This window comes from Schaedlerella sp. (assembly GCF_056796775.1).
Genome location: NZ_JBQIKP010000009.1, coordinates 1 through 112,150 on the forward strand (window position 1 = coordinate 1; position 112,150 = coordinate 112,150).

The 112,150-nt window shown below is 50.6% G+C and carries 95 protein-coding genes; 74 read left to right on the top strand and 21 right to left on the bottom strand.

The window, feature by feature from the left end:
* The first annotated feature begins 159 nt into the window (after nt 1-159).
* The 16 genes from ACTOY7_RS06350 to ACTOY7_RS06425 all read left to right on the top strand — a co-directional run bounded on the left by ACTOY7_RS06350 (nt 160) and on the right by ACTOY7_RS06425 (nt 14,953).
* Entirely contained in the window at nt 160-438 is a 279-nt protein-coding gene (locus tag ACTOY7_RS06350; protein ID WP_482670328.1) for a ribosomal-processing cysteine protease Prp, read from the top strand.
* Between the two features lie 111 nt (nt 439-549).
* A complete protein-coding gene (locus ACTOY7_RS06355) occupies nt 550-1,362 on the top strand; it encodes a DUF4355 domain-containing protein (protein WP_482670282.1) in 813 nt (270 codons plus the stop codon).
* A gap of 7 nt (nt 1,363-1,369) precedes the next feature.
* On the top strand, nt 1,370-1,579 hold the full coding sequence (locus tag ACTOY7_RS06360) for a hypothetical protein (protein WP_482670283.1): 210 nt from the start codon (nt 1,370-1,372) through the stop codon (nt 1,577-1,579).
* Nucleotides 1,580-1,595: 16 nt separating this feature from the next.
* On the top strand, nt 1,596-1,925 hold the full coding sequence (locus ACTOY7_RS06365) for a phage head-tail connector protein (protein WP_300826045.1): 330 nt from the start codon (nt 1,596-1,598) through the stop codon (nt 1,923-1,925).
* The gene (locus tag ACTOY7_RS06370; protein WP_482670284.1) at nt 1,922-2,230 is read left to right on the top strand and encodes a hypothetical protein; all 309 of its coding nucleotides are present in this window, start codon (nt 1,922-1,924) and stop codon (nt 2,228-2,230) included. Before ACTOY7_RS06365 ends, ACTOY7_RS06370 begins: the two co-directional genes overlap by 4 nt.
* A gap of 4 nt (nt 2,231-2,234) precedes the next feature.
* Nucleotides 2,235-2,585 carry an HK97 gp10 family phage protein gene (locus ACTOY7_RS06375; protein WP_160281833.1) on the top strand — a complete coding sequence of 117 codons (351 nt, stop codon included), beginning with the start codon at nt 2,235-2,237 and terminating at the stop codon, nt 2,583-2,585.
* Nucleotides 2,586-2,588: 3 nt separating this feature from the next.
* Nucleotides 2,589-2,999, top strand: coding sequence for a DUF5072 family protein (locus ACTOY7_RS06380; RefSeq protein WP_482670285.1), 411 nt, complete (start codon nt 2,589-2,591; stop codon nt 2,997-2,999).
* Nucleotides 3,000-3,014: 15 nt separating this feature from the next.
* Nucleotides 3,015-3,593 carry a phage major tail protein, TP901-1 family gene (locus ACTOY7_RS06385; RefSeq protein ID WP_394683825.1) on the top strand — a complete coding sequence of 193 codons (579 nt, stop codon included), beginning with the start codon at nt 3,015-3,017 and terminating at the stop codon, nt 3,591-3,593.
* 16 nt (nt 3,594-3,609) lie between these two features.
* Entirely contained in the window at nt 3,610-4,182 is a 573-nt protein-coding gene (locus ACTOY7_RS06390) for a hypothetical protein (RefSeq protein WP_482670286.1), read from the top strand.
* A 135-nt stretch (nt 4,183-4,317) separates the two neighbouring features.
* Nucleotides 4,318-5,058, top strand: coding sequence for a tape measure protein (locus ACTOY7_RS06395; protein ID WP_482670287.1), 741 nt, complete (start codon nt 4,318-4,320; stop codon nt 5,056-5,058).
* Between the two features lie 43 nt (nt 5,059-5,101).
* Nucleotides 5,102-5,806: a response regulator transcription factor gene (locus ACTOY7_RS06400; RefSeq protein WP_300822139.1), complete on the top strand. Its 705-nt coding sequence runs from the start codon at nt 5,102-5,104 to the stop codon at nt 5,804-5,806.
* 18 nt (nt 5,807-5,824) lie between these two features.
* Nucleotides 5,825-8,596: a sensor histidine kinase gene (locus ACTOY7_RS06405; protein WP_482670288.1), complete on the top strand. Its 2,772-nt coding sequence runs from the start codon at nt 5,825-5,827 to the stop codon at nt 8,594-8,596.
* A 381-nt stretch (nt 8,597-8,977) separates the two neighbouring features.
* Nucleotides 8,978-9,508 carry a DUF6323 family protein gene (locus ACTOY7_RS06410; RefSeq protein ID WP_160281707.1) on the top strand — a complete coding sequence of 177 codons (531 nt, stop codon included), beginning with the start codon at nt 8,978-8,980 and terminating at the stop codon, nt 9,506-9,508.
* A gap of 40 nt (nt 9,509-9,548) precedes the next feature.
* Nucleotides 9,549-10,595, top strand: coding sequence for a DUF6179 domain-containing protein (locus ACTOY7_RS06415; RefSeq protein WP_482670289.1), 1,047 nt, complete (start codon nt 9,549-9,551; stop codon nt 10,593-10,595).
* Nucleotides 10,596-10,821: 226 nt separating this feature from the next.
* Nucleotides 10,822-11,847 carry a helix-turn-helix domain-containing protein gene (locus ACTOY7_RS06420; RefSeq protein ID WP_300886095.1) on the top strand — a complete coding sequence of 342 codons (1,026 nt, stop codon included), beginning with the start codon at nt 10,822-10,824 and terminating at the stop codon, nt 11,845-11,847.
* 196 nt (nt 11,848-12,043) lie between these two features.
* Entirely contained in the window at nt 12,044-14,953 is a 2,910-nt protein-coding gene (locus ACTOY7_RS06425) for a C39 family peptidase (RefSeq protein WP_482670290.1), read from the top strand.
* Nucleotides 14,954-15,123: 170 nt separating this feature from the next.
* Here ACTOY7_RS06425 and ACTOY7_RS06430 read toward each other — a convergent pair whose 3' ends face one another.
* Nucleotides 15,124-15,624, bottom strand: coding sequence for a QueT transporter family protein (locus ACTOY7_RS06430; RefSeq protein WP_482670291.1), 501 nt, complete (start codon nt 15,622-15,624; stop codon nt 15,124-15,126).
* Nucleotides 15,625-15,865: 241 nt separating this feature from the next.
* Nucleotides 15,866-16,024: a hypothetical protein gene (locus ACTOY7_RS06435; protein ID WP_300822133.1), complete on the bottom strand. Its 159-nt coding sequence runs from the start codon at nt 16,022-16,024 to the stop codon at nt 15,866-15,868.
* Between the two features lie 239 nt (nt 16,025-16,263).
* Here ACTOY7_RS06435 and ACTOY7_RS06440 point away from each other — a divergent pair, with 239 nt between their 5' ends.
* From ACTOY7_RS06440 to ACTOY7_RS06460, 5 genes are all read left to right on the top strand, one after another.
* Nucleotides 16,264-17,415: a PucR family transcriptional regulator gene (locus ACTOY7_RS06440; protein ID WP_482670292.1), complete on the top strand. Its 1,152-nt coding sequence runs from the start codon at nt 16,264-16,266 to the stop codon at nt 17,413-17,415.
* Nucleotides 17,416-17,436: 21 nt separating this feature from the next.
* Complete coding sequence (locus ACTOY7_RS06445; RefSeq protein WP_300885687.1) at nt 17,437-18,162, top strand: FadR/GntR family transcriptional regulator; 726 nt, start codon at nt 17,437-17,439, stop codon at nt 18,160-18,162.
* Nucleotides 18,163-18,604: 442 nt separating this feature from the next.
* Nucleotides 18,605-19,963, top strand: coding sequence for a GntP family permease (locus ACTOY7_RS06450; protein ID WP_300885688.1), 1,359 nt, complete (start codon nt 18,605-18,607; stop codon nt 19,961-19,963).
* A gap of 25 nt (nt 19,964-19,988) precedes the next feature.
* Complete coding sequence (ilvD, locus tag ACTOY7_RS06455; RefSeq protein ID WP_300885689.1) at nt 19,989-21,734, top strand: dihydroxy-acid dehydratase; 1,746 nt, start codon at nt 19,989-19,991, stop codon at nt 21,732-21,734.
* A gap of 113 nt (nt 21,735-21,847) precedes the next feature.
* Nucleotides 21,848-22,936 (top strand): sugar kinase, encoded by a 1,089-nt coding sequence (locus tag ACTOY7_RS06460; RefSeq protein WP_300822128.1) that lies wholly within the window; start codon nt 21,848-21,850, stop codon nt 22,934-22,936.
* Between the two features lie 192 nt (nt 22,937-23,128).
* Here ACTOY7_RS06460 and ACTOY7_RS06465 read toward each other — a convergent pair whose 3' ends face one another.
* A complete protein-coding gene (locus ACTOY7_RS06465; RefSeq protein ID WP_300822127.1) occupies nt 23,129-24,199 on the bottom strand; it encodes a hypothetical protein in 1,071 nt (356 codons plus the stop codon).
* Nucleotides 24,200-24,624: 425 nt separating this feature from the next.
* Between ACTOY7_RS06465 and ACTOY7_RS06470 the strand changes: the two genes are divergently transcribed.
* Nucleotides 24,625-25,002 carry a GntR family transcriptional regulator gene (locus tag ACTOY7_RS06470; protein ID WP_300885691.1) on the top strand — a complete coding sequence of 126 codons (378 nt, stop codon included), beginning with the start codon at nt 24,625-24,627 and terminating at the stop codon, nt 25,000-25,002.
* Nucleotides 25,003-25,153: 151 nt separating this feature from the next.
* Nucleotides 25,154-25,408, top strand: coding sequence for a DUF3990 domain-containing protein (locus tag ACTOY7_RS06475; RefSeq protein ID WP_482670293.1), 255 nt, complete (start codon nt 25,154-25,156; stop codon nt 25,406-25,408).
* Between the two features lie 6 nt (nt 25,409-25,414).
* On the opposite strand, the gene ACTOY7_RS06480 is transcribed toward ACTOY7_RS06475, so the two are convergent.
* Together ACTOY7_RS06480 and ACTOY7_RS06485 are read right to left on the bottom strand one after the other, a co-directional pair.
* Nucleotides 25,415-27,262 carry a DUF975 family protein gene (locus ACTOY7_RS06480; protein ID WP_160281698.1) on the bottom strand — a complete coding sequence of 616 codons (1,848 nt, stop codon included), beginning with the start codon at nt 27,260-27,262 and terminating at the stop codon, nt 25,415-25,417.
* Between the two features lie 758 nt (nt 27,263-28,020).
* Nucleotides 28,021-28,989 (bottom strand): ArsR/SmtB family transcription factor, encoded by a 969-nt coding sequence (locus ACTOY7_RS06485; RefSeq protein WP_160281697.1) that lies wholly within the window; start codon nt 28,987-28,989, stop codon nt 28,021-28,023.
* 424 nt (nt 28,990-29,413) lie between these two features.
* Between ACTOY7_RS06485 and ACTOY7_RS06490 the strand changes: the two genes are divergently transcribed.
* The 7 genes from ACTOY7_RS06490 (at nt 29,414) to ACTOY7_RS06520 (ending at nt 37,632) form a co-directional block, all read left to right on the top strand.
* Nucleotides 29,414-31,297, top strand: coding sequence for a glycoside hydrolase family 2 protein (locus ACTOY7_RS06490; RefSeq protein WP_482670294.1), 1,884 nt, complete (start codon nt 29,414-29,416; stop codon nt 31,295-31,297).
* A 25-nt stretch (nt 31,298-31,322) separates the two neighbouring features.
* Complete coding sequence (locus ACTOY7_RS06495) at nt 31,323-32,141, top strand: alkaline phosphatase family protein (RefSeq protein WP_300884469.1); 819 nt, start codon at nt 31,323-31,325, stop codon at nt 32,139-32,141.
* 169 nt (nt 32,142-32,310) lie between these two features.
* A complete protein-coding gene (locus tag ACTOY7_RS06500) occupies nt 32,311-33,471 on the top strand; it encodes an extracellular solute-binding protein (RefSeq protein ID WP_160281694.1) in 1,161 nt (386 codons plus the stop codon).
* Nucleotides 33,472-33,533: 62 nt separating this feature from the next.
* Nucleotides 33,534-34,388, top strand: a complete 855-nt coding sequence (locus tag ACTOY7_RS06505; protein WP_482670295.1) for an ABC transporter permease — start codon at nt 33,534-33,536, stop codon at nt 34,386-34,388.
* Nucleotides 34,385-35,167, top strand: coding sequence for an ABC transporter permease (locus ACTOY7_RS06510; protein WP_160281692.1), 783 nt, complete (start codon nt 34,385-34,387; stop codon nt 35,165-35,167). The genes ACTOY7_RS06505 and ACTOY7_RS06510 overlap by 4 nt, the downstream gene beginning before the upstream one ends.
* 10 nt (nt 35,168-35,177) lie before the next feature.
* Complete coding sequence (locus ACTOY7_RS06515; RefSeq protein WP_482670296.1) at nt 35,178-36,191, top strand: ABC transporter ATP-binding protein; 1,014 nt, start codon at nt 35,178-35,180, stop codon at nt 36,189-36,191.
* 61 nt (nt 36,192-36,252) lie between these two features.
* Entirely contained in the window at nt 36,253-37,632 is a 1,380-nt protein-coding gene (locus tag ACTOY7_RS06520; protein ID WP_482670297.1) for an MFS transporter, read from the top strand.
* Nucleotides 37,633-37,960: 328 nt separating this feature from the next.
* Here the strand turns inward: ACTOY7_RS06520 and ACTOY7_RS06525 are convergent, their stop codons facing one another.
* Together ACTOY7_RS06525 and ACTOY7_RS06530 are read right to left on the bottom strand one after the other, a co-directional pair.
* Complete coding sequence (locus ACTOY7_RS06525) at nt 37,961-39,901, bottom strand: oxidoreductase (RefSeq protein ID WP_482670298.1); 1,941 nt, start codon at nt 39,899-39,901, stop codon at nt 37,961-37,963.
* A gap of 32 nt (nt 39,902-39,933) precedes the next feature.
* A complete protein-coding gene (locus ACTOY7_RS06530; RefSeq protein WP_394683804.1) occupies nt 39,934-40,698 on the bottom strand; it encodes an SDR family NAD(P)-dependent oxidoreductase in 765 nt (254 codons plus the stop codon).
* A 332-nt stretch (nt 40,699-41,030) separates the two neighbouring features.
* Here ACTOY7_RS06530 and purM point away from each other — a divergent pair, with 332 nt between their 5' ends.
* The 4 genes from purM to ACTOY7_RS06550 all read left to right on the top strand — a co-directional run bounded on the left by purM (nt 41,031) and on the right by ACTOY7_RS06550 (nt 44,439).
* The gene (gene purM, locus ACTOY7_RS06535; protein WP_482670299.1) at nt 41,031-42,281 is read left to right on the top strand and encodes a phosphoribosylformylglycinamidine cyclo-ligase; all 1,251 of its coding nucleotides are present in this window, start codon (nt 41,031-41,033) and stop codon (nt 42,279-42,281) included.
* A gap of 167 nt (nt 42,282-42,448) precedes the next feature.
* The gene (locus tag ACTOY7_RS06540) at nt 42,449-43,357 is read left to right on the top strand and encodes a helix-turn-helix transcriptional regulator (RefSeq protein WP_482670300.1); all 909 of its coding nucleotides are present in this window, start codon (nt 42,449-42,451) and stop codon (nt 43,355-43,357) included.
* Between the two features lie 31 nt (nt 43,358-43,388).
* The gene (locus ACTOY7_RS06545; protein WP_160281685.1) at nt 43,389-43,718 is read left to right on the top strand and encodes a TfoX/Sxy family protein; all 330 of its coding nucleotides are present in this window, start codon (nt 43,389-43,391) and stop codon (nt 43,716-43,718) included.
* Nucleotides 43,719-43,797: 79 nt separating this feature from the next.
* Nucleotides 43,798-44,439 carry a GyrI-like domain-containing protein gene (locus ACTOY7_RS06550; protein ID WP_160281684.1) on the top strand — a complete coding sequence of 214 codons (642 nt, stop codon included), beginning with the start codon at nt 43,798-43,800 and terminating at the stop codon, nt 44,437-44,439.
* Nucleotides 44,440-44,449: 10 nt separating this feature from the next.
* On the opposite strand, the gene ACTOY7_RS06555 is transcribed toward ACTOY7_RS06550, so the two are convergent.
* Entirely contained in the window at nt 44,450-45,193 is a 744-nt protein-coding gene (locus ACTOY7_RS06555; RefSeq protein ID WP_160281683.1) for a helix-turn-helix domain-containing protein, read from the bottom strand.
* Between the two features lie 372 nt (nt 45,194-45,565).
* Here ACTOY7_RS06555 and ACTOY7_RS06560 point away from each other — a divergent pair, with 372 nt between their 5' ends.
* Nucleotides 45,566-47,836, top strand: coding sequence for a glycoside hydrolase family 3 C-terminal domain-containing protein (locus ACTOY7_RS06560; RefSeq protein ID WP_482670301.1), 2,271 nt, complete (start codon nt 45,566-45,568; stop codon nt 47,834-47,836).
* A gap of 96 nt (nt 47,837-47,932) precedes the next feature.
* Here ACTOY7_RS06560 and ACTOY7_RS06565 read toward each other — a convergent pair whose 3' ends face one another.
* Complete coding sequence (locus tag ACTOY7_RS06565) at nt 47,933-49,558, bottom strand: AAA family ATPase (RefSeq protein WP_300884462.1); 1,626 nt, start codon at nt 49,556-49,558, stop codon at nt 47,933-47,935.
* Nucleotides 49,559-49,789: 231 nt separating this feature from the next.
* Here ACTOY7_RS06565 and ACTOY7_RS06570 point away from each other — a divergent pair, with 231 nt between their 5' ends.
* Nucleotides 49,790-51,253 (top strand): sodium-dependent transporter, encoded by a 1,464-nt coding sequence (locus ACTOY7_RS06570; RefSeq protein ID WP_160281680.1) that lies wholly within the window; start codon nt 49,790-49,792, stop codon nt 51,251-51,253.
* Nucleotides 51,254-51,455: 202 nt separating this feature from the next.
* Nucleotides 51,456-53,318, top strand: a complete 1,863-nt coding sequence (locus ACTOY7_RS06575; protein ID WP_482670302.1) for a flagellar assembly protein A — start codon at nt 51,456-51,458, stop codon at nt 53,316-53,318.
* Between the two features lie 168 nt (nt 53,319-53,486).
* Here the strand turns inward: ACTOY7_RS06575 and ACTOY7_RS06580 are convergent, their stop codons facing one another.
* The 3 genes from ACTOY7_RS06580 to ACTOY7_RS06590 are packed head-to-tail and all read right to left on the bottom strand — an operon-like array spanning nt 53,487 to nt 55,489.
* On the bottom strand, nt 53,487-54,254 hold the full coding sequence (locus ACTOY7_RS06580) for a hypothetical protein (protein ID WP_482670303.1): 768 nt from the start codon (nt 54,252-54,254) through the stop codon (nt 53,487-53,489).
* 1 nt (nt 54,255) lies between these two features.
* Nucleotides 54,256-55,116: an ABC transporter ATP-binding protein gene (locus ACTOY7_RS06585; RefSeq protein ID WP_160281677.1), complete on the bottom strand. Its 861-nt coding sequence runs from the start codon at nt 55,114-55,116 to the stop codon at nt 54,256-54,258.
* A complete protein-coding gene (locus ACTOY7_RS06590) occupies nt 55,097-55,489 on the bottom strand; it encodes a GntR family transcriptional regulator (protein ID WP_394682614.1) in 393 nt (130 codons plus the stop codon). Before ACTOY7_RS06590 ends, ACTOY7_RS06585 begins: the two co-directional genes overlap by 20 nt.
* Before the next feature lie 293 nt (nt 55,490-55,782).
* Between ACTOY7_RS06590 and asnS the strand changes: the two genes are divergently transcribed.
* The 13 genes from asnS (at nt 55,783) to ACTOY7_RS06655 (ending at nt 69,706) form a co-directional block, all read left to right on the top strand.
* A complete protein-coding gene (asnS, locus tag ACTOY7_RS06595) occupies nt 55,783-57,174 on the top strand; it encodes an asparagine--tRNA ligase (RefSeq protein WP_160281675.1) in 1,392 nt (463 codons plus the stop codon).
* 59 nt (nt 57,175-57,233) lie between these two features.
* Nucleotides 57,234-58,568 carry a CCA tRNA nucleotidyltransferase gene (locus tag ACTOY7_RS06600; RefSeq protein WP_482670304.1) on the top strand — a complete coding sequence of 445 codons (1,335 nt, stop codon included), beginning with the start codon at nt 57,234-57,236 and terminating at the stop codon, nt 58,566-58,568.
* 148 nt (nt 58,569-58,716) lie between these two features.
* A complete protein-coding gene (locus ACTOY7_RS06605; RefSeq protein ID WP_160281673.1) occupies nt 58,717-59,769 on the top strand; it encodes a CotS family spore coat protein in 1,053 nt (350 codons plus the stop codon).
* Between the two features lie 153 nt (nt 59,770-59,922).
* A complete protein-coding gene (locus ACTOY7_RS06610) occupies nt 59,923-61,656 on the top strand; it encodes a phospho-sugar mutase (RefSeq protein ID WP_160281712.1) in 1,734 nt (577 codons plus the stop codon).
* Between the two features lie 470 nt (nt 61,657-62,126).
* Nucleotides 62,127-62,399 (top strand): HU family DNA-binding protein, encoded by a 273-nt coding sequence (locus tag ACTOY7_RS06615; protein WP_016297741.1) that lies wholly within the window; start codon nt 62,127-62,129, stop codon nt 62,397-62,399.
* 107 nt (nt 62,400-62,506) lie between these two features.
* Nucleotides 62,507-62,746 carry an RNA-binding S4 domain-containing protein gene (locus ACTOY7_RS06620; protein ID WP_004074655.1) on the top strand — a complete coding sequence of 80 codons (240 nt, stop codon included), beginning with the start codon at nt 62,507-62,509 and terminating at the stop codon, nt 62,744-62,746.
* A gap of 327 nt (nt 62,747-63,073) precedes the next feature.
* Nucleotides 63,074-63,358, top strand: coding sequence for a sporulation protein YabP (gene yabP / locus ACTOY7_RS06625; RefSeq protein ID WP_160281672.1), 285 nt, complete (start codon nt 63,074-63,076; stop codon nt 63,356-63,358).
* Between the two features lie 9 nt (nt 63,359-63,367).
* Nucleotides 63,368-63,700: a spore cortex biosynthesis protein YabQ gene (gene yabQ, locus ACTOY7_RS06630; protein ID WP_160281671.1), complete on the top strand. Its 333-nt coding sequence runs from the start codon at nt 63,368-63,370 to the stop codon at nt 63,698-63,700.
* A 95-nt stretch (nt 63,701-63,795) separates the two neighbouring features.
* Nucleotides 63,796-64,134 (top strand): FtsB family cell division protein, encoded by a 339-nt coding sequence (locus ACTOY7_RS06635; RefSeq protein WP_160281670.1) that lies wholly within the window; start codon nt 63,796-63,798, stop codon nt 64,132-64,134.
* A 210-nt stretch (nt 64,135-64,344) separates the two neighbouring features.
* Nucleotides 64,345-65,742 carry a SpoIIE family protein phosphatase gene (locus ACTOY7_RS06640; RefSeq protein WP_160281669.1) on the top strand — a complete coding sequence of 466 codons (1,398 nt, stop codon included), beginning with the start codon at nt 64,345-64,347 and terminating at the stop codon, nt 65,740-65,742.
* Between the two features lie 236 nt (nt 65,743-65,978).
* A complete protein-coding gene (gene yfcE, locus ACTOY7_RS06645; protein ID WP_160281668.1) occupies nt 65,979-66,521 on the top strand; it encodes a phosphodiesterase in 543 nt (180 codons plus the stop codon).
* 80 nt (nt 66,522-66,601) lie between these two features.
* On the top strand, nt 66,602-67,573 hold the full coding sequence (locus tag ACTOY7_RS06650; RefSeq protein WP_160281711.1) for an NYN domain-containing protein: 972 nt from the start codon (nt 66,602-66,604) through the stop codon (nt 67,571-67,573).
* 87 nt (nt 67,574-67,660) lie between these two features.
* Nucleotides 67,661-69,706, top strand: coding sequence for a beta-galactosidase (locus ACTOY7_RS06655; RefSeq protein ID WP_482670305.1), 2,046 nt, complete (start codon nt 67,661-67,663; stop codon nt 69,704-69,706).
* A 260-nt stretch (nt 69,707-69,966) separates the two neighbouring features.
* Here ACTOY7_RS06655 and ACTOY7_RS06660 read toward each other — a convergent pair whose 3' ends face one another.
* The gene (locus ACTOY7_RS06660; RefSeq protein WP_160281710.1) at nt 69,967-70,230 is read right to left on the bottom strand and encodes a Txe/YoeB family addiction module toxin; all 264 of its coding nucleotides are present in this window, start codon (nt 70,228-70,230) and stop codon (nt 69,967-69,969) included.
* Complete coding sequence (locus tag ACTOY7_RS06665; RefSeq protein ID WP_300885535.1) at nt 70,223-70,489, bottom strand: type II toxin-antitoxin system Phd/YefM family antitoxin; 267 nt, start codon at nt 70,487-70,489, stop codon at nt 70,223-70,225. The genes ACTOY7_RS06660 and ACTOY7_RS06665 overlap by 8 nt, the downstream gene beginning before the upstream one ends.
* Before the next feature lie 239 nt (nt 70,490-70,728).
* On the opposite strand from ACTOY7_RS06665, the gene ACTOY7_RS06670 reads away from it, so the two are divergent.
* The 8 genes from ACTOY7_RS06670 to ACTOY7_RS06705 all read left to right on the top strand — a co-directional run bounded on the left by ACTOY7_RS06670 (nt 70,729) and on the right by ACTOY7_RS06705 (nt 81,716).
* Nucleotides 70,729-70,857, top strand: a complete 129-nt coding sequence (locus ACTOY7_RS06670) for a hypothetical protein (protein ID WP_482670306.1) — start codon at nt 70,729-70,731, stop codon at nt 70,855-70,857.
* Nucleotides 70,858-70,886: 29 nt separating this feature from the next.
* Nucleotides 70,887-71,306 carry a substrate-binding domain-containing protein gene (locus ACTOY7_RS06675; RefSeq protein ID WP_482670307.1) on the top strand — a complete coding sequence of 140 codons (420 nt, stop codon included), beginning with the start codon at nt 70,887-70,889 and terminating at the stop codon, nt 71,304-71,306.
* 144 nt (nt 71,307-71,450) lie between these two features.
* Nucleotides 71,451-73,175, top strand: a complete 1,725-nt coding sequence (locus tag ACTOY7_RS06680) for a phospho-sugar mutase (RefSeq protein WP_482670308.1) — start codon at nt 71,451-71,453, stop codon at nt 73,173-73,175.
* 4 nt (nt 73,176-73,179) lie between these two features.
* Nucleotides 73,180-75,204, top strand: a complete 2,025-nt coding sequence (locus ACTOY7_RS06685) for an alpha-galactosidase (protein ID WP_482670309.1) — start codon at nt 73,180-73,182, stop codon at nt 75,202-75,204.
* A 146-nt stretch (nt 75,205-75,350) separates the two neighbouring features.
* Complete coding sequence (locus tag ACTOY7_RS06690; protein WP_482670310.1) at nt 75,351-77,054, top strand: AAA family ATPase; 1,704 nt, start codon at nt 75,351-75,353, stop codon at nt 77,052-77,054.
* 16 nt (nt 77,055-77,070) lie between these two features.
* The gene (locus ACTOY7_RS06695) at nt 77,071-79,998 is read left to right on the top strand and encodes an alpha-L-rhamnosidase (RefSeq protein ID WP_482670311.1); all 2,928 of its coding nucleotides are present in this window, start codon (nt 77,071-77,073) and stop codon (nt 79,996-79,998) included.
* Between the two features lie 374 nt (nt 79,999-80,372).
* Complete coding sequence (locus tag ACTOY7_RS06700) at nt 80,373-80,969, top strand: recombinase family protein (RefSeq protein ID WP_160281661.1); 597 nt, start codon at nt 80,373-80,375, stop codon at nt 80,967-80,969.
* A 300-nt stretch (nt 80,970-81,269) separates the two neighbouring features.
* Complete coding sequence (locus ACTOY7_RS06705) at nt 81,270-81,716, top strand: hypothetical protein (RefSeq protein WP_160281660.1); 447 nt, start codon at nt 81,270-81,272, stop codon at nt 81,714-81,716.
* A 49-nt stretch (nt 81,717-81,765) separates the two neighbouring features.
* Here the strand turns inward: ACTOY7_RS06705 and ACTOY7_RS06710 are convergent, their stop codons facing one another.
* Nucleotides 81,766-82,398 carry a type II toxin-antitoxin system antitoxin SocA domain-containing protein gene (locus tag ACTOY7_RS06710; protein WP_482670312.1) on the bottom strand — a complete coding sequence of 211 codons (633 nt, stop codon included), beginning with the start codon at nt 82,396-82,398 and terminating at the stop codon, nt 81,766-81,768.
* A 215-nt stretch (nt 82,399-82,613) separates the two neighbouring features.
* Nucleotides 82,614-83,183 carry a glycerol-3-phosphate responsive antiterminator gene (locus ACTOY7_RS06715; protein ID WP_482670313.1) on the bottom strand — a complete coding sequence of 190 codons (570 nt, stop codon included), beginning with the start codon at nt 83,181-83,183 and terminating at the stop codon, nt 82,614-82,616.
* A gap of 441 nt (nt 83,184-83,624) precedes the next feature.
* On the opposite strand from ACTOY7_RS06715, the gene ACTOY7_RS06720 reads away from it, so the two are divergent.
* From ACTOY7_RS06720 to ACTOY7_RS06775, 12 genes are all read left to right on the top strand, one after another.
* Entirely contained in the window at nt 83,625-85,058 is a 1,434-nt protein-coding gene (locus tag ACTOY7_RS06720) for an NAD(P)/FAD-dependent oxidoreductase (protein WP_482670314.1), read from the top strand.
* Nucleotides 85,059-85,080: 22 nt separating this feature from the next.
* The gene (locus ACTOY7_RS06725; RefSeq protein WP_482670315.1) at nt 85,081-86,349 is read left to right on the top strand and encodes an NAD(P)/FAD-dependent oxidoreductase; all 1,269 of its coding nucleotides are present in this window, start codon (nt 85,081-85,083) and stop codon (nt 86,347-86,349) included.
* A 3-nt stretch (nt 86,350-86,352) separates the two neighbouring features.
* Entirely contained in the window at nt 86,353-86,724 is a 372-nt protein-coding gene (locus ACTOY7_RS06730; protein WP_160281655.1) for a DUF1667 domain-containing protein, read from the top strand.
* A 72-nt stretch (nt 86,725-86,796) separates the two neighbouring features.
* Entirely contained in the window at nt 86,797-88,161 is a 1,365-nt protein-coding gene (locus tag ACTOY7_RS06735) for a GGDEF domain-containing protein (protein ID WP_482672021.1), read from the top strand.
* Between the two features lie 86 nt (nt 88,162-88,247).
* Nucleotides 88,248-89,228 carry a Wadjet anti-phage system protein JetD domain-containing protein gene (locus tag ACTOY7_RS06740; RefSeq protein ID WP_482670317.1) on the top strand — a complete coding sequence of 327 codons (981 nt, stop codon included), beginning with the start codon at nt 88,248-88,250 and terminating at the stop codon, nt 89,226-89,228.
* An 82-nt stretch (nt 89,229-89,310) separates the two neighbouring features.
* On the top strand, nt 89,311-90,942 hold the full coding sequence (locus tag ACTOY7_RS06745; protein ID WP_160281652.1) for a hypothetical protein: 1,632 nt from the start codon (nt 89,311-89,313) through the stop codon (nt 90,940-90,942).
* A 62-nt stretch (nt 90,943-91,004) separates the two neighbouring features.
* Complete coding sequence (locus ACTOY7_RS06750) at nt 91,005-91,721, top strand: DUF6063 family protein (RefSeq protein ID WP_160281651.1); 717 nt, start codon at nt 91,005-91,007, stop codon at nt 91,719-91,721.
* A 70-nt stretch (nt 91,722-91,791) separates the two neighbouring features.
* Nucleotides 91,792-96,246: a hypothetical protein gene (locus ACTOY7_RS06755; protein ID WP_482670318.1), complete on the top strand. Its 4,455-nt coding sequence runs from the start codon at nt 91,792-91,794 to the stop codon at nt 96,244-96,246.
* Between the two features lie 123 nt (nt 96,247-96,369).
* Nucleotides 96,370-97,293: a metallophosphoesterase family protein gene (locus ACTOY7_RS06760; RefSeq protein ID WP_482670319.1), complete on the top strand. Its 924-nt coding sequence runs from the start codon at nt 96,370-96,372 to the stop codon at nt 97,291-97,293.
* A 139-nt stretch (nt 97,294-97,432) separates the two neighbouring features.
* A complete protein-coding gene (locus tag ACTOY7_RS06765) occupies nt 97,433-97,819 on the top strand; it encodes a hypothetical protein (RefSeq protein WP_482670320.1) in 387 nt (128 codons plus the stop codon).
* A 15-nt stretch (nt 97,820-97,834) separates the two neighbouring features.
* Nucleotides 97,835-98,845, top strand: a complete 1,011-nt coding sequence (locus tag ACTOY7_RS06770; RefSeq protein WP_482670321.1) for a type II TA system antitoxin MqsA family protein — start codon at nt 97,835-97,837, stop codon at nt 98,843-98,845.
* Nucleotides 98,846-99,126: 281 nt separating this feature from the next.
* Complete coding sequence (locus tag ACTOY7_RS06775; protein ID WP_482670322.1) at nt 99,127-100,359, top strand: [Fe-Fe] hydrogenase large subunit C-terminal domain-containing protein; 1,233 nt, start codon at nt 99,127-99,129, stop codon at nt 100,357-100,359.
* Nucleotides 100,360-100,416: 57 nt separating this feature from the next.
* Here the strand turns inward: ACTOY7_RS06775 and ACTOY7_RS06780 are convergent, their stop codons facing one another.
* From ACTOY7_RS06780 to ACTOY7_RS06790, 3 genes are read right to left on the bottom strand one after another with little or no spacing between them, the layout of a single operon-like run.
* Nucleotides 100,417-101,604, bottom strand: a complete 1,188-nt coding sequence (locus ACTOY7_RS06780) for a BREX system ATP-binding domain-containing protein (protein WP_482670323.1) — start codon at nt 101,602-101,604, stop codon at nt 100,417-100,419.
* Complete coding sequence (locus ACTOY7_RS06785) at nt 101,597-102,808, bottom strand: BREX system ATP-binding domain-containing protein (protein ID WP_482670324.1); 1,212 nt, start codon at nt 102,806-102,808, stop codon at nt 101,597-101,599. Before ACTOY7_RS06785 ends, ACTOY7_RS06780 begins: the two co-directional genes overlap by 8 nt.
* A gap of 11 nt (nt 102,809-102,819) precedes the next feature.
* Nucleotides 102,820-103,596 carry a hypothetical protein gene (locus ACTOY7_RS06790; RefSeq protein WP_160284530.1) on the bottom strand — a complete coding sequence of 259 codons (777 nt, stop codon included), beginning with the start codon at nt 103,594-103,596 and terminating at the stop codon, nt 102,820-102,822.
* A gap of 621 nt (nt 103,597-104,217) precedes the next feature.
* Between ACTOY7_RS06790 and ACTOY7_RS06795 the strand changes: the two genes are divergently transcribed.
* Nucleotides 104,218-105,795: a DEAD/DEAH box helicase gene (locus tag ACTOY7_RS06795; protein ID WP_482670325.1), complete on the top strand. Its 1,578-nt coding sequence runs from the start codon at nt 104,218-104,220 to the stop codon at nt 105,793-105,795.
* A 17-nt stretch (nt 105,796-105,812) separates the two neighbouring features.
* On the opposite strand, the gene ACTOY7_RS06800 is transcribed toward ACTOY7_RS06795, so the two are convergent.
* Nucleotides 105,813-106,076 (bottom strand): Txe/YoeB family addiction module toxin, encoded by a 264-nt coding sequence (locus tag ACTOY7_RS06800; RefSeq protein ID WP_160284540.1) that lies wholly within the window; start codon nt 106,074-106,076, stop codon nt 105,813-105,815.
* Nucleotides 106,057-106,326 (bottom strand): type II toxin-antitoxin system RelB/DinJ family antitoxin, encoded by a 270-nt coding sequence (locus tag ACTOY7_RS06805; RefSeq protein ID WP_482670326.1) that lies wholly within the window; start codon nt 106,324-106,326, stop codon nt 106,057-106,059. The genes ACTOY7_RS06800 and ACTOY7_RS06805 overlap by 20 nt, the downstream gene beginning before the upstream one ends.
* A 1,320-nt stretch (nt 106,327-107,646) precedes the next feature.
* Between ACTOY7_RS06805 and ACTOY7_RS06810 the strand changes: the two genes are divergently transcribed.
* The 3 genes from ACTOY7_RS06810 to ACTOY7_RS06820 form a co-directional block, all read left to right on the top strand.
* Complete coding sequence (locus tag ACTOY7_RS06810) at nt 107,647-109,569, top strand: sugar transferase (RefSeq protein WP_482672429.1); 1,923 nt, start codon at nt 107,647-107,649, stop codon at nt 109,567-109,569.
* A 5-nt stretch (nt 109,570-109,574) separates the two neighbouring features.
* On the top strand, nt 109,575-110,825 hold the full coding sequence (locus tag ACTOY7_RS06815) for a glycosyltransferase family 4 protein (protein ID WP_482672430.1): 1,251 nt from the start codon (nt 109,575-109,577) through the stop codon (nt 110,823-110,825).
* Nucleotides 110,822-112,150 (top strand): heparinase II/III domain-containing protein (locus ACTOY7_RS06820; protein ID WP_482672662.1); only part of this gene is annotated, 1,329 nt, incomplete at its 3' end. The genes ACTOY7_RS06815 and ACTOY7_RS06820, both read left to right, overlap by 4 nt.

Here is a 112,150-nt window from a genome sequence, read left to right on the forward strand (position 1 = left end):
CCCCATGGTGCCCGCCGTGCCGGTTCTATGAGAAGGAGTTTATCTTCCCGCTCATCCGGATGGCCGGTGCGGATAAGGTTCAGAAGGTTAATGCACAGGAGCTATAGACATTAAAAAGGTTGCTGAATTTTTGGAAGGGAGTGATGTGTTTTGATTGAGGTGGGTCTCCGGAAGGATGGAATCATGATAAGCGGCCATGCGGGCTATGCTCCGACAGGTTCTGACATTGTCTGTGCCGGAGTGACGGCGCTTACGCAGGAACTGATCAGATCAATGGAAGGATTAACGGATGACCGAATAGAAACGGATATCGGGAGCGGTATGGCATCGATCCAATATGGGGATTTATCAGAAAAAGGAAGACTTCTGATAGATTCCTTTTTTATTGGTATCTGTATGATTGCGGAAGAATTTCCGGACTATGTGCGGATTACATGACCAGGCGTGGAAGTCGTAAAACTCTACGGGATCAAAAAGGGCAGGCGTGGATCCCTGAAAAGCTACGGGAAACAACGCAACAAGGAACACGAAAAACGATGGAGGCAGGATATGAAGAACAAGGAATTTAGACTACTGCAGTTATTTGCGGAAGATCCGGCAGACGGCCAGGACGGAGAACTCCCAAAGGGCCAGGAAAATGGAAGTAAGGATCAGAAGGGGAAAGATGATCCAGAGCAGCCGGCTCCGAAATCTACTGCAAAATACTCGGATGAGGATTTTGACCGGATGTTCAACCAGAAGTTTGCAAAAATGATGGAGAAACATGAAAAGGAGATGGCGGAAGCTACCCGGCTCGCGGAGATGAATGCTCAGGAGCGTGCGGAGCATGAAAACAAGAAGCTCCAGGAGCAGGTTCAGGAGCTGATGCGTAAGGAAGCCATTGCGGAAATGTCAAAATCTGCTAGGGCAATGCTCCGGGAGAAGAACATCAGCATCGGCGATAACCTGCTGGGGGTTCTGATCTCCGAGGATGCGGATCAGACAAAAAAATCAGTGGAAGAGTTTATCAGCCTTTTCCAGGAGGCGGTCAACAAGGCCGTTAAGGATGCGCTGAAGGGGGAGCCTCCCAAAGTAGGCGGGGCGTCAAAACTTACGAAAGAGCAGATCCTGGCAGTGAAGGATCGGACGGAACGTCAGAGATTGATCCAGGAAAATATGCGTGGGGCATATGTGCCGATGTCCGGTGATGTGGCGCAGACATTTGCGCTGATGGCGGATTCCACGGGGCTGGTCGGAATGACCCATTCTATCAATTCCAGGGATGCAAGCGTGGATACCCTTCTGATGTCCTGCGTGAAGTTTTTCCCCGAGTTTGAGGACGGCGTATTTATCGGTACGATAGGAAACGGCACAGGAGCATAGGAGGAGAATGATGTACAGGGTGGTGAAATTCTTTACGGATCTGCAGGATGGAAACCACCCTTATCACGTTGGAGAAGCCTTCCCACGTGATGGGGTGGAGGTTACGGAGGAACGCATCAAAGAGCTTTCCGGAAAGGAGAACAGGCAAGGCGTCCCATTAATCGAATATGTGGAGCAGCCTGCAAAGAAACGTACTTCCAGAAAAAAGCAGGGCTAAAAGCGAGGTGCATTTTATGGAAATGCTGGAAAGAGTGAAAAAACGGATTCCGGACGCAATGCTAAAGGATGAAGTTCTGGAGGAGTATATCAGTACCATATCTGACCGGCTTTGCCTGCGGCTGGGTGTTGGGGCGCTGCCGAATCTGTTTGAGTCGATCTGCGTAGATGCTGTGGTGAAAATGTACCGCCGTACCTATTATGAGGGAATATCAAGCGAAGGGGCGGCGAATATCAGTACGACCTTTGTAGATGATGTGCTTTCCGAATATGCTCAGGAGATCGGAGACTGGAAAACACAGCAGGCGAATGTGGGAGGCTCTGGCAAGGTGGTGAGGTTTCTGTGATCTGGAAAACATGCAGGCTTTTGGCAAAAAAGCAGACCGGAGAGGACGCGCTTCATAACCCACAGTATGACTATGAGGCAGTAAAAGAGACGAGGGCCCGTGTCACGCCCTGGACGGATGAACAGATTGCCCTGGAAGGCCGGGAGGTGACCCGGAACGAACAGCGATTTCTGATCCCGATTCCTTTTTCTATGTTTCCGGAATGCCAGAAAGCAGAAATTGATGGCCGTGTACAGGAAATCACGAAGGTCATAGACCTGAGTCCAAGGTACACAGCGATTCAGGTGAGGATTTATAAGGGATGATGAAATGGGCCTGGTAAAAATAGAATTAAACAAAGTCGATATAGATCGCCTGGCAAGGGCGCTTCAATCCGTGAATGAAGTGCGTTTTAACGCGGTTGTCAAGAAGAATGTCACGGAATTACTCAATGCTGCGAGAAACGGCGGGACGCCCATTGATACAGGAGAACTGCGGAAATCTTCCGGTATCTACGGGGACGAGATGGGCTATACGGTGGATTATGCGCCCCATGTGGAATACGGACACCGTACAATTGACGGGGGCTGGGTTTCCGGCAAGCACTTCCTGAAAGCAAACGTGGATTCACAGGCATTCATCTATTATCAGGATTTGAAAAATGCGATAAAGAAAGGGTAAGTTATGTATAAACAGATAGGACTGACGGATCTGATATCTGCCATCCAGAAGAAAATAGAGGATCATACAGGGACGAAGTGCTATGACGCCGTAACGAAAAATGCGCCAAGTCCTTTTTATTTTGCGGAGATCATTGGAAAACGTCCAGCCCATTCCAAGACCATGTGGCGGGATGTCTTTACAGTCTGGATCCATGCGGTTGCGGAACCGGGCGAATCTTCTGTAAGGATTTACAGTCTGATACAGGAGCTGGAAGAGGCGCTGACGGAGGACATTGAGCTTCCCGAAGGATTTGATCTGATCATGCAGACCAATAACGGAGTGCAGACGATCAAAACAGACGAGACCAATGAAAAACATGCGGTTCTGGCTTATGAATTTATGATCTGCTACGGATTCAAATGTAAAATTTAAGGAGGAGATGATGTTATGAGATTCAATAGATTTTTATTACAGCTTTTTGCAGATAACGCATTTGACGGCGGCGCTTACTGCGATTTTTCAAGTTCTGCGGCGAAGGCACTGGCCGGGAAGGATATCCGGCTTGCCGTCTATAATGCAGATGGGAGCAAGCTGATCGCCATTGGGGGACAGAAGGGGCTGACGATCAACCGTTCCGCGGATTCCATCGAGATCACCAGCAAGGATACAGCTGGCGGCTGGAAATCAAAGATTGCGGGTATGAAGGAGTGGAGCATTGATAATGACGGCCTTTACGTCCCTGGGGACGAGGCGCACAGTATTTTGTCGGAATCATTTGAAAATTCGGAGCCTGTATGCATCAAGGTGATTGATGGAAAACGGAAAAGAGGGATGTTCGGCGGCCTTGCAGTCATCACAGACTATCCGCTGGAAGCGCCCTATGATGATGACTGCATGAGTATGGACACCTGGAACGGAGAAGCAGAGCTGGCAGCGGCGTCAGGAGAAAGGCTTCTGATCGTGGAGTGTACTTCGGAGGGGAAAGCGAGAAAAGCCGGAATTGCAACAGTAACCATTCAGGAATAGGAGGCAGGGACCATTTATGATTACTTATGGCGGAAAGAATTATGTTTTGAAATACAACATGAAACGGATTGAACTGATTGAGGGAGTAACAAATATGCCGACGCTGGCGGACTTACAGCGTACACGTGGGCTACTCAGTCTGGCATCCTTGAAAGCATATGTCGCATATGGGATCAAAGAGGATGGGGCGGATGTTTTCCTGAATCCCAAGAAAGGGATGGAAATAGCGGAGCCGTATCAAAAGGACATCGACTTCGCTTTTTTTGTTGTCAATTTCGGATATTCCAGATCAGATTATGACGCACTGACGCCGAGAGAGATTGCGTTTATCCGGAAAGCCTGGGAAAGCAAGATGGTGGCAGACAGCTATAACATGTACAATGCTGATTTTACAGCTTATTTCAATGCAAACCGTCCGAAGAGGAAAAAGGGATTGAAGCTGTGGAACAAAAAGAAAGTGAAAAAAGCGGATATGGAAGTGATCCGCGACAACCTGAAAATTATTCGGGATGTAGAAAAAACGGAAGGAACCGGATGGGTGGATGCAATCTATAAGGCGAACAACCTTCCGCCGATAAGGAGGCCTTAAAAATGGCTGATTATACATTGAGTGCAAAGATTACAGGCGATTCTACCGGCTTTGAAAAGGCATTTTCGACAGCACAGAAGACTTTGGATTCCTTCCAGAACAAAGTCTAGAACATCACAAAAAAGCTAGATAGCATTGGCAAACACTTTTACAGACGTAGGGGATAAACTTACTTCACGCATAACGAAACCGGCCATCACAGCCACAAGCGCGCTGACCGGATTGACACTGGCAAAAGGATTTAACCGACTGACCGGTATTGATGACGCAAAAGCAAAGCTGAAAGGTCTCGGGCACGATGCGGAAAGTGTTACAGAAATCATGAACTCCGCTATGGAATCAGTAAAGGGTACTTCTTACGGAATGGATGCGGCTGCTACAACTGCGGCAAGTGCGGTTGCGGCTGGGATCCAGCCAGGGAAGGAGCTGACCAGGTATCTGTCTCTGACAGCGGATGCGGCCGCGATCGCCGGGGCGTCTATGGCGGATATGGGATCCATCATAAATAAGGTCCAGACCTCACAGATTGCATATACGGATGACTTGAACCAACTGGCAGACAGAGGGCTCCCTATATATCAGTGGTTGGCGGAAGCCGCAGGAATCACAGCGGCGCAAGTGAAAGAAATGGCATCCGAAGGGCAGATTTCTTCCCAGATGTTTCTGGATGCCATAGAGAAGAATATCGGCGGTGCGGCGAAGATCATGGGGGAATCTTCATTTACCGCGGCTATCTCAAATATCGGGGCGTCGATTTCAAGAATCGGGGCGAATTTTCTGGATGCCGGGGGGAAAGGGGGAGGTTTCTTTTCCACCCTAAAGCCGATGCTAACCGATTTTAATAATTTCATAAGAAATTTCCTGCTTCCTTATTAAAAATTGCGGGATATCATGTATAATACAAGGGAGGTGATAAGGAATGTATAATATTTTAGTATGTGACGATGACAAAGAAATCGTAGAAGCAATCGAAATATATCTGTCCCAGGAAGGCTACCATATCCTGAAGGCTTACGACGGAATGCAGGCGCTGAAACTCCTGGAGACGGAGGATGTCCATCTGCTGATCCTGGATGTGATGATGCCCAGACTGGACGGAATCCATGCCACATTGAAGATCCGGGAGAAGCACAGCATCCCGATCATTATCCTGTCGGCAAAGTCGGAGGACGTAGACAAGATCCTGGGGCTCAACGTGGGAGCCGACGATTATGTAACAAAGCCGTTCAACCCGTTGGAGCTGGTGGCGCGGGCAAAATCACAGCTCAGAAGATACACCCAGCTCGGCGGCACGGCAAAGGAAGAGTCCGAGACCATCTATGAGACAGGCGGCCTGCGGATGAATGACGACCTGAAGGAAGTGACCGTGGACGGGGAACCGGTGAAGCTGACCCCCATTGAGTACAATATCTTAAAGCTTCTGATGCGCAACCAGGGAAGGGTATTTTCCATCGGCCAGATCTACGAATCCATCTGGAACGAGGAGGCCATCGGGGCGGACAACACGGTGGCGGTACATATCCGCCATATCCGGGAGAAGATTGAGATCAATCCGAAGGATCCCAGATACCTGAAGGTGGTCTGGGGCGTGGGCTATAAGATTGAAAAGCTGGAAAGACATTGAGTGAAAGGATGATAGAGTATGAAGAAATGGTATCGGCATGCGGCCGTAAAGCTCCTGCTGCTCCTGACCGTGCTGATGACGGCGGTGATCGGGACGCTGAGCTTTGTGCTGCTGGCGGGTTTCCCGGATATTGTGACACCGGCGGACGCATTTAGCAAAGAGCGGAGGCCCTATGAGGAAACAGACAGCTTTTTGAACAATATGATGTCTGCGATCGCAACAAAAATGGAACGTGTGGATGCGGCCAGGCTGCTGGAAACGGACGGAAAATATGATCCGGATAAACGGATCGATATCCTGGAATATGCGGCTGACAGCGCTGGAATAGATACTGCGTACAGTTCGGACGACGGCACAGAGGGTTCATATGGTGCAGATTTATATAGCACAGAGGCTGCGGAAGGCGCGGGAGATACAGATCTTGCATCTGATACGGTGATCCTCAGTGAGGAGGACGCATCTGGTACGGATACCGCAGAGCTCAGTGAGGATGATGTGCGTTCCGGCCTGGAATACAGGCTTGGGGACCTGGTGGAGTGGGGCGTATCGGGCGATATGGAGCGTATGTATTACAGTCCATATGAGGATGACAGCATCATGGTCTGCCGGAAGCCGGACGGAACCTACTATTACTATGTGATGAAGGAGTTCAAAAAGCAGTTGTCGGACGGCGGCCTGCGCCTGGAGTCTGACGACGAGGAGCAGTTTTTAGAGGCGCTGGAAAACGGTTATATCCCGGATGGAGAAAACAAGCTCGTGTGGAACGCAGATGGAGAACTCTTATACACGGATGTCTGGAAATATGACGGCGGGCAGATCCGGGAAGCATATGCCCCGGAGGGCGCGAAGAATATCCTGACGGCTGTGAATCGGATACCGGCGCTGAACGGAAAGCTTTCCCAGGTATATGACAGCCTGGAGTATACGCTGAACAGCATTGCATCTATGTACAGCCAATACAAAGAAGAATACAGCCTCTTTAAAGAGGGAGAAACGAATTTCATATATTTGTTTGTAGATGAAGACGAAAAAGCGGTTTACACAAATCATGCCGGGTTTCAGAACTATAAAGATGTGGAGGAGAGTCTGGCATCCATCAAAAATGACGCGGATCTGCGCTATATGATCCTGAAACCGGATTCGGAAGCGTGCGAGAGCAATCTGAATCTGGAAGAGGAGGCAGGGGCATACTGGAGAAACCATAACCACTGGTATGAGGATCGCCTTGGGAAGAATTATACCGTGGCGGCAGCTGTGGAAACCTCCTATCCAATCAATGACATTTTCCGCAGGGCATCAGAAAATTATAATCAATATGTGCCTTATATCAACAAAGCGGCAAAGGCTTTGGTCATTTCCGTGATCCTGCTTCTTGGGGCACTGGTCTGGCTGACCGTGACCGCGGGACGCAGGCCGGAGGAAGACGGCGAACTGTATCTGCATCCCTTTGACCGATGGAAAACGGAGCTGTCCGCGGCGCTGGTATTCCTTCCCTGGCTGGCGGCTACGTTCCTGCTGAGTTCGGCCTGGCGCGGGGTGAGTGCAGTAGAGTACGCTTCGGACGGGAGCTTTTACTATTATGGATTTGAAATGACAACAGAAGATGTCATTGTGATCTCCGTTTACACGGCAGTGACGGCGGTCTGCTTCCTGATCGGCTGGCTGTCCCTGGCGCGCCGGATCAAGGGACGCACGCTCTGGAAGGACAGTATCCTGAGAATACTTCTTATATGGAGCAAAAAAGCGGTGGCAGCATGCTTCGGATGCGCGCAGACATTCTGGCGGCAGCGCCAGGTGTTATGGAAGGTGGCAGCGGCATACGGCGTATTTGTCCTTTTCCACTGGTTCTGCGCGGCGGCAGGATATGGGATCCCCGCGCCGCTTGCCTTTCTGATGTTTCTTGCGGAAGCTGTGGCAGCGGTATTCCTGATTCGAAACGCATTGGAAAAGCAGCAGCTCAAGGACGGGATCAAGGAGATCGCCGCAGGCAGCCTGGATTACAAATTTCCCGTCAAAAAATTCCAGGGGGGGGATTATCAGGATATGTCAGAGAATCTTGAGAATATCGGAAACGGCCTCCAGCGGGCGGTGGAAAAAAGCATGCGGGACGAGCGGCTGAAAACCGACCTGATCACCAATGTGTCCCACGATATCAAGACGCCCCTGACCTCCATCATCAATTACGTGGATCTTTTAAAACGGGAAAATTTTGACGACCCCAAGGTGAAGGGATATCTGGATATCTTGGAAATGAAGGCGCAGAGACTGAAAACGCTGACGGAGGATGTGGTGGAAGCGTCCAAAGTGAGCAGCGGCAATATCTCGCTGGAATATATGGATGTGGACCTGGTGGAAATGCTGAACCAGACCATCGGGGAGCTGTCGGAAAAGATGGACGCAAGGCAGCTCAAGGTCGTCGCTTCCCTGCCCGAGGAACCGGCCGTCATTCATGTAGACGGACGCCGTATGTGGCGGGTGCTGGAAAATATCTTCAACAATGCCGCGAAATACGCCATGCCGGGAACCCGCGTCTATGCGGATCTGAAAAAGGATGGGAAGCAGATCCTCTTTTCACTGAAAAATGTCTCCGAGCAGCCGTTGAATTTTTCTTCAGATGAGCTGACCGAGCGTTTCATCCGGGGGGATGTCTCCCGGAGCACCGAGGGCAGCGGATTGGGATTGTCCATCGCAAAAAGCCTGACGGAGATGCAGGGAGGAAAGTTCGAGCTGTACCTGGACGGGGATCTGTTTAAGGTAACGATTGTGTTTGAAGAAAAGAAAGAAATGTAAACCTGTCAAAACTTGTAAAGGGAGCCGGTATAAAACCGCTCCCTTTTTTTTCATCCTTATTATACTACAAAATTGCCGAAAATTCAAGACTGGTAACTCTCCTGGCGAGGTGTTATAGTTATCTGATGTTACATGTCACACCCCGACCAATCACCACGCTGATTGGTCGGGAGGATGCACATAAGAGCTGGTATTCAGGCCGTCCATTGCCGTAGGCAATTTAAAATGACGGCCTGAGTTACAGGGCACGCCTGGTCAAGGTGTGACCTGTAACTATCTGATGCTACTGGACACGCCTGGTCAGGGTGTAAACAGTAACTATGTGGAAATGTGGAACTATTGTAAATCCTAACACATCAGGCACTTCAAGGAGGGATTCCCATGGAAGAGAACTGGATGGTATTGCTGCAGCAGGAAACACAGATGGCGAAGGTCATGGAAATGAATCGGGTAACGGAGAAGTATGGTCTTGTCTTGAGTGAACAGGACGCGAAGCTGATCGTGTCGGAGCGGGCCAATGCGCTCCGGGAGCAGAGGCGGGTAGAGTTCGGCGGAGGAATCGTCCCCAGGATCATCGAGGAATTTTGTGATTCTGATTTTATCGACCAGAGTAACTATGCGGAAACGATGATCCGTCTGCAGGAAATTTTTTACCTGTACAAGAACGAGATGCAGGACGAGATCTCGGACGATGAACTTCTGCATCTGATGAAGGAACAGTTCGAGACCATCTGCTTCGGGGACCTGGATTATCTGGAGGGAACCTGTCTCAGCATCTTTTCACAGGCTATACGGGCCGGCTACAGGGGCTACAAGGCTTCTGAGGGACGCGGGGAAGCTTCCCGGTTCGATGAAGTGAAACGATGGGATTATGACCTGTATATGGAGGCGCTGAGAGAGCTGTTTGGATAAGACGGAGGATTTTTTTGTTTTCAATGGAGGGAGCTTGCGTATGCATTATGAAATGGAAGAACTGATACCGATCGTGGGCAGGCTGGCGGAAAAATATACGGCCAATGAAAGCACATCTGTCACCTATGAAAAGGCGGAGCAATTGATGGGGGCTGTTCTGTACTGCATCCATGAGGCGGAGCGGCAGGGGCCGCAGGAAGGGGATGCGTCCGGAAATATAGAGGGGGCTTCGGACCGCCATCCGCTGACCGTTACAGAAAAGAAGCTGTCCGCAAAGCAGGCATATGAAGCGGGGGCAGCCTGTGTGGAACAAAAGACCAGGAAGGCGCTGAAGCTGTACCATGAGATCCTGCCGGAATTTCAGTCCTATGAAAATGAGTGCCTGTACGATACCTTTGTCAAAGGACTTCCCGAATTTTTTAAGTGGTACGATGTAAAATTCCAGCCTCAGAATACGATCCTGACGATGGACTATCCGGTTTTAAAGGATATTTCCGGGCTTTCAGGAATCGACAAGGTGTATGCGTTTATAAAATGCATCCGTTTGGAGCAGCGGTTTTTGAAAAAATTTCCCAGGAGCTATGTAGCGGAAATTCTGGAACAGTATGCTTGCGGGATCATCCGGAATATGGAGTCCGGCGGGACGGACAGCGAGATAGGCGGAGCACATTCGGCAGAAGGAGACCAGGACTCATCCGAAACTTCACATGTGGATGAGAACGATGCATTTTATGAGTATTCGAGGAAGGATATCATGGAAAACCTCTGTGAAATTGTATTTATATCGGTCATTCTTCATATCCTGGCCCGGAAACCGCTTTCCGAACCAATTTTTCTGGAATCGGAACATGCCCTTCTGGAGGAAATGTGTTTCCAGAAGGAGCTGCCGGAAATCCGGGAACGGCTGAGAGACGCGGCAGAGGTCCTTTTTGAACAATATGACAATGAGCATGCGGAGGACAAGGAAATAACGAAAAAATCGCGGACAGGACGGGAGCTGTCAGAATATCTGTCCGGCACGATTGACGGATTGGCAGCACGGCTGAAAACAGCGGCAGACTGCGGGACGATTCGGAACCTTATCTGAATCAGAGCGTGCAACAGAATATAACCCGCGGTTATCTTTTTTGAAGATTCCTTAATTACGGTTCAATTGTGAAACACGGTGATGTCTGGTATGATGGAGTCAGTAATTAAAAGATTAGGAACTGTGCAAAAATAAATTGCCTTTTTGTACAGTTCCTTACTGCTCACGGTGCCTTGCGCTTTGCGGCAAGGCTATGAATTGGAATCATAAAAAGGAGGCATTCAAAATGCAGATAGGAGAAGTGATCCGGAAGCACAGGAAGCTGAAAAGTATGACCCAGGAGGAAATGGCGAAACGCCTCGGAGTGACCGCGCCTGCGGTGAATAAATGGGAGAACAGCAATTCATTCCCCGATATCACGCTGCTGGTTCCGATCGCCAGACTGCTGGATATCACGGTCGATACGCTGCTGTCGTTCCAGGAGGAGCTCACGCCCGAAGAGCTTGGAAGCATCTTGCGGGAGCTCACTGATATGATGAAGAAGGAAGGTTACGAAACCGTGTTTCAGTGGGCAAAGAAAAAAATAGAGAACTATCCGAACTGTGAGCAGCTTGCTTTGCAGCTTGCGGCAGCCCTGGACGGATACCGCTTGATGAAGCAGCTTCCGGATTCAGAAAAGTATGACGGATATATCCTGGAATGCTACCGCCGGGGGCTGGAAAGCAGTGAGGAAGGCGTCAGGATCCAGGCTGCGGAGATGCTGTACGCATCTTATATCCGGAACGAGCAATACGAGAAAGCGGAAGAATATCTGCAGTATTTTTCCATACAGAATCCGAACCGGAAAAGGAAGCAGGCGCAGATCTATGCAAAGACCGGACGGATTCAGGACGCAAGCAGGACATACGAAGAAATCCTCTATGCGGAGTATATGGTTCTCAGCGAAGTATTTTATGGATTGCTCGCCCTGGCAATGGAGGAGCAGGACATGGAGCGGGCGCATATGCTGGTGGAAAAGCAGGGGGAGCTTGCGCGGCTTTTTGAAATGAGCAGATACTATGAGATCGTCTGCGGCCTGGAACTGGCAGCGGAGGAAAAGGACAAGGAGAAGGCGCTGGAGATCATGGAAGAAATGCTTTCCTGCGTGGAGGAAATCGGCAGCATGCAGCAGGCGCCGCTTTATGCGCATATGAAGTTTAAAGGCTTAAGAGAAGAAGTTCTGACGGAAATGAAAGAGAATCTGAAAAATGGGCTCCGCGATGAACGCTTTGCGTTTTTGAAGGATGACCCCCGGTATTTAGAATTTTGCTGAGTGTCAGACGATATACATCGTTGCTGTTCCAACAAAATTAAGATGTATTTTTTTCCAGACTATGTTATACTTGTCCCATATCCGCCCGGAAAACGGAGCGGATCAGAAATGATGATTGCGTCGTATCTGCGAGGAAACAGGGCAGATACAATGATTCGTAAATATCTGCGTCATATTTTAAGGGGATAGATATAGCATGAAAAAAGATAAGCCAGATGAAATGACATTGGCACAGGATAAAGTGAAACTGGAAAAAACGAAGAAGAAGCGGATCGGGAAGGAACCGCAGAAGATAGACCAGCCGAAGCAAGGCAGAGCATCAAAAAATTCATCAGGTACAGAGAAACCGAAGAAAGCCAGAGAATCAAAGAATGCAGCTGATACAGAAAAAACGAAAAAGGGCAGATTGCCAAGGGAATTTCAGGGGAAAGGCAAGACGAACGAAGGCCGGGCCGCAAAGGCTGCGCTGAACAATGACGACGCGAAAAAAGCCCGTGCGCGGGAAACGCTGTCCTATATCGACCAGCCGAAAAAAAAGCGTCTGAAGGGAGAACGCTTCCTTGACCAGCCCAGGGGCGGCCGGTGGAAAAAGGCGGGCATCCTGATCGCGGTGTTCGTTCTGGCGATCCTCATAAGCAGTCTGGTCTTAAACCAGGGGACCAGAGACATTACGGTGGGCTTAAGCGATCCGGATCTGCCGAGGGTGTCATTTCAGGTGAGGAATCAGCGGGTCAATGCGCTGGAAGGCTATGTTAATGAAATGGACATCACCGCCATGCGGGATACCATCACGCCGATCGCGGACGACGGGCTTCTGGACATGTATCTGGAAGCCGGCGGGCAGGAGATCGCAGGGATCCGCTATGAGGTGTATTCCCTGAACGGAGAGGAGGTCTACCTGCAGAACGCGGTCAAGGAGCTTTCTGACGAGCAGGTCACGCTGGAGCTTGGAAGCGCCCTGCCGGAAGGCGTTCAGGAAGCCGTGCTGCGGGTTGCGCTGCGGGTCGGCTCGGATGAGGAGAAGGAGATATTCTATTATACCCGGATCGAACGGCAGGACGAATTATCCATAAAGGAATGCATGGATTTCGCAAAGGATTTCCATGAAACAACATTTACCGGGGACAAGGACGACGAGATCGCCTGGTATCTGGAGCCGGATGAGACCGCTGACAACACCACTCTGCAGACTGTCAACATCCATTCCAACCTGTTTCATGTCTGCTGGGGCGATCTGGAGCCGGAGGTGTCCACGGAGGTGGAGTGGAGCATCAAGGAAAGCAACACGGTCTATACGTCCCTGCTGGCAAAATACCAGGTTACCGCCGTAGGAGACCGGGAAGAGACGGAAACCTACAATGTGAGAGAATTTTTCCGGGTTCGGTGCAGCGGCGGGGAGATGTATCTGCTGGATTATAACCGGACCATGAATGAGGTGTTCAACGGAGATCTGAAGATCGTGGACAAGGATGGGATCTTGCTGGGTCTCTCCGAGTCTGAAGTGTCCTATGAGGCAAATGCAAAGGGGACGGTCGTCTCTTTTGTTCAGGATCGGGATCTGTGGACCTACAACCGGAAGAAGAATGAGCTCTCCCTGGTATTCAGCTTTGCGAATATGGAAGGCTATGACGCGAGAAGCCGGAACGACGAGCACCAGATCCGGATCATCAGCGTGGATGACAGCGGCAATACGACATTTGCGGTCTATGGTTATATGAACCGCGGGGAGCACGAGGGCCAGGTCGGTGTGGACGTCTATTACTTTGACATTGCCCAGAACGCAGTCCAGGAGAAGGCGTTTATCCCCAGCACAAAGGCATTTGCCATTGCGGAGGATGAGCTGGGCAAGATGGTGTATTTCAACCAGGAGCAGCAGCTTCTCTACGTGCTTGCGGGCGGCGTGCTGTATCAGGTCGATCTGGAAAAGGATAAGCAGGAGATTTTGGCGGAAAATCTGGAGGAAGGCCAGTACGTGGTATCGGACGACGGGCACCTGATGGCGTTTCAGCCGGACGGTGAGCTGAATACGGCTCAGGAGGTCTGCGTGCTGAATCTGGCAAATGGAGAATCCTACACCGTGAACGCTTCCCGGGAGGAAGAAGAGACGGAGGACAAGGGATGGCATTTTTCCGGCTTCGGCGGCAAGGATAAAAAGGAAGAGACACCGGCCGAGGCAGTGCGTCCGCTGGGGTTTGTGTACAATGATTTTGTCTGCGGCTATCTTCGCGCGGAGGACCAGGGAACGACCATCGCGGGCGATGCCATTTCTCCCATGTATGAGCTGGAGATCCGGGATACCTCCAACAAGGTGAAGAAGAATTATAAGCAGGACGGGGTATTCATCTCCGATGTGCTGATTGAAAAAGGGTTCATGACGCTGAACCGCCTGTCAAAAAATGACGGCGTTTACACAGGGATCCCGCAGGATTATGTGACCAACAACGAGGAACGCAAGGAATCCAAGGTGACAGCGGAGGCATTTTCCACGGTTTTGAAGGAAAAGCAGATGCGCCTTACCTTTGCCGATGAGATCAAGGACTTTTCGCCCAGAATCCTGCGGCCGAAAAAGGTGATGGAAACCCAGCCGATCACCATTTCCTTCGATGATAAAGTGAAGACGGATAAGTTCTATGTATACGGCGTCGGAAAGCTGGCGGCGATCTATGACAAGGCGGCCTACGCGATCCAGAAGGCCGAGCAGATCTCCGGTGTGGTGATCTCCTCGGAGCAGTCCTACGTCTGGGAGAAGGGAAACCGGGATCTGGTGTACTATACCGAAGCGGCGGCATTTCAGAAGGCGGAAGGACAGTCCTCGACCGAGGCCTGCATGCAGTATCTGGAAGGATATGCGGCGCAGTATGTACCTGGGGCAAAGCGGATCGATCTGACCGGGTGTACGCTGAACCAGGTGCTGTATATTATCAGCAAGGGAATGCCGGTGATCATGATGCCGGATCCCGGCCATGCGGTCCTGCTGACCGGATATGACTACGATACGGTGACTTATATAGATCCGGACAACGGGCAGGAGCTTACGGTGAGTATGGAGCAGATGGACGCGGCCGCGGCCGGCGGAGGGAATACGTTTATCGGATTCGTGAAGTGAGTTACACAAGTACAGATTGTGCGGGATATTTCGGAGGGCCATTGAACCGGATTAGGAGGCGGCAGTTACGAAGAGGTCTGGGGTATTCTGTTGTGGAATAAAAAACGGGGCAGGTGTTGAGAGCACCTGTCCCGTTTTGTAATATCACTGTCTGCGTAAAACCTGACGGCTCAGGATACGGGTTTGAAGATCAGATTCTTATATCGATACAGGGCCGCGTACAGGATCATTCCGAGTACCCCGCAGGAAATGACTTCTCCGATTCCCACTGTCAGCATCATGAACGGGATCGGCAAGGGTACCTGATACCCAAATCTCAGGACAAAAGGCACGATCAGGGCATTGGCCAGGATCGGCGGAAGCGGCGCCAGAAATCGGCTCTGATTGCGAAGCAGGTAAGTAAATACAGCACCGGTCAGCGTAGCAAGGCTTCCGAAAATAATATCCGGCACGATGCATCCGCCCAGGATGTTGCTGAGCAGGCATCCCACGAACAGGCCCGGAACAGCAGCCGGGGTGAATACCGGAAGGATGGTCAGCGCCTCCGAGAGACGTACCTGTACTTCTCCATAGGAAAATGGCGCGAACAGAAGGGTCAGCACCACATAGATGGCGGCGATCACGGCCGCCTGTGCGACAAACTGCACATTGAGGGTTTTGGTTTCTTTCATTGTTTCGTTCTCCTTTAGTTTTGTTTTACGAGTGGAAGGTCTCGAACACTCGAATTGATTTGCCGCAAAGCCTGTATTTACTAGGGCTTTGGACTATGTGAGTGTACCACAGAAGGGAGGAAAAAGCAACGGTTGTTTCAATTTTACACCAATTTATTTTGGAACAGTTCCTTAGAGGAGTAAGATTTATAGCAAAAAAGAAGCCGCCCTCCGGCAGCTCCCTTTTTTCACGCGCTCAATTTTACGAAAATATCTTTTTCAATCTCTCCAAAATCCTGAAATTCCTGACGGAGTACTGCTCAGCCGCTGACTGGTCGCAGTACATGTAGCGCTCTTCACGCATCCATTCCGGAATCTCACTACGTGTTGTTGTTTCCATTGCCGCACTAAATGTGATCATAAAAAACGCCTCCTTTTGATAGAATTTTTGTTTCTTTTCCGTTCCTTCTGTTATCTGTATCATATCATAATCACAAAATTTTCCAATGGATTTTAAATCTAAAAAAAGAATAAAAATATGTGCTCTCAGCACAAAAAATGTTATAATCAGGTAAAATAAAAATATATGATCTATGGCAGATACCCTATATGGCTGCCGGATGGAAGCAGGATTACAATCCAAGGAAAGGAGTGGATAAAATGGGTTTTACAATACAGGATATGATGCTCATCTCCCAGGAACAATACAGGATGCGTTTTATTGCCGGTGAACAGGGCTGGTCCAATTCCATCAGCTGGGTCCATATGGTAGAAGATACAGTGATCATTCAGTATTTTTGGGGAAAAGAGCTGGCGGTCACTACCGGCCTTGGCTTTGATACCACGGAGAAGCTGCAGAAGCTGATTGAAGATTTGATCCGAAAGCATGCGGCCGGGCTGATTATCAATACGGGAAACTATATTTTTGAAATCCCGCGGCACCTGATCGACTACTGCAATGAAAATGATTTTCCGCTCCTGACCATCCCCTGGGAGATCCATCTGACGGATGTGATCAAGGACTTCAGCATCCGGATCTTCATGCAGGGAACCGCGGATAATGAGATCTCCGGGGCTTTGATCCAGGCCATTGAGCAGCCGGCCAACCAGGAGGAATACAGACAAAAGCTGCTGCCCTATTTTGACGAGGACGGGACGTTTCAGGTGGTGCTGATCACTACGGATCATCTGGACGAGATGGACACCGTGGAGCGGCAGAAATTATCCTACCGGGTGCAGGTTTATCTGGAGCAGATCACCCACAACGGGAATTTTATGTACTACGATTCCGACTTTATGCTGGTGGTCAACGACATCACAGGGGAAGTGCTGGATGAGATCGTCACAGGCATGGTGCGCCGGGCAAAGCGCCGGATGCCGGAGATCCCGCTTTACGTCGGGGTCGGAAGCTGCATAAACGATATTTCCAACCTGCATACGGGGTATGCCCGGGCAAAGGCTGCGGTGCAGATGGCAAAGAAACGGAAGCGGGATCTGTTCTATTTTGACAGGATGGGTCTGTTCCGCCTGCTCTATATGGTGGACGACAGCCGTCTTCTGAAAGAGATGGCGGAGGAGCCGCTGAAGCCGCTGCTGGAATATGACCGGGAGCGCCATGCAAATTATGTGGACACACTGGAATTGTACTTGAAGCACAATGGCAGCATCCAGGCCGTCTCCGAGGAAATGTTTACCCACAGGAATACGGTGATCTATCGGATGAACAAGATCAAGGAGCTGCTGGGAACGAATCTGGAGGAGACAGAAGAGCGGATTCCATATCAGATCGCGTATTATATCAGGGCGATGTGAGAAGGCGGAGGGAGCAAAAGCATGTATAATATTGATAAAATGGCAAAAAAGCCTCTCGGGGCCAGGATCGAGGATGAGCTGATGCGCTACATCCTTCAGGAGCCTGTGGAACCCGGGCAGAAGATTCCAAATGAATTTGAACTGGCGGAAAAGTTCGGCGTCGGCCGAAGTACCATCCGGGAAGCCGTGAAGGGACTGGTCTCCCGGGGAATCCTGGAAGTCCGCAGGGGATCGGGAACCTATGTGATCAATACCAGTTCCGTGGATGAGGATCCGCTGGGTTTCGGGAAGATTGAGGACAAATATAAGCTGGCGCTGGATCTGTTTGATGTGCGGCTGATGATCGAGCCGGAGATTGCCGCCCTGGCCTGCAGAAATGCCGCGGAAGAAGATCTGAAAAAGCTGAAGCGCTTATGCGATGAAACGGAGCGCCTGTATGTGGGTGGCAGCAACCACATCAATAAGGACATCGAGTTTCATACCTGCATAGCGCACTGCAGCAAGAATCAGGTCGTAGAGACCCTGGTTCCGGTCATCAATACGGCGGTCTTTACCTTTGCGAATCTGACCCACCGTCTGCTGAAGGACGAGACACTGGAAACCCACCGGGCCATCACCAACGCGATCTTGAAGCGGGATTCCGTAGGAGCCAGATGCGCTATGATGATGCACCTGACCTATAATCGTCAGACGATTCTGCAGATCATGGAAGAGCGTGACCGGGAATCAGGAACTGCGCAAAAATAATTCCAGCTGTACCGGTTATTTTTCTACAGCCTCAAAATACGGAAATGTCGTATATAAAAGTTCGAAATCGGACAGTATATCTGCAAGGCCAGCATCCGCGTGAAATGGAGAAAAAGTAGAGAAAACATCAGATGAATCCAGGGGCGCTTAAACGTCTCATAAAATCAAATGGATAAAATGCACAAAAAAGATGGAATCTGAAGTACAGAAACCATTCTTTTTTTGTGTAATTGATAGAAATGAAAAGAAAAACATCAGATGTATTGAAAGCGAAAATGCGAAATGATATGATGTTTTCACGATAACATAAGACGTCAGATGTTATGTGAAGTGTAAAAGCAATGATTGAGAGGCAGATTGCAGATTCATCTGCAGGCGTTGGGCGTTTCGTCCGGCATCAAATTTTGAAAAAGAATATAAGAGTATTGAGGAGGTACATATTATGGCTGGTGAAGCAATGGAATTAAATCCAACCAGATTGGTTTTGGCCGCAATCATAGGGCTGGCGGTATTACTATTATTGATCATCAAATTTAAGGTACAGGCAATGGTTTCCATCCTGGTGGGAGCGATCGTGATCGGTCTTGGGGCGGGTATGCCCTTTGATAATATTGTAACAGCCGTGAACGACGGCATCGGCAACACATTAAAAGGAATCGCGCTGCTGGTAGGGCTTGGCTCTATGTTCGGCGCCATCCTGGAAGCATCGGGAGGCGCGCAGACGCTGGCCGTCAGTATGGTAAAATGGTTCGGCGACAAGAAGGCGGCCTGGGCGCTGGGCATTACGGGTCTGGTTATTGCGATGCCGGTATTCTTTGACGCGGGACTGATCATCCTGATCCCGCTTGCGTTTTCACTTGCAAAGAGGACAAACCGGTCTTCCCTGTTTTACGCGATCCCGCTTCTGGCCGGGCTTGCGGTAGGGCATGCGTTCATCCCGCCCACACCGGGGCCGGTGCTGGTAGCGACCATGCTGGAGGTAGAACTGGGCTGGGTGATCCTGGTAGGAATCTTCTGCGGGATCTGCTCCATGATCGTAGCAGGCCCGGTATGGGGATCCATCTGCGGAAATAAATATATGGTTCCCGTTCCGGAGCATGTGGCAAAGCAGGAAGACTTTGATGAATCCAAGCTTCCGAATTTCTGGACCATCGTAGGCATCATCCTGATTCCGCTGGTATTGATCATTCTGGATTCCATGGCAGGGGTGATCCCGGCGCTTGGCGGGCTGGCTCCGATCTTCGGATTTTTGGGAGAGCCGTTTGTGGCGCTGCTCATCGCAACCATCGCGGCCATGCTGATCTTGGGGCTGAAACATGGTTATAATATGGATCAGCTGGAAAAGATCATGACAAAATCACTGGAACCCACCGGACTGATCCTGCTGGTAACCGCATGCGGCGGCGTGCTCCGCTACATGCTCCAGTATTCCGGCCTGGGCGACCTGATTGGAAACGCGGTATCCTCCGCAAACCTTCCGATCGTAGTAGTCGCGTTTATTGTAGCCGCTCTGGTTCGGATCTGCGTCGGCTCCGCAACCGTCGCAATGACGATGGCAGCAGGAATTATCGCCGCCATGCCGGGGATCGCGGATCTGTCTCCCCTGTATCTGGCCTGTACGACGGCGGCAGTGGCAGGCGGGGCGACCGTATGCTCACACTTTAACGACTCCGGCTTCTGGCTGGTGAAGTCTCTGGTCGGGATGGATGAAAAAACTACATTAAAGACCTGGACGATCATGGAAACACTGGTAGGCGGAACGGGATTTGTTGTGGCGCTGATCATATCATTTTTTGCGTAAGCTAATCATAGAGGAGGAAAAAATCATGGAACTGAGAAGTCAGGAAATGCGCAGGAACGCGCCGGAGCTGGATCCGCTGCGGATCGGGACCGGCTGGAAGCCGGAGGACTTGTCGAAGCCCCAGGTGATGATCGAGAGCACCTTCGGCGACAGCCATCCGGGCAGTGGCCATCTGGATATCTTGGTGGAGGAAGTGCGCAAAGGAATTGAGGAAGCCGGTGGACACGGCGCGCGGTATTACTGCACAGACATCTGCGACGGGGAAAGCCAGGGAACCGATGGCATCAACTACAGCCTTGCAAGCCGGGAGATGATCGCCAACATGATTGAGATCCACGCCAATGCGACCCCGTTTGACGCGGGCGTCTATCTGGCAAGCTGCGACAAGGGACTGCCCGGCAATCTGATGGGGCTGGCAAGGGTGGATGTACCTGCTGTGGTGGTGCCCGGAGGCACGATGAACGCAGGACCGGAAATGCTGACGCTGGAGCAGCTTGGCATGTACAGCGCAAAATACCAGCGGGGCGAGATTGACGAGGAAAAGCTGAACTGGGCGAAATGCAATGCCTGTCCGAGCTGCGGCGCCTGCTCCTTTATCGGCACGGCTTCCACCATGCAGATCATGGCCGAGGCCCTGGGACTGGCACTTCCGGGAAGCGCGCTGATGCCCGCCACCAGCCCGGACCTGCTCACATTTGCCAGAGAAGCGGGCGCGCAGGCGGTAAAGCTTGCAGCCATGCCCAATATGTGCCCCAGTGGCATCGTGACCATGGACAGCTTTGAAAATGCGATCCTGGTGCACGCGGCGGTTTCCGGAAGTACAAACTGCCTGCTGCACATTCCGGCGATCGCGCATGAATTCGGCATTGAGATCACCGGGGACACCTTCGACCGGCTGCACCGGAATGCCCGTTATCTTCTGGATGTCCGTCCGGCAGGGCGGTGGCCGGCGGAATGCTTCTACTATGCGGGCGGCGTACCGGCGATCATGGAGGAGATCAAAGGCCACCTTCATCTGGACGCCATGACCGTGACCGGAAAGACGCTGGGAGAAAATCTGGAGGAGTTAAAGAAAAACGGATTCTATGAGAGATGTGAAACGTGGCTCCAGGATTTCAACGCCCGCTATCATGTTTCTCTGAAAAAAGAGGACATCATCCGGCCCTATGAGGATGCCATCGGAACGGACGGAAGCATTGCCATCCTGAGAGGAAATCTGGCTCCCGAGGGCGCGGTCATCAAGCACACCGCATGTCCGAAGGAAATGTTCAAGGCCGTTCTTAGGGCAAGGCCATTTGACAGTGAGGAGGAATGCCTGGACGCAGTATTGAAGCACAAGGTCGAAAAAGGGGATGCCGTATTTATCCGTTACGAAGGTCCCAAAGGCAGCGGCATGCCGGAGATGTTCTACACATCCGAAGCCATCAGCAGCGACAAGGAGCTGGGAAAAAGCATCGCGCTGATCACCGACGGACGGTTTTCCGGAGCATCCACAGGTCCGGTGATCGGACACTGCAGCCCGGAGGCTGTGGACGGCGGCCCCATCGCGCTTGTAGAGGAAGGGGATCTGATCGAGATTGATGTGGAAGAGCGGAAGCTGAATATCATAGGGATCGCGGGAGAGCGCAGGACCATGGAGGAAGTGGCGGCGGTGCTGGAGGAGCGTCGCAAAAACTGGAAGCCTCGTGAGCCGAAGTACAAAAAGGGCGTGCTCCGCCTGTTCAGCGAACATGCGGCAAGCCCGATGAAGGGGGCTTATCTGGAGTATTAAGAACCAGTTGAGAAGCAGCAGCGGTCAGAAAAAACAGACTGTGCAGATTACTTTATCTGCAAAAGCCTGTTTTTTCTGGTATGTTTATCAATATTGTAGTAGGAGGGATTTCCATGGAACACAACAACCCGTTATTATCAGAAAATCAGAACGAACACAGGTTTATTACGATTGGTGAGATCATGCTGCGCCTGACGCCGCCGAGCTACGAAAAGGTCCGGATGGCATCCGCTTTTGAGGCCAGCTATGGCGGAAGCGAGGCAAACATTGCCCTGGCGCTGGCAAACCTGGGGATCGACAGTACATTTTTTACGGTCGTGCCGAACAACAGCCTGGGAAAAAGCGCGATCCGGATGCTGCGGAGCAACGATGTACACTGCACGCCCGTAATCTTAAGCACTCCGGAGCAGACCCCCACGCACCGGCTGGGGACCTACTACCTGGAGACCGGGTTTGGAATCCGCGCCAGCAAGGTGACCTATGACCGCAAGCACAGCGCGATCACGGAATACGACTTTGATTCCTATGACTTTGACGCGCTGCTGGAAGGCTTTACATGGCTGCATTTAAGCGGCGTCACCCCTGCCCTCGGAGAAAACTGCAAAAAAATGATCCTGCAGTGTCTCAAAGCGGCAAGGGAAAAGAATATGATCATCAGCTTTGACGGAAATTTCCGAAGTACGCTCTGGTCGTGGGAGGAGGCAAGGGATTTCTGTACGGAATGCCTGCCGTATGTTGACGTACTGTTTGGAATTGAGCCTTATCATCTGTGGCGGGATGAGTCGGACCACAGCAAAGGAGACTGGAAGGACGGCGTGCCGCTCCAGCCGGGTTATGAGCAGCAGGACGAGGTATTTCGGGCATTTATCAGGAGATTCCCCAACCTGAAATGTATCGCGCGGCATGTCCGCTATGCCCACAGCGGCAGTGAAAACAGCCTGAAAGCATACATGTGGTATGAAGGACATACCTTCGAGAGTAAGCAGTTTACATTCAACATCCTGGACCGGGTAGGCGGCGGAGACGCGTTTGCCAGCGGCCTGATCTACGCCATGATGAACGATTACAAGCCGATGGATATGGTGAATTTTGCGGTCGCAAGCAGCGCGTTAAAGCACACGATCCGGGGGGATGCCAACATCACGGATGACGCGGCCGCGATCCGGAACCTGATGAATATGAACTTTGATATCAAGCGATAGAAATGAGATGTTATACTGCGCGCCAGATTTCACAGGCCGCGAGTATATACTACTCTGGCTGGCCAGTGAACCGTGACAATGAGATTCCCCCGCAGTGCAATATATACTGCGGGGGAGTTTAGGAACTGTCTCAAAATAGTATGTAGATCCTGCACGATCTATATACATTATTTTAAGACAGTTCCTTCCTTTTTAAGACCAAAACTGCTCTAATAGATCCTCGTCCGAACACTTCCTGGACAAATTGGATAAAAAGCGTTCCCGGGCAGCGCTGGTGCAAAGTTCCAGGTTTCGCTTATCCTTTGCCGCATTGAGTCCTGCTGTATTCGGGGAAGCCTGGTTTTTAGTGACTCGGAGCAAAAAATTAATATCGTCCTCATACTGCCTGGCCTGCCGCACAAATCCGAGTGTCCTGCTGGCTAAGATCGCGGAGCGCAGGCTGCTGATGTAATCAAACCGGTCATCCATTTTTGGATTCTCGTAATAGTCAAGAAACGGAATCGAGATATCTTTATTTTCTGGATTATAATAAGTTGTCAGCGCTTTCATTTCCATTCGGGTGGCATTGTAGGGATTGATTCTGTTCAGATGAATCTTCTGCTCAAATACCCTTCCTTGTCCGTCAGCACCTCTTGCGACCAGAACCGGATCGTCCTCCGTGGATTCGGCTGCATGGTAAAAACGAAATTCCAGATCGGGGTCAATCCCCATCCAGGAAAGGGGGCTATTGTCTTTCAGTTCATAGTATCCGGGCAGTTTATCTACCTGCTCCCACGTCTCGCCGAACACATCTTCATCGACATCGATCGTATAGCCCAGCCAGGTTGTCTCCGAAGCATCGCCGGGCGGCAGTGAGGAATATGAACTCCATCTCCCTCCGGACGTTCCGGCTGTCCGTGATGCAGCCAGTCCGGCATAGCTGTTTAAACCTGCCAGTCCATTTGACCCGGAGTACGCATTTACTCCTGTGAGGCCGCCCAGTACAGCAGAACCATAAAGCCCGGCAAGGCTGCTAAGAGCCGAGAGACTGTTCATTCCGGTAAAGCAGCCAAGAGCCGAGAGGCTGTTCATTCCGGCAAGGCTTCCAAGCGCTGCGGAGTTGATCAGCCCGCCAGATCCTGCGGCTGCCATTGCGCTGCTGAATCGGGTCAGCCCGGCAAGGGAAGAAATTCCGTTCAGTCCGGAATAACCGCTGGTTCCGGCAGTTTTGCCGGACTTGGAAGAGGTGCTGTGCTTTGCGCCTCCATTTTTCATTTTATACATATTTATTGTCTGGAACCTTGGCAATCCCGTCCTCAAAGAACCATTTGTATGAGAAAACGCTGTCATTTTTCGAATAACCTCCCATCAATAGCGAGCACTCTCGAGCATGCTCATAGAATCCATTAGCCTGCTTCTTCGAAAATGGAAAAGCAGATGTTTACCTGTGTGCAAAAGTATACCCAAGGGCATCCCATTATGCCATTCGGCCGTTTCATAAAGTATACGAAAAAAACGGTTCTCCGGCAAGTATATGACAGGAGCAAAGACGGTTTAAAAAGAATGTGTTACTGGCCGGGGTGTGACATGTAACAAGAATGTGCGCTTCCTGAGCCGCGCAGCCTGCACCGCTATTGACAAGAAAGTTCTTATGTCTTATACTGTGCTTACGTTGACAACACACCATAAAACAGAATGGCGGTGAGGATTTGGAGATTGTAGTGAGCAATAAGGCAAGCCGCCCTTTATACGAGCAGATTGCCACACAGATCAAATCGGCAATTATGAGCGGGGAATTGAAGGCCGGCGAAGCGATCCCTTCTGTGCGGGCGATGGCAAAATCTCTGCATATCAGCATTTTGACTGTCCAAAAAGCATATTCCACGCTGCAGGAGGACGGCTTTATTGAAACCACGGCCGGAAAAGGCTGCTATGTATCGGCGCAGAATCAGGATTTTTATCTGGAAGAACAGCAGAAGAAAATTGAAGAAAAGTTTTCAGAAGCAATAGAGATTGCCCGGGTAAGCGGGATCTCACTCGATAAATTGCTGAACCTGATCACGCTTTTATATGAAGAGGACGACTAAACTGCCGATCCTGTTTTCGGGGCGAGGACTCTGTGAAACGTGCATGGCGGCAGTCAAAAACGCTGCCGCCATGATTACGGCTCTTTAGAGCATCCAGCCCACTTATCCATTCGCAAAAACCGCACAGATAAAAATTTTTAGGGGAGATGTTATGGATACAAATATGATCAGAATCTGCCATGGTTCGGAGAATATCATTGAAAAACCGGAGTTTGGAAAGGGAAAGACTACAAATGATTATGGCCGGGGATTTTATTGTACGGAAAGCATAGAGCTTGCAAAGGAATGGGCATGCTCCAGGGCGAATGACGGCTATGCGAACATCTATGAGCTGGATATGGCCGGGCTGGATATCCTGCGCTTAAATAGAAAGCAGGGCTGCCGGATGACAGCCCTGTTCCGGTGAAATACCTTACATGACAATCTGCCTTCCGGCAAATCCCGATTTCCCCACCGTTACCTCCTGAAAATCCGTGATCCCCTTCCCTTCATTGGGATATTTCACCGAATACAGCTGATCCGCCGCAAAGACCGCCACCAATATACATGCGGTCACCATCAGGGTTCTGGCGGGAAGCTTCCGGAACATTCCGTCCAGGAAGGGCACCAGCACATACACCACAGCCATGCCGCCGATGCCGAAGGTGAGCAGCCCTTCCGCGCAGATCCTGCCGTGCAGATTGAGGAAGTACCCGGTATAATCCCACCATCTCGTGCCGCCGTGGAGGGATTCCAGGAAAAGGGACGTAAAATATTCCACGCATCCGCAGAGGATGATGGCAAGGACAAATTCTGCTGCCGGCTTTGTGCGGAACTTATTTAACAGCAGCAGGATCATGACGCTTCCGCATCCATAGATCGGAAGCCATGGACCGTGCATGACTCCGCGGTTGGCAAATTCTCCGTCCGTGATCAGGTGAAGGCTCACCTCCCACAGCCATCCGGCAAAGGACAGTGTGAAAAAGATCAGGATCACGGACCAGATGGAATAGTACCGGAGATAATTCTGACTGGCGATCCATTTCCGTTTTTTATGTTCCGGGATGGGGTACAGCCTGGTGGGATATACCAGCCCTTCCGCTGCCTTTTTGTCGTATTCCAGCTGGAAGCGGAGACTCTGCTGCTCCTCCAGTACCTCAATCGCTTTATTCCGCCGGAACGTGACTCCGAACACATCTGCCAAAAATCTCTGAATGCCTCCCAGCTTCGCGGCCTCCGGCAATTTTCTGCCGTACTCCTCATACACATCGGAATAAGTAAATTCCAGCATCAGAGGATCCGCGGTTTCAAATAAATATGTATCATGCAGCTGCTCTGTCTGCTCAATCTCGCGCTCACGGCCCAGGCGGCGGAGCTCTGCATAGTACTCTGCCAGCACCGCGGTCTTATACGGAACGGTAAAGAAGATATTGGAAAGGCCGAAGGTCAGGATCCCGAGCATTTCCCAGCCAAGGAGGGAGAGCTCAAGCACAAAGCACTCCCACTTATGGCCGTACATCAGCGTCCGCGACAGGGTGATCGCGTCCATGGTCCGGATGTCCGGATTTTCCGCCAGGATGCAGGGCACCAGATAATAGGAATAAGCCTTGATGATGCCGCCCACGATCGTCAGAGACCAGAGGGAGTTCAAAAGTCCTGTCACAAAATGCGCGATTCCCACGTGGCACCATTTTTTGACCCGCAGCAGAAACCACACCCGCTGGGCGGGCACCTTTTCATAGCAGCGGCCCTCCAGAAACATCCGCAGCATCACGGTCCGGTATACTCCGACCACAAAGATCTGGATCAGGAACACCAGGAGAAGCGCTCCCAGAAGCATGACCACAATGGCGCCGCTGTCGGTTCCGGCCAGGGAGCGGATGCCCACCGTCAGGGTCAGAAGATACGCTCCGGAGGACAGCTTATTGACGACAGAAGCAAATACGCCGCGGCTCCGCCCAAGGGCAGCGCCGGGATTGACCAGCGAATCCTCCACATACCGCTTTTCCGTTTCGCGGACCTGCTGTTTTTGATCCGCAAAGTTGCTCTCCGCGATCTCCATGGTATAATTTAGAAAGGAATTGATGATGGTGTTGGTAAATGTGACGCTTGCCTGTGATACATCCGCTTCCTGGATATTCATACCGAATCCCGACATGACGGACTGCCCGCCGAGTATGGACGATATGACACAAAGCAGCAGGAACAGGCGGTAGTGCTTTTTTAATGTTTTTTTGGCGCGTGCCTTTAAATCTTTTCGAATCTGTTTTCTTGTACGCAAGCTGGCAGGTCTCCAATCATTTTATTTTTGCGGCTGTTGCAGAACAGCAGAAAAGAGGGAGATCCGTTTCGGACGTTTTCCTTTGCTGTTTCCCGAAGCCGCATTTTAATGAAAATATGCACTGATAATCATAACATTGGATGCGGGCTTACGCAAGTAAAAGCCCAGACATATAAAATAAACTTCCCCGGTGCAAGCACTCAAATGTCCACTGGACATTTGCCTCCTGCAATTCTTGCAGGAGCGGGGTATTAGCCCCAGCTTCGCCCTTCGTTACGCAGCAAGCTGCGGGGTATTAGACCCGAAGGGAATAAATGTACAGATCGTGTTACATGTCACACCCCGACCAATCACCACGCTGATTGGTTGGGAGGATGCACATAAGAGCTGGTATTCAGGCCGTCCATTGCCGTAGGCAATTTAAAATGACGGCCTGAGTTACAGGGCACGCCTGGTCAAGGTGTGACCTGTAACCAGATCGTTGCAGATCGGGTATAGGATACTTATAGAAGAGAAAGTTGTTTACCGTCTGCGGGAGGCGATTTCACTTTCTAAAAGACGGGGGCGGGTATTAACTGTAGAAGAAATGAAAAAATACGAAATTTAATGATTTGATATGGAAAGTACCCTGGGGTATAGAGAACTCTCATACTTCCAGGGTACTTTGACGCCGCGCGCCAGATAAATATGCCGTCCTTTGAAAACGGCATGTAACTAACACCATGTAACCAACATCATGTAACCAACATCATACCATTTCAATATACAACTCTCATGCAGATTCCCTGGGGATAATCTCCGTATTTTTCTCCGAAGATATTCACCCCGCCCAGGTTCTTCGCATCCGGCTTGATGCAGATCTTAAATGAGATATAAGGGTGCTCCGTCAGACCGATCGTATTCAGATTGACGGCAGGATTGACCGACATCTCATTGATATATCCGCCGTCCGGGCGCAGTGATATGGTGGTCAGCTGTCCGTACTGGGTGCGGCCCATGGGCCAGATATCCGGAGTCAGCTTTCCTCTTCTCACGCCGAAATCTCCGGGACACGTATAGGTCCCGACCTCCTGTCCGTTGATAGAAAATGTGATATCCGAAGGCCAGTCCTCGCTGTATCCGGGTGCCTCGGAACAGAGCTCCAGGGTAAAGGAAAGCTCCTGCAGGGTCAGCAGGCTGTTGACCTTGTTCGGGAAACGGTATTCCAGAAATCCATGGTTGAACCAGATGAGCTGCGCGCTGCCGCGTTCTGCGGAATAAAAGGAGACCGGGTTGTCAAAGCAGTCAATGATCCCATCGATACCGGCCAGACCGCAGGTGGGGCTGACATCAAAATTGTAATAGCTGCCGATGGGCATATCATATAGAAAAGAGTGGTCGGCGGAATCAATGTCAGTGTCATATGCTTCCAGATGGAAGGAAAGGATATGGCACATACAGACCCGCATGGAACCGCGGATACCGGGCTGGTTTTCCGTGATGATCAGCCCGGCATCCTCCAGGCAGCGGATGTGCATGGCTGTGGAGGACAGCGGGATCTGCAGAAGCCGTGAGATCTCCTGCAGGGATAAGGGTTTGGTCTTGATCAGGTTCATAATGTCGATTCGGACCGGGGAAGATAAGGCTTTGCCGATCGCGACAATATGCTCCTTGTGGCCGGATACAGCCAGGTTGAGTTCCAGTTTTTTTTCTCCGATTACTTTTGGGGTGTTTTGGATTGCTGACATGATCATATTCCTTTCGAAAATATTGTAGTAAAAATAGTAAAAGTATTACAAAATAAATATTTTGAAATAAAGAAATAAAAAGCATTTATTACATTATAAATAGAGTAAAATGGTTTGTCAAGGAATATTGCACAAAATGACAATAAATAAATTGTGAAAATGAACTGAAATTGATATTTTCAACAAAAAGTAATTGCATTTAGGAGAAATGGAGAGTATAGTAAAAATATAAAATCTAGCAAAAAGATATATAAAGGTTAGAAAAAATAAAACAGAAAAATGGAAATAAATCATGGAATAATGCTTAAAATAATAAAACTGAAAATATGATTTGTCCGAATTTCAAAAAAATGAATTTTGATGTAGAAAATAATATGCATAAATTTCAAAAAAACAGAAATTAAAAAAGGAACAGGTGGAGCATATGAGAAATGAATATCCGCGTCCGGACTTTGTGCGGGAGCAATGGCAGAGTTTAAATGGCACATGGGATTTTTATGAAAGGCTCAGGGCGGAAAAGCTGCAGATTCAGGTGCCTTTCGTACCCCAGAGTCGGCTCAGCGGTATCGGCAGGAATCTGACTTCAGATACCATTTTATATGAGAGACAGTTTACGGTTCCGGAGGATTGGGAAGGCAAGCGGATTCTGCTGCATTTCGGCGCGGTGGATTACCGGTGCGGCGTATGGGTGAACGGCCAGTGCGCAGGCACTCATCAGGGCGGCCAGACTCCTTTTACATTTGATATCACAGATTTTTTAAACGGGGTCGAAGAGCATCTGAGAGTGTCTGCGGTGGACTATCTGACAGACGAGAGCATTCCCCGGGGAAAGCAGTACTGGAAGGAGAAGGGACAGTTCATCTGGTATACTCAGTCCAGCGGCATCTGGCAGTCGGTCTGGATCGAGCCTGTGGACAGCGCTCATATGGAGTGGATACATTTTACTCCGGACATTGATCAGGGAACGGTGGAGATCACCTATCAGGTATCAGATGATACGCCGGATACCTGCCAGTTGGAGCTGGACATCCGATTCCGCGGCAGTAAGGTGTATACGGGGAGCATAGAAGGAATAAACAAGAGAGGAAAGATCATTGTGGATGTGTTCCGGAATCAAGCGCTTTGCGGCGCGTTTCACTTTACCGGGTGGTACTGGTCGCCGGAGCATCCTTACTTATTTGACGTGAAGGCAAGGCTCAGGGATGGGGACGACTGCAGGGACAGCATTGAGACCTACTTCGGAATGCGCAAGATCCATGTTCAGGACGGCAGGGTTTACCTGAACAACCAGCCCTATTATCAGAAGCTTCTGCTGGATCAGGGGTACTGGAAGGACGGACTGATGACCGCGCCGGACCAGGAGGAATACGCGGAGGATATCCGCAAAGCGAAGGCGATGGGGTTCAACGGCTGTCGGAAGCATGAAAAAGTGGAAGATCCGGTTTTCCTCTACTGGGCGGACAGGCTGGGGTTCCTCGTGTGGGAGAGCATGGCAAGCTTTTGGAGCTTCACCCCCCAGGGGGCGACGGTGTTTGCCGAGGAATGGACCCGGGTGATCCAGAGGGACTACAACCATCCCTGCATCGTGCTCTGGAATATGATGAATGAAAGCTGGGGAGTTCCCCGCGTATACGATGACAGCCGGCAGCAGCATTTCGCAAGGGCCATGTACCATATGGCGCGTGGACTGGACGATACCCGGCTGGTGATCGCCAACGACGGCTGGGAAATGACGGAAAATGATATCTGCGCGTTCCATACCTATAAACACGGCGAACAGGGCGACACCGGGCAGCAGGCACGCTTCCGCGCGGGGGTGAGGAGCCTGGAGGGCTTGTCGGGACTTGTGGAAAGGCCCCTGTTTGCAAAAGGATTTTCCTACGAAGGACAGCCGGTCATGCTGACCGAGATCGGAGGCGTTGCCATCCGGACGGCAGAGGAAGAGCGCAGAGAAGAAGCGGACAGTACGGCCGGAGTCAGCGTGGAAGCAGAAAACACGGCCGGAGCTGATGCGAATACATTCGGTACGGCAGAAGCAGATTCGTGCAGAAACGGCGACGGCAATACAAGTTGGGGCTATACGGGCGCGGACGGTCCGGAGGCGTTTCTTGAGGTTTACGAACGGCTGATCGGCGACATCTATGCTTCGGATCTGATCTGTGGCTTCTGTTATACCCAGCTGGCAGACATTGAACAGGAGCAGAACGGACTGCTGGATGAGATGCATCAATACAAGGCGGACGCGGCGGAGATCAAGAGGATCAACGACGGCAAGGCGACCACAGGTTCATTTTCCACTGTGGAATAAAAAACGGATAGAGGAGGGGATGCTGATGAGAAAAACAATATTTGTATTGCTGGACGCGTGCCAGTATGAAGCGGGGACAAGAAACATGGGGTATCTGGAGCACCTGATCGATTATGAGAAGGGCGCGAAGTACAAGATCCGCGGGGAGCTGCCGTCCTTATCCAGGCCCATGTACGCCACGCTGCTGACCGGTCTTCCGGTCTGTATGCACGGCATCGCGGCAAATGAGACCGTCCGGGTGTTGGAGTGCGACAGTATTTTTTCCCTGTGCAAGTCACAGGGAGGCTTCACGGCAGCCGCGGCCTATTCCTGGGTCAGCGAGCTGTACAATGACGCGCCGTTTCGGACGGACCGGGATCGGATCCGGATCCATGCCGGAGGCATGATCGACGCGGGGATCTACTACTGGGAAGACGATTATCCGGATTCCCACCTCTTTGCGGACGGAGAGTACCTGAGAAAACAGTACGACCCGGATTTTATCTTGTACCATCCCATGGGGATTGATTACCAGGGACACCTCAGGGGCGCGGGGAGCAGAGAATACGAGGAGGCCATTGGAAAGGCGAATGTCATCCTTTCCCTGCTGATGGAGGGCTGGATGAAGGAAGGCTATCAGATTGTCATTACTGCGGACCATGGAATGAATACGCTTGGGATCCACGGCGGCACCGACGCGGAACAGAGGGACACGCCGCTGTATATTTTCAGCAGCCAGGTCAAGGCTGGACGGTTCGAGGAGAATTCTATTTCCCAATTAAATGTGGCGCCGCTGCTCTGCCGGCTGATGGACATTCCGGCGTCCCGGGAGATGATGGGGCTGGAGGAGATCGCCCTGGCGTGAGGAACGGACGGGACAGGGAAAACCGGTAAAAAATCGTTTCAAAAGAATATGAAGAATAGAAGCAGGATCAAGGAACGGCTCGGTATCAAAGAAAACAGGCGGAGAAAGATTCGCTTGCAAATAGACACAAAGGATCAATAGATTCATGTACTCAAAGGAGGAGACAACAATGAAAAAGAGAGTAAGGTTATTGAGTGTAATTCTGGCATCAGCGATGGCAGTGTCCATGCTGGCAGGCTGCGGCGGGGGAGAAGAGAAAAAGAACGATGCGCCCATGCCCGAGGTGGAGGTAGACCCGGACGCGAAGGTGGAGCTCAACGGAGAGGAAATGTCCCTGGCTGATCTGGTTTCCAAGGCTCAGGAGGAAGGCGACATCCAGTCTGTGGGCATGCCGGATGACTGGGCGAACTGGAAGGGCTCCTGGGAAGGGATCAACACCACATACGGCCTGACTCACGGGGATGTGGATATGACATCGGCGGAAGAGCTGTCGCAGTTCGCGGCGGAAAAGGACGATCCCACGAAAGACGTCGGGGATATCGGGCTTTCCATGACGCCGGAAGCAATCAAGCAGGATGTGATCGGTTCCTTCAAGGCTTCCACCTGGGACCAGTTCCCGGATTGGGCGAAGGATCCGGAAGGCCGCTGGGTCATGACCTACACAGGCTCCCTCGCGTTTATCGCGAACACGGAATCCACCGGCGGAAAATGCCCGGCTTCCTGGGAAGAGGTGAAGGATGGAGATTATCTGGTATCCGTAGGAAATGTTCTTGCAGGCGCGGCTTCTCAGGTGGCTGTATTATCCTGCGCGATCGCGAACGGCGGTTCTCTGGATGACGTACAGCCGGGGATCGACTACTTCAAAGAGCTGGCGGAGGCCGGAAGGCTGGATACGGGCGACACCTCATCCGCAAGGCTGGCAAGCGGCGAGATGGTATGCTGTGTCGGAAATTATGACTATTCCGTGCTGTCATGGCGGGACAATATTGTAGCGGAAAATCCGGATATGAAGCTGGATATCACGATTCCCTCCGACGGCTCTGTTACAAACGGATATGCGCAGATCATCAACAAATATTCTGCCCGTCCAAACGCGGCGGGACTGACGATCGAATATCTCTGCAGCGATGAAGGCGCCATCGACCGCGCGAAGGGTTATGCAAGGCCGACCAAGGAAGGCGTGGAGCTTCCGGAGGAAGTGGCGGAAATCCTGCTGAGCGACGACCTGTATGAGAACTGCACCAATATTTCCGACGTGGAAAGCCTGAATGAGGCATGTACGAAGATTGCAGAGCTGTGGGAGAGGGAAGTGCTTCCTCTGGTACAGTAAGACTGCTGAAGGGCAGAGGGTCCGGCGGCATGCCGGGCCTCGCCGCGATAGGGAGACATCGTATGAAAACAAAATATAAGATCAAAAATCTGTGGACAATGGTTCCGCTGCTGATCCTGGCCGCTCTGTTCATTTTTCTGCCAATCCTGAGTATGATCAAACAGAGCTTTATGATGCCGGAGACGGGAACCTTTACGCTGAATAATTACAAGACAATATTTACAGACTCTGTCTACAGGGTCGCTACGGAAAACAGCCTGTACCTGTCATTTCTCTCTACGATCATCGGACTGATCCTGTCCTTCCTGATCGCGTATTCGATAAATGAACTGGGGCAGAAAGGCCAGGGACGCATTCTGTCCCTGCTGAATATGGTGTCAAACTTCGCGGGTCTGCCATTATATTTTTCCTTTGTTGTTATCTTAGGCAATACCGGTATTTTTGTGCTGGCGCTGAAAGCCATCGGGATTGAACTGGCGACGGTATTCAAGCTGTATTCCATGCAGGGGCTGATGCTGATGTTTGTATACTTCCAGCTTCCCCTGGGCAGTCTGATGCTGGTTCCGGCATTCCAGGCGATCCAGCCGGCATGGAAGGAAGCGGCAGAGCTGATGGAGGCGTCTACGTTCAAATTCTGGACAAAGATCGGTATTCCTGTCATGCTTCCCAGCCTTCTGGATACTTTTGCGCTCCTGTTCGCCAACGCGATCACGGCATACGCGACCGTACTCCTTCTGGTGACCACCAGTATCCCGCTGCTTCCGGTCAAGATCACGACCATGTTCACCGGGGAAATGACTCCCCAGCGGGAAATGGGTTCCGCACTGGCGATCTGGATGATCGTGATCATGCTTGCCGTCATCTGCGGCTGCAACCTGTTGAAAAAACTGCTGTATAAAGGAGGGAGCGGATCATGAAACGGAAGAAAACATTTCCTTATGTTGTGCTGACACTGACAAGTATTTTCCTGCTGATCCCCTTTATCGCGACTCTGGTCTATTCCTTTACCGTGGGCTGGACCAAGCTCCTTCCCGCAGGCTGGACTTTGAAATACTGGGGACAGGCATTCACGGAGCCGAACCTGTGGCCCGCGATCCTGCGGGGCGTGCTGATCAGTATCCCGCCGATCCTCATCTGCAACGTAGTGGTGATCCTGGCGCTTTATACTTCGGTGGTCTATTATCCGAAGCTGGAAAAATACATTCAGGCAATCTGTATGGTGCCCAATTCGCTGAAGGGCGTTATCATTGCCATCCCGGTACTGGCCCTTTACGCGGGGACACCGACGATTTTTTCCAACAGAATGGTCATGCTGGTATGCATTTACAGTATTTCCATCCTGCCCTTCGTCTACCAGGGGATCCGGAACAACCTGCACGGGATCAACGTGACGCAGCTTCTGGAAGCGGCCGAGATCCTGGGCGCAGGCAAGCTGTACGCGTTTGTGCGCATCGTGCTTCCGAGCATGCTGTCAGGGATCTTGGTTTCCTCGCTGCTGGCCTTGTCTACCGTATTCGGTGATTTTGCCATCATCAAGATCATTGCGGGAAATAAATTCGAAACCGTGCAGATGCTTCTTTACAACAGCCGTGTGATCGTGCTCCAGTACCAGTGCGTGATCGTAATCATCATGTTTACCGCTACACTGGTGATCTCGCAGGCGGTATTCAAGTTTCAGAATAAGAAAAGGGGTTAGGTGAAAATACATGTCATACATAGAATTTAAAAATATCCATAAGCGTTTTGGCGACGCCCATGTATTAAAAGGGATCAATCTGAATATCGAGCAGGGTGAATTTGTGACCCTGCTGGGGCCGTCCGGCTGTGGAAAGAGTACACTGCTCCGCTGCTTTTCCGGACTTGAGACCGTCAGCGAAGGGGAGATCTATCTGGATGGTGTGAACATCACGAACTTTACGCCCAAGCAGCGGAAGATCGGGATGGTCTTCCAGCAGTACAGTCTGTTCCCCAACATGACGGTCCGGCAGAACGTGGCATTTGGGCTGCAGATCCAGAAAAAGGAAAAATCATTTATTGAAGAAAAGGTAAAAGAAGTGCTGGATATTGTCGGCTTATCGGAAAAAATCGACCAGTATCCGAGGCAGCTCTCCGGCGGGCAGCAGCAGAGGGTGGCCCTGGCGAGGGCGATCGTCATGGAGCCCAAGGTATTGCTTCTGGACGAGCCTTTGAGCGCCATTGACGCGCTTCTGAGAAGGAATCTCCAGATCGAGATCCGCAGGATCCAGCAGAAATTAAAGATCACGGCAATCTTTGTTACCCATGACCAGGAGGAGGCCATGGTGATGTCGGATACGATCCACCTCTTCAACGTGGGTCAGATCGAGCAGTCCGGCTCCCCGGAGGAGATCTACGCCTATCCGAAGACTAAATTCGCGGCCAATTTTATCGGGCATTATAATATTCTGGATACGGCCGCGATGAAGAAGGTGGTGACCGTAGATACGGGAAGCGAGTTCGTGGCGATCCGTCCCGAAGCCATCCGCATTTCGCCTGATGACGGCGGCAGCGGCGGCCAGAATGTACGGATGAAGGGAAAGATCACCGGTGCCATGTCCAGAGGGACCACGGTTGCTTATACGGTGAACTGCGGTGGCCTGGAGGTCAACGCGGACGTCCTGTTCAGCCCGAATGGGAGAATGGGGATTGGAGAAGAAGTATATCTGCAGATTCCGAAAAAGGACATTTTGGAACTCAGATGATCATATCCTTGCATGCTGCCGTCTGCGCCGCTGTGGAAATTCCGTTAGGAGGACGGAGGTTATGGGAAAACTGAGGAAAATTACAAACGGCAGGACTGCTATGGCGCTGTTTTTATTGTGCTGGGCGGCATATTTTACATCATATATCGGACGGCTGAATTATTCCTCGGCCATGACCGCAATGATCCAGGAGGAGATCCTGACGAAAAGCCAGGCCGGATTTATCAGTATGGTTTACTTTTTCGCTTACGGGATCGGGCAGCTGTGCAACGGCCTGCTGGGCGACCGGATGCATCCGGGAAAAATGATCTTCACCGGACTGTCCGCCGCGGCGCTCATGAATCTGCTGATGGGATTTACCGGGCAGTTCCTGCTGATGTCTGTCATCTGGGGGATCAACGGATACGCCCAGGCCATGATCTGGCCGCCGATCATCCGTATTTTTGCGGAAATGCTGGAAAAAGAGCGGAAAATGAAATACTGCGTTGATATCGTATCCTCCCAGGTGGTAGGGACGCTGGCGTCTTATCTGATTGCGGCCGGGGTGATGTGGCTGTTCGGCTGGAAAGCCGTGTTCGCGGCTGCGGCAGTTTGCCTTGCGGCCATGGCTGCGGCCTGGACAGTTGGGTTCGGGAAGATTGAGAGAGGAAGCGGACAGGAAATCGAGAGGGATGAAGATAGAGGTGAGAGAACTGCGGAGCCGGGTGGAGGCGACGGTGTGAGAATTGCGGAGCCGGGTGGAGACGACGGTGAGAGAACTGCGGAGCCGGGTGGAGACGACGGCGTGAGAACGGCCGGACCGGGTGGAGACGGCAATGTGAGAACGGCCGGACCAGGTGTAGGCAGTGGGGAAAGTTTTTCCAGTGTTCTGCTTCATTGCGGGCTTCTGGCAGTACTCTTCCCGGTGGTGATCCACGGAATGCTGAAAGACGGAGTGACTACCTGGGTTCCGACTTATATTACGGAGACATTTCTGACTTCGCCCTCATTTTCCATACTGGTGACGACGGTATTGCCGGTTCTGAACCTGACAGGGGCCTATGCCGCCAGATTTGTATATGAAAAATGTAAGGGGCATGAGATCAGGGCCGCAGCGGTATTTTTTTCGGCAGCAACGGCGGCGCTCTGCGGGCTGTGGGTTGGAAAGGGCATCTCGATCGTACTTACGGTGTTCCTGTTCGCGGTGACTACGGCGGCCATGATGGCAGTGAACACGCTGTTTGTCAATATGCTTCCCCTGCGGTTTGAGAAGATGGGAAGAGTATCCACTGTGTCGGGATTCCTCAATTCCGCCGCATATCTGGGTACGGCGGTGTCTACCTTTACGATCGGAGTGATGGTGGAAAAGCTGGGATGGAATGTGACGATCGGAAGCTGGGTCATGCTGACGGCGGGGGCGCTGGCAGCGTGCGTGGTGTTCCGGAAGCGGGAGGTTGGATGAGGAGCTGTTCCAAGTCCTCTAACAAGTTCATTCTCTTCTCCGGAGGAGCGGGTATAAATCATCCCTCTTTGACCGGCCATGAGGCATATGCAGAAATATTAATGAAATTGATCAGGAACTAAATATTGTAGAATTAAGTAAAAAAAGGGTTGCCGGAAAATACGGTTTCTTCGCAAGATTTTATTAGCAGTATAATGAGCGAAAGCTCTCTTGCGGCATTACAGTTATTTTTCGACAACCCCTTATGTGATATCCTGATAAAGACTTTGACGTTAGATTATTTTATCCCCCCCCTGCAAAGAGGGCGGTCTCAGCAGCGGTTTTTCGTTTACAGGCTCGTGGCCGCATAGAATCCTTCTCTGATCGCGTCTCCGATCTTACCAAGCTTCCTGCTGTCGCCAACGACTCTTGTCTTTGTGTGGTATTTCGCCTTCACAGCATCCACTGCCGCAAGATCCGGCTTCATGCCAAATGCGGAGATTACGGTATCTGCCTTCAGAACTTCCTGTGTTCCATCCTTCTTTTCTACCGTCACACCGTCGGCCTGTATAGAAACTACTTTGGTATCGGTCAGGATCTGAACCTGGTGCTTTGCAAGCGCGTTCATCAGGGAGATCTGATTGATGAACATGGCGTCTCTGGCAACAGCGGGCAGCATTTCTACCACGGTTACCTTCTTGCCCATCTCGGAAGCCATTTCCAGCGCGCCGTCGCAGCCGGATACACCGCCGCCGCAGACAACGATATTTTCTCCCTTGATGAGGGAGGGATCCCTGTGAGAGTCCATGATCGTTACCACATTCTTGCCGTCGATCCCCGGGATCGGAGGTATGATGGGGGATGCGCCGCAGCCGATGATAATCCGGTCGCATTCTGCAAGGATTTCCTCATCGCCTGTGATCTCTGTGTTGAGGCGCACATCCACGCCCAGCTTTTCCAACTGAACCTCAAACCATTTTGTAAGCGCGGCGATATTGGATTTGAAGCTGGCCGTACAGATAGTTCCCATTACGCCGCCCAGCTTGCCGGTTTTTTCAAATAATGTGACCTTGTGCCCTTCGATCGCGGCAACCCTTGCTGCTTCCAGTCCGCCGGGGCCTCCGCCGATAACAACCACGTTTTTCGGAGAATCCGTTTTGCGGATCTGGAAACGTACCTCTTCCATTGCCTGCGGATTCACTGCGCAGCTCAGCTTTGTATGATAATTCCAGATGCGGCCGATGCAGTACTCGTTGCAGCGCAGGCAGGGCCGTACGTCCTCTCTTCTTCCTTCCAGGAGCTTATTCGGAAGCTCCGGATCCGCGATCATGGCACGTCCCATCATAACAAAATCCGCATTTCCGGATTCGATCAGCGCCAGCGCAGTGTCCGGATTGTGGGCGCCCGCGTTTAGCAGCGGCACATGGACGTTCTTTCTGGCCTCTTCACAGACATAGGACATACAGGATTCTCCCAGATAGGACGGCGGGAAAATGTAATCCAGAGTCTCATAGCAGCCGGCGTCGATGTCCAGCGCGTCTACCCCTTCCTCTTCCAGAAGCTTGATGATCTTGATGCTGTCCTCCATGGTACGTCCGCCCTCGAACCTGTGATCCAGGGAAATGCGGAACAAGATCGGCATGTCATTTCCGACAACGCTTCGGATCGCGCGGATGATCTCCCGCGGGAATCTCGCGCAGTTCTCCGGGCTTCCGCCGTACTCATCGGTCCTCTTATTCCATACCGGGGACATAAACTGATCGATCAGATACCCGGCATGCGCGTGGATCTCAATCGCGTCATAGCCTGCGTCCCGTGCTACGCCCGCCGCAAACTTAAAGCCTTCCATCATTTCCCCGATTTCCTCCACGGTCAGGGCATGACACTTCATTTCCGGATTAAATACGGACGGTGTCTCGGAGGAAGAGATGGGCGGATTCCCAAAGGTATCCGGAAATGCGTTTCTTCCGGTACCTGGACTGATCTGGCAGGCGATCTTCGCGCCGTAGCGGTGTACGCCGTCACATATGGAGGTCAGTGACGGGAGCACAGTATATGTATCCAGATAGCCTTCCATGGAGCCCTGTGCGATTTTTTCGTTCAGCATCTGGCAACCCATGATGATCATGCCGATGCCGCCCTTTGCGCGCTCTATAAAATAATCAATTTCCTGAGAGTCTTTTCTTCCGTTTGTAAATGCGGAGTTTGTTCCCATCGGAGACATGACCAGACGGTTTTTAACCTCCATGCTCCCGATTTTAAAAGGTGTAAAAAGTTTTTCGTATCCCATGATTTGTCCTCCTTCTTTTCAAATAGCGGTCTTTAGAGCATAGATGTCATCCCGCCGTCAACAAAGAGTGTCTGCCCGGTCGTATAGGTACAGGCATCCGAAGCAAAGTAGATCAGCGCGCCGTTCAGTTCTCCTTCCTCGCCGAACCGCTTCATGCAGCAGCGGTTTTTCAATACCTGAGAGCCCTCGGAATCAATTGCGCCCGCCGTCATCTCTGTCCGGAATACGCCTGGCGCAATGGCATTTACCAGGACATTGTAAGGCGCCATATCTGCAGCCATAGCTTTCGTCAGGTTCATGACACCGCCCTTTGCGGCAAAATATCCGATCTGGCTTGGTCCTGCCTGGATCGCCCCTACAGACGCGATATTGATGACACGTCCATAATTTTGCTTCATCATTAAGCGGCTGACTTCGCGGGTCATCAGGAATACGGCCTTGAGATCCGTATCCAGCACTTTATCCCATTGCGCAGTTGTGTGGTCATGGATTCCTGCGGAATACTCACATACACCTGCGCAGTTTACGAGGATTTCAACCGTTCCAAACTCGGCTTCCGTCTTGTCTACGGCTTTTTTAATACTCTCTTCATCCGTTACGTCACATTTCAGAGGGAGGCATTTTCTTCCCAATCCCTGAATTTCGCCCGCAAGGGATTCCAGGCGCTCCAGACGCCTTGCGAGGATTACGACATCCGCTCCCTGCTCTGCTAGCCCGCGCGCCATCTGCGCGCCCAAGCCGGAGGAGGCTCCTGTTACCAATGCGGTTTTTCCTGACAGATCAAAACAAACTGACATTTTTTTCACTCCTTTTCACATTTTCTCCGGTACGTTACATTCCATGCAAAATCCTGTCCCACGCAGGCTCCTGCGCTGTAAAATACCTTCATTTTATCTTTATTATATGATGTACGGAGGGATTATTCATTAGGCGTTTTTACTAAATCAACCATATGTATTTGTGCAGATGCACACAAATCAACTCCGGGTTGAATTTTCCCCCCAGATATCAAATATTTAGTGATTGCGGACGGGCTTCCGTTGGGGTTAAGATGAAAGTGATTTTTCGTAATTACTGCAGGATTAGCTTCAATTCACAACTGTAAAAAATTATGATCGGAGGTCAAACTATGCTGGACAATAAAAAAATAGCCGGTTTCATCACAAGCAAAAGAAAGCGGCTCGGCATGACACAGGCGGAGATCGCCGCCAGGCTCAACGTATCTTTTCAGGCTGTTTCTAAGTGGGAAAACGGTACGCTGCCGAATGTGGAGATCCTGGTGGAATTGGCCGGATTGCTGCACACCTCAGTGGATGAGATCCTTCAGGGCCGGGAGAAAAACAGCGAGAGCTTTTCCTACAGCAAAGCCGGGGTGGACATTTCCTATACCGATGCCATGAAAAGGGAGATGGCTGTGTATCTGACAACGGAGAACCCGCGCGTGCTCAACGGTCTAGGTCCTTTTGCGTCCCTGTACGACATCGGATTTCCGGGCATTGAGGATCCGGTACTGGTCCTGAAGTCCGAGGAGCCGGGTTCCAAGCAGAAGCTGGCCATGGAATACGGATACGTGGAATCCATTTGCCATGACATGATCAACCACCTGGTAAATGATATCGCCGTAATGGGCGCGAAGCCTCTTGCGGTGCTGGATACGATCGTATGCGGAAAGGCGGAAAAGGAGACGATGAAAGCATTTGTGAAGGGGATTTCCGAGGCCTGCCGGGAAAATGAATGCGACCTGGTGGGCGGTGAAACGTCCATCCAGCCGGAGGTGGTAAATCCGGGGCTGTATATCCTGACATCAAGCATTGCCGGGATCGTACCCAGAGGCCGGATCATTGACGGGTCAGGGATTCGGGAAGGAGATAAGGTTCTGGCAGCGGCCTCCAACGGTCTCCATACCAACGGCTATACGCTGATCCGTTTCTTAATGGAAAAAATTCCCCGGATCAAGCTGGAGAGGATAGAAGGCGAGACATTCATTGAGCAGATCATGAAGCCTCATACGCCGTACTACCGGGCGATCAAAACGGTGACCCGGGGGAATGGAGTCCGTGGCATGGCGCATATTACCGGGGGCGGCATTGAGGGGAACCTGTGCAGGATCATCCCAGACGGGCTGTGCGCGGAAATTGACCTGCGGCAGTTAAAAACACTGCCCATATTTACCTATATTAAAAATGCCGGTAATATAGAAGAACAGGAAATGCTTTCCACGTTCAACTGCGGAGCCGGGCTTCTGCTGGTAGTGGATCAGGAGCATGCGCGGGAAATTGCGGAGCAGATGAAACAATATCACGACTGCTATGAGATCGGGGAAATACGAAAAGGGGAGAAAAAGGTAGCATTCCGGAATCATATTTCATTTGAAACATGACATACAGCTGTCCTGTTTCCTGTGTTATAATTGAGACGCTGGCAGGTCATCAATTTCCAGATGAAAATTGGTGACAAATTAAAATGAATTGTGCTGAAGCGCAAGCAGGTCATCAATTTCCTGCCGGAAATTGGTGACAAATGATACCGTTTTTTAAAGGAGCGCATATGAAGATTGACCGACTGATTGGAATTTTATCCGTCCTGCTTCAGCAGGACATGGTGACCGCCCCCTGCCTTGCGGAGCGGTTCGAGGTGTCCAGAAGGACGATCAACCGGGACATTGAAGATCTGTGCAGGGCCGGGATCCCGATCGTGACCATGCCGGGAGCCGGTGGCGGGATCTCCATTATGGAAAATTATAAAGTGAACCGGACCGTCTTTACGACCCGGGAAATGCAGGACATCCTGGCCGGGCTTCGAAGTCTGGACAGTGTCAGCGGTACGAACCAGTATGGCCTTTTGATGGAAAAGCTTGCTGCGGGCGGGTCGGATTTTGTGGCGGGAAACCAGTCTGTCCTGATCGACCTGTCTTCCTGGTATAAGGCGGATCTGGCGCCCAAGATCGAGATCATCCGGGCGGCGATCGACGGCAGGCAGGAACTGGAATTTCTCTATTTTTCACCGAAGAAAGAGGGGAGAAGGCGGATCGAAAGCTATTATCTGATCTTCCGCTGGTCCAGCTGGTACGTCTGGGGATGGTGTACCTCGTGCCGGGATTTCCGGCTGTTCAAGCTGAACCGCATGGCGGAGCTGAGGCTGTCCGGAGCAGGCTTTGAGCCGCGGAAGGTGCCTCTGCCGGATCTGAAAAATGAACGGATTTTTCCGGGCGGCATCCGGGTAAAAGCGGTCTTTGAGCCGGAGTGCAAATGGCGGCTGGTGGAGGAATTCGGTCTGGACTGCTTCGAAGAGCAGGAGGACGGAAAACTGCTGTTCCATGCGGATTACACGGATCAGGATAATCTGATCAGCTGGCTTCTGACCTTCGGTGACCGGGTGGAATTGCTGGAACCGGAGAATATCCGGAAGGAGCTGCGGGAGCTGATCGAAGCTATGCGGAAACGATATGCGCAATAATATGCATGGTATTAAGAAAGGATGATGAACAATGGCAAGCAGTCTGGAATTTGTACAATATGCGGCGGACCAGCTTTCTGACGCAGGGACGATCAGTTATCGGAAAATGTTTGGGGAATATGGATTATATTGTGATGGGAAATTTTTTGGCTGTATCTGCGATGACCAGTTTTTTGTGAAAATGACAGAGGCGGGGAAACGCCTGGCGCCGGAGATGGAAACCGGTTCGCCTTATGAAGGGGCAAAGCCGCATTTCCTGATCGAAGAACTGGACGACAAAGGATTTCTGGCAGAATTTGTAACAGAGACATGCAGGGAGCTTCCCATGCCGAAGCCGAAGAAGAAAAAAACGAAAGCGTGAGCGAATATCTGAATGATGTACGGAGCGCCAGATCAATCTGCCGTTTTGTATAAGATAGAACGAAAGGAGAGGAAGATCTATGCCGTTTGATTACAAAAAAGAATATAAGGAATTTTACCTTCCCCCCAAAAAGCCGGGGATCATTGAGATTCCGGAGATGAACTATGTAGCGGTACGGGGCAGGGGCAATCCCAATGAACCGGACGGGGAGTATAAGGCCGCGATGAATCTGCTGTATGGAATCGCGTTTACCATTAAAATGAGTTATAAGGGGACGCATCAGATCGACGGGTACTTTTCCTATGTGGTGCCGCCGCTGGAAGGGCTCTGGTGGCAGGAGGGCACAGACGGGATCGACTATTCCCGCAAAGAAGATTTTCAATGGATTTCCATGATACGGCTTCCGGATTTCGTGAAAAAAGAAGATTTTGACTGGGCCGTGGAGGAAGCGTCTGCGAAAAAGAAAACGGATTTTTCGAAAGCGGAGTTTTTTACCTACGGAGACGGGGTATGCGTCCAGTGCATGCATATCGGCAGCTATGACCATGAGCCGGAGACGATCCGGAGGATGGATGAATATGCGGCGGAAAATGGATACGGACTGGATTTGTCGGAGTCAAGGTTCCACCATGAGATCTATCTCAGCGATCCCCGGAGGGCGGCGGAGGAAAAACTTCGGACAGTGATCCGGCATCCTGTCAGGCCGAGATTTACAGCCTGACCAGCCTTTCTCACCAACTTTCCTCCTCCCGATAATATCTCCGATACTGCGCCGGAGTCATTCCGGTATGCTTTTTAAAAATCTTGATAAAATAACTCTGGGTAGAGAAGTTCAGATATTCGCTGATGACGGCCAATGTAAAATCCGAATAGATCAGCATATGCCGTGCTGCCTCTACCCGTTCTTTTTGTACATAGTCTACCAGGGACATGCCTGTCTCCTGCCGGAACACCCGTGACAGATGGCAGGCGCTAAGCCCCACTGCCTCCGCTGCCTTTTCCAATGTGATCGCTTCGTGCAGATGTATATGGACATAATGCATCACGGCTTCCATTTTTGCGCTGTAATGCCGTTTTCCCTTTTCTGCCACCGCCTGGGTAAATTCCCGAAAGGCACGCATATAAAGCTGGTGTACCTCCCGGGTGCAGGCGCACTTTTCCCCATTCTGTATATAGCTGTCGCTCATGGCATATGCAAGCTCCTCCGGCAGTCCGCCGTCGATCGCGGCCCGGGTAAACATGGTGACTGCCGTGATCAGCATGTTTTTCTGATGGCGCGTTTCATTGTCCGAAAGGATCCCCTCCGTTCCGTCCGGCGGGACCTGCAGCGCGCCCTCGACTTCCTCAATGCGTCCTTCCGTGATGACCCGGTATCGGATCTTTTCATGCGCATAGGACATGTGTGGCTGCGCTTCCTCACGCCGCTGAAACAGACCGTGTTCCCGTGTGATCTCAATGCTTGCGTCCTTTTTCATAGAGTACCTCCGCTCAGAACTGTAAAAGTTATTTTTCACAGTTCCTTATTATTTTGCAGTGTCTTGTGCCCCTCTGCAGGGCATTTGGCCATTCCATTTTTGCTGTCATGTATATAATAACAAGATTTTACTATAATTCACAAGATATTGCTATATTTTTCTTTTCGGTCATGCTATTCTTTTTTTACAAAGGGTTACAGGGCACGCCTTGACCAGGCGTGCCCTGTAACTACAAAGGCTGCTGTTTGCACCCTGACCGGGGGCTTACATTAACTTACAAAGGCTGTGGTTCCATACTCGCGTCTGATGAAATACGCAGTGAGTATCGCGCTTGCCGCAAAGAAATTATTATGAAAAAGGAGTGTACATTTCATGGAACGCAATCTCAAAGAACTGATTTCCCAAATGACTCTTGAGGAGAAAGCCGGCATGTGCTCCGGTCTTGACTTCTGGCATCTCAAAAATGTGGACCGGCTGGGGATTCCCAGCGTTATGGTCAGCGACGGCCCTCACGGACTGCGTAAGCAGGATGACAAGGGCGACCATCTCGGCATCAACGACAGCATCAAGGCGGTCTGCTTTCCGCCTGCCTGCCTCTCCGCCTGCTCCTTTGACCGGGAACTGATGACAAAGCTGGGCGAGACCATCGGAAGGGAGGCCCAGGCCACAGACGTATCGGTAGTTCTGGGACCTGCCGTGAACATCAAGCGTTCTCCGCTGTGCGGCCGGAACTTCGAATATTATTCCGAGGATCCCTATCTGGCAGGCGAGACCGCCGCGGCCTTTATTGACGGCGTGCAGTCCCAGCATGTGGGCACGTCCATCAAGCATTTTGCCGCGAATAACCAGGAATTTAATCGGATGAGCAACTCTTCGGAGGCGGATGAAAGAACCCTGCGGGAAATCTATTTTCCGGCATTTGAGACGGCGGTCAAGAAATCCCAGCCTTACACCGTGATGTGCTCCTATAACCGGATCAACGGCACCTACGCTTCGGAAAATCCATGGCTGCTCACGGACGTTCTCCGGGATGAGTGGGGCTTTGAAGGGTATGTGATGTCTGACTGGGGCGCGGTCAATGAGCGTGTGCCCGCTCTGAAAGCCGGCCTGGAGCTGGAAATGCCTTCTTCCGGAGGCGTGAACGATCAGGAGATCGTGAAAGCAGTACAGGACGGTACGCTGGATGAGGCCGTGCTGGACCGGGCCGTAGAGCGGATTCTGCGTATTTCTTTCCAGTGGCTGGACAACAAGAAGGAGCAGCCCTTTACCATGGAGGAGGATCACGATTTTGCGCGTCATACCGCGGAGCAGTCCATGGTCCTTCTGAAAAATGAAGACGTACTTCCGCTCAAAGCAGACGAAAAAGTGGCGTTTATCGGCGGATTTGCGAAAAAACCGCGTTTTCAGGGCGGCGGAAGCTCCCATATCAACAGCTTCCGTGTCAGCAGCGCTATGGATGCCGTTTCCCGGATGGAAGGCATTTCCGGAAACGTAACTTATGCAGAGGGATTTGCGGCGGACCGGGATGTCTATGATGAAGCGCTGGCGGCAGAGGCTGTGGAAGCGGCGAAGAAGGCAGACAAGGCCGTGATCTTCGCCGGGTTGCCGGACAGCTTTGAATCGGAAGGCTATGACCGGTCCCACATGAGGCTTCCGGAATGCCAGAACCGCCTGATCGCGGAGATCGTAAAGGTACAGCCCAACACTATCGTTGTCCTGCACAATGGCTCCCCGGTGGAAATGCCCTGGCTTGTCGGCGTGAAGGGACTGCTGGAAGCGTACCTGGGCGGCCAGGCCGTGGGTGAGGCCGAGGTCAACCTGTTATATGGAAAGGTCAATCCCTCCGGAAAGCTTGCCGAAACCATTCCATACAAGCTCTCTGACAATCCGTCCTACCTGAATTTCGGAGAGGGAGAGAAAACCATTTACTATGAAGGCGTATTCGTGGGATACCGCTATTATGATACCAAGGAAATGCCGGTGGCGTTCCCCTTTGGCTACGGGCTGTCCTATACTACATTTGCGTACAGCAATCTGAAATTGGACAAGGAAATGCTGACGGACAAGGACACTCTGGCGGTCAGTGTGGACATTACCAATACCGGAAATACGGCCGGAAAGGAGATCGTTCAGTTGTACGTCCGCGACCGCAGCGGTGCCTGCCGCAGACCCGACAAGGAATTGAAGGGCTACGAAAAGGTTTCACTAGAGCCGGGCGAGACAAAGACCGTGACGATGACGCTGGATCACAGAAGCTTTGCGTGGTACAACACGGATATGAAGGACTGGTATGCGGCCAGCGGAGCATATGATATTCTGATCGGCGCGTCCTCCCGGGATATCCGCCTGACCAAAACCGTGCAGATGAACTCCACCGTGAAACCGCCCCTAAAGCTCCACCTGAACACGACGCTGGGCGAGCTGTTCTCGGATGAACGGACCAGGGAGTACGGGCAATCCCTTGCGGATAAGATGGCAGCCTTCTTCGGCGGTTCCACGGAGGAGGCAAACGAAGCGATCACGGATGAAATGAATACCGCCATGGTCGCGTCCATGCCGATCCGGAATGTGGTCTCCTTTGGATTGTGCTCCAAGGAAGAAGTAGTGGAAGGGCTGAATAAGCTGATCGAAGCACAGAAATAATATAATTTTAGCGGAGCTGCGTGTATGTCAGCTCCGCTTTCAGCATTTTCCAATGCTGATTAAAGATTTTTTCAAGATAAAGCCCCTCCTATATTTTTATATTGCGTTCCGCAATACTTCCACCTTACAGGTATGCGCCTTGCTTTTTGTATCATAAGCAATCCCTACGCCCAGAACCCGCCCGGTATATTTGGGCGTTTCACCTAGTTTTCCTTCATATTTCAGCGCATATTTTTTAACCTTGATCTGTTGGAGCGCTTCTTCAACTGTATGGTCAACTTTCAGTTCCAGGATGATTCCATCTGCCTTTTTATCCAGTTCCGGATAAAATATAAAGTCCACAAATCCAATCCCGGCCTTATCCTCACGCTCGATCCGATACGAATCCCGGGCTGCAAGATAGACCAGATTTACTACTGCTGTTAAGTCAGTTTCATTGTTATAATTCAGCAGAGGAATCTCTGTATTGTGTGCAAATTCTAAAATCCGCAGCATTGTCTGGGTATCCCCCGTAAGTGTTGCGTGCAGCATTTTTTCTGATTGCTTCGCAAGCTCATATACATATCCGAGGGAAGGTTCCTTTTGCAGCATATCGTCAAATTTTTCCATCAATTCACGATTCGGGATCTGCACATACCCCTTTTCATAACTGAGGAATCCATATACAACCATTGCGGAAAATATTTCATCCTTATTCGTCAGATTCATGGAGGTGGCCGCATACTCCCGCACCTTTGCGGGAATCGGAGTACCGGATATCATCCGGGCAAGATCATCGCATACGGCGGCCGTGTTATGGTTGATATAATAATAAATCTCATCATAAGGACCAGCACTGGTCCAGTAATTCCCCAGGTTGTTGTTCGTTAAGGATGCGGCGACAGAACGTGGATTATAAACCCGTTCCCCGGATTTTGTACAATACCCGTCATACCATATTTTCAGGCCGTCCAGCGTTACCTCTGGATTCGGCTGGTTTTGTAAGTATTTATCGTAAAGACCGGAGACTTCGGCCTCCGTAAAACCAAAATCACTGCTGAACAATTCTTCCGAAGCCATAGTATATTCCAGAAACATATTCAGCTCCGAGCCGCTCGAGTATTTGGCAATGGGCAGAATGCCCGTCATATATACAAAATCAACATAAGGCTGATCCTTCAGCAGACTGCTCAGAAATTCTATATAAGCTTTTTTGTCTCTTCCTGATATAAAATCTTTGTGGAAAATAAAATCCCATTCATCCAAAACGAATATAAAGCGTGCGGCAGGATTTGTATCGTAAATGGCTTTCAGGATATCCCAGACTGCATCCTCCGGGTCAACCTTTGCCTGCGGATAGCTTTCGGCCAGATCTTCTGTCAGTTTCCGCTCAATACGGCTGATATAATCCTCAAAACTGCCGCACCGCCTTGGAAGCCGATTGAATGAGATGGAAATGACAGAATATCGGTTCACATGTTCTGTATAAAACGGCGCCTCTGCAATTTTTAAATTGTCAAAAATCTTCCGGGAGTCGCAGCCCCTGGAAAAGAAGGCGGCCACCATATTTGCAGTTACTGATTTTCCAAAACGCCGGGGTCTTGTAATACAAATATATTTTTCCGATATCCCGATTCTGGGGATGAGCTTCTCCAGAATTGCGGATTTATCCACGAAGTACGGACTTTTATACACTTCGGAATATGCAGTAAAAGAAGCTCTGCTGTCCAGATAATTCCCCATATCAAGTACCTCCCTTGCCTTATATTTAAGATAACATGACACAGGAATAAATTCAATAGAAGGAAAGAACAAGTTGCTGACTTCCCCTCCATATGATAAAATGAATTGCGCCGATGCGCAAGCGGGTCATCAATTTCCTGGCGAAAATTGGTGACAGATTATAAAATGAATTGCGCTGGCGCGCAGGCATGTTTTCAAATGAGTAACAAAAACACTGAGGAGGAAAACAAAGTGAAGAGAGAAAAGTTTGGTTCCAGGCTGGGGTTCATTCTGGTATCTGCCGGATGTGCCATCGGCATTGGAAATGTATGGAAGTTCCCGTACATGTGCGGGGAATTTGGGGGAGCGGCATTTATTCTGATCTACCTGATCTTTTTATTGGTATTGGGGATCCCGGTGCTTACCTGTGAGTTTGCCATCGGAAGAGGCAGCGGCCGCAGCGTTGCGGCAGGCTTTGAACGGCTGGAGCCCCAGGGGACGGGCTGGCATATCACGAAATGGGTCGGCATCATCGGAAGCTATCTGCTGATGATGTTCTACACCACGGTAGGCGGCTGGATGATGTATTACTGCTTCCGCAGCATCGCGGGAGAATTTGCCGGGGCGTCTACGGATACAGTGACAGCCGGTTTTTCGGACATGCTGGGCAACGCGCCGGTGATGGCGTTCTGGACAACCCTGATCTGCGTCATCGGTTTTGCGGTCTGCCAGTTCGGGATCCAGAAGGGGATTGAGCGGGTTTCCAAGCTGATGATGAGCGCGCTTCTGGTCATCATGCTGGTGCTGGCAGTACATTCCGTATTTCTGGAAGGGGCCGGGGAAGGGATCCATTTCTACCTGGTACCGGATTTTGCCCAGATGAAGGAGATGGGTATCGGAAATGTGATCTTCGGGGCCATGAGCCAGGCATTCTTTACCCTCTCCATCGGTATCGGCGCGATGATGATCTTCGGCAGCTATATCGGAAAAGAGCGGAGCCTCGCGGGAGAGGCGATCAGCATTACCGCGCTGGATACCTTCGTGGCGCTGATGGCAGGCTTCATCATCATTCCGTCCTGCTTCGCCTTCGGCATTGAGCCGGGAGCGGGGCCGAGCCTGATCTTCATCACCATTCCCAATATCTTTGCCCAGATGCCGGGAGGGCAGATCTGGAGCGCGCTGTTTTTTCTGTTTCTGACCTTTGCGGCATTCACGACCATTGTGGCTGTATTTGAAAATATCATATCCTTCGATATCGATATTTTCGGCTGGTCCAGGAACAAAAGCGTGCTGGTGAGCGCGGTCCTGATCATTGTGCTGAGCATGCCCTGCGTGCTGGGATTTAACGTCCTGGCCGGCTTTGAGCCGTTGGGAGCGGGAACCAATATCCTGGATCTGGAGGATTTTATCGTATCCAATAACCTGCTCCCGCTGGGCAGCCTGGGGTATGTGCTCTTCTGTACACGGAAAAACGGCTGGGGCTGGGCGAATTTTCTGGAAGAAGCGAATACAGGAAAGGGGATTCGGTTTCCGGGATGGCTGGAAGGCTATATGTCCTATGTCCTGCCGCTGATCATTACCGTGATCTATCTGAAAGGATATTATGATAAATTTGTGGGCCAGGGAACCGCGGCGCTCACCGGATGGATGATCGCGGCCGTGCTCTTCCTTGGATTTATCATAGCGTGCGCGGTGGTGCGCAGGCAGGATCAGTAAAACTCTGGTTGCTGTTGGGATTGCCGGATAAGGCAGTCCCTTTTTTTCGGCAGAGCGAAGGACTGCCGAAATACTTCCGGACCACAAAAATAAGGAATATCCTGGAATTAGATATTTATTGCTTGCTAGTACAGCCCTTTACAGTGTATAATAAGATTACAGAACTATACACTGTGAACTCCATGTGAAGGAGGTGAAATGCATGGGTTTCAAAAAAGAGATCTGGTCTCGATTGTTTGGATCGAAATCAGAACAGGTCAGAGACAAACAGGTTCCGGACCATTTGTTGCAGGAGAGTATGGAGAAGAAGGAGGAACAAGCCGTAACAGCGCAGCCTCCGCCCCCTGCCGTCGAAGTTGAGCTGGAATTGCCCAAGGGGCATGCGCTGTATAAATTGTGTGAGATGCGGGCCGAAAGGGCGAAAGGACTGTCAAGTCCCAGACTGCTGCTGGGAGGCCGCGAAGATTTTTCTCAGTCTGAGCTGAGGAAGGAACTGGGACGCCTGCAGAGGGTACTTACATTGGCAGCCAATTCCCGTCTTAAAGAGATAAAGGCCAGGGAAGAAAAGGCACAGGCGGACGCGCAAAAGGCTTTATTGATAGAGCAGAGCAAGCAGTCCGCGGCGAAGGAAGACACACCGGCAGGAGAGAGCGCGCAGGCTGAGGCACAGAAGACTGCATCAGCAGAACAGAGTGCGCGGAACGAGATACTGACACCGCCGCCGATCGAGCTGGATGCGCAGCCGGTCATCCATATATCAGCCGACAAGCTTTCCGCCTGGCTGATCGTATTTCCGCCGGTGGGAGAAGGAAAAGACGTGGATCGGGAGATGCTTTACGAGGCGCTTTCCGATACCGGAATTGCGTTTGGAGTAGACGAGGAATTACTCAAGCGCCTGCCGGAGGAACGGAATCCTTATTTTTCTCTGTTTTTCCTGGCAAAAGGAAAACCGGCTCGCAACGGAACAGACGGCCGGATCATTGAGCATTTTGAACGGGTCGTGGAACGGAAGTTTGAAGTGGATGAGCACGACCGGGTGGACTATGCGTCTCTCCATTTCTTCCAGAGCGTAGAAGCGGGAGGCGTGATCTGTGAGGCAGTCCTGCCGACACCGGGGGAACCGGGCAGAACGGTATTGGATCAGGAGGTTCCGGCTAAGGACGGCAAAGAAGCGCCTCTTACTAAGGGGCAGAATACGGAGATCAGCGAAGACGGCACCAAGCTGCTGGCAACCCAGGCCGGCCATGTGGAATACGTGGGAAAGACATTTCAGGTAAAGGCGGTGCTGGAGATTGACGACAACGTAGATTATTCTACGGGAAATATCAACTATATGGGGGATGTGCATATCCGCGGCAGAGTGTGCAGCGGTTTCAGCGTGCGGGCAGCAGGCAATATCACGGTAGACGGCGTTGTAGAGTCGGCCACCGTAGAGGCAGGCGGTGATCTGATCGTAGCCAAGGGGATCGTAGGGAATACCGATTCCGTGGTCAGGGCAGACGGCAGTGTCTTTGCGAAATATCTGGAAAACAGTATCGTTCACGCGCGGGCGAATCTGCAGGCTGACTGCATCGTCAACAGCGAAGTATACAGCGACGGGGAGATACAGGTCCGGTCCGGAAGAGGCATCATTGTAGGCGGACGGATCCGGGCGGCGAAAAAAGTCAGCGCCAAGGTCGTGGGCTCAAAATCCGAAAGCCAGACGCGTATCTATCTGGGCGGCGAGCCCTGTGTGGAATATGAGCGGCAGGAGCTGGCGGCAGTGATCGAAGAAGCCGAAGCCGAGCTGGAAAAGCTGGAAAAGCGTCCCAACAGTCCGGATAAGGTGGAACGTATGAAACGCCTTCAGTTTGACCTTTCCGTAAACCGGATCAAGCTGGAGCAGATGGATGAAGAGCTGGCGAAAAAGCAGGAGGAGATCGAGAACCTGGGCGGATGCAGGCTGGTTGCCGACATCGCGTATCCGGGGCTGGTGCTGACCATCTGCGATATCAAGGCCCGGTTGAAGCAGGTGACATCCATGTGCAACGCAAGGCTGTCCAACGGTGAGATCCGATTCTCGTGACCAGGCTTTCATTTAAGAGCTGTAGAAAAATAACGGACATATCTTACAGATTCAGGAACCGCTTCAAAATCTGCCGGACAGGGCAGTATTTTGAAGCGGTTCCATATTTTTTGCCCAAGGGCATCCCATTATGGCCATTCGGCCGTTTCATAAGGTATATCCAAGGTATCAATTCAAAGTAAGCGCGCTTCTTCTGACGGCGCTGAGTTCCGTACGCCGTATGATCAAATAGGAGCCGGCGCTCAGGATCCCGATACACAGGAGCAGAAGAAAGATCGGATTGGTCAGCCGTACCGTACCGTCGTCCATGAAGCCGAAGCATCTTACCGCAAAGCTCAGGATGCTGTGTCCGACAGCTTTCCAGGGAGCGGATACAGCTGCGAACAGGAAGGGAATTCCAAGCAAAAAGAGGGCAGCAAGGATCGTGACTGCGAATACGGAGAGCTTTTTCGGCACCCGGTTTATGACCAGGGCAAAGAAGAACCCCAGGCTGCTGATCAGTAGATAGACCAGGAACAGCCAGAGCCAGCGCAAAACGGCCGGATGCCCATATCCGTATAAGCTTTCGAAGATGGTTTCATAATCAAGCAACCCGGACAGGAGCCCTCGAAGAACCATTCCGGCAGCCGTATCGATCAGAGACATCAGGCCGGATATAAAGGCAAACTGGGCAGCGGTGGCGGAAAAAATATAAGCCCTGGTAAAGCCGTTCTGCATCAGCATCCGGAAATCCTCGTTTATCTGCATCATGCCGACGATCCCGACAAAGATCATGGTATTCATTTCCAGGCAGTTTATCCTTCCAGTTTCATGTGTCAGAAGGTAGAGCAGGCCGTAGACAGTGGGAAAGACAATCGCGATTGCAAGGTAAAAAATCCAGATATACTTCCAGGAAAGTTCGCATTCATATCGGATTAATATACGCATTTTTTTCATATCAGTTACCGCCTTTCTCTGTTAATTTCACAAACAGCTTCTGCAGATTCATATGAGAGATCTGCAATGGACTGCCCTTCGGCAGGTCCTCTCTTGCGCCCAGGATATAAGCCAGCCTGAGGGCGCCCAGCTCATCGTACCCGATCACTTGTTTATCGATACAGAAATCCCGAACCGCATTCTCAGATCCGGATACACAGTATCCTCTGTCCAGAAGGGTTTCCGCGGACTCCTGCAGGAGAAGCCTGCCCTTGTCGATCAGCACCACTTCCTCGATGATATTCGCAACCTCTTCGATCAGGTGTGTCGCCAGGATGATCGTTCTCTGGCGTTCTTCATAATCCCGCAGCAGCAGATGATAGAACAGCTCCCTGTGGTTCGCGTCCAGTCCCAGCACCGGCTCGTCGAAGATCACATAGGGAACATCCAGGGCAAGGGCGACCGTCAGTTTAAAGATGGACTGCTGTCCATTGGAAAGGGCGGGAAACCGCTTTTTGGTATCCAGAGAAAACATTTCTGCGATCTCAAAGGCCTGATCCATCTGAAAATGGTCGTAAAACCGGCCGGTCCACTTGAAAATATCTCGGATCTTCAAATTGCTGTCATACAGGTTCTGGTCGCTCATGCAGAACAGCTTTTCATGTACTGCCATATTCTCCTTCGCGGGCAGGCCGTCGATCAGAACCTCGCCCTCGTCCGCAAAGAGACGGTTTGCGATGATATTGATCAAAGTAGACTTACCGGCGCCGTTTCGCCCCAACAATCCGTAGATCTTTCCGTACTCAAATGAAAAAGAGAGATCTTCAAGGGCAGCCACATTGCCGTACCGCTTCGTAATATGATTAATCTGAATTGCTTTCATTGATATAACCCCTTTCTATCAGTGCTATAAGCTCTTCCTTCGGCATTTCCAGCTTTAATGCTTCCTGAACCAGTACAGCAACGTACTGGCTGTAAAACTGGCTCTGGCGCTTCCGGCGGATCCGCTCCACCGCCCCTTCCCTTACAAACATCCCAAGCCCTCTCCTCTTGTAAACCATATCTCCATCCACCAGCAGGTTCATCCCTTTTAGGACTGTGTGCGGGTTGATGCTCAGCAGGGCAGAGATCTCATTCGTGGATGGAATCTTCGTTTCCTCCGGGAAGACACCTGTAAAGATCGAGTCCTCCAGCTGTTCAGCGATCTGGATAAAAATCGGCTTATCCAGGTCCGGATTTATCTTCAATAGGATCACCTCGCTTATATAGTTAGTTAGTCAAGTAACAAACTAAATTACATGCTTAGTATAGACGATAAAAATGCAGTTGTCAATCCATTTTTTAAATCTTGTATTGCTCTGGATCAGAAATGGAATTATCCGCGGCCATTTTCCAACCGCGCAGCTGGAAATTTTTTGGGACACGGCAGGATTATGAGGTTGATTTTATCCGCAGAAACGGATATACTGTAAAGCGGAAAGAAATTGCCGCAGATGCGCCGGCAGACGCGCGGCCAATCTGCCTTACAATAAAAAAGGAGTATTTTGAGATGGAATTAGTGACAATTCGGGAATTATTTAAAAACAGAGAAGCTTATCTGGACAAGCAGGTAACGGTCGGAGGCTGGATCCGCAGCATCCGGGATTCCAAGACATTCGGATTTATCGTAGTCAATGACGGCTCTTATTTTGAACCGCTGCAGATCGTATATCATGATAAAATGGACAACTTCCAGGAGATTTCAAAACAGAACGTAGGGGCGGCGGTGGTCATTACAGGAACCCTGGTGGCGACACCTCAGGCAAAGCAGCCCTTCGAGATCCAGGCGGAGGAAGTGACGGTGGAAGGGGCTTCCGCGCCGGATTATCCGCTGCAGAAAAAGCGCCACAGCTTTGAATATCTCAGGACCATTTCCCATCTGCGGCCCAGGACGAATACATTTCAGGCCGTATTCCGGGTACGGTCTCTGGCAGCTTACGCCATTCATAAGTTCTTCCAGGAGAGGGGATTTGTGTATGTGCATACTCCGCTGATCACTGGAAGCGACTGCGAGGGAGCGGGCGAGATGTTCCGGGTGACCACGCTGGACATGGGAGATCTGCCGAAGAACCCGGATGGAAGCGTGGATTATACCCAGGATTTCTTCGGGAAGGAGACCAGCCTGACGGTCAGCGGCCAGCTCAACGGCGAGACCTACGCCCAGGCGTTCCGGAGCATTTATACCTTCGGTCCCACCTTCCGGGCGGAAAATTCCAACACCACCCGTCATGCGGCGGAGTTCTGGATGATCGAGCCGGAGATCGCGTTTGCCGATCTGGAGGACAATATGGAGCTGGCGGAGGCCATGCTGAAATATGTGATCTCCTATGTGATGGAGCAGGCACCGGAGGAGATGAATTTCTTCAATTCCTTTGTGGACAAGGGACTTCTGGAACGCCTGAAAAATGTAGTGGAATCGGATTTTGCCAAGGTGACTTATACAGAGGCCATTGATATTCTGAGCAAAAATAACGACAAGTTTGAGTATAAGGTATCCTGGGGCTGCGACCTGCAGACAGAGCATGAGCGGTATCTTACCGAGCAGGTATTCAAGCGCCCTGTATTCGTGACGGATTATCCGAAGGAGATCAAGGCGTTTTATATGAAGCTGAATGAGGACGGAAAGACCGTTGCGGCCGTGGACTGTCTGGTGCCCGGAATCGGAGAGATCATCGGCGGGAGCCAGAGGGAAGACGACTATGAGAAGCTGCGCGCAAGGATGAAGGAACTGAATTTAAAGGAAGAGGACTACCAGTTCTATCTGGATCTGAGGAAATACGGCTCCACCCGCCACGCGGGCTTCGGGCTTGGCTTTGAACGCTGTGTGATGTATCTCACCGGCATGGCCAATATCCGTGACGTGGTGCCCTTCCCGAGGACCGTGAAGAACTGCGAATTATAGACCGGAGGCGTGAATGCCGGGAGACTGCGGCAGACTGAGTTACAGAAGGATGTGTTCGTGTGAAGATTGTATTGCCAAATAAAGTACTGATGATAATTCTGAATCTCCAGATGCATGGGCATGACGCCTATGCCGTGGGCGGGTGCGTCCGGGATTCGATCCTGGCGAAGAAGCCCCAGGACTGGGATATCACCACCTCGGCAAAGCCGGCGGATATCAAGCGGATGTTCCGCAGGACCGTGGATACCGGGATCGAGCACGGGACTGTGACCGTGCTTCTGGGGAAAGACAGCTTTGAAGTGACTACATACCGGATCGACGGTGTGTATGAGGACAACCGCCATCCAAAGGAGGTCCGGTTTACCAACAATCTGGAAGAGGATCTGAAGCGTCGGGATTTTACGATCAACGCTATGGCATATAATGATGATGTGCGTCTGGTGGACGTGTTCGGAGGGATGAAGGACCTGAACTACCACCTGATCCGGTGCGTGGGAGACGCAAAAGAGCGTTTTTCGGAGGATGCCCTTCGAATCCTCCGGGCTGTCCGGTTTTCGGCGCAGCTTGGATTTTCCATTGAAAAATCCACAGAGGCGGCCATTAAGGAGCTGGCGCCCAGCCTGCAGCATGTCAGCGCCGAGCGGATCCGGGCGGAGCTGGTGAAGATCCTGGTCTCCAGCCATCCGGAGCAGATCCGGGAGGCATACCGGCTGGGGATCACGAGAGTGATTCTGCCGGAGTGGGATGAGATGGAAGGCGTGGCTCAGAATACTCCTCACCATAAGTATGACGTGGCGGAGCACACGATCCAGGCCATCAAGAATGTGAAAAGAGATAAGATCCTCCGTCTGACCATGCTGTTCCACGACATGGGAAAGCCGGCTATGAAGACGACGGACGAAAACGGGCGGGATCATTTCAAGGGCCATGCGATCGTCAGCGAAGAGCTGGCCAATGTGGTGATGCGCCGTCTCAAATTTGACAATGACACGATCAAGAAGGTGACCCGGCTGGTCTGCTACCACGATTACCGGGTAGAAGCCACGCCCCAGAACGTGCGGCGGGCCATGAACCGGATCGGGGTGGAGTTGTTCCCCTATTACCTGGCGGTGCGGCTGGCGGATGTGAAGGCGCAGAGCGTCTATCAGAAACGGGAAAAGGTGGAAAATATCATCAAAATGCGGGAGCTGTATCAGGAAGCACTGGTACAGGAGCACTGTGTCACGCTCCATGACCTGGCCGTGACCGGGAAGGACCTGATGGCGATCGGTATGGAACCGGGGCAGAAGCTTGGCAGCATGCTCCAGGAGCTTCTGGAATGGGTCATTGATGATCCGGACTGCAACAAAAAAGAAATTTTGTGCGAATATGTAAAAGAAAAGCTTGGACTTTAGCATACCCGGGCTGTTTCTCTCATAGATATAGAAAAGCTGATGATCAGCGAATCTTGTGTAGCTGTTCAGTACGGCAGGGCCAGGCGGTACCGTCCGGATCCGCGGGTGTACTGAACAGGTACGAAACCTATAATATGAGGGGGCAGCCATGAGAGAGTACGAGCTGGAAGTCTTGGAGCAATTTGACGTCGAAGTGATAAGCACCCGCAAGATCAGGGGTGCATTTTTTTGCGAGACAAAAGAAGGAACAATGGTGTTGAAGGAGGCGGCAGTGTCTGACCGGCGTGCCCTTTTACTGTATATACTGCTGCGTCATCTGGAGTCGCGGGGGTATCCGGAGGTGGACACCCCGGTCAGGAACCGGGAGAAGGAGCTGGTCAGCACATTCCGCGGCCAGACTCGGTATATGCTGAAAAAATGGTACGCGGGACGGGAGTGCGATGTGCGCCGGGAAGCAGATGTGCTGGAAGCGGTCAGGAACCTTGCCCGTCTCCACGAGATCATGTGCTGGAAGCATTTTTCCGTCTCCGCGGCAGAGATTCCTCCTGATCCGGATGGGCAGGAGCTGTCACCGCCTTCGGGAAGGCATCTCAAAGAGGAATTTCTCTGCCATAACCGGGAACTGAAAAAGGTGCGCGGCTATATCCGGAACAAGGTGAATAAAGGGGAATTTGAATATCTGTTTCTGAAATATTTCGACAGCATGTATCAGCTTGCCATGCGGGTCACCAGAAGACTGGAGGATTCGGATTATGAAGAACTGTACCGGAAGAGCCTGAAAGAGGGGCTTCTGGTGCATGGAGACTACAATTACCACAATCTCATCATGCTGCCGGGAAATGCTAGATCAGGAGGGGCATCCATTGCCACCACCAACTTTGAACACTTCCACAGAGATGTTCAGGTCCTGGATCTGTACTATTTCCTGCGCAAGGTCATGGAAAAACACAAGTGGAAGGAATCCCTGGGCCGCGCCATGCTGGAGGCTTATGCGGAGATCCGGCCGTTTTCCCCGGGGGAGCTGGAGGTGATCGCGCTGAAGACCGCCTACCCGGAAAAGTTCTGGAAGACTGCCAACAGCTATTATCATTCCAACAAAGCCTGGATCCCGGAGAAGAGCGTAGAAAAGCTGCAGACCGCTGTCTTGCAGACCGAAGAAAAAATCCGGTTTATACAGAAGATTTTTGCCTTCTCCCTGTAAAATGACTTCCTTTTTGCCGGGAGCTGATGTATAATAAACGAATAGCGGCTGTCCGGCCGGACCGCCTGTCTGTCAGGGAGAGAATCGAAAGGGGACAGATGGGATGCGGTACGAGCGACAGTGATTATAGATTATATATCAGGAGGTACTATGATGGAGTACAAAGAAAGATACCAGGAATGGCTGTCGAATCCATATTTTGACGCGGAGACCAAGGCGGAGCTGGAAGGCATCAAGGAGGATGACAACGAGATCAAGGAGCGCTTTTACATGGATCTGGAATTTGGTACTGCCGGGCTGCGCGGCATTATCGGAGCCGGAACCAACCGGATGAACATTTACACGGTCAGGAAGGCGACACAGGGACTGGCAAATTATATCATAAAGAACAAAAGCGCGGACAAAGGGGTTGCGATCGCGTATGATTCCCGCCGTATGTCGCCTGAATTCGCGGATGAGGCGGCGCTCTGCCTTGCGGCGAACGGGATCAAGGCTTACGTGTTCGAGTCCCTGCGCCCCACCCCGGAGCTTTCTTTTGCGGTCCGTAAGCTTTCCTGTATCGCGGGGATCAATATTACGGCAAGCCACAATCCGCCGGAGTACAACGGATATAAGGTATACTGGGCGGACGGCGCGCAGATCACTCCGCCTCACGACAAGGGGATCATGGATGAGGTAAAGGCCGTTGAGGATTATACCACCATGAAGACCATGTCATTGGATGCGGCAAAGGAAGCAGGGCTGTACGAGTCCATCGGAGCGGACATTGATGACGCGTATATTGCGGAGCTGAAAAAGCAGGTGAAGCGCCAGGACGCGATCGACGCCGCGGCAAAGGATCTGAAGATTGTTTATACGCCTCTCCACGGAACCGGCAACATCCCGGCCCGCCGTATCCTGAAGGAGCTGGGCTTTGAGAATGTCTATGTTGTAAAGGAACAGGAGCTGCCGGACGGCGAATTTCCGACGGTTTCCTACCCCAACCCGGAGGCTGCGGAAGCATTTGAGCTGGGCCTGAAGCTGGCAAAGGAGATTGACGCGGATATCGTGCTGGCAACCGATCCGGACGCGGACAGGCTCGGTGTCCGTGTAAAGGACTCCAACGGCGAATACCATACCCTGACCGGAAATATGTCCGGTTGTCTGCTGGCGGATTATGAGATCGGGCAGAAGAAGGAATTGGACGGCGGACTTCCGGCGGACGGAAAGTTTATCAAGACCATTGTTACAACGAATATGGCGGATGCCATCGCAAAGTATTACGGTGTGGACCTGATCGAATGCCTGACCGGATTCAAGTTCATCGGACAGCAGATCCTTGGATTTGAGACAAGCGGCAAGGGCGAGTATCTGTTCGGATTTGAGGAGAGCTACGGATGTCTCATCGGAACCCACGCAAGGGACAAGGATGCCATCGTGGCGACTATGGCCCTCTGCGAGGCGGCTGCTTACTATAAGACCAAGGGCATGAACCTGTGGGATGCTATGATCGCGATGTATGACCGCTACGGATATTATAAGGATGATATCCAGTCCATTACCCTGAAGGGGATCGAAGGACTTGCCAAGATCCAGGAGATCTTAGAGACTCTGCGGAAGAACCCGCCGGCAGAAATCGCGGGCTACAAGGTGCTCAAGGCAAGAGACTACAAGGCAGACACAATCAAAGATATGGAGACAGGCGAAGTAACAGGAACCGGCCTGCCTTCCTCCAACGTACTCTACTATGACCTGACCGACGACGCATGGGTATGCGTAAGGCCGTCCGGTACGGAGCCGAAGGTAAAATTCTACTACGGCGTAAAAGGAACCTCCATGGAGGACGCAGACGCAAAATCCGAGGCAATGGGCAAGGAAGTCCTGGCGATGATCGATAAGATGCTTTAAATATGCTGTCAGACAGCTTTGTCGGCTGCTTCCGCGCATAGAAGTGAAATGACTGATTCCAGTCAGATAAAAACTGTCAATCGGCTTCTTACAAGCTTCGCTTGAAGAATCCGACTGCCATTTTTCATCTGACTGTGAATAGTAGTTACAGGTCACACCTTGACCAGGCGTGCCCTGTAACTCAGGCCGTCATTTAAAATTGCCTACGGCAATGGACGGCCTGAATCCCAGCTTTTATGTGCATCCTCCTGACCAATCAGCGTAGTGATTGGTCAGTGTGTGACATGTAACAATAGTAACGTAATTATGATAAAATGCGTGGAAATACCTTGACAAAGAACGGAGAAACAGGTATAACAATACGTGTAGGCAATGAGCACAGGCATGCCGGCTGTGGGTATGCGGGCTTTTGCCTTAATATATTCTTAGAATGAATGTTGTTCTAGTACAATAAAGAGGAGGAAACATCCATGAACAAAACAGAATTAGTAGCAGCAATCGCAGAAAACGCAGAGATTTCCAAGAAGGACGCTGAAAAAGCCGTAAAAGCTTTTGTTGAAGTTATAACAGAAGAATTAAAGAAGGGTGAGAAGGTTCAGCTGGTTGGATTTGGTACATTTGAGGTGACTTCCAGAGCAGCAAGAGAAGGAAGAAACCCGCAGACCGGCAACACCATGAAGATTGCTGCCTGCAAGGCACCGAAGTTCAAAGCAGGCAAGGCTTTGAAGGACGCTGTGAATTAATCAGGATGTGTATCATGCCTGCATGATCTGATCATGCAGGCATTTTTGCTAACTGTACGGCTGCAATCCGAACAGTTAGCATTTTTTGCGCCGTAGGAGGGCCGAATATGAGGTTAGATAAATTTTTGAAGGTATCCCGTCTGATCAAAAGGCGCACCGTGGCAAACGAAGCCTGCGACGCCGGCCGTGTGCTCGTGAACGGCAATGTGGCCAAGGCTTCTGTGAAGGTCAAGGTGGGGGATGTTATCGAGATCCAGTTCGGCACGAAAACCGTCAAGGTGGAAGTGCTGGATATCCAGGACACGACAAAGAAAGAAGAGGCGAAGGATCTGTTCAGATACCTGTAGCTTTTTCTGCCGGGATGAGCAGGCCGGAGTTTTTTGAGGCATGGGCTGACGCGCCTGCGGTCTGCTGTTCTGAGAACGTCAATAAAAATCCTTGCAGACAGGCATAATATGAAACAACCCTTCATATATATAAAAGTATATGTAGCCGGATACGCCGGGGAGATTCTGGGATTATACTGAGCGCCAGATAAATCTGCCGCACAGTATAATGAGACGCACACAGCCGCGTCAGGAATTATGCCGCTTCGCGGCTGCGGCTGGCGCAATACTCACGGCAGACTTCATCGGCCGTGAGTATGACAGATATATAACGAAGGGGGAACAGATATGGAGGAACGGCAGCCTGTAAAGGCGCATAAGCTGGTTATAAATAACCGGAAGACAAGTATGGTGACCGGAGTGCTGGATGTGCTTTCATTTGATCTGAATGAGATCCTGCTGGAGACAGAACAAGGGATGCTGATGGTCAAGGGGACGGATCTGCATGTGAACCGGCTCAGCGTGGAGAAGGGTGAGGTGGACCTGTCGGGAAATATTGATAGTATCGCCTATTCCAGCGTGAGCCAGGCGGGACACCAGAACGACAGCTTTTTTTCAAAATTATTTAAGTAGGTCAGCACCATGATGCTGGGAATTGGAAAAGAGGCCGTGATATTTGTATACGCGGGCCTGTCGGGGATCGTTACATTTTCCTGCTATCAGATACTGCTGCTGCTGAGAAAGCTGGTCCCGCATTCTGCGGCAGCGGTCAGCGCGGAGGATTTTTTTTATTGGATCGGAATCAGCGCCTATCTGTTCCGGCAGATGTATCATACAACTTATGGGAGTGTCAGATGGTTCTTCATACTAGGACTTGCGGTTGGGAATTTTCTGGCCTTTTTTTGTAAAATTTTGTTGAAAAAAACCTTCGCAAAGTGGAAGAATAAACTTGAAAAAAAGAAGAAAAGCGAATAAAATAATGATGATGGCAAGGGGAGCAACCAGACTGGGTGCCGGATATATCTGCCGTATGGTATGATATGCCGCGCATGGCCGCAAGGGGAATTCGTATGAGTCAGAAGAAAAAGATGCCTGCAGGCAAAAAGCATGGCCGGAAGGGTTCGTCCGCTTTACGGCAGCACAAGAGAAGTATCGTGATCATTTATACTGTATTGGGAATTATGGCGGCGATGCTGGCCGTCAATTCAGTGAACCTGTATGCCCGAAACAAAATCTATAAGCAGCAGGAGGCGGAGCTTAAGGCACAGATCGAGGAGCAGAATGCCCGTTCCGAGAAGGTGAAGGAATACGAAGAATATGTCAAGACCGATGATTACATCAAGGATGTGGCTGAGGAGAAGCTGGGGCTGGTGGATCCCAACGAGATCCTGTTCCGGCCGGAGGAATAAGCCGTCATTCAGCATTCTATATACACAAAAGAGAAACTCCAGGGAGATGCCTGGAGTTTTTTGCTGTTCTGCGGATATGTGGAATCTTCGGAGTCTGCCGCAGGAACCTCACCCGGAGACGCGTAGCATCGACAGACAGCTTTGCTGGCTGCTTTTGCGCATGTGAGTGAAATGACTGCGAATAGTAACAAACCAGTAGGAGGGATATAGATGGAGGATGGACAAGTATTACATACCAGTCCTTATGTGACACAGATTGAAAGATTTGCGGATTCCCTGAAGCAGCTGTCCCATACATTTCTGCAGATGGGGGAAAAGAAGCAGTCCTTTACAAGCGAAGAAATCGACGGAATGTTCGAATGGGTCAAGGAGAAGGTCTGCAAAAGCTGCGAGAAGTGCTCCTGGTGCTGGGGGGAGAATTTTGTCCATACCTACCAGATGGGCTATGAGGTCCTCTCAGCGGTGGATTCCTATGGAAATGAAATGAATACCGAGACGAAACGGAAGCTGAAGCAGTGCTGTATCATGGCGCCCCGTTTCCTGAGAGAGATGCTGGAGGCATTTCACGCGGCCCGGCAGAATATGATGTGGCTCAACCGGATGGCCCAGAGCAGAGAAGGCTGTGCCATCCAGATGGACACCTTTGCGGATATGATCCGGGTGACGGCGAAGGAACTGGAGGACAGCCTGTTCATTGACGACCGGCTGGAAAAGCGTCTGGTAGCCGCGCTGAAGAAAAAGGGCGTGCGGGTCTTGTACACGAATTTTTTTATGAACCGGGAAGGGAAATATGAGGTTCATGTGACCGCGCGCGCCATGCAGGACATCCATATTACCTGTAAGGAGCTGGTCAGGACCGTTTCCGAGGTCATGGGCCGCCGTCTGGTGCCGGAAGGGATCTATGCCCAGACACTGGGGCGGGAGTATACGACCATCATCTGCCAGGAAGGGCCGACATACTATACGCTGCAGGGGGTTGCCAGAGTCGGAAAAGGCTGCAGTCAGGTTTCCGGGGACAATTTTATGATGCTCAACCTCCCAAGAGGAAAGCAGGCCATGGCTCTGTCCGACGGGATGGGCTCCGGAGAAAAGGCATGCCAGGAAAGCACGCTGGTCATCGAACTGCTGGAGGAACTGCTGGAGGCAGGCTTTCCGGAAAAGACGGCCATCCAGATGATCAACACCACACTGGTCATGGGGCGGGAGGAGATCCATTATTCCACCGTGGATATGAGCGTATTTGACCTCTATACAGGAACCTGCGAACTGATCAAGGCCGGAGCCTCCTCCACATTTATCCGCCAGAAGGATAAGGTAGAGCACTTAAGCTCCACCAGCCTGCCCATTGGGGTCTTACACCAGATCGAGATCGACTCCGTGGAACGGCAGCTTTCCAACGGAGATTTTGTGATCATGGTAACAGACGGGGTAATGGACGCGCTCCCGGTAGGCGAGCAGGACATCCTGCTGGAGACGATCATCCAGGGTACCCTCCTGGTGAATCCAAAGGAAATGGCGAACCACATCCTGGAGCAGGTGCTGAACTGGACCGGAGAACCGCCTCAGGACGATATGACCGTGCTCGTGATCGGGATATGGGAGAAATGATACCGCGGCCGGAAGCCCTTTTTGCGGAGAGGAGCCAAGAAAAAATATCACAGAAAAAAAGGGAACTGCAAAGCCGCTTTGGGAATAAAACAATTTGACGATGGGTTGGTTTTTAGGATATACTAAAAAAGGAAAGTTATGGGAATTTTTTTGCCCGTGGATTACCTGTTACTGTTTACATCCTGTACAAGATGCTCACGGTAACGATTGCTTACAAATGGAAAGGAAGAACAACGATGAAATGGATGATCGCGTCGGATATACATGGCTCTGCGTACTACTGTCGGCAGATGCTGGGGGCATATCGGAGGGAAGGTGCTGACAGGCTGCTTCTGTTAGGAGACATTTTGTATCACGGACCGCGCAACGATCTTCCGAAGGAATATGGACCGAAGGATGTCATCTCCATGCTCAACGGTGTAAAGCAGGAGCTGCTTTGCGTAAGGGGGAATTGCGACACGGAGGTGGACCAGATGGTCTTGGAATTTCCAATCCTGGCAGAGTACTGTTTTCTGGAAATCGGCGGAAAGACCATGTTCGCGACCCATGGCCATGTATTCAATCCGCATAATCCGCCGCTGCTGAAGACAGGAGAGATCCTGCTGAACGGGCATACACATATTCCTGCTTGCGAAGATATGGGGACGTTCTGGTATCTGAATCCGGGTTCCGTATCCATCCCCAAGGAAGGGTCTGCGCATGGCTATATGACTTTTGAAAATGGTGTCTTTCAGTGGAAGGACATGAAAGGAGTGTGTTGGAAAGAGAAAAGATTTTGAGGACATTAGAACAGATATGGAAATGCAAAAGAGCGCAGATACAAAAGAGCGCAAAGTGTAGGAGGAGAAGATGATAGATGATAGAAGATAGAATTGCTCTTTTGATTGATGCAGACAATGTTTCTGCGAAATATATCAAGCCCATCATGGACGAGCTGTCCAAGTACGGCAATATTACATACAAGAGGATCTACGGGGACTGGACAAGCCCGTATAATCTGAGCTGGAAGGAGGTCCTGCTGCAGAACAGCATTACGCCGATCCAGCAGTTCAGCTATACATACGGAAAAAACGCCACTGATTCCGCCATGATCATTGACGCTATGGACATGCTCTATACCAGCGAGCTGGAAGGCTTCTGCCTGGTCTCCAGCGACAGTGATTTTACCAAGCTGGCGAGCCGTCTCAGGGAAAACGGCAAGCTGGTGATCGGTATGGGCGAGGACAAGACGCCGATCCCCTTCCGAAAAGCCTGTGACATTTTCACGGTATTGGAGGTCCTTCTGGAAGACAGTACCATGGAAAATGCGGAAAAGGCACCGGCAGCGGTGGCTTCCGCCAAGGAATTGAAGCGCGGCAGTGTGGATGTGGTGAAAAATCAGATCGAAGAGGCTGTGATCAAGATCATCATGGAGAACCAGAACGACAACAAGGAGACCGGGCTCGGCGAGGTGGGAAGCCGTCTCCTGAAGCTGTATCCTGATTTTGACGTACGTCGGTACGGGTTCAGCCTCTTGTCTAAGTTTCTTGAGACCTTCCCCAAGCTGAAGCTGAAGCAGGACGGGACCAAGGTCTCTGTGATGCTGTATGAGGATAAAAGCCGGAAGGACCTGCTGGAGGAATACATTCTGCAGCAGATCAAAAATGCAGGCAGACAGGGCGTCTCCCTGGGGACATTGGGGAACCGGATCCGGAACCGGTTCGGCGATTTTAAGGTCCATGATTACGGATATTCCCAGTTCAAATCCTATATCCAGAGCTTCCAGGATGTGAAGATCCAGGATGACGGAGAGCAGAACTGGGCGATCTATGTGAAAAATGTGGAGTCGTGATCCGGGACAGAGGTGTTTTTCCTCAAGAGAGGCATGGCGGTATGCGCGAATACTGGAAACAGAAGAAATCAAAAGGGAGGACCAAGCATGAGAAAAATGATAAACGGAGAGCGCTTCGTGATGGGAACCTGTTACTATCCGGAGCATTGGGACTCATCCATGTGGGAGGACGATCTGGAGAGGATGCTGCAGGCGGGGATCGAGGTGGTCCGTGTTGCGGAATTTGCGTGGAACAAGATCGAGCCGGAGGAAGGTGTGTACACCTATGAATTTTTTGACGCCTTCCTGGATCTGGCGCAGAAAAAAGGAATGAAGGTTATTTTCTGCACTCCCACGGCGACTCCTCCGATCTGGCTGACCGAGAAGTATCCGGAGGTGCTCAACGCGGACCAGGACGGCCTGCTCTACCGCCACGGCGCGAGACGGCACTACAATTACAATTCCCCCGTATATCAGAAGCTGTGCCGCAACATTGTGGAAAAGTCCGCGTCCCACTACGGCGGACACCCTGCCATTATCGGATGGCAGATCGACAACGAGATAAACTGCGAGCTGGACGAATTTTATTCGGAAAGCGATACCGCGGCGTTCCGGAAGTTCCTGCAGGAAAAATATGGAACCGTGGAGGAATTGAATCGGGCATGGGGAACCATTTTCTGGAACCAGACTTACAATTGCTGGGAGCAGATCTATGTGCCGCGGAAGACGGCCCACAATACGAACAATCCCCATCACCTGCTGGATTATTACCGCTTCGTTTCCGCCAGCGCCCGCCGTTTTGTACGGATGCAGTCCGAGATGATTCGGAAATACTGCAAAGAGGATGATTTTATTACGACCAACGGGATTTTCGGCAATCTGGATAACCAGGCGATGCAAAAGGAAAGTCTGGATTTTATGACTTACGATTCCTATCCGAATTTTGCGTACTGCCTGGACGATTATCAGGCGGAGGACCCCATCAAGGACCGCAAATGGAGCCGGAACCTGGCAGAGACCAGAGCCATTTCCCGCATCTTCGGGATCATGGAGCAGCAGAGCGGCGCCAACGGCTGGACCACCCGGATGGAAGCGCCCACGCCCAGGCCCGGGCAGATCACGCTCTGGACCATGCAGAGTATTGCCCACGGCGCGGACTTTGTCAGCTATTTCCGCTGGCGGACCTGCACGGTGGGGACGGAGATGTATTGGCACGGTATCCTGGATTATTCCGGGCGGGACAACCGCAGGCTTCGGGAAATCCGTGAGATCGCCCGGAAGATGGAAGGTATGAGGGAGATTGCCGGCGCGCGGTATGCGGCGAAGGTTGGGATCCTGAAGGATTATGACAACATCTGGGATGCCCGCCAGGATAAATGGCATGAGCGGGTGGACAAGCTCAGTCAGAGGTCCCTGTTTGCTGCGCTGCAGATGACCCATACGCCTTTTGATTATGTGTATCTGAGCGACGATACCGCCTGGGAGGAACTGCGGAAGTATGAAGTGCTGTTCTATCCTCATGCATCTATTCTGACGGATGCGCGGATGAAGGTGCTGGAAACCTATGTGTCCGAAGGCGGAAAGCTGGTCATGGGCTGCAGGACCGGATATAAGGATCTCTGCGGACGGTGCGTGATGGACAAGCTGCCGGGAAAGGCGTCTGGGCTTACCGGAACGGATATCCCGGAATATTCCTTCGTGGCTCCTGACGACGGCAGAGTGCTGGCGGACTGGGACGGAAACCAGATAGAAGCCGCAGTGTTCAATGACCTGCTGGAACCGGCGGGAGAGCAGGCGGAGGTTCTGGCACGTTACGCGTCCAGCTATTACGCGGGCACGCCTGCGCTGATCCGCAACCGGTATGGAAAGGGCGAGGCTTATTATTTCGGAGGCGCGTTCGCAGTGGATACGGCGAAGGTATTTCTGGACAAGCTGGGAGCGGGGACGCCTTACGGGGAAGTGCTGGAGCTGCCGGAGTGCTGTGAGCTGGCCGTCCGGGAGAAGGACGGCAGGAAGTACCTGTTCGTGCTGAATTATGCATCGGAGAGCGTGAAAGCGGTGGTGAAGAAGGAGCTGCGGGAGTTCTTCGGAGGCGAGGTGATCAAGGGCGAAGTGGAGCTTGGGGCTTATGAGGTGAAGATTTTTGCGGAGTAAGGAATTGTGCAAAAAGAACTTGCCTTTTTGTACAGAACAAATCTTCAGGTACAAGGAGGAATGAGGCGTTCTAGGACAAATTTCCTAAATGAAGCTGTTTTATTGAGCAAATAAAAGGTGCATGGTCTGATGAATTCATAGACTGCTGCACCTTTTAAATACCATCCTATGCAGAAAGGCTGCCAGTGGCAGGCTTTCTGTATTTTAGCACGACAAATTACTTATACAGGTTATCTGGCGATGCCTATTTAAAACAGGTTCTACCTGTCTCTATAGTGATAACGGCACGACAGAATATAGATATTGTTCTCATCGATTCTGTAGATCAAGCGGTCTTTATCATTGATCCGTCTGCTCCAATATCCAGATAAATTCCCTCTTAAGGGTTCTGGTTTTCCAATCCCTTCGTTGCCGTTTCTGGCAATATCATTGATTAACTGATTGATCTTTTTCAGAGTCTTGCGGTCCTCTGTCTGCCAATATAGATAATCTTCCCAACCAGTATCCGCAAATACTTTATTCATCATCTTCTACCTCAGATAACTCATGGACAGAATATTGCCCATTCTCCAACTGTGCCTTACCCTTCATCAGCCAATCATAATTTTCTTTATTCCCCATGACATAAATATTTTCCATAAGGTTATTATAAGCTTCTTCTGATAACATAACAACATTCTTATTATTTTTTCGTGTAACGATCATAGTCTCATAATCATCTGTTACCTTATCCATATACATTTTCATATTATCACGAAGATTTGTGTAATTTACTGCTACCATGATAAAACACCTCTCTTATATAAATATGATTTTCTATACTTAGATTATAATGTACGGTTTTCTGTACGTCAAGGCTTCGTTATAGATATTCTGTCAATAGATTTCAGCAGGCATTAACTGACCTCAACAGGATATTTGTTCGAATCCGCATATTCATTTTAGCGGATCACTTAATTAAAAATTGAAATTCTGATTAAATCTACCAGAGCGCCGCTCAGGAGCTGACGCTGCGGGGGAGCATGGCATTCCTGAAAGTACTCAGTGAGGAGCGGCAGGAAAGAACGGAGAAAGCCGCCCTCTTCCAGGGAGTAGACATCGATGGAATCCTTCTCATCGAGAAACAGACAAGGGCTGTGCTGCCGAATTAAAAGAACTCTATGAGATTCCGGTTGTATGCGTGGGGAGCTATGATATTTCCGAAGAGGCCGATTCTATTGTGCCGGATTGCTACGGCGGCATGGAACAGGTTACGGAGCTGCTTTTGGAGGCCGGACATAAGGAGCTGGTATTTGTGGGTTCGCCGGAGGAGGGGACGAATGCGGCGGACTGTTATCTGGGGTTCTGTAAAGCAATGGAAAAGCGGGGGCTTGAAGCAAACATTGTAAGGCTGCCTCAGCCCGATCGGACAGAAAAAAAGACTGCGGCAGAGGCGGACTTCTCCCGGATTCAGCCGGATGCCATCGGATGTGATTCAGCCGCAAGTGCCGGAGCTCGTCCGGATGCGTTCGTGTGTGATTCGGCTACAAGTGCCGGAGTTCGTCCGGATGCCTTCTGCTGCTGGACAGATGCAGGGAGGACTGAGAAGGCCGTCATTTGACAGGAACAGTAACAAAGAAATTCCTATGATGACGGAGATATCCGGATATGGTAAAATAGGGATTACAGTCCGCAGCCTGACGGTTCGCAAATTGCAATACGCCGGGCCATGGAAATAGAAATGGATAAAAAGGAGGAGCTATATATGGATGCGAGAAAGACTTATGAATCCTGGCTGGAGGATCCGTATTTTGACGAGGATACCAAAGCGGAGCTGCGGGGCATCGCAGGGGACGCAGACGAGATCGGGGAGCGCTTCTACCGGGACCTGGAGTTCGGCACCGGAGGTCTGCGGGGCATCATCGGGGCAGGCACCAACCGGATGAACATTTACACCGTGCGGAAAGCCACCCAGGGTCTTGCTAATTATATCATCAAAGAGCATGCGGAGAAAAAGGGGGTCGCCATCGCCTTCGATTCCAGGAACATGTCGCCGGAATTTGCGCAGGAGGCGGCGCTCTGTCTTGCGGCAAATGGGATCAGGGCGTATATTTTTCCGTCCCTGCGGCCCACCCCTATGCTGTCGTTTGCATTGCGGGATCTGGGCTGTACGGCGGGCATCGTGGTGACGGCCAGCCACAATCCGCCGGAATACAACGGCTACAAGGTATACTGGGAGGACGGCGCGCAGATCACATTTCCCAAGGACCGGGAGATCATCGGGGAGGTCAATGCCATCACAGATTACGGGCAGGTAAAAACCATGGGACAGGAAGCGGCGGAGGCAGCGGGCCTTTACCAGGTGATCGGTCCGGACATGGATGACAGATACATGGAAGCACTGAAAAAGCTGGCCATCCACCCGGAGATCATGAAGGAAGAGGGCAGAGATCTGAACATTGTCTACACTCCGCTCCACGGCACAGGCAACCTTCCGGTGCGGCGCGTGCTGGATGAGCTGGGCTTTACGAACGTCCATGTGGTGGAGGAACAGGCATTGCCGGACGGCGATTTCCCCACCGTTTCCTATCCGAATCCGGAGGATAAAAACGCATTTTCCCTGGCATTGAAGCTGGCAAAAGAGGTGGATGCGGATCTCGTGCTGGCTACGGACCCGGATGCGGATCGCCTGGGAGTCTACGCGAAGGACAGCCATACCGGAGAATATAGGAGCTTTACCGGAAATATGTCCGGCATGCTAATTCTGGAATACATTTTATCCCAGAGGAAAGCACTGGGAACCCTGCCGGAAAACGGCGCGGTGGTGACGACTATCGTGTCCGGGAAGATGGCGCGGGAGATCACAAAGGCGTATCATGTGGATCTGATTGAAACGCTGACCGGGTTCAAATATATCGGAGAGCAGATCAAGTTCTTCGAGCAGAACCACGAGCATGAATATGTATTTGGATACGAGGAAAGCTACGGATGCCTGGTGGGGACACACGCCCGGGACAAGGATGCAGTTGTCGCGGTGATGGCGCTCTGCGAGGCGGCGGCGTTCTGTAAGCACCAGGGAATCACGCTGTGCGATAAAATGAAAGAATTATTTGACACATATGGATATTATAAAGAGGGATTGTGCACCGTAACTTTGAAAGGACAGGATGGAGCGAAAAAGATTGCGTCTATGATGGAGGGCATCCGGGGAAATGTGCCGAAAACCGTGGGAGGCCTTGCGGTGACTCAGTTCCGGGATTACAAGGAAGATGTGCTTCTGGACTGTGTGAACGGAACAAAAACCGTTACCGGCCTGCCCAGATCCAATGTGCTTTATTTCGAACTGGAAGGCGGTGCGTGGTGCTGTATCCGGCCGTCAGGAACGGAGCCGAAGATCAAGTTTTATATTGGAGTCAAGGGAATTGATGACGTGGACGCGGAGAAGAAGCTTGCGGAATTGACAGAAGGCGTGAAAGCGCTGGCGCGGTAAAGATATGAAAAAGTATATAAAAGCCGGAACGCAGGGCGGCTTCGGAGACGCGTTCCCCTATGAGTATTCTACCTCAGGCGTGGGAGACTACCGGGAGAACTGTCTGTCCGTGCGGACCACTCAGGGGCATCGGGTCTGCGAGCTGATCTATACGGGACATCAGATCCTGGACGGAAAGCCGGAGCTTCCCGGGCTGCCGGCCACCTTTGCAAAGGATGGAGACCAGACGCAGACTCTGGAGATCACCTGTGAGGACCCGCAGATCGGTTTGAAAGCAATCCTGCGCTACAGTGTATTTGCGGACGCGGATGCCGTGATCCGAAGTGTACTGCTGGAAAATACAGGAAGCGAACCTCTGTATATCGAACGGGCATTGAGCGCCTGCATGGATCTGGACGACGAGTCCTTTGAAATGCTCACACTGACCGGTTCCTGGGTCAGGGAACGGCACATGACCCGCTGCCCCGTGACTTACGGGAAGCATGCGGCTTCCTCCGTCCGGGGCTGTTCCAGCCATCAGGAGCATCCCTTCGCAGCGCTTGTGACGCCCGGGACGACGCAGGATTCAGGAGAGGTTTACGCGATGCATTTCGTATATTCAGGCAATTTCCTGGCGTCATGCCAGAAAAGCCAGTACGATTCCGTGCGGATGGTGATGGGCATCCATCCGGAGGGCTTTGAGTGGGTATTAAAGCCTGGAAATACATTTCAGACTCCGGAGGTGGTCTGCGTCTATTCCGATCAGGGACTGGGAAAAATGAGCCGGACCCTGCACGACCTGTACCGGGGACATTTGATCCGCAGCCCATATCTCCATAAAAAACGTCCCGTGCTGATCAACAACTGGGAAGCCACGTATTTTGATTTTGACTCGGACAAGCTGATGGAGATCGCCAGGGACGCGAAGGAGGCGGGCATCGAAATGCTGGTCATGGACGACGGCTGGTTCGGGCACCGGAATCTGGACGACAGCTCCCTGGGAGACTGGACAGTTAACGAAGAGAAACTCCCCGGCGGCCTGCCTGCGCTGGTGGAACGGGTCAAAGCGGAGGGCCTTTCCTTCGGCATCTGGTTTGAGCCGGAAATGGTTTCGCCGGATTCGGATCTGTACCGCGCCCATCCCGACTGGGCTATCCAGATTCCCGGACGTACGCCCACACAGAGCCGTGCCCAGTATGTGCTGGATCTGTCCAGGCCGGAGGTGGTGGACCATGTCTACGAGTGCGTGGCAAAGATCCTCCGGAGCGCAGACATTTCCTATGTAAAATGGGACATGAACCGGCAGTTTACGGATCTGGGGAGCGCAGCTTTGCCGCCGGAACAGCAGGGCGAGCTGGCGCACCGGTATATCCTGGGCGTGTATGAGCTGCAGGAACGTCTGGTGACGGAATTTCCGGAATTGCTTCTGGAAAACTGCGCCAGCGGAGGCGGACGATTTGACCCAGGTATGCTCTATTACAGCCCCCAGATCTGGTGCTCCGACGATACGGACGCGGTGGAGCGGCTGGCCATCCAGGAGGGAACGGCGCTTCTGTACCCCTTATCTTGCATGGGGGCGCATGTGAGCGCCTGCCCCAACCATATTGTAGGACGGAACACGCCCTTTGAGACGCGGGGGCATGTGGCGCTGGACGGGACCTTTGGATATGAGCTGGATATTACAAAGCTGCCCGCGGAGGAAAAAGAGAAGGTGAAGCAGCAGATCGCGCTCTACCACCGGTATGACCATCTGGTCCGGGAAGGGGCTTACTACCGGATCGCGTCCTGGCAGGAGAATCATCGGTATGACTGCTGGGAAGTGGCCGCGAAGGACCAAAGCGAGGCTTTGGCGACCTATGTGCAGGTCCTGGCGGGCGCCAATGTGAGAAGCAGGAGGATCCGCCTGAAAGGGCTGGACGAAGGGGCGCTGTACAGGCTGGAAGGAACAGAGAAGGTGTACAGCGGACAGGTGCTGATGTATGGCGGCGTGCTGATGGAGGCGCGGGAAGGCGATTACGTCAGCAGGGTGATGCATTTTGTGAGAGTGTAAGTATATAAGGTTTCTTTCGTTACAGGCCGCGCCGGATCAAGGCGCGGCCTGTAATTATGTAACGATCTTTCACTTGCTAATTCGTATGTTTCTATTTATAATGAGTTAGATGAAGGTAAACAGCGATAGCGGAGGGAGGAGACAGCATGACGGAGATGAAAAAACTTCCGATTGGCATAGAGTTTTTTCGTGAATTTAAGTCTGACAATTTTTACTATGTGGATAAAACCGGTTTCATTGCAGAACTTCTCCGAACCAGAGGGAGTGTCAATCTATTTACAAGGCCTCGGCGCTTTGGAAAAAGCCTGAATATGGATATGCTCAAATCCTTTTTTGAGATTGGGGCGGATGCCTCACTGTTTGAAGGACTTGAGATTTCCAGGGATACGGAACTGTTCGGGCAGCATTTGGGGAAGTATCCGGTGATATCTATTAGTCTGAAGGATGTGGAAGGCGAGGACTTTCAGGCGGCGTATGATATGCTTGGCGCCCGCATCAGCGAGGAAGCAGAACGTTTCAGCTTTCTTTTGGAGAGTGACAGGCTGACAAAATCTCAGAAGGCAAAGTTTCAGAAATTATTAGACGAGGATTTTGATAAGAGCTCAGTACTTTATGGGAGTATGAGGCTGATGACAGAAGTTCTGTGCAGGCATTATGATTCCCCGGTGCTTGTTCTGATTGATGAGTATGACGTGCCGTTGGATAAAGCTTATCAGGCCGGATATTACCCTAAGATGGTTCGGCTGATCCGGTCCTTGTTCAGCCAGGTGCTGAAAACAAACGCGAATTTGTATTTTGCCGTGATCACAGGATGCCTGCGAATTGCGAAGGAGAGTATTTTCACAGGACTGAATAATTTCAAGGCGCGTTCGACCGCAAGCGTTGATTATGCAGAGTATTTCGGATTTACGGACATGGAAGTGGAAGAGATGATGAAATATTACGGCGTGGAAGACCGTTTCCCGGATATGAAGGAATGGTATGATGGATACCGGTTCGGCAATTTGGATGTCTACTGCCCATGGGATGTGATCAGCCAGTGTGATATATTAAGAGTGGAAAAGGATGCGGCAATGGAGCCGCACTGGGCGAACAGCAGCGGAAATGTGATTGTTCATGATATCCTGAAAAACGCTACGGAAGCGACAAAAGCAGAGATTGAGATGCTGATATCCGGTGAATGCGTAGAAAAAGAAATCATCCCTGAGTTAACGTATACAGATCTGGACAGCCGGGAACCTAAAATCCGCCAGAAGTATTTGTGGAGTGTCCTTTTTGCCGCAGGCTATCTGACGGATATGGAGAAGCCAAACGGCAGAATGCATAAGCTGGTGATTCCCAACAAAGAAGTTCTTGGAATTTATGAAGACAAAATACGTTCCTGGTTTGAGTCGAAAGTAACAGGCAGTACAGAACAATGGAGACGGTTCTGCACCGCGATTAAGAATGGTGATGTAAAAAATGTCGAGATACTTTTTAATGGATTCCTCTCCGAAGCGATCAGTATCCGTGATACTGCCGTGAAGAGTGAAATGAAAGAAAACTTTTATCATGGTTTGCTGCTGGGACTTTTGAATATCGAGGGGAGTTGGATCGCCAAGTCCAACATAGAGTCTGGTATTGGATATACAGATATAAAAATTACAGTTCCCGCAGAAAAAATTGGCTGCATTATAGAAGTGAAATATGCGGAGAATGGGACATTTGACGCAGCATGCAGGAAAGCGATGAAGCAGATCGAGGATGAGGGATATGCTTCATCGCTCCGGCAGGAGGGAATGGAGACGATTCACAAATACGGGATCGCCTGCTACAAGAAGACCTGCAAAGCGGTATACGAAAAAGAATAGAAAGGAACCACCAACCATGGAAATCACACACTTAAAAGTCAATCACCTTGTCAACCCTTTGGGCTATGATCTGGGTCAGCCCACCATCTCTTACGTGGTAAGGGACACCCTGGCCAAGAAGCAGGAGAAAGCCCAGGTTCTTGTCTCGCTGGATGAGGATTTTTCTGCTCTCCTCTATGACAGCGGCGAGATAGATACCATCATCAGCACCGCATTTCCCCTGCCCATCAATCTGGAGCCGGAGACCCGTTACTTCTGGAAGGTGCGTGTCTGGGCGGACAACGGAGAATCCGCGGAAAGCCCGGCGGCATGGTTTGAGACCGCCAAGGGCGGAGAATGGCAGGCGGACTGGATCACCCCCTGTACCCCGAAGGAAATGCAGATGTCTGTATTCAAGACATGGACCGTCACCAAACCGGTGGCCCGCTGCAGGATGTACCTGACGGGCGTGGGCCTCTATGAGCTGTACATAAACGGCGAAAAGCAGGGGGACGAGTGCCTCCTTCCCGGGTTCTGCGACTACGACACCTGGATCCAGTATCAGACCTATGAGATCATGCTTCACTCCGGTGAAAATGAGATCGAGGTCCTGCTGGGCGACGGCTGGTACAAGGGCTGGTACGGCCTCCGCCAGACCGAGGAAAACTACGGGGATCGGCTGGCATGCATCGGCGAGCTGCACATTTTCTATGAGGACGGGACGTCAGAGGTGATCGCCACGGATTCCACCTGGCAGGCCAGAAAAAGCAGGGTGGTATCCAGCGGCATCTACCCGGGAGAGGTGTATGACGCGGCTTTGGACATCAGCGAAACCTTCCCGGTGGAAAAGGCAGACCTGGACAAAGGAAAGCTCTCTCCCCGCCTGAGTCCGCCCATCAAGATCCATGAACGGATCACGCCTGTGGAGCTGATCCATACCCCCGCCGGGGAAACGGTGCTGGACATGGGACAGAACATGGTGGGCTGGCTGGGCTTCCATTGTAAGGCGCCGAAGGGAACGAAGCTGTATTTCCAGTTCGGCGAGATCCTGCAGGACGGGAATTTTTACAATGACAATCTGCGGACGGCAAAAGCGGAATTTACCTATATCGCAGACGGAACCGAGTGCGATGTGCGGCAGCATTTTACATTTTACGGCTACCGCTTCGTGAAGATCACCGGATGGGACGGGGAGCCGGATGTGAATGATTTCCGGGGGCTGGTCATCCACTCTGAAATGGAAGAAGTAGGGGATATCGAGACCTCCGACCCGCTGGTCAACCAGCTGATCCACAACGCAAAATGGGGACAGAAGGGCAATTTTGTGGACGTGCCTACGGACTGCCCCCAGAGGGACGAGCGCTACGGTTGGACGGGGGACGCTCAGATCTTCAGCGGAACCGCCTGCTTCAACATGGACACCTATGCATTTTACACAAAATACGGCAAAGACATCTATGCGGAGCAGCAGAAGCTGAACGGCAGTGTTCCCGATGTGGTTCCGGTGGCGAATTATCCCGGCGACGGGTCCACCGCATGGGGGGAGGCGGCCACCGTGATCCCCTGGAATGTCTACCTGCATTACGGCGACAAGGGCATCCTGAAACGCCAGTACGCCAGTATGAAGGCCTGGGTGGATTATATGAAGGGCGAGGATGACAGATCCGGCGGTAAGCGTCTGTGGCAGAGTGGCTTTCACTACGGCGACTGGCTGGCCCTGGACGGAAATGTGGACGGCGGCGTGTATGGGGCGACCGACCCGCACCTGATCGCCTCTGGATATTACTATCATTCCACGATGATCGTGGCAAAGGCGGCGAAGATTCTGGGAAAGGAAGCGGATGCAGAAGCCTATCGAACACTTGCGGAAGAAATTCGAAATGCGTTTATCCGGGAATATTTTACCCCGGCAGGGAATCTGAGCGTGGATACGATGACGGCGTATGTTGTGGTATTGTATATGGGCCTGACACCGGACTATGCCTATGAAAGAGTGTGCAGAGGGCTTCTGAATAAGCTGAAAAAGAATCGTTATCATCTGAATACCGGGTTTGTGGGGACGCCGTACCTGTGCCGGATGCTGTCCGAGAACGGCATGAATGATCTGGCCTATCATCTGCTTCTGGAAAAGGGATTCCCGGGGTGGCTGTATGAAGTGCTGATGGGCGCGACGACCGTGTGGGAGCGGTGGAATTCCGTGCTCCCGGACGGAAAGATCAGCGGGACAGAGATGAACTCCCTGAACCATTACGCGTACGGCTCCATTGTGGAATGGATGTACCGCAACATGCTGGGGATCCAGCCCATGGAGGAGGGCGCTGGGTTCAAGAAATTCCGGGTTGCGCCTGCGCCCAATTATCAGATCTCCTGGGCAAAGGGGTGTCTTCGGTCGGCGTCGGGAATGATCAAGAGCTCCTGGAGGATTGACGGGAAGAAATTGAAGATCATCGTGACCGTGCCCTTTGATGCGGAGGCAGAGATCGTGCTGCCGGATGCGGATGTGAATGAGATTAGGAGGCTGTTGGGAGCGGGAGAGAATGCGATGCAGAGACAGCCGGGTGCGGGAGAAGGCTGCGGGGACAGCGATGCCGGCCGTGTCAGCAGCACGCAGGGAGGCAGCAGTGCAGATGCGGTTTGTGAGAGCAGTGACAGCAATAACAGCGGAACCCGCAGGATCACACAGACCGGCAGCAGCGTTACAGTAGAAGCAGAGGCTGGGACGTATGTTTTTGAATACGAACCGACAAAGCCGTACCGGAAGGTCTACAGCATTGATTCCCCGATGGAAGAACTGATGGAAAATCCGAAGACCAGAAAGATATTGGAAGAAAATTATCTGTGCCGGTTTAAGAATATTCCGTTTGAAAAGGAACTGTTTACACTGGAAGAGCTGATGAACGGGCCGTTTACAAGCCTGCCGCGGGAAGAGTGGGAGGCGCTGGACGCGAAGCTGAGGAACTGTTAAGAATGAGCTTTTCATACGACGCGGGACGAGACGTACTGCGGTACACCGATTGACAATAATGCCGCAGAAGAAGATTTAGACAAGTGATTTGCCTGGCTCGAAGGACATGCAGGATGAATGTCTTTCGAGCCGATTTTATGTCTGCGGGCAGAAGGTTGTGATTATACTGGGAGCCAGAAAAATCTGCCGCACAGTATAATGTTGATAAAAATACAGGTATAGGGAACTTTTTTGCGAAATAAATGCCAAAAAGTTCCCTATATAAAGGAATAAAAGTTCGTTGCCAGGAAGTTTATTCTCTCTAAATAAGAACTAGAGTTTCCTCTATAATGAAAAATGACAATATTTAGTGGGTTACAAAGGAGGAAACCATTATGGAGGGAACAATGTATGGTTACATCAGGGTCTCTACAAAGGACCAGAATGACGACAGGCAGCGCATCGCCATGAAAAAGTACGGCGTGGCAAAGGAAAATATTTTCTCGGACAAGCAGTCCGGCAAGGATTTCGAACGCCCGGGGTACAAAGCGCTCCTGAAACAGATCCGAGAGTGCGATACGTTGATCATTAAGAGTATTGACCGATTGGGGAGGGATTTCAATGAGATCATCGAACAGTGGCGGCATATCACGCTGGAAAAGAAATGCGGAATTGTGGTGCTGGATATGAAGCTTTTGAACACGGGACTGGACCGGAGTCTCCTGGATCGTCTTGTGGCGGAAATCATGCTTATCGCTCTTTCTTATGTGGCGGAGACAGAGCGGGAAATGATGCGCCAGCGTGTTGTCGAGGGAATCGCCGCGGCAAAAGCAAGGGGAGTGGCAGTGGGGCGAAAGCCCATTCAGCTTCCGCAGAACTTTGATTTTATCTGGGATCTCTGGGCACAGGGAGAACTGTCCGGGCGGGAAGCGGCGAGGCAGCTGGGGGTGGATAATCATACCTTTGCGAAGTGGGCGAAGGAGTTGGGGTGATATGGCTGCAAAAAGGTGCTGTATCGGTGGTGTAAAATCAGCTTGAAAAGTCCGGCGTATCAGACTCTTTTAGTAGTCACTGTCAAAAAATATGGGGCTGTTGCACGAACAGTGTGCTTCGGCCCCTGCTTGACTTTCTTATTTGGTGGAATGTATATTTTGTATTCTGCATGTTGATAATTATTTTATTACCATGTATAATACTTCCTATATTCCTCATTTTATGCAGATACCAAATATTCAGGGATAATCTGGGTGAAGGATAAAAAATGCCAGTATGTATTTAGAAAGGAATCCAATATGATGGATACAGCAGCACCACAAAAACCACCCCTCTCCCCCACGGAGATTAAAACCATCAAAACTATCCTCAACCAGCCCCGGCGCCTTCCAAAAGACTGGGACTGTATCAAAAGCCTTCTGCAGTCCAGAAGCCTTTTTACCGTGCATCCTGCGGATGAGGCTCTGTTCCGCCGCTTTACCATAGACGGCGTACTGTACGATCAGGATGTACTCCTGGCATTCACAGACCCGGAAGACTGTGAGGAATATGGGAGAAGATACGCTGCGGTGCGGATCGGCAGGGAATTCAATATCGTTACCGTATCGTATGAAGAGATCATCCGTATTGCGGAACAGCATGAAAAAGATGTATATATTGACCTGAGAAAGGAATTTGAAGAGCGTTTCCTCGTATATGACGGAAAAAGAAAGACGCTCCACCTTTGCATCAACCAGGGTGTCTGAAAAAAAGAGGGGCATGATCGCCCCTCTCCTGGCTGAACCAATACATATTCTAATTGTGATAATATTCCATCATCAGACTGTTCGGAATGTCCTTATTATCGCTTTCCCCTTCTTTCAAGTTTCCCCTGGTTTCTTTCCAGGGTTTTTCCATATGAGTGTATGCTCTCAATGTGTCCCCATCCTCATTTCCATATGTGCAGATCACATGATCCATGTGTCTCTTTTCCGACTCCGAGAAAGCATGAAGTAAAGGGTAGTTTGATTTCCTTACAATCCGTCTGGATTTATGGGTATCGAACAGTTTTTTGTTGACCGGACCATTTGCGTAATCTTTAAAGGTGTCATTGATAAATACGGTCTTGTAGATGCCAAGACACCAAGCCTGACAATAGTAAACTAACTTTTGCAACATCCATGTGTCAATGGCGTTCAATTGATCCAAAACATAGGAAGCGATATCAATAGAAGATGCATTTGTAAACTCAATATCTTTATCATCTTCCGGCGGAACTTCCCTCCCAAGCTCTTTGGCAAAAGCAATCCATTCTTCAATCATAATGTCGGCATTTTTAAGGGATTCGTCAATCGTGGCTCCATCCGCCATACATCCGGGCAACGATGGGACGTTTGTAATATAAGCATTGTCGTCTTTACTCCAATAGAACATCTTATTATATGCCATCTTCGAGTCCTCCTTCGCCAAGTTTATACTTGCTGACGATATTTCTGACTTGTTTTACCTGATACGACTTAATCTTCCCATTCTTAGGCTGAATATTGATTAGTTCAGGAATATCGGTTCATTTATCGGCTTCTCTCTTCCTGATTTCTTTTGTTTACGCTTTTAGTATATAGCATTTGACTGAATCCGTCAATCTCCCCACTAATCTTGCTTTATTACATCCCCCAAGCCTCCGGATTGGTTGTGGAAATGGCCACCGCCCCGGCGTTCAGCGCATGGATGATATCCTCCTTATCCGAGATCAGCCCCCCGCAGATGACCGGGATCGACAGATTTTCCGTGATGCGGCGGGTCACCTTCGGCATGATCCCCGGAAGGATCTCGATCATATCCGCAAAGGCTCCGTCCTGCTTCATCACATTCTCCAGGGCCATGGAATCCAGAACAAAAAACCGCAGGATCGTAAACAGGCCCAGTTCTTTTCCGCGCTTGATCATGGCCGGCTTTGTGGAAATGATCCCATCCGCATCGGTGGCCTTCCGGATAAAATCTACGGATATTTCTTTATTTCCCAATCCGCTGATCAGATCTATGTGTACGATTGCAATCTTCCCCGCATCCTTCACCGTTTTAACAATCTCATCAATACTGCAGACGTCCCCGAACAGGATAAAAACGACCTTTGACTCCTGCCCGGTACATCGGCGGACGCCGTCCCAATCCTTGATGGCCATGATGACCGGCGTGTCCTCAATGATCTCCCGGATCTGTTCCTTACCCTCCATGCTGTGTGCCTCCCTCTGCCATTCCTTCCTCCATACAAAAAACAGGGCATCATATAGCTCTTGAAACTATACCTCCCTGCTCAAAAATCTCCGATAATAACGTTATATTTAGTGTAGCACAGCAGTTTCCGTAATGCAATAAAAAAATAAAAAATGACAACTTGTAATTGTAAGGAATCCGTGTTAGAATAAATTCAGCAGATTTCGTTGATAGTGAGTATCATGGAGGTAACATTCTGTCAGATCATATATTTCCGGCAGAATGGCTGCAAGTTTCATAAGTTAAAGTTCATTCAGGCTTTGAGCGAGGAGAGAAAGTCAGATGAAAGGAATAGGCATATAGAGCATATGTCTGTTCTTCATCTGGCTTTTTTGTTCTATAGGAAACTTCGCCGACCAGTCAGCTTGCGATGAACCCATGAAATGATGGAGGAAAAGAAGATGTATGATGTTGTAATTATTGGTGCGGGAGTTTCCGGCACCGCGTCTGCGAGAGCGCTGTCCGCATACGATCTGAAGATCTGTGTGGTGGAGAAGGGGGAGGATGTTTGCTGCGGCACCTCAAAGGCTAACAGCGCGATCGTGCATGCAGGCTACGACGCGAAACCAGGATCCCTGATGGCGAAGCTGAACGTGCGGGGCAACAAGATGATGCCTCAGGTGGCGAAGGAACTGGATGTGCCGTTCAACCCCTGCGGCTCCCTGGTAGTCTGCCGGGAGGAGGAAGATCAGGAGCTGCTGCAGGAATTGTATGACCAGGGCATTGCAAACGGAGTGGAGGGTTTAAAGATCCTGAACCGGGAAGAAACCCATGCCATGGAGCCAAACCTGGCAGATGAAGTGACAGCGGCCCTGTGGGCACCTTCCGCGGGGGTGATCTGCCCCTTCCTGCTGAATATCGCGTATGCGGAAAATGCCTGTGAAAACGGAGTGGAATTCCGGTTTGACACAGAAGTACAGGAGATTGAAAAAATAGACGGCGGCTACCGTCTGCTTACGGAAAACGGTCCCCTGGAGACGAAGGTCGTAGTCAATGCGGCCGGCGTCCATGCGGATCGATTCCATAATATGGTCAGTGCGGACCACATCCATATCACGCCCAGGCGGGGGGATTACTGCCTGCTGGACAAGACCGCGGGCGATCTGGTCTCCAGGACCATTTTCCAGCTCCCCGGCAAATACGGCAAGGGCGTGCTGGTATCTCCCACGGTCCATGGAAATATCATCGTCGGACCTACGGCTATTGAGCAGGAGGACAGAGAAGCAACGGCGACCACCCGGGACGGGCTGGACCAGGTGATCAGCAAATCCGCAAGGTCCGTGAAAAACATCCCCATTCGCCAGGTGATCACCTCCTTTGCGGGACTGCGCGCCCATGAGGACGGAGGGGAGTTTATCATAGAAGAGCTGAAGGATGCGAAAGGCTTTGTAGACTGCGCGGGAATCGAGTCGCCGGGACTGGCAAGTTCTCCGGCGGTGGGGGAATATGTAAAAGAGATTGTGGTCAATATCCTGCGCCCGGTCCAAAAGGCAGACTATAAGGCAGAAAGAAAAGGGATCCTGGATCCGAAGACATTATCCGCTGAGGAACGGAACGCCCTGATCAAAGAGAACCCGGCTTACGGAAATATCATCTGCCGCTGTGAAAAGGTGACGGAAGGGGAAATCCTGGATGCCATCCACAGACCCCTGGGAGCCAGGTCGCTGGACGGGGTAAAACGGCGTACACGCGCGGGAATGGGAAGATGCCAGTCCGGCTTCTGCTCGCCGAGGACCATGGAGATTCTGGCAAGGGAGCTGGATCTGGATATGTCGGAAATTACGAAGTGCGGAAGAGGCTCCGGATTGATCGTAGGAAAGAATAAAGAAATTTAAATACTATTCAGGAGGGAAAACCATGAAGAATTATGATCTGGTGATCGTGGGCGGCGGTCCGGCCGGCCTTGCCGCGGCGGAAGCAGCCAGAAAAAACGGAATTGAAAATATGATCATACTGGAGCGGGACAAGGAACTGGGAGGAATCTTGAACCAGTGCATTCACAACGGATTCGGCCTTCACACCTTCAAGGAAGAGCTGACAGGTCCCGAATACGCGCAGCGCTTTATCGACCGCGTAAAGGAGCTGGAGATTCCATATAAATTAAATACCATGGTGCTGGATATTTCACGGGATAAGAAGGTTACCATCATGAACCGGGAGGAGGGACTGCAGGAGCTTCAGGCCAGGTCCGTGATCCTCGCTATGGGCTGCAGGGAACGGCCCCGGGGCGCTCTGAACATCCCGGGCTTCCGTCCGGCAGGGATCTATTCCGCGGGAACGGCGCAGCGCCTGGTCAATATGGAAGGCTTTATGCCAGGCCGGGAAGTCGTGATCCTTGGATCCGGCGATATCGGCCTGATCATGGCAAGGCGTATGACCCTGGAAGGGGCGAAGGTGAAGGTGGTAGCGGAACTGATGCCCTACTCCGGCGGCCTGAAACGAAACATCGTGCAGTGCCTGGACGACTTCGGGATTCCGTTAAAGCTCAGCCATACGGTCATTGATATTGATGGAAAGGAGCGGGTCAAGGGGATCACGCTTGCCCAGGTGGACGGGAAGGGAAAACCGATTCCGGGCACCGAAGAATACTATTCCTGTGATACCCTGCTGCTCTCGGTGGGTCTGATCCCGGAAAATGAACTGTCCAAGGAAGCCGGCGTGGAGCTCTCCCCGGTGACCAGCGGCCCGGTGGTCAACGAAAGCCTGGAAACCAATATCCCCGGCGTATTTGCCTGCGGAAACGTGCTTCACGTTCATGACCTGGTAGACTTCGTGTCCGAGGAAGCGGCGGCGGCCGGAAAAAATGCTGCCAGATATGTTTTGGAAGCCGCGGATATGGACTCTGCGGAAAAAGAGGTTCCCATCGTACCGACAGGCGGCGTCCGCTATACGGTGCCGTCCCATATCCGTATAGACAAGATGGAAGAACAGTTAAAGGTCCGTTTCCGCGTGGGGGCGGTCTATTCCGGGTGTTATGTCAGCGTGTATCTGGATGAGGAGCGGATCCTGCACAGGAAGCGCCCGGTCATGGCGCCCGGCGAGATGGAGGAGATCCTGCTGAAAAAGCAGCAGCTCCGGGAACATGAGGGACTTGCGCGGATCACTGTGAAGATTGAGGAGGCATAAGCGATGAAGAAGACAGAACTGACCTGTATCGGCTGCCCCATGGGGTGTGCGGTGACAGTAGAAATGGACGGCGCGGGAGAGATCACCGGTGTGACAGGCCACACCTGTAAACGCGGGGAAGACTACGCCAGAAAAGAAGTGACGGATCCGACAAGGATCGTGACCTCCACCGTAAAGGTAGAAGGCGGTACGCTGGAGATGGTTTCCGTGAAAACGAAAGCCGACATTCCCAAAGATAAGATGGCGGAATGCGTGGACAGCCTCCGGGGTGTCTGCGTCAAGGCGCCGGTTCATATCGGGGACGTGATCGCGGCAGATATTGCCGGAACAGGGGTTGATATTGTAGCAACGAAGGAAGTTCCGGCTTTTGTGTGAAATTTTTTACACATTTTCCCCCAAAATCTGTTATAATAAATTGATTGTTTCCAAAATAAAGGGGGAAATGCTATGGAAATCGAAAAGCAGAAAACGGTCAAAGGTATCAGGATCCGCACCATCAACAGCGTGATGATCTTGATGGCATGTGTATTATATATATTGGTCATTTACGCGACGATACAGGTTTCTCTCCGGTATGACGAGCTGATCGCCGCAACCAACGACTATATCGCCTGCGAAAAAAACGCGGCGCTTGTACGGGAGGGCTCCGATTATCTTACGGAGGAGGCGCGGCTGTACGCTGTTACTTCGGATCTCCAGTATATAGACGCCTATCTGAAGGAAGTGAACGAGACAAGGCGCCGGGAGAGGGCTCTGGACGAGCTCGGCAAGTTTTCCTTCAGCCAGAAAGCGAGTGAATACCTGGAGGCAGCACTTTTCAATTCCAACAAATTGATCTCCAGAGAGCTTTATGCGATGAAGCTGGTCTCCTCTGCAAAAGGGGCAGCCGAGAAGAACCTTCCCGGAGAAGTAAAGGATATCCAGCTTACGGCGGAGGACAGCGAGCTTTCTGCGGAGGAGATGCTCAGTAAGGGCCAGGATATGGTGTTCAACGATGCCTATCAGGAAGCCAAGGCGGGGATCATGGAGGACATCGGTCTGTTTCTGGATGATATTGTGGCGGAAACCGGGCAGAGACAGGCAGTCAGCGTGGAATCCCTGCAGAGCATGATCACGCAGCAGAGAGGGTATATCAGCATCCTGTTTGTACTGAATCTCCTGGTGTTCATTATGATCATCGCGCTGGTCATGCGGCCGCTGCGGCATTTCATCAGCTGTATCAAAGAAGGCCGGCTGATGGAGGCCGTCGGTTCCTACGAGTTCCGGTATCTTGCTCTGACTTATAACGACATTTTCGAGGCCAATGCGACCAGTCAGGAACTGCTGCGCTACAAGGCCGAGCATGACACGCTCACCGGAATCTCCAACCGGGATTCCTTTGACCGGCTGCGTGAGATCATGAAGTCCGGTACGACCCCGCTGGCGCTGCTCCTGATGGATGTGGATGAATATAGAAAGATCAATGACGGATACGGCCGCGATACCGGAGATTTGGTTCTGAAGAAGGTGGCAAAGATCCTACAGGATCAGTTCCGAACCAGCGACTATATCGCGCGTATCGGCGGGGATGAATTTGCCGTGATCATGACAGACATTACTCCGGAGCTCAAAGACGCGATCATCAATAAGCTCGTTTCCATCAGTACGGAGCTTGGGAAGAGCAGGGACGGGTTCCCAAAGGTGACGATCAGCACCGGGATCGCATTCTCCCCTGCCGGGATGGATGACTCGACCTACCAGAAGGCGGAAAGGGCGCTGTGCTATGTGAAAGAATACAGCCGGAGCGGATACAAATTTTACGATGAGCTTTAGTGTGCCATCCAGCCGGAAATTGAACTTATGAGCTGTCGGGTTCTGGCCGGATGCTGTACTAGGGTAAATCGGGAAGGAGGCGGCCGGTGAAGCGAATCTCTCTGGAGCAATTACTGAAACCATACCAAAATGAAAACTACGCCGGCCAGTACCGCCGTATCCGCGGCCTGCTGGATTCCGGAAGGATCCGGCCGGTGAAGGCGTCCGGCACCAACGGCAAGACACCGGTCCTGTACCGGGAGTACTGGCTTGCAGAGGAACAGAAGAATTATGAAGAGCTGCGGGAAGAGCTGATGTATCAGCTTGTCCCGCTTCTTTCCGTGGATTATTATCTAAATCACCTTTCCATCTACGAGCAGGACAGGAAATGGGTCCTGCTGCTGAACACCTATCTGAAAGAACGGCGGGAGCTTTTGGAACATCAGGAATCGGTCAATGAGCGCAGCTTCGAGATCTGGAACCGGGAAAAATTTCTGTCCCGGGAGCAGGGAAAAAAGATTTTGAAGCGCTGCGGGCTGGAGTTGGATCTGCTAAATGTGTACGGGACTTCGGAGCCGCTTTCTTACTATTCCCACACCAGGGACGTGCCCCAGAATCTGCTGATCCTGGAAAATAAGGACACCTTCTACAGTATGCGCCGGCATTTGCAGGGGGGAAATGAAACGATCCTGGGGGAGCGGATCAAAACACTGATCTACGGCGCGGGGAAAAGGATCTGGAGATCCTTTCAGGACTTTGAACTCTGTGTGGAGTCCTATATGAAGGCGGAGGGAAACCGGATCTTCTATTTCGGGGACCTGGACTACGAAGGGATCGGGATCTATGAAAGCCTGGCGGAGCTCTGCCGGGATTCCCGTGAGATCCTCCCCTTCGTTCCGGCATATGAGGCCATGATGAAAAAGGCCGGACAGAGGGAAGACCTGCCGGAGACGAAGGAAATGCAGAACCGGAATATCCGGGAGGCGTTCTTTTCGTATTTCACACCGGAATGTGCGGAAACCATGCGCCGGATCCTGGAAGAGGAGAAGTATATTCCGCAGGAAATATTGAATATTTCAGACTTTTAACCGCCGTTTTATTGGCCGGATGCCTTGCGGCAAGGTAAGACACCGTGAATAATACTGATTTTTATAAAAGAGGAAACATCAGATGCAGTATGAATTTTTAAAGCATTTTCCGAGAAGGATGAAAAATGTTGGGCTGTACACGGTCCTGATCCAGAACAGCCTGCAGAAAACGACCTGGAAGCAGCGCGGATTTCAGAAAACGGACGAGCAGTTCAACCTGATCTTCGCCGTGATGCTCTACATCATGGAGCAGTCGCTGAAGGAGGAGAACTGTACCATGGACGATATCGGCGCCTATATCGACGCGATCAACGTCCAGTATTTCCGGAAAGACATGTCCTACGAGGACTGCCGCGGACTGGGGGATTTTATCGTCAATGTGATCCTTTCCAACGAGGGAAGGGCCATGCATTTTGACGGCTATGACTTCGAAGAGAACGCATATCAGAGCATGCACATCAGCTACGTGGCGAACAGGATCGTCTATGTGGATCAGGATTTCAAGCGCACGTCTTATTACCTTACGGATGACGGGTACAATCTTTTACTGGCAACCCTGGAAATCGAGAATAATATGAAGCTGACCATCCATGAGATGATCTTCCAGATGCACCTGGAAAAGCAGAGCTATGACAAAGCCGCGGATGAGATCAAGAACGTATTTAACCTGCTTCGGATCCAGCTCCAGAAGATCCAGGAAGCGATGGGGAAGATCCGGAGAAATGCATTGAATTATTCGGTTCGTGACTACGAGCAGATCCTTCATGAAAATCTGGAGACTATCGACGATACCAAGAAAAAATTTCAGAATTATCGGGAAATGGTAAAAAGCCGCGTGCAGGAGCTGGAAGAGACCAACATCAATGTCCGGCGGCTCAGCCCGAAGGAGGAGGAAAAACTCAGGCATCTGCGGGAGATTGAGTGGTATCTGAACCGCGCCATTGACGAACACCAGAAGATCCTGGGGAGCCATTTGGATTTAAAAGCATTGTACACCCGGGAGCTGGAAGACCTGACCCGGATGTCGCTGATCCGGCGTTTTTCCCTGCGGACAGAATTATATGATAAGCTTCTGGAAAATCCGGCCGCTCTGGAGGAGCTGGAATATTTCCTGCGGCCCCTGTTCAATCAGGACGCGGAGAAGGTCTACAACCTGAACAAGGCGTTCCAGCTGCAGCGCCCGGTGCGCAGACAGACAGAGGAGGATACCCGGGAAACGATTGATTTTGACGAGGAAGCATGGGAGCGGGAACAGGAACGCCTCCGGAGGGAAAAGCTGAAACGCTATGAGCAGAGCCTGACTGTACTGCTGGAGCAAGCTGTCCGCGCGGAGAAGGGGGAGATCACTCTGGAACAGGTGGAGGAGCGGACTCGGGAACAGGTGGAGTTCCGTGACCGGCTGATCCCCAATGTGGAGATCTTCAAGGAGATCATGGTGGAGCTGATCAGGAACCGGGAAATGGAGCTGGATGTGCTGCGAAAGGAACGGAGCCAGTTCATCCAGGACCAGCAGGAGGAATTTCAGCTCAATGAGATGCTGCTGCAGCTGACCGAGGAAAATCCGGAGCTGTCGGATGTACAGCGGATTCGGGTGGAACGCCTGGAAAAGGCCGGGACAGTGACCTTTGCGGGGATCCGAAATGAAAACGGGGAACGGAAAGACATTCGGTGTTCGAATGTGCGGATCTGTGTGGATCTTAAAGAAGGGGCATAGGAGATTTGTGATGTCATTTGTGCAGAAGGATGACTGGGAGAAGAAAGAGAGAGGTGATTTTCATGGCATATGAATTTGGAGATATCAGGATCAGCCAGGAGATTTTTTATTATCTTCTGGAACACCACGAGCTGCGGGAGGATGAGGAAGGCCTGCTGTTCAAGGCATACGCGGAGCAGGAGGAGATCCAGAACCTGGTCAAGTCCCAGGGGGAGGCGGCTCAGAGTACGGTCGAACGCTACGGTAATGTGATCTACCTGATCCCGAAGGAGGAAAATCATTTCCTCGGCTTTTCCAAGGCGCAGCTGAAAAACGTGCTCTGCAAATCCAATTCCACGGATAAGGATTATTATTTATCCCAGTTCGTGATCCTGACCCTTCTTGTGGAATTTTTCGACGGACAGGGGAGCAGCAGTAAGGCGCGGGAATATATGCGTGTGGGTGAGCTACAGAACTGCATTTCCCGGAGGTTAAAGGAAGGCGCGGAAAATGTGCCGGAGGATCAGGAGGAGCAGGCGGGGATCGCGTTTTCCAATATGCTGGAGGCTTATGAAGCACTGAAATCTGATGAGAAGGGTTCACGCGCCAGGACCACGAAGGAGGGCTTCCTCCATCATATCCTGACATTTCTGCAGAAGCAGGGCCTGATCGAATATGTGGAGCAGGACGAAATGATCAAAACAACAAAGAAGCTGGACAACTTTATGGACTGGAACCTGCTGAACCAGAACAACTATAAGCGGGTGCTGCGGGTTCTTGGGGCGCATAAGGAAGCTTGATTAAAAGTTGTCCCCAGTCCAGGCAATCCGTCAGGTTCAATAGGAATACGAAAAAGTTGAGGTAAACACAATGAGCAAAATAAATGCAGCCCGTCTGATCAATATCAATTACAACAACAACGCCATCCGGATCAGTGACGAGATCTTCCATTTCAACGGCGAAAGCACGCTGATCTCCCTGCGCAACGGCGGGGGAAAATCCGTCCTGGTCCAGATGCTGACCGCCCCCTTTGTCCACAAACGCTACCGGGACGCCAAGGACCGCCCCTTTGAGAGCTATTTCACCACCAGCAAGCCCTCCTTCATCCTGGTGGAGTGGGCTCTGGATCAGAACGCAGGCTTCGTGCTGACCGGGATGATGGCGCGTCGAAGCCAGGACAGCGACAGCGGGGAAGAGCTGGAGATGGTCAATTTTGTCTGTGAATACCGGGCCTCCTGCCTGCAGGACATCCACCATCTCCCGGTGGTGGAAAAGGGAAAAAAGGAAATGACCCTGAAAAATTTTTCGGCCTGCCGGCAGATGTTCGAAGGATACAAACGGGACCGCTCCCTGCAGTTTTTCTATTACGATATGAACAACGGGGCGCAGTCCAGACAGTATTTTGATAAATTACAGGAATACCAGATCCACTATAAGGAGTGGGAAAGCATCATCAAAAAGGTGAATCTGAAGGAGTCCGGACTTTCCGAGCTGTTTTCCGACTGCCGGGACGAGAAGGGACTGGTGGAAAAATGGTTTCTGGACGCGGTGGAGAGCAAGCTGAATAAAGAGCGGAACCGGATGAAGGAATTTCAGAGCATTCTGGAAAAATACGTGGGCCAGTATAAGGACAACCGTTCCAAGATCCAGCGCCGGGATACGATCCGCCTGTTTAAGCAGGAAGCGCGGAAGATCCAGGAGAAGCTGTCCGTTTACCGGGAAGGGGAGCGGAAGGAGAAGGAACAGGAAAATCTGGTGGCTCATTTTATCGCGGAGCTGGAACGCCTGCAGGCCGTGACAAAGGAAGAGTACGAGGATATCCTGTCGCGGATGGAACAGGTACTTGCGCAGATCGCCCATATTGAATATGAAAAGCTGTCCGGAGAGATCTATCGGCTGGAAGAGCAGATGCGCTTTCACCTGAGCAACCGGGACATGGTCTCCATGGAAAAGGAAGCGCTGGAGCGGGAAGCGGAGGAGATCACCCATCGGCTCCATCTGCTGGCCTGCGCGAAGCAGCAGCGGCTTGCAGATGAGGAAAAAGCGGAGTGGGACAAGGCTCTGCAGCGGCTTCGCGTGGCGCGGGAGAAAAATGTGAACCTGGAGCCGGAGCGGAACCGCCTGGGCTATGTGCTGCGCTGTCACTATGAGAAGGAACTGGAGGAGAACGGGAAAAGGCAGCAGGAAAACAGCCGGGGCATTGCAGAGACAGAAGAAAACATTTTCCAGGAAAAGCAGATCCAGTCCGATCTGGAAGGGCGGCTTCGGGAGAGGGTATCGGCAGAAGGCGCGCTGAAAAGCCAGGTGCAGTCCTATGACCGGCAGGAGGAGCAGTTCAACACCCGGTATCAGGAGCATTTTGTGCGCAATATCCTGGGAGAATATGAACCGGGAACGATGGAAATCTTTCAGGAAGCCCAGGAAAACCGGATGGAGGAACTGGGGCGGGAACGCCTGAAAACGAAAAAGGCTTTGGAGATGTCAAAGGAAGCCCAGCGGAGCCGGGAGCGGAAGCTGACGGACATGCGGGAGGAGCAGATCCGCAGGAGGGCCAAGCAGGAGCAGCAGAGCCGGACACGAAGCCTGTATGAGGAAGAACTGGAAGCAAGGAGGGTGATCCTGAAATATCTGGACCTGGACGAGAAGGAGCTGTTTGACAGGGAAAAGATCCTTCACGCATCCGGGCGGAAATTGGCAGAGATCGCGAACCTTCGCCGGAATCTGGAAAAGGAAGAGGACAGTCTGCAAAAGGAGTACCAGCGGCTGACAAAGGGCCAGGTATTGGAGCTGCCCCAGGAGCTGGAGGCAGAGCTTGCGGGGCTTGGAATCCATGTCGTATACGGGATGGAATGGCTGAAAAAGAACGGATATCCGGAAAAAGAAAATCAGGAGCTGGTCCGCAGCCATCCCTTTTTGCCCTATGGATTGATCTTGTCGAAGCAGGAGCTGGAAAAGCTGTCCCGTCATACGGGAAATATCTGTACCTCGTTTCCGATTCCCATCATTCTGCGGGAGCATCTGGAAAAGCGGGCCGGGGAGGATCCGGGAAATGTCCGCAGGTTCGGGGATGTCAGTTTCTATGTCCTGTTCAATGAAAATCTTCTGGATGAAGAAAAACTTCGGGATCTGGTTGCGGAAAAGGAGCAGCAGATCAGGCGGAAGCAGGAGGCGGTCCGGATCCGCCAGGAAGAATACCAGCAGTATTTTGAGCGTCAGGAGCAGGTGAAAAACCAGTCGGTGAGCCGGGAAAGCTATGAGGAAAATGAGAAGCGGCTTGCAGAGCTGGCGGATCAGATTCGGGGCACGGACGAGGAGATCCGGGCGGCTTCCCAGGAACTGACGGAACGGAAAGAGCAGATGGAACGCCAGGAGCAGGAGATCCGCAGGATGGACCAGGAGCTGGAACGGCAGCGGCGGAAAACGGAAGACTTCCAGGAGCTTCGGGGAGCGTATGAGGAATATGCGCGCTTCCGGCAGGAGCTGGAGCTGTGCAGGAAGGAAATGAGCAGGCTCACGGATCGGCAGAAGCTGTCCAGGGAAAAACTGGAAAAGCTGCGGGACCGGCAGAAGTCGTTGGAGGCGGAGAGGGACGCGCTGCTCCGGGAGGAAGAGGGACAGCAGGAGGCGGTGCGGAAGTACAGGAGGTATGAGGAATATACGGAGCCTGCGGAGAAGGAAGCCGGGGAGGACTGGCGCGGGCGGTGGGAAGCAGTTCAGATCCAGCCGGATCTGCGGAGGATCGTGGCGGATATGGAAGCCAGATACGCGGCGGTCACTGCTACAGTTTCGCTGGAGATACAGGAACTGGAGCGTCAGGAGCAGCTGAGCGGCAGACGCTGCAAGGACGCGGATCAGGAATTGAGACATTTACAGAAGAAATACGGTCTGACAGAAAATGCTTGGCAGGATACGCGTTACAGCCGAAAAGAGGAATCCCGTCAGGAGATCCTTCTGGAAGACCGCCGTATGAAGATCCAAACCAAGCAGTCTCTTTGGAACGAGGAAGATAAGCGGATCGCCGTTATCACCCAGCAGAAGGCGGACCTTCTGAAACGGATGCGGACAGAGTGCGGCCGGGAGGAACCTCTGCCCAAAGCGGAGATCCAGAACCAGGATTTTGAGTCCCGGAAGAACCAGCTGAAATATCAGGAAAGGGAATTGAAAAATACTGCGGACAAGCTGCAGAAGCGCCTCCACAGCCTGGACGAAAACCTGACCGCGCTGGCAGAATACAGTGAATTTGAGAAAAAAGAACCGATCGTCTGGGAGCGGGATTTTATGGCAATGAATGCGAAGGAACTGCGGAATTTTAAAGGCATCCTCATCCGGGACTACAATCAATACGTGAAATCCAGGCAGGACGCGAAGGAGCAGCTGGTCCGCGTGCTGAACCAGATCGTGCGGGATGAGCATTTTCAGGAGGATTATTATAAGAAGCCGCTGGAGGCCATGCTGGAGCTGTCCGACGATGCGGGTCAGGTGCGGCGCCAGATGGAAACCACCATCCAGTCCTATGACAGCCTGATGGAAAAGCTGGAAGTGGATATTTCCGTGGTGGAAAAGGAGAAGCAGAAGATTGCGGAATTGCTGGAGGATTATCTCCGGGAGGTTCACCGCAACCTTGGCCGGATCGACCAGAATGCCACCATCACGGTCCGGGAGCGTGCCATCAAGATGCTGAAGATCCAGCTTCCGGTATGGGAGGAAAATGAAAATCTGTACCACATCCGGCTGCAGGATCTGATCGATGAGCTGACGCAGAAGGGGATCGGCATTTTTGAGCGAAACGAAAATGCCCAGGAATATTTCGGCACCCGCATGACCACAAGAAATCTGTACGATACGGTGGTGGGCATCGGTAATGTGCAGATCCGCCTCTACAAGATCGAGGCCCAGCGGGAATATCCCATCACCTGGGCCGAGGTGGCAAAAAACTCCGGCGGGGAAGGATTTTTATCCGCATTCGTGATTCTGTCCAGTCTGCTGTACTATATGCGCAAGGACGAGACGGACATTTTTGCGGACCGCAACGAAGGAAAGGTGCTGCTCATGGACAACCCATTTGCCCAGACCAATGCGTCCCATCTGCTGAAGCCCCTCATGGATGTGGCGAAAAAGACCAATACCCAGCTCATCTGTCTGACCGGGCTTGGCGGGGACAGCATCTACAATCGGTTTGACAATATCTACGTGCTCAATCTGATCGCGGCCAGTCTGCGCGGCGGCATGCAGTACCTCCGGGCCAACCATCTGCGGGGAAATGAACCGGAGACCATGGTGGTGTCGCAGATTGAGGTGATGGAGCAGCAGGAATTGGTGTTCTGAATTGTGATACTCACGGCCGATGAAATCCGCCGTGAGTATTGCGTCAGCCGCACAGCAGGGAAAAGCAGTTTGTGAGCAGACCGAGAAATGTGGGGAGAAGAAAGCGGCAGGAGGTAAAACAGGATGGATGGACATCGCATCGGAGTGATTTCAGACACACACGGCATATTACGGCCGGAGACGGCGGAGATTTTAAAAACCTGCGAGACTATACTGCATGCAGGAGATGTTGGAAAGCCGGAAGTTCTCAGACAACTCAGGGGTATCAGAGACACATATGCGGTCCGCGGAAATGTGGACTCGGGCCGGATCAGGGAATTTTATGCCCGTGAAACAGAGAGACGGAAATGCGCGGAGGATGTGAAGATCCGCACAAAAGAATTTGAAGCTCAGGCAGGTGGATTTGAAGTTCGGGCAGATAAATTTGAAGCCGGACAGGTGGAACTGCCGGAAGAGCTGGAAATAGAACTCTTCGGATTCCGTATTTATATGATCCATGACAAAAAACTGATCCGGAAGGATTTGCCGGGAGTGGATCTTATCATCTGCGGTCATTCCCATAAATATGAGGTGGGGCGTCTGGGAAATACAGCCTGCCTGAATCCGGGAAGCTGCGGGCCGAGGAGATTTTGCCTGCCGGTCACGATGATGCTTCTCACTCTGTATCCGGCTGAGCATCGGATGGAAACGGAGAGGATTGACTGCCTGGACATACCTGCAATGGGAAAGGGAACATCTCATGGGGAAAATCCGGTATGGATATCAGAAGAGGGTAAGGCTGCAGGCGTTCATGAAGAGCCTGCGGTCAGAACAGGGCAAAGAGGAGCAGCAAAGGCGCCTGGAAAGATAAAGATTCCAGAACAGGATATGTACAGGATGGTCCGGCAGATCATGAAGGAGGTTGACGCCGGAAGAAGGATTGCGGAGATCGCCGCCCGGAATCACATTGATGAGAGATTTGCGGAACAGGTGTGCAGGATGTATCTGACACATCCGGGGGTGGATGTGGACGGGATTCTGGACCGGATGGAAAGGAAAAACTTATAAATGGAAAGTATCGCATGAAAACAATAAAAGTGGTTGCGACGAAATAGTATTGATAGGGTATTGACAAAACCCTATCATTGGGTTATGATAATGATAGAAAAAGCTAAAAATCCAATCATATCCTAAAGAGGAGAATATATTGAACATTACATGGGAGGACATCGAAGCATATCTTTCGGAGGTGAAGGGTGCAGTAAAAAAGGGCAGATACAGAATCGCGAGGAATTCGAAGCGGCAGGACAATATCGATTTATTTCTGGATTACGTGATAGACGAAGCAGGGGCCAGGGAGATTCTATTGAGCCTGGAGCCGATGGATTTTTCGCGCATATTGCAGAACGAACATAAAGGATTTGAGCAGGAACGATTATACGTTTTCGGCAAGGAGGTATTGCTTTTGGAGAGGAATGGAACAGAGGAAACGATTGTCCCATTATACATTAAGATGAACAATCTGGAAACAGGTTTTGTCATTGTGATCTCTTTTCACAGACAGAGGCATCCGCTTACATATTGCTTTCAATAGATGGAGGTGGCTATCATGGCAGAGAAAAGAAGAATGGATTTTTGTGTGGAGTGCAGAAAAGACACAGAATACGTATTGCAGAAGAAGACCATTACAAAAACAATCCGGGATAAAGCTTACCAGTTTGTGATCACTATAGCAGTATGTCCGGAGTGCGGCGAAGAGATGGGGATTCCCGGACTTATGGATCAGAATGTCCGGGAGGTAGACGAACAGTACAGGGCTGCCGAGGGGCTTGTGACGGTGGATGACATTGAGAAGCTGATGAAGATCTACAAGATTGGGAAGGCTCCGCTGTCATTAGCCCTTGGATTCGGTGAGGTGACGGTATCCAGATACCTGTCCGGCCAGGTGCCGTCTAAGGAATATTCCGATATCATGCGTGCCGCGCTCACGTCCCCGGCTTTTATGAAAAAGCTGCTGAATGAAAACCGGGAAAAGATCGCGGATACCGCATACCATAAGGCAATGGACGCGGCAGCCGGCCTGGAGGAGCTGTTTTCTGTGTCGGATAATATGCTCCGGGTGATCGCATACATTTTCGAAAAGCTGGATGAGGTGACGCCTCTGATGCTGCAGAAGCTGATTTACTTTATCCAGGGGGTCCATTCGGCATTATACGGCAGGCCGATTTTTGAAGAGGACTGCCGGGCATGGGTTCATGGGCCCGTATATCCGAAGGTTTACGACCTGTTCCGGGATTTTAAGTACAATCCGATTGATGATCCGCGTTTCGCTGTCTTTGAAGGAAGCGCGGAACACCTGACGGCTGACGAGAGAAGGGCTGCCGATCTGGTCATTAACACCTTTGGGATCTACGGGGGCAGGACTATGGAGCGGATCACGCATCAGGAAGCTCCCTGGCAGAATGCCCGCAGCGGATATGACGATCAGATCCCTTCCAATAAAACGCTTACGAAGGACAGCATCAGAGAATATTATGTGGCTGTGGACAAAACGTATGGGATTGGTTCCGAGGAAGGAATCAGGAAATATATAGCGGATATGCTCGGGAATGCGATATAAGGAGTTATTTTCCTATAACTCCTAACCCGGATAAACCGGAAAAGCACAATACAAAAATTCTACCTGTACGGTTGCTAATCCGAAGTCGCATTTTCATTGCAATAAATTGCATAAAAATGTGACTTCGGATTGCAACCGTACAGGTGGAAAAATTTTGCCATTTTGCGCAAGAAATTGTTGTTAAGTGCCTAAAAAGTATGTATTTCAGTCAATAAAATTCTTCAAATGGGTCCATAATAGGATATAAGCGACATTTTATTTTTTGGAAGAAAGAGGAACCTATGAAGACATTTGATGAATTATACCAGGATATTCTTGAGCGAAAAATCAATTTGGACGAGCCATTGCCCTCGGATTACGATCCATACCATCTGAACTGCCTGCTCCATCCGGAACAGTACGCTCCGGTCCTGCATATTGATGAATGCCAGGAGTGCGCTTACGAGCGGGCCTGTCAGAACAGCTGTATCTTTGACGCAATCCGACCGGACGAAGACGGGAAGCTGACGATCAACCCGGAGCTTTGCGCCGGCTGTGAGGCCTGCATTGAGGCCTGCAGAGACGGCCGGCTGACGGCAAGCCGGGACGTACTTCCGGCAATGAAGGCAGTGCGGGAGGCAAAAGGTCCGGCCTACATGATGGTAGCTCCGGCCTTTTTCGGCCAGTTCAGTGAGCATGTGACTCCCGGGCAGCTCCGCACGGCTTTTAAAGCGCTGGGCTTTACCGGGATGGTGGAGGTGGCCCTGTTTGCGGATATCCTGACCCTGAAAGAAGCGCTGGAATTTGACCGGCATGTACAGCATACCGGGGACTATCAGCTGACAAGCTGCTGCTGTCCGATCTGGATCTCCATGATCCGTAAGATCTACCATGAGCTGATGCCCCATGTGCCCGGCGCGGTCTCCCCCATGGTTGCCTGCGGACGCATGATCAAACGAATCCATCCGGATGCGGTAACGGTCTTTGCCGGCCCCTGCCTGGCAAAAAAGAAGGAGGCACGGGAGCCGGACATTGCGGATGCGGTGGATTATGTGCTGACATTTCAGGAATTGCAGGACATTTTCAGGGCAGCGGATATCCATCCGGAGGAGCTTGCGGATCTTGAAAAAGAGCACGCCTCCAAGGCAGGCCGGCTGTACGCAAGAACCGGAGGAGTGAGCCATGCGGTCACTGAGATGGTATATCAGTTGCACCCGGACCGGGAGATCCAGGTCCGCACCGAGCAGGCAGACGGAACCAAGGCCTGCATGAAAATGATCCGCAGGATCAAAGAAGGGAAGACGGATGCGAATTTTTTCGAGGGAATGGGCTGCGTGGGCGGCTGTGTGGGCGGTCCGAAAGCAATTCTGGGTGTGGAAGAAGGAACCGGTTATGTAGACGCCTATGCAGGAAAAGCCCCTTACAATACACCGCTGGAAAATCCTTATGTCCGGAAGGTGTTGGAAGAACTGGGACTGGGAACGGTGGAAGAACTGCTGACAGAGGATGAACTTCTGGTACGGGATTTTTCCTGAGAAGGACATAGATGATCCGCCCGTCAAAAGTTCTCATTTGACGGGCGGATCATACTATTAATCATCCAGCAATGGAACATCCTCCGTAAACGTCTCTTCCCCCAACTCATTCACCGTGGTATTCCCGGCTTTTCCGTATTGGTAGAGCTGGTCTAAAAATTCAATTGCCGCGCGAATCTTCGTCCGGAGCAGATATCCCCCGGACTGGGTGGACTCCGCCAGGGAGGAGAGGGACAGGTTCGGTGTCCACTCATAGGCCTTACCGTGGAAATCCTGTATTTTATACAATACATTGTTGATCTCATCTTTGGTCAGCGGTACAAGCTGCGGCGCTTTTACCAGCAGGTCCAGAACTGTTCTGGCAGGCTCCGGCTCATCCGGATAAACGTCCTCCAGATTTTCATATTCGTGCTTGGACTCAATGACATCTTCTGTGTAGGAAGCACTCAGTGCGAAGATGCTGAATGTATTTTCCGGACATTTTTCCGGAAGCAGGAAGCGGGCCATATTGCGGTAAGCGTTCAGCCTTGCTTTTTTGCCGAGACGTCCCATTAGCTCAGTCTCATCGATCAGGATGACCCACCCATGATACCCCATCTGGGTAAAGAGATGGCTCATAAATTTGAAATAGTCACTGCAGTGCCGGGTTTTTGTAAAATTGACTTTATATTTTACGGTTTCATTAAATATTCGGCGGTAGATTTTTTTTAAAGCGGCATTTGCGACAAAATCGCCTTCCAGATCGGCCTGCAGGAGGAACTTTTCGTCAGAATCCTCTGTGTTCAGATAGGAACGGAACAGATAATACAGTTTGTCCGTTTCCAACTGCTGCAGCGCATAGAAAAGCATCTCGCTGGCCACCGGACTGTTTGCGGAGATTTTTTCCAGCTCCTGCATAAATCCCGGTTGCTGGCGCTTGGGCAGATAGGTGTTCTGGATGATCTTCTGATAGACCAGATACAGCTTGTCCATGGGAGTTTCCTTGCTCAGAGTGAGATAGGAAACCACCATATTGTTGGAATGGGCCAGGTTAAATACAGTATTCAGAAGATGGGTCTTTCCTTCGCCGTATTTTCCACTGATGATCATTCCGCTGGACTTTCCGCCGTCGCAGACCGAATCCAGGCGGTCGGAGATCTCCCGCATGATCCGGGGCCTTGCTTCGGAAAAATACTGCCCCACGGCACGGGATGGGACGCCGGAACGCAGTGCTTCTATGATGTGCCTTGCTTCAATATCATACATCAATCCCTACCTCCTGCATTATATTTTGGATTAGCCGGGGAATGCCGATAGCTCCGGTCCGGGCCTGGGCCGCGATTTCCACGGCTGTTTCATGGTCCAATGGGGATGCCTGCACATTTTTCTGCAGCTCCGCCAGGCTTTTGGAAATAGAAATAATGACATCAGGTGTGTATTCCTGCGCTGCCAGCCGGTCCAGATCCACCATATCTGAAAACCGGTTGAAGCGTTCCCCGACGATCTCATTCTGGATCCGCATCCATAAAGCCTGATAGGATTTCAGTCCGGCATTTTCATTGTCGATGAGTTCCCGGTCAAAACCGTATACGAACATGATATGCTTCATGCTGTCGATGTCATCGATCAGCTGCCGGATACTCTCATAGGTATCCTCACGCTTCATCTTGGTATAATGCACCGGTTCCAGGCTGGAACGGCTGATCAGGATCTCCAGGTCATCGATGGCAATGAACAATCCGGAATATCCGCCCAGATGGATCACTTCCGTCAAAGAACGGAGCATGTGTCTTGCGTTATATTTTGTAATGCGGCTGGGATAAAAGTCCAATGCCCGAAGCTGGGAAAGCTTGATCGTCCGGTCGCCCTCCAGCCATGCCAGAAGGAGATTCTTGTTCTGCTCCTCCAGGACAGGATAGCCCAGGATACTTCCTGTGAGCATGCTGCACGCTAGGGCAAAATTATTGTCAAGCATGGGATTTTCCAGAAAGATGTGCTTTAACTGGGTGCGGATCTCACGCCGGGTCAATGCGTCAAACTGGTTATTTTCAGACAGATAATCAATAAAACGCATTCCTTCCGGGATCTCCTCCTGATCAAAGCCCATCTCGCGGATCAGATGCCGGCTGATGCCCTCCAGGCATTCCATGATGCCGCACTGGAGAAAGATCTCCTTATAGAGCTCCCTGAAATCATGCATCCAGATATTCTTTGCGGAAAAACGGACTGTCTTGTAATGCTCGTCCTGGGCAATGGAAGTCATCAGACGCAGAAAATGAGACTTGCCGCTTCCGCTGCGCCCGGTGATGAACTTGATCTTGCTGCCGCCGTTTTTGATGTATTCCTGAAGATACTTTTCCTTCCAAAAATCCGTCAGAAAATCAATCCCGCAGGTGAGCCGGCAGGCAGAATCCAATGCGGAAGACGCAGCGTCATCATTGTAATTTTTATCGTTGAAATCCGGGTTCATACTCTCACCTCTTATTCTTCTTCGTCAAAGAAACAGATGGTAGCCAGGAACTGCTCATTTCCGTTTTGATCCAGAATACGGATGGATTTATTCTGATCCCGGGTCGGACCGAATTGGAATTTCCTTCCGTTTTTGGTTTCCTCTATTCCGGAAGTATAGAGCCTGGCCAGGTCGAACGCAAAGCTCTTCTGGCTGTAATCCTTCCGGAAACGGCTCATGGGTGCCAGGAACTTGTACAGACTGGTAAGATAAATGTCTGTCCCGGGCCGGCGCTTCTGTTTTAAAAGCGCCAGGTCATAGGCGTCAGACAATTCATTTGCAAAGGTCAGTGCATTGAAGGAGGCCTTGTTGAGCTTCTCCTGGCTGCTTTGGATCACATCTACCAGACTCTGGGGGCGCATGCACTGCAGCTTCTTGCGGTCAAGGTAGACATCCTGGCTCTCCGTGTCCAGCTTTACGCGATAGGGGAACATCTCATAGACAGGAAATTCACCCCGGACATCGACCCCCTTTTCCTCACAGGAGGCAAGCATCTGCTCCGCAAAATCTCCATTTTCAAAATAAGCCTGTGTATCAAAATCATCTACCACACCGACCAGCTCCTTCAAAGAGGAGGCAATGTCTGCCACTGCCGTTTCCATGGCGTTTAAGTCACGGGCAAGGCTCTTGACATCCCCGCTCTCAGTCTCCCGGGAGACTGCTTTGAAAAGCTTTTGGAGAGAAGAAAGACTGTCCTTCACCGATTTTTCATAGGGCTGCAGGTCCTGGTAAAAATCTTCGTAATTCATGTTTTCATCCTTTTCTTTTGGTATATTTACAGCCATGAAAACTATGGTATGGTACGATTCGCCTGTAAAAGGCCGTTCCTTTCGGGTTATAAAAACGGACCTTTGTAACGATGATGCCATGTTGCTGAAATCAATGGCTGTATGCATGATCATTCCACGAAAACCACGTAGAATCGGCTTTCGATGAACTATGAAAAGTATATATGAAATGGTGTCGGTTTGCAATGTTTTGTTCAATAATTTATGGGAAATTTTGTGAAAAATGGGTATAATTTACAGTCTGAAAGGCCGAGAACTGTAATGAAAAAAGCGCAGTTTTCAAAATTGGAAAGATTTGTTGTCGGCATATGTTATCCATGCTATAATGAATTGCGCTGATGCGCAAGCAGGTCATCAATTTCCTGGCGGAAATTGGTGACAAATTATAATGAATTGCGCTGATGCGCAAGCAGGTCATCAATTTCCTGGCGGAAATTGGTGACAAATTATAATGAATTGCGCCGATGCGCAAGCAGGTCATCAATTTCCTGTGGAAATTGGTGACAAATCTCCCTGGCTTCAAAAGAGAAGGGAGACGGCTTTATTACTAAATGAGTGTGAAGAGGCAGCGGGAGAATTGACATGGGACAGAAGCTTTATCAATGGCAGGAAGAGTGCCTGGAGCGATGGTTTTCAAATAGGGGCAGGGGCCTGGTACAGGCGGTTACCGGTTCCGGAAAGACCCTGCTGGCCCTGACGGCGGCCGCGCGTCTGGAGCGGATGTTGGGGCAGGAACTCCATGTGAAGATCGTCGTTCCTACAGGGGGATTGATGCGGCAGTGGGACCGCGCGCTGAGAGAATATCTGATTTCGTCTCATGGGAAAAAACAACCTCCGGCTGCTCTGCGCGGACTGATCGGCCTACGGGGCGGCGGCCATCAGGCATCTCCGGACTGCAGATATATGATCTATGTGATCAATTCCGCACGCTATGAGTTGGCCAGACAGATTCTGGCGGAACTCAGAAATGGGGAAGCCGTATTGCTGATCGCTGATGAATGCCACCACTACGTAAGCGGGCAGAACCAGCTGATCTTTGAATTTTTGCCATATATCAAACCGGAAGAAACACAATTCTATTCACTGGGGCTTTCCGCTACGCTTCCGTCCGGGCAGGCACAGCATTTCCTGGCATCCGTTTTGGGTCGGAAAATTTACAGCTACGAGATGTCCCGGGCATCCGCCCTGCGCACGGTATGCAAATATGACATTTACCATATCGGACTGTCATTTGAAAGTGATGAACGATGCGAATATGATGAACTCACCGATGCCTTGCTGACGCTGTACTATAAGCTGAAAAGGGATCAGCCGTTTTTGGACAAGCTGAGTCAGGGTGAGTTTTACGAATTGCTGCGCGCGATGGCCGCCGGAAAAAATAAGGAGATTGCGGAAGCGGCATCCAAATATATGTATCTTTCTTATAGAAGGAAAAGCCTGGTCTGTCAGGCATCGGCAAGGATCGCCTGTGCATGTGAGCTGATAAAAAATCTTGCGGACCATGAAAAAATACTGATCTTCGGAGAGCGTATCAGCCAAGCGGAGGAATTGTACCGGCTGTTACAGGAGACCTGTCCGGGAAGGGCGGGACGGTACCATTCCAAGATGGGGGATCAGGCCAATAAAAATATTCTGGAGCGTTTCCGGGTCAATGAAATTCGGATCCTGATCGCCTGCAAGTCCATGGACGAGGGTGTGGATATTCCGGACGCGACTGTGGGGATCATTCTCTCCGGCACCTCTGCGCAGCGCCAGAGAGTCCAGCGTCTGGGGCGGATCATCCGCAAAAAAGAAGGGAAAAACAGGGCATCCTTATATTATCTGCATATCACAGGAACCTCCGAGGAAGTCTGCTTTCTGCCGGAGGCAGGAGAGAACCGGCTTTTCGAGCTGGAATATGTTCCGGAGCTGCAGATGTTTACCCATCCGCGCTATGACAAGAGGGCTGCCAGGGTATTGGAGAACATGCAGAGGGATGGGAAGAGTGAGGAGCAGATGCGAGAGGCCAGAAGATGTCTTCGATTGGGGATCGTGCGGTCAGACTGGCTGCGGGCGCCGGAGGAGCTTGAAGAGTATATAAAAAAAGCGAGGTATGCAAGCGAAAAAAATTATTGGATCTGCATGAAGAAAATGGCGGATAAAAAATCCTCCGGAGAGTGAAGGCTCCGGGGGATTGATCATTTATCACCATAATGAGAACGGCACTGCAGAATCTCAATCCGGTTATCTGCTATGCGATAGACCAGGCGATTGACATCATCAATGCGTCGGCTCCAATAACCTTTCATATCACTTTTTAATGGTTCGGGTTTCCCAATACCCGTATAGCCGTTCCTGTCGATATCTTTTAGTAATTGGTTAATACGCTTTAACGTTTTTTTATCCTGACTTTGCCAGTAAAGATAATCCTCCCAGGCAAAATCATCCCATGATTTCGTCATCATCCACCTCAATCAGTTCATGAACTTTGCCGCCTGTTTGCTCCATACGTTCCTTAGCCTTCAATAAGCGAGCCTGATTTTCCGCTGAGTAAAATGGATCGACACGAAGCTCAAAAGGGATTCCATTGTATCGCACAACCTGCTTTAGAAACATCGTTGTCGCCGCAGAAAGACTGATTCCTAATTCAGAAAAAATAGTTTCCGCCTGTTTTTTTAGTGTATCGTCAACACGAATATTTAAATTTGCCATATGGATAACTCCTTCTTCATAATGATAATTAATATTACAATATTTATTCGTAATATGTCAACACAATGCACGAAAAAAAGTTGGATTTGAGAAGCGCATAGAAATTATCAAGGACAGGAGGATGGACTTTCGTAAGTATGTTACTCTACGACAACGGATAGAAATCTTAAGAAATTCCACAGGAAAATGCGGGGTAGAATAACTTGATTTTATATTTGACGGTTGAAAATGACTGCTATAAAATTTGTGTTACAAATCAAAAGGGAGGGATTGCTGTCCATCATTTTATTGCAATGCCTTGAAAATAGCGGGCACATCTCTACTGAACGCAATACAGCCTTTGACTGCGTTTTTGATGGCTGTAAAATTTGCTGATGAAAAAATGAAATGAATAAAAATTGTGGAATAATCAGGGGAAATAGCGATTTTCAGGGAAAAATGGATAGATACGGCAAAGCAGGCACCGCTTGGAAAATAGAAAAAAATATTTACAATCAGGAACAAATGTGCTATGGTATAAAAGTAATTCAGGAAAAAACGGTGTATTTTCGTTGCCGTAGAGTAACATACTTTACGAAAATTCTCCACCGCATAAGCCGTAAATTTCCATAAAAACAGCCGGAGTACTCGGTGGAAATATTGATTAGAGGAAAAAATACTCCTATATGGCGGCATGTATCTGGAAAACTACAGTGAAGTAGATTATGTGCCGATGGCTATAAAAAATCTTTTTGCAATAGCTGTATTATGATTCCAGGGAATCCCTGGGGTAGATATAGATTCGGTCTTGAGGCGGGCCAATATCCGTAACGGATGAAAGCCTCCGTAAAACAGGTTCAGGGCAGAGGTACTTTGGTTCTTTGCAAAAGCCTGGAAGCGGGGGACCTTCGAGAGAAGAGCCTTGGTATAGAATGATAAATGAGAATCATTCGTATTGCCCTCATTATAGGATAAATGAATGGGGAGCAGATTTGTGTTTGCTATAACAGAAGGTAAAAATCCAGGAGATTTCAAATCGTCGCTTCGTCGCGTTTGGGAAATTGTGGATGTTATATTTTGTGATGAGATAAAAAGAATTCGCTGGAATGATAGTGGAGTGCGTTGTTGACAGTTTGTTTTACGGCTGACTTCATTAAGAAATTAAGCGAAATGGCGAAGCATGCCCATTTTTAAAATAAAAACAGCTGTAAGTGCAGTTTTTGTCTGAGATTCAATGGGAGTTTTGTCAATGATGATATTGAAAATATTGAAATAACCTAAAGCTGTGGATTGCATGTTACGCAAAAATCCACAGTTTTTTAGTGGAGAAAATTGTTTAGCATGTCTAGAAAGAATTACATTAGAAAATTAAACATTGTAGCAGGAATCTTCGGTGGATTATTCATTATAATGAAGGCCGTGGCAGAAAAAAGAAAAGAAGGCAAAGATATTAATGATGAGAATCCGTATCTTACTGAATCATATTTTCGAACAGAAGGAAATCAAGTAGAAGTTGATAATTACATAACTGGAACAAGAATCTCGAATACATCATTATCACTTTACGAGAGGATTTTAAAACCAACAATTGATAGATTACTTTCTTTTTTGGGGCTTGTGCTTTTAGCGCCAGTGTTTGCAATGATCTCCGCAGCGATATTTTTAGATGATCCGGGGCCGATTTTTTTTACGCAAAAACGTGTGGGGAAGGATAAGGAATTCTTTTTCCTGCATAAATTCCGCAGTATGAAGATGAGCACGCCTCATGACGTACCAACGCATCAGTTAAGCGACCCAGAACAGTACATTACACGAGTTGGTTGCGTGCTTCGAAAAACCAGCCTGGATGAACTCCCGCAGATCTGGGATATTTTCCGGGGCCGGATGAGCATTATCGGTCCAAGACCGGCACTGTGGAATCAGGATGATCTGATCAGAGAGCGCGACCGATATTTTGCGAACAGTGTCACTCCGGGGCTCACCGGATGGGCGCAGATCAATGGCCGGGACGAACTGGAAATACCGGATAAGGCAAAGTTGGATGGAGAATATGTGAAACATTTACGACAGGGCGGGATGAAGGCCCTGTTTTTTGATTTGAAATGTTTTCTTGGAACGGTACTGTCAGTTGCGGGCGGAGACGGCGTTGTGGAAGGCGGGACTGGGGAGATACATAAGATAAAAGCTGCCAATCAAAATAATGGCAGAATAAAAAAGAGAAAGACTGATAGCCAAGCGGAATATGGAGCAGAAGAGATCTGCATCGATGATGCAGGATTTGAAGATTATGCATATAAAAAGAAATTTGAGATAAATACAAGTGCTGAGAATCGTAAACGTGTTTTGATTACCGGGGCAAACAGCTATATTGGTGAATCCTTTGAGGTATATGCCCGGGAAAATTATGGCAAGAACTTCACCATAGATACTGTGGATATGATTGACGGTACATGGAGGGAAAAGGACTTTAGAGAATATGACTGCGTATTTCATGTGGCAGGAATTGCTCATGCGGATGTGGGCAATGTAGATGAAGAAACAAAGGCCAGATATTATGCAGTAAATACAGATCTGGCAGTTGAGACCGCAAGGAAGGCAAAGGCGGAAGGCGTCAGACAGTTTGTGTTCATGTCCTCTATGATCATCTATGGAGAAGCCGCGCCGTTAGGAAAACGGAAGGTGATAGATGAGCATACACTTCCTGCTCCTGCGAATTTTTATGGGGATAGTAAATGGCAGGCGGATAAACTGGTGCGCAGATTAAAGAATGAAAATTTTCACGTGGCAGTGCTTAGGCCTCCTATGATATACGGAAAAGGAAGTAAGGGAAACTATCCGCTTTTGTCCAAAATTGCGAAGAATGTACCTGCTTTTCCGGCAGTGAATAATTTGCGCTCGATACTTCATATTGATAATCTGTGTGAGTTTTTATGTCTGCTTATGCTTTCCGGTGAAGACGGTATTTATTTTCCGCAGAATAACGAATATGCAGAAACAGCGTCAATGGTAGAAGGAATTGCAGACATGGCCTGGCATCCGATCAAGGTCACACGACTTTTGAATCCGGCTGTAACTGCGGCGTCCCATATGGCTGGGAAGATATCAGGAATGGTAAATAAGGCGTTCGGAAACAGCATATACAGTCAGACCTTGTCTGTGTATAGCGGTCTGGATTATCAAGTAAATGATTTTCAAAAATCAATAGAATTAACAGAAGCAGATATAGAGAGTACTGCAGACAGAGAAATTAAAAAAGGAGCGTAACAGGATTGCAGACAATTTGGATTATCGACCATTATTCATCCGAACCACAATATGGCGGTATTTCGCGTCAATATGATTTTGCCAGGGAGCTTGGCAGGCGTGGCTACAATGTGGTTGTGATCGCTTCAGGATTTTGCCATTTCACTCACACATATATTTCAGAAAAAGCAGTCAAAGTCAGCACAATAGCCGACCGTGTTCATTATATCTATTTAAAAACAACTTCCTATGAGTCTAATGGCGGTTTCGGGCGTGCAAAAAATATGATTGATTTTTTGAATAAGGTGGTTAAATATGAAGCAATTATCGCAAGAAGATATGGGAAACCGGATGTAGTCACTGGATGCTCTGTTCACCCTTTGGCGTGGGTAGCGGCTTACAGGATTGCCAGGAAGTATCAAATACGTTTTGTTGCGGAAGTCCGTGATTTCTGGCCCAGGATCTGGGTAGTCAGCGGAGATAAAAAGGCTGCGGATCCGATGGTGTTGTTTTTCGGTGTAATTCAACGTTGGGCATTCCTTCGTGCAGACCGTATCATTTATTCTATGTATCATGGAGATAAATATATCTGTGGAGAACTGGGGATTCCCAGAAGTAAGGTTTATTTAATCGGACAGCCAATGGACTGTGAACGATTTGATGAAAACAGCAAGAAAACGGATTTGCTTCCAAACGAAATCCGGGAGTTTATGAAAGACTCATTTGTCTGTTCTTTTGCAGGTTACTATATGACCTATGAAGGGGTATATGTAATGCTGGAGGCATTAAAACAGTTAGAAGCGAAAGAACTGCCTGTTAAAATGATTTTTGTGGGTTCCGGACACGAAAAGGAAGGGATGGAGCGATATATCAAAGATAATAAAATCTGTAATGCATTGGTATATGATAGAATTCCCAAAGAAGCGGTTCCGGCATTAATCAGCCACAGCGATATCTGCATGGCCCATTTAGAGGTCAAGGGACATAAAGAAGTATACAAATATGGTGTATCCAAAAATAAAGTTAATGAATATTTATATTCTGGCTCCTGTGTTCTATATGGTTTTCTGTATAAGGATGATGAGGTTGCAGAGAGCGGAGGCGGTATGGTATTCGAGCCATATGATGCGGAAGAACTGGCGGCTAAAATAGAAAAAGTATATAGGATGTCGTTGGAAGAGCGGAGAAAATTCGGTATCAATGGACGAAATTATATCCGTAAAAATAGAAGTGTAAAAGTATTGGCCGACAAATTGCTTGAGGTACTTTTTGGATGAGTGGAACAGACAAGATCTCTCTCTATTGGAATACAGTAAAATTTCTAAAACCTGTACAGATAAAACATCAAATTAAAAATCGGGTATTTAGATCTAGAAAAGAGAAGCTATTGGACAGTATAAAAAAGCTTCATGTACCAGATATTCAAAAATTTAACATTGTGATTCCAGAACTTGACTTTGATAAAGAATATTTACATCGCTTCAATAGGGAAGGCTTATTAAAAGATGAGATTACGCTTCTTCATGAAACACATAAATTAGAAGATTGTTGGAATATCCCGGATGCGCTGCATCTATGGAATTATAATCTGCATTATCTGGAGTTTTTGCTTCCGTTAGCTGTAAAATATGAGCAAACTTTGGATGAACAATATTTCTGTAAATTTGAAAATTTGCTGAATAAATGGATGAAGCAATCTTCCGAGGACAGTTTTGAACCATACACGATTTCCATGCGAATTCCGAATCTTCTGATCTGTATGGAACTACTGAAAAACAGAATAGCTGAAACAAGCATAGGAGCGCAGTTACAAACCAGTATCTATCAGCAATATCAATATCTGTTAAGAACACAGGAGTTGGGGCTTCTTGCAAACCACTATTTTGAAAATTTAAAAACGATTGTCATATCCAGCCTGTTGTTTAGAGAACAAGAAACCTATCATAAATATTTTAATCTGCTGTTAAAACAAATAGAGGAACAAATTCTTGAAGACGGGATGCATTTTGAACGAAGCTTTATGTATCATAAGATTATCCTGGAGGACATTCTTCGTATACATGAAGTACTTATATCTACGGAACATAAGGGAGATGCAGAAAAGCTCATTCCGACGATTCAAAAAATGACGTTGGTTATTGAAAACATCGAAAAAGGGTTTCACCGCACGCCTCTTTTTAATGATGCTGGAAATAATGTAAGCAAAAGCAAGGAGGCACTGGTAAAAGCGGCAGGACGTATTTGCGGATACGGGATCTTTGGACGAGTCGGTCAGGTATATGTAAAGCGGGAAGGACTTCGGAAAAGTGCTCAGCAAAAAAAATTAGCAGAGACAGCATTTTCAGAATCTGGCTATTACAAACTGTATACGGAGAAAGCTGCACTCCTTTTCGATTGCGGAAAAATCGGACCGTCCTATATGGGAGGACATGCCCATTGCGACTGTCTGAGTTTCGAGCTTGCACTGAATGGTGATGTAATTTTTGTAAATTCAGGTACCGGGCAGTATCAGGGGGAGCTAAGAAATTTTTTCCGCAGTACATCTGCACATAATACAATCATGATTGACGACAGGGAACAGTCAGAACTTTGGGGGGAACAC

Coding starts and splice junctions, on each gene's coding strand:
- ACTOY7_RS06355 (WP_482670282.1), top strand. CDS start 550: ATGAAGAACAAGGAATTTAGACTACTGCAGTTATTTGCGGAAGATCCG.
- ACTOY7_RS06360 (WP_482670283.1), top strand. CDS start 1,370: ATGATGTACAGGGTGGTGAAATTCTTTACGGATCTGCAGGATGGAAAC.
- ACTOY7_RS06365 (WP_300826045.1), top strand. CDS start 1,596: ATGGAAATGCTGGAAAGAGTGAAAAAACGGATTCCGGACGCAATGCTA.
- ACTOY7_RS06375 (WP_160281833.1), top strand. CDS start 2,235: ATGGGCCTGGTAAAAATAGAATTAAACAAAGTCGATATAGATCGCCTG.
- ACTOY7_RS06380 (WP_482670285.1), top strand. CDS start 2,589: ATGTATAAACAGATAGGACTGACGGATCTGATATCTGCCATCCAGAAG.
- ACTOY7_RS06385 (WP_394683825.1), top strand. CDS start 3,015: ATGAGATTCAATAGATTTTTATTACAGCTTTTTGCAGATAACGCATTT.
- ACTOY7_RS06390 (WP_482670286.1), top strand. CDS start 3,610: ATGATTACTTATGGCGGAAAGAATTATGTTTTGAAATACAACATGAAA.
- ACTOY7_RS06400 (WP_300822139.1), top strand. CDS start 5,102: ATGTATAATATTTTAGTATGTGACGATGACAAAGAAATCGTAGAAGCA.
- ACTOY7_RS06405 (WP_482670288.1), top strand. CDS start 5,825: ATGAAGAAATGGTATCGGCATGCGGCCGTAAAGCTCCTGCTGCTCCTG.
- ACTOY7_RS06410 (WP_160281707.1), top strand. CDS start 8,978: ATGGAAGAGAACTGGATGGTATTGCTGCAGCAGGAAACACAGATGGCG.
- ACTOY7_RS06415 (WP_482670289.1), top strand. CDS start 9,549: ATGCATTATGAAATGGAAGAACTGATACCGATCGTGGGCAGGCTGGCG.
- ACTOY7_RS06420 (WP_300886095.1), top strand. CDS start 10,822: ATGCAGATAGGAGAAGTGATCCGGAAGCACAGGAAGCTGAAAAGTATG.
- ACTOY7_RS06425 (WP_482670290.1), top strand. CDS start 12,044: ATGAAAAAAGATAAGCCAGATGAAATGACATTGGCACAGGATAAAGTG.
- ACTOY7_RS06430 (WP_482670291.1), bottom strand. CDS start 15,624: ATGAAAGAAACCAAAACCCTCAATGTGCAGTTTGTCGCACAGGCGGCC.
- ACTOY7_RS06435 (WP_300822133.1), bottom strand. CDS start 16,024: ATGATCACATTTAGTGCGGCAATGGAAACAACAACACGTAGTGAGATT.
- ACTOY7_RS06440 (WP_482670292.1), top strand. CDS start 16,264: ATGGGTTTTACAATACAGGATATGATGCTCATCTCCCAGGAACAATAC.
- ACTOY7_RS06445 (WP_300885687.1), top strand. CDS start 17,437: ATGTATAATATTGATAAAATGGCAAAAAAGCCTCTCGGGGCCAGGATC.
- ACTOY7_RS06450 (WP_300885688.1), top strand. CDS start 18,605: ATGGCTGGTGAAGCAATGGAATTAAATCCAACCAGATTGGTTTTGGCC.
- ilvD (WP_300885689.1), top strand. CDS start 19,989: ATGGAACTGAGAAGTCAGGAAATGCGCAGGAACGCGCCGGAGCTGGAT.
- ACTOY7_RS06460 (WP_300822128.1), top strand. CDS start 21,848: ATGGAACACAACAACCCGTTATTATCAGAAAATCAGAACGAACACAGG.
- ACTOY7_RS06465 (WP_300822127.1), bottom strand. CDS start 24,199: ATGTATAAAATGAAAAATGGAGGCGCAAAGCACAGCACCTCTTCCAAG.
- ACTOY7_RS06475 (WP_482670293.1), top strand. CDS start 25,154: ATGGATACAAATATGATCAGAATCTGCCATGGTTCGGAGAATATCATT.
- ACTOY7_RS06485 (WP_160281697.1), bottom strand. CDS start 28,989: ATGTCAGCAATCCAAAACACCCCAAAAGTAATCGGAGAAAAAAAACTG.
- ACTOY7_RS06490 (WP_482670294.1), top strand. CDS start 29,414: ATGAGAAATGAATATCCGCGTCCGGACTTTGTGCGGGAGCAATGGCAG.
- ACTOY7_RS06495 (WP_300884469.1), top strand. CDS start 31,323: ATGAGAAAAACAATATTTGTATTGCTGGACGCGTGCCAGTATGAAGCG.
- ACTOY7_RS06500 (WP_160281694.1), top strand. CDS start 32,311: ATGAAAAAGAGAGTAAGGTTATTGAGTGTAATTCTGGCATCAGCGATG.
- ACTOY7_RS06505 (WP_482670295.1), top strand. CDS start 33,534: ATGAAAACAAAATATAAGATCAAAAATCTGTGGACAATGGTTCCGCTG.
- ACTOY7_RS06510 (WP_160281692.1), top strand. CDS start 34,385: ATGAAACGGAAGAAAACATTTCCTTATGTTGTGCTGACACTGACAAGT.
- ACTOY7_RS06515 (WP_482670296.1), top strand. CDS start 35,178: ATGTCATACATAGAATTTAAAAATATCCATAAGCGTTTTGGCGACGCC.
- ACTOY7_RS06520 (WP_482670297.1), top strand. CDS start 36,253: ATGGGAAAACTGAGGAAAATTACAAACGGCAGGACTGCTATGGCGCTG.
- ACTOY7_RS06525 (WP_482670298.1), bottom strand. CDS start 39,901: ATGGGATACGAAAAACTTTTTACACCTTTTAAAATCGGGAGCATGGAG.
- ACTOY7_RS06530 (WP_394683804.1), bottom strand. CDS start 40,698: ATGTCAGTTTGTTTTGATCTGTCAGGAAAAACCGCATTGGTAACAGGA.
- purM (WP_482670299.1), top strand. CDS start 41,031: ATGCTGGACAATAAAAAAATAGCCGGTTTCATCACAAGCAAAAGAAAG.
- ACTOY7_RS06540 (WP_482670300.1), top strand. CDS start 42,449: ATGAAGATTGACCGACTGATTGGAATTTTATCCGTCCTGCTTCAGCAG.
- ACTOY7_RS06545 (WP_160281685.1), top strand. CDS start 43,389: ATGGCAAGCAGTCTGGAATTTGTACAATATGCGGCGGACCAGCTTTCT.
- ACTOY7_RS06550 (WP_160281684.1), top strand. CDS start 43,798: ATGCCGTTTGATTACAAAAAAGAATATAAGGAATTTTACCTTCCCCCC.
- ACTOY7_RS06555 (WP_160281683.1), bottom strand. CDS start 45,193: ATGAAAAAGGACGCAAGCATTGAGATCACACGGGAACACGGTCTGTTT.
- ACTOY7_RS06560 (WP_482670301.1), top strand. CDS start 45,566: ATGGAACGCAATCTCAAAGAACTGATTTCCCAAATGACTCTTGAGGAG.
- ACTOY7_RS06565 (WP_300884462.1), bottom strand. CDS start 49,558: ATGGGGAATTATCTGGACAGCAGAGCTTCTTTTACTGCATATTCCGAA.
- ACTOY7_RS06575 (WP_482670302.1), top strand. CDS start 51,456: ATGGGTTTCAAAAAAGAGATCTGGTCTCGATTGTTTGGATCGAAATCA.
- ACTOY7_RS06580 (WP_482670303.1), bottom strand. CDS start 54,254: ATGAAAAAAATGCGTATATTAATCCGATATGAATGCGAACTTTCCTGG.
- ACTOY7_RS06585 (WP_160281677.1), bottom strand. CDS start 55,116: ATGAAAGCAATTCAGATTAATCATATTACGAAGCGGTACGGCAATGTG.
- asnS (WP_160281675.1), top strand. CDS start 55,783: ATGGAATTAGTGACAATTCGGGAATTATTTAAAAACAGAGAAGCTTAT.
- ACTOY7_RS06605 (WP_160281673.1), top strand. CDS start 58,717: ATGAGAGAGTACGAGCTGGAAGTCTTGGAGCAATTTGACGTCGAAGTG.
- ACTOY7_RS06610 (WP_160281712.1), top strand. CDS start 59,923: ATGGAGTACAAAGAAAGATACCAGGAATGGCTGTCGAATCCATATTTT.
- ACTOY7_RS06615 (WP_016297741.1), top strand. CDS start 62,127: ATGAACAAAACAGAATTAGTAGCAGCAATCGCAGAAAACGCAGAGATT.
- ACTOY7_RS06620 (WP_004074655.1), top strand. CDS start 62,507: ATGAGGTTAGATAAATTTTTGAAGGTATCCCGTCTGATCAAAAGGCGC.
- yabP (WP_160281672.1), top strand. CDS start 63,074: ATGGAGGAACGGCAGCCTGTAAAGGCGCATAAGCTGGTTATAAATAAC.
- yabQ (WP_160281671.1), top strand. CDS start 63,368: ATGATGCTGGGAATTGGAAAAGAGGCCGTGATATTTGTATACGCGGGC.
- ACTOY7_RS06635 (WP_160281670.1), top strand. CDS start 63,796: ATGAGTCAGAAGAAAAAGATGCCTGCAGGCAAAAAGCATGGCCGGAAG.
- ACTOY7_RS06640 (WP_160281669.1), top strand. CDS start 64,345: ATGGAGGATGGACAAGTATTACATACCAGTCCTTATGTGACACAGATT.
- yfcE (WP_160281668.1), top strand. CDS start 65,979: ATGAAATGGATGATCGCGTCGGATATACATGGCTCTGCGTACTACTGT.
- ACTOY7_RS06655 (WP_482670305.1), top strand. CDS start 67,661: ATGAGAAAAATGATAAACGGAGAGCGCTTCGTGATGGGAACCTGTTAC.
- ACTOY7_RS06660 (WP_160281710.1), bottom strand. CDS start 70,230: ATGAATAAAGTATTTGCGGATACTGGTTGGGAAGATTATCTATATTGG.
- ACTOY7_RS06665 (WP_300885535.1), bottom strand. CDS start 70,489: ATGGTAGCAGTAAATTACACAAATCTTCGTGATAATATGAAAATGTAT.
- ACTOY7_RS06670 (WP_482670306.1), top strand. CDS start 70,729: ATGGCATTCCTGAAAGTACTCAGTGAGGAGCGGCAGGAAAGAACGGAG.
- ACTOY7_RS06680 (WP_482670308.1), top strand. CDS start 71,451: ATGGATGCGAGAAAGACTTATGAATCCTGGCTGGAGGATCCGTATTTT.
- ACTOY7_RS06685 (WP_482670309.1), top strand. CDS start 73,180: ATGAAAAAGTATATAAAAGCCGGAACGCAGGGCGGCTTCGGAGACGCG.
- ACTOY7_RS06690 (WP_482670310.1), top strand. CDS start 75,351: ATGACGGAGATGAAAAAACTTCCGATTGGCATAGAGTTTTTTCGTGAA.
- ACTOY7_RS06695 (WP_482670311.1), top strand. CDS start 77,071: ATGGAAATCACACACTTAAAAGTCAATCACCTTGTCAACCCTTTGGGC.
- ACTOY7_RS06700 (WP_160281661.1), top strand. CDS start 80,373: ATGGAGGGAACAATGTATGGTTACATCAGGGTCTCTACAAAGGACCAG.
- ACTOY7_RS06705 (WP_160281660.1), top strand. CDS start 81,270: ATGATGGATACAGCAGCACCACAAAAACCACCCCTCTCCCCCACGGAG.
- ACTOY7_RS06710 (WP_482670312.1), bottom strand. CDS start 82,398: ATGGCATATAATAAGATGTTCTATTGGAGTAAAGACGACAATGCTTAT.
- ACTOY7_RS06715 (WP_482670313.1), bottom strand. CDS start 83,183: ATGGAGGGTAAGGAACAGATCCGGGAGATCATTGAGGACACGCCGGTC.
- ACTOY7_RS06720 (WP_482670314.1), top strand. CDS start 83,625: ATGTATGATGTTGTAATTATTGGTGCGGGAGTTTCCGGCACCGCGTCT.
- ACTOY7_RS06725 (WP_482670315.1), top strand. CDS start 85,081: ATGAAGAATTATGATCTGGTGATCGTGGGCGGCGGTCCGGCCGGCCTT.
- ACTOY7_RS06730 (WP_160281655.1), top strand. CDS start 86,353: ATGAAGAAGACAGAACTGACCTGTATCGGCTGCCCCATGGGGTGTGCG.
- ACTOY7_RS06735 (WP_482672021.1), top strand. CDS start 86,797: ATGGAAATCGAAAAGCAGAAAACGGTCAAAGGTATCAGGATCCGCACC.
- ACTOY7_RS06745 (WP_160281652.1), top strand. CDS start 89,311: ATGCAGTATGAATTTTTAAAGCATTTTCCGAGAAGGATGAAAAATGTT.
- ACTOY7_RS06750 (WP_160281651.1), top strand. CDS start 91,005: ATGGCATATGAATTTGGAGATATCAGGATCAGCCAGGAGATTTTTTAT.
- ACTOY7_RS06755 (WP_482670318.1), top strand. CDS start 91,792: ATGAGCAAAATAAATGCAGCCCGTCTGATCAATATCAATTACAACAAC.
- ACTOY7_RS06760 (WP_482670319.1), top strand. CDS start 96,370: ATGGATGGACATCGCATCGGAGTGATTTCAGACACACACGGCATATTA.
- ACTOY7_RS06770 (WP_482670321.1), top strand. CDS start 97,835: ATGGCAGAGAAAAGAAGAATGGATTTTTGTGTGGAGTGCAGAAAAGAC.
- ACTOY7_RS06775 (WP_482670322.1), top strand. CDS start 99,127: ATGAAGACATTTGATGAATTATACCAGGATATTCTTGAGCGAAAAATC.
- ACTOY7_RS06780 (WP_482670323.1), bottom strand. CDS start 101,604: ATGTATGATATTGAAGCAAGGCACATCATAGAAGCACTGCGTTCCGGC.
- ACTOY7_RS06785 (WP_482670324.1), bottom strand. CDS start 102,808: ATGAACCCGGATTTCAACGATAAAAATTACAATGATGACGCTGCGTCT.
- ACTOY7_RS06790 (WP_160284530.1), bottom strand. CDS start 103,596: ATGAATTACGAAGATTTTTACCAGGACCTGCAGCCCTATGAAAAATCG.
- ACTOY7_RS06795 (WP_482670325.1), top strand. CDS start 104,218: ATGGGACAGAAGCTTTATCAATGGCAGGAAGAGTGCCTGGAGCGATGG.
- ACTOY7_RS06800 (WP_160284540.1), bottom strand. CDS start 106,076: ATGACGAAATCATGGGATGATTTTGCCTGGGAGGATTATCTTTACTGG.
- ACTOY7_RS06805 (WP_482670326.1), bottom strand. CDS start 106,326: ATGGCAAATTTAAATATTCGTGTTGACGATACACTAAAAAAACAGGCG.
- ACTOY7_RS06810 (WP_482672429.1), top strand. CDS start 107,647: ATGTCTAGAAAGAATTACATTAGAAAATTAAACATTGTAGCAGGAATC.